Origin of the sequence: Helicobacter pylori oki112, from assembly GCF_000600085.1 — a bacterium.
Classification (GTDB): Bacteria; Campylobacterota; Campylobacteria; order Campylobacterales; family Helicobacteraceae; genus Helicobacter; species Helicobacter pylori_CY.
This window is the reverse complement of record NZ_CP006821.1, coordinates 57,672-173,014: the sequence shown is the minus strand read 5'-3', so window position 1 is coordinate 173,014 and position 115,343 is coordinate 57,672. Positions and strand designations below refer to the sequence as shown.

General features: G+C 39.1%; 87 protein-coding genes, 2 tRNA genes, 2 rRNA genes and 14 pseudogenes (2 of these 105 cut by a window edge). 54 read left to right on the top strand and 51 right to left on the bottom strand.

Annotated elements, in window-relative coordinates:
• Window positions 1-1,015, bottom strand: partial view of a type I DNA topoisomerase gene (topA, locus tag HPOKI112_RS00825; RefSeq protein ID WP_025309579.1) — the 5' end (the start) only. It extends 1,196 nt beyond the left edge of the window; the window shows 1,015 of its 2,211 coding nt (coding positions 1-1,015); it begins with the start codon at window positions 1,013-1,015; its stop codon lies beyond the left edge, outside the window.
• 165 nt (window positions 1,016-1,180) lie between these two features.
• On the opposite strand from topA, the gene HPOKI112_RS00820 reads away from it, so the two are divergent.
• A complete protein-coding gene (locus tag HPOKI112_RS00820) occupies window positions 1,181-2,725 on the top strand; it encodes a flagellin B (protein WP_000010011.1) in 1,545 nt (514 codons plus the stop codon).
• A 60-nt stretch (window positions 2,726-2,785) separates the two neighbouring features.
• A complete protein-coding gene (locus HPOKI112_RS00815) occupies window positions 2,786-4,669 on the top strand; it encodes a motility associated factor glycosyltransferase family protein (RefSeq protein WP_025275540.1) in 1,884 nt (627 codons plus the stop codon).
• An 11-nt stretch (window positions 4,670-4,680) separates the two neighbouring features.
• Here the strand turns inward: HPOKI112_RS00815 and HPOKI112_RS00810 are convergent, their stop codons facing one another.
• On the bottom strand, window positions 4,681-4,977 hold the full coding sequence (locus HPOKI112_RS00810; protein ID WP_025275539.1) for a hypothetical protein: 297 nt from the start codon (window positions 4,975-4,977) through the stop codon (window positions 4,681-4,683).
• A 20-nt stretch (window positions 4,978-4,997) separates the two neighbouring features.
• Window positions 4,998-5,636, bottom strand: a complete 639-nt coding sequence (locus HPOKI112_RS00805) for a class II aldolase and adducin N-terminal domain-containing protein (protein ID WP_038416756.1) — start codon at window positions 5,634-5,636, stop codon at window positions 4,998-5,000.
• A gap of 211 nt (window positions 5,637-5,847) precedes the next feature.
• Between HPOKI112_RS00805 and HPOKI112_RS00800 the strand changes: the two genes are divergently transcribed.
• Genes HPOKI112_RS00800 through dnaK form a run of 3 tightly spaced genes read left to right on the top strand, consistent with a single transcriptional unit; the run spans window position 5,848 to window position 9,142 of the window.
• Complete coding sequence (locus HPOKI112_RS00800) at window positions 5,848-6,678, top strand: HrcA family transcriptional regulator (protein ID WP_025275538.1); 831 nt, start codon at window positions 5,848-5,850, stop codon at window positions 6,676-6,678.
• Window positions 6,678-7,250, top strand: a complete 573-nt coding sequence (grpE, locus tag HPOKI112_RS00795; RefSeq protein ID WP_025275537.1) for a nucleotide exchange factor GrpE — start codon at window positions 6,678-6,680, stop codon at window positions 7,248-7,250. Before HPOKI112_RS00800 ends, grpE begins: the two co-directional genes overlap by 1 nt.
• Window positions 7,251-7,279: 29 nt before the next feature.
• On the top strand, window positions 7,280-9,142 hold the full coding sequence (dnaK, locus tag HPOKI112_RS00790) for a molecular chaperone DnaK (protein ID WP_025309578.1): 1,863 nt from the start codon (window positions 7,280-7,282) through the stop codon (window positions 9,140-9,142).
• Between the two features lie 233 nt (window positions 9,143-9,375).
• On the opposite strand, the pseudogene HPOKI112_RS00785 reads toward dnaK, so the two are convergent.
• Window positions 9,376-9,955 (bottom strand): annotated as a pseudogene (locus tag HPOKI112_RS00785) (hypothetical protein).
• Window positions 9,956-10,068: 113 nt separating this feature from the next.
• On the opposite strand from HPOKI112_RS00785, the gene HPOKI112_RS00780 reads away from it, so the two are divergent.
• From HPOKI112_RS00780 to HPOKI112_RS00755, 6 genes are all read left to right on the top strand, one after another.
• Window positions 10,069-10,986: an O-acetylserine-dependent cystathionine beta-synthase gene (locus tag HPOKI112_RS00780; RefSeq protein WP_025309577.1), complete on the top strand. Its 918-nt coding sequence runs from the start codon at window positions 10,069-10,071 to the stop codon at window positions 10,984-10,986.
• A gap of 20 nt (window positions 10,987-11,006) precedes the next feature.
• Window positions 11,007-12,149, top strand: a complete 1,143-nt coding sequence (locus tag HPOKI112_RS00775) for a cystathionine gamma-synthase (RefSeq protein WP_025275533.1) — start codon at window positions 11,007-11,009, stop codon at window positions 12,147-12,149.
• Window positions 12,150-12,186: 37 nt separating this feature from the next.
• Window positions 12,187-12,645, top strand: coding sequence for an S-ribosylhomocysteine lyase (locus HPOKI112_RS00770; protein ID WP_025275532.1), 459 nt, complete (start codon window positions 12,187-12,189; stop codon window positions 12,643-12,645).
• Between the two features lie 142 nt (window positions 12,646-12,787).
• Entirely contained in the window at window positions 12,788-14,533 is a 1,746-nt protein-coding gene (locus HPOKI112_RS00765; protein WP_025309576.1) for a bifunctional metallophosphatase/5'-nucleotidase, read from the top strand.
• A gap of 206 nt (window positions 14,534-14,739) precedes the next feature.
• Window positions 14,740-16,437: a methyl-accepting chemotaxis protein TlpB gene (gene tlpB, locus HPOKI112_RS00760; RefSeq protein WP_025309575.1), complete on the top strand. Its 1,698-nt coding sequence runs from the start codon at window positions 14,740-14,742 to the stop codon at window positions 16,435-16,437.
• 30 nt (window positions 16,438-16,467) lie between these two features.
• Window positions 16,468-17,226 carry a glycosyltransferase family 2 protein gene (locus tag HPOKI112_RS00755; protein ID WP_038418606.1) on the top strand — a complete coding sequence of 253 codons (759 nt, stop codon included), beginning with the start codon at window positions 16,468-16,470 and terminating at the stop codon, window positions 17,224-17,226.
• A 7-nt stretch (window positions 17,227-17,233) separates the two neighbouring features.
• Here the strand turns inward: HPOKI112_RS00755 and HPOKI112_RS00750 are convergent, their stop codons facing one another.
• The 3 genes from HPOKI112_RS00750 to tlpA form a co-directional block, all read right to left on the bottom strand.
• Complete coding sequence (locus tag HPOKI112_RS00750; RefSeq protein ID WP_025309574.1) at window positions 17,234-17,995, bottom strand: outer membrane beta-barrel protein; 762 nt, start codon at window positions 17,993-17,995, stop codon at window positions 17,234-17,236.
• A 118-nt stretch (window positions 17,996-18,113) separates the two neighbouring features.
• Window positions 18,114-19,220 (bottom strand): epoxyqueuosine reductase QueH, encoded by a 1,107-nt coding sequence (locus tag HPOKI112_RS00745; RefSeq protein ID WP_025309573.1) that lies wholly within the window; start codon window positions 19,218-19,220, stop codon window positions 18,114-18,116.
• Window positions 19,220-21,247, bottom strand: coding sequence for a methyl-accepting chemotaxis protein TlpA (gene tlpA, locus HPOKI112_RS00740; RefSeq protein WP_025309572.1), 2,028 nt, complete (start codon window positions 21,245-21,247; stop codon window positions 19,220-19,222). The genes HPOKI112_RS00745 and tlpA overlap by 1 nt, the downstream gene beginning before the upstream one ends.
• A gap of 194 nt (window positions 21,248-21,441) precedes the next feature.
• Here tlpA and thrC point away from each other — a divergent pair, with 194 nt between their 5' ends.
• Window positions 21,442-22,902, top strand: coding sequence for a threonine synthase (gene thrC / locus HPOKI112_RS00735; RefSeq protein ID WP_025276608.1), 1,461 nt, complete (start codon window positions 21,442-21,444; stop codon window positions 22,900-22,902).
• A 106-nt stretch (window positions 22,903-23,008) separates the two neighbouring features.
• Entirely contained in the window at window positions 23,009-23,722 is a 714-nt protein-coding gene (locus tag HPOKI112_RS00730) for a hypothetical protein (RefSeq protein WP_025309571.1), read from the top strand.
• 350 nt (window positions 23,723-24,072) lie between these two features.
• Here the strand turns inward: HPOKI112_RS00730 and HPOKI112_RS00725 are convergent, their stop codons facing one another.
• Entirely contained in the window at window positions 24,073-25,017 is a 945-nt protein-coding gene (locus tag HPOKI112_RS00725; protein WP_025309570.1) for a D-2-hydroxyacid dehydrogenase, read from the bottom strand.
• A gap of 69 nt (window positions 25,018-25,086) precedes the next feature.
• Between HPOKI112_RS00725 and HPOKI112_RS00720 the strand changes: the two genes are divergently transcribed.
• The 3 genes and pseudogenes from HPOKI112_RS00720 to futC1 all read left to right on the top strand — a co-directional run bounded on the left by HPOKI112_RS00720 (window position 25,087) and on the right by futC1 (window position 26,607).
• A complete protein-coding gene (locus tag HPOKI112_RS00720) occupies window positions 25,087-25,617 on the top strand; it encodes a hypothetical protein (RefSeq protein WP_025309569.1) in 531 nt (176 codons plus the stop codon).
• 98 nt (window positions 25,618-25,715) lie between these two features.
• Window positions 25,716-26,170: pseudogene (locus HPOKI112_RS00715) on the top strand (O-fucosyltransferase family protein).
• The gene (gene futC1 / locus HPOKI112_RS00710; RefSeq protein WP_025309567.1) at window positions 26,167-26,607 is read left to right on the top strand and encodes an alpha-(1,2)-fucosyltransferase FutC1; all 441 of its coding nucleotides are present in this window, start codon (window positions 26,167-26,169) and stop codon (window positions 26,605-26,607) included. Before HPOKI112_RS00715 ends, futC1 begins: the two are co-directional and overlap by 4 nt.
• A 21-nt stretch (window positions 26,608-26,628) precedes the next feature.
• On the opposite strand, the gene HPOKI112_RS00705 is transcribed toward futC1, so the two are convergent.
• The 3 genes from HPOKI112_RS00705 to HPOKI112_RS00695 all read right to left on the bottom strand — a co-directional run bounded on the left by HPOKI112_RS00705 (window position 26,629) and on the right by HPOKI112_RS00695 (window position 28,787).
• Window positions 26,629-27,450, bottom strand: coding sequence for a DNA-methyltransferase (locus HPOKI112_RS00705; RefSeq protein ID WP_025309566.1), 822 nt, complete (start codon window positions 27,448-27,450; stop codon window positions 26,629-26,631).
• Between the two features lie 3 nt (window positions 27,451-27,453).
• Window positions 27,454-28,479 (bottom strand): HTH domain-containing protein, encoded by a 1,026-nt coding sequence (locus tag HPOKI112_RS00700; RefSeq protein WP_025275521.1) that lies wholly within the window; start codon window positions 28,477-28,479, stop codon window positions 27,454-27,456.
• A gap of 216 nt (window positions 28,480-28,695) precedes the next feature.
• Window positions 28,696-28,787: transfer RNA gene (locus HPOKI112_RS00695), tRNA-Ser, on the bottom strand.
• Between the two features lie 129 nt (window positions 28,788-28,916).
• Between HPOKI112_RS00695 and fabD the strand changes: the two are divergent.
• From fabD to tlpC, 10 genes and pseudogenes are all read left to right on the top strand, one after another.
• Window positions 28,917-29,847, top strand: a pseudogene (gene fabD, locus HPOKI112_RS00690) (ACP S-malonyltransferase).
• Between the two features lie 10 nt (window positions 29,848-29,857).
• Entirely contained in the window at window positions 29,858-30,553 is a 696-nt protein-coding gene (locus HPOKI112_RS00685) for a 5'-methylthioadenosine/adenosylhomocysteine nucleosidase (protein ID WP_025309565.1), read from the top strand.
• 197 nt (window positions 30,554-30,750) lie between these two features.
• Entirely contained in the window at window positions 30,751-32,820 is a 2,070-nt protein-coding gene (rpoD, locus tag HPOKI112_RS00680) for an RNA polymerase sigma factor RpoD (protein WP_162471592.1), read from the top strand.
• A gap of 20 nt (window positions 32,821-32,840) precedes the next feature.
• A complete protein-coding gene (locus HPOKI112_RS00675; protein WP_025309563.1) occupies window positions 32,841-34,214 on the top strand; it encodes a C40 family peptidase in 1,374 nt (457 codons plus the stop codon).
• Between the two features lie 53 nt (window positions 34,215-34,267).
• Window positions 34,268-35,620, top strand: coding sequence for an FAD-dependent oxidoreductase (locus HPOKI112_RS00670; protein WP_025276598.1), 1,353 nt, complete (start codon window positions 34,268-34,270; stop codon window positions 35,618-35,620).
• A 6-nt stretch (window positions 35,621-35,626) separates the two neighbouring features.
• The gene (locus tag HPOKI112_RS00665; RefSeq protein ID WP_001178804.1) at window positions 35,627-35,815 is read left to right on the top strand and encodes a DUF5408 family protein; all 189 of its coding nucleotides are present in this window, start codon (window positions 35,627-35,629) and stop codon (window positions 35,813-35,815) included.
• Between the two features lie 291 nt (window positions 35,816-36,106).
• Window positions 36,107-36,532 carry a 50S ribosomal protein L13 gene (gene rplM, locus HPOKI112_RS00660; protein WP_000167675.1) on the top strand — a complete coding sequence of 142 codons (426 nt, stop codon included), beginning with the start codon at window positions 36,107-36,109 and terminating at the stop codon, window positions 36,530-36,532.
• The gene (gene rpsI / locus HPOKI112_RS00655) at window positions 36,529-36,918 is read left to right on the top strand and encodes a 30S ribosomal protein S9 (RefSeq protein WP_001227269.1); all 390 of its coding nucleotides are present in this window, start codon (window positions 36,529-36,531) and stop codon (window positions 36,916-36,918) included. The genes rplM and rpsI overlap by 4 nt, the downstream gene beginning before the upstream one ends.
• Complete coding sequence (locus tag HPOKI112_RS08400) at window positions 36,872-37,075, top strand: hypothetical protein (RefSeq protein ID WP_025287755.1); 204 nt, start codon at window positions 36,872-36,874, stop codon at window positions 37,073-37,075. Before rpsI ends, HPOKI112_RS08400 begins: the two co-directional genes overlap by 47 nt.
• The gene (tlpC, locus tag HPOKI112_RS00645; protein ID WP_025309562.1) at window positions 37,072-39,093 is read left to right on the top strand and encodes a methyl-accepting chemotaxis protein TlpC; all 2,022 of its coding nucleotides are present in this window, start codon (window positions 37,072-37,074) and stop codon (window positions 39,091-39,093) included. The genes HPOKI112_RS08400 and tlpC overlap by 4 nt, the downstream gene beginning before the upstream one ends.
• A 404-nt stretch (window positions 39,094-39,497) precedes the next feature.
• Here tlpC and HPOKI112_RS00640 read toward each other — a convergent pair whose 3' ends face one another.
• The 5 genes from HPOKI112_RS00640 to rpsT form a co-directional block, all read right to left on the bottom strand.
• Complete coding sequence (locus HPOKI112_RS00640; protein ID WP_025275514.1) at window positions 39,498-41,255, bottom strand: hypothetical protein; 1,758 nt, start codon at window positions 41,253-41,255, stop codon at window positions 39,498-39,500.
• A gap of 251 nt (window positions 41,256-41,506) precedes the next feature.
• Window positions 41,507-43,333, bottom strand: a complete 1,827-nt coding sequence (locus tag HPOKI112_RS00630; protein WP_025276594.1) for an outer membrane protein — start codon at window positions 43,331-43,333, stop codon at window positions 41,507-41,509.
• An 11-nt stretch (window positions 43,334-43,344) separates the two neighbouring features.
• The gene (locus HPOKI112_RS00625; protein ID WP_025275511.1) at window positions 43,345-43,602 is read right to left on the bottom strand and encodes a hypothetical protein; all 258 of its coding nucleotides are present in this window, start codon (window positions 43,600-43,602) and stop codon (window positions 43,345-43,347) included.
• 393 nt (window positions 43,603-43,995) lie between these two features.
• Window positions 43,996-45,054 carry a peptide chain release factor 1 gene (gene prfA / locus HPOKI112_RS00620; protein WP_025275510.1) on the bottom strand — a complete coding sequence of 353 codons (1,059 nt, stop codon included), beginning with the start codon at window positions 45,052-45,054 and terminating at the stop codon, window positions 43,996-43,998.
• Between the two features lie 124 nt (window positions 45,055-45,178).
• Entirely contained in the window at window positions 45,179-45,448 is a 270-nt protein-coding gene (rpsT, locus tag HPOKI112_RS00615) for a 30S ribosomal protein S20 (RefSeq protein WP_001273627.1), read from the bottom strand.
• Between the two features lie 89 nt (window positions 45,449-45,537).
• Here rpsT and glmM point away from each other — a divergent pair, with 89 nt between their 5' ends.
• The 10 genes from glmM to HPOKI112_RS00565 all read left to right on the top strand — a co-directional run bounded on the left by glmM (window position 45,538) and on the right by HPOKI112_RS00565 (window position 53,611).
• On the top strand, window positions 45,538-46,875 hold the full coding sequence (gene glmM / locus HPOKI112_RS00610) for a phosphoglucosamine mutase (protein WP_015427321.1): 1,338 nt from the start codon (window positions 45,538-45,540) through the stop codon (window positions 46,873-46,875).
• Window positions 46,869-47,342 (top strand): signal peptidase II, encoded by a 474-nt coding sequence (lspA, locus tag HPOKI112_RS00605; protein WP_015427320.1) that lies wholly within the window; start codon window positions 46,869-46,871, stop codon window positions 47,340-47,342. Before glmM ends, lspA begins: the two co-directional genes overlap by 7 nt.
• Before the next feature lie 20 nt (window positions 47,343-47,362).
• Window positions 47,363-47,438, top strand: a tRNA-Val gene (locus HPOKI112_RS00600).
• A 251-nt stretch (window positions 47,439-47,689) separates the two neighbouring features.
• Window positions 47,690-48,406 carry an urease subunit alpha gene (gene ureA / locus HPOKI112_RS00595; RefSeq protein ID WP_000779233.1) on the top strand — a complete coding sequence of 239 codons (717 nt, stop codon included), beginning with the start codon at window positions 47,690-47,692 and terminating at the stop codon, window positions 48,404-48,406.
• A 3-nt stretch (window positions 48,407-48,409) separates the two neighbouring features.
• On the top strand, window positions 48,410-50,119 hold the full coding sequence (gene ureB / locus HPOKI112_RS00590; protein ID WP_025309561.1) for an urease subunit beta: 1,710 nt from the start codon (window positions 48,410-48,412) through the stop codon (window positions 50,117-50,119).
• A 192-nt stretch (window positions 50,120-50,311) separates the two neighbouring features.
• Window positions 50,312-50,899, top strand: a complete 588-nt coding sequence (gene ureI, locus HPOKI112_RS00585; RefSeq protein ID WP_000901250.1) for an acid-activated urea channel protein UreI — start codon at window positions 50,312-50,314, stop codon at window positions 50,897-50,899.
• A gap of 1 nt (window position 50,900) precedes the next feature.
• Complete coding sequence (ureE, locus tag HPOKI112_RS00580) at window positions 50,901-51,413, top strand: urease accessory protein UreE (RefSeq protein WP_025309560.1); 513 nt, start codon at window positions 50,901-50,903, stop codon at window positions 51,411-51,413.
• Between the two features lie 8 nt (window positions 51,414-51,421).
• Window positions 51,422-52,186 carry an urease accessory protein UreF gene (locus HPOKI112_RS00575; RefSeq protein WP_025275506.1) on the top strand — a complete coding sequence of 255 codons (765 nt, stop codon included), beginning with the start codon at window positions 51,422-51,424 and terminating at the stop codon, window positions 52,184-52,186.
• A gap of 28 nt (window positions 52,187-52,214) precedes the next feature.
• Entirely contained in the window at window positions 52,215-52,814 is a 600-nt protein-coding gene (gene ureG / locus HPOKI112_RS00570; protein ID WP_000238762.1) for an urease accessory protein UreG, read from the top strand.
• Entirely contained in the window at window positions 52,814-53,611 is a 798-nt protein-coding gene (locus tag HPOKI112_RS00565) for an urease accessory protein UreD (RefSeq protein WP_025275505.1), read from the top strand. Before ureG ends, HPOKI112_RS00565 begins: the two co-directional genes overlap by 1 nt.
• Window positions 53,612-53,762: 151 nt before the next feature.
• Here the strand turns inward: HPOKI112_RS00565 and HPOKI112_RS00560 are convergent, their stop codons facing one another.
• From HPOKI112_RS00560 to HPOKI112_RS00515, 10 genes and pseudogenes are all read right to left on the bottom strand, one after another.
• Window positions 53,763-56,180: an FtsK/SpoIIIE domain-containing protein gene (locus tag HPOKI112_RS00560; protein ID WP_025309559.1), complete on the bottom strand. Its 2,418-nt coding sequence runs from the start codon at window positions 56,178-56,180 to the stop codon at window positions 53,763-53,765.
• Window positions 56,173-56,520, bottom strand: coding sequence for a hypothetical protein (locus tag HPOKI112_RS00555; RefSeq protein ID WP_025275503.1), 348 nt, complete (start codon window positions 56,518-56,520; stop codon window positions 56,173-56,175). The genes HPOKI112_RS00560 and HPOKI112_RS00555 overlap by 8 nt, the downstream gene beginning before the upstream one ends.
• A gap of 1 nt (window position 56,521) precedes the next feature.
• Window positions 56,522-56,948: pseudogene (locus tag HPOKI112_RS00550) on the bottom strand (SMI1/KNR4 family protein).
• A pseudogene (locus HPOKI112_RS00545) lies at window positions 56,918-58,401 on the bottom strand (HNH endonuclease). The pseudogenes HPOKI112_RS00550 and HPOKI112_RS00545 overlap by 31 nt, the downstream one beginning before the upstream one ends.
• Before the next feature lie 10 nt (window positions 58,402-58,411).
• Entirely contained in the window at window positions 58,412-58,672 is a 261-nt protein-coding gene (locus tag HPOKI112_RS00540) for a WXG100 family type VII secretion target (RefSeq protein WP_025309558.1), read from the bottom strand.
• Between the two features lie 15 nt (window positions 58,673-58,687).
• Entirely contained in the window at window positions 58,688-59,257 is a 570-nt protein-coding gene (locus tag HPOKI112_RS00535; RefSeq protein ID WP_025309557.1) for a hypothetical protein, read from the bottom strand.
• Window positions 59,254-61,670 (bottom strand): annotated as a pseudogene (locus HPOKI112_RS00530) (hypothetical protein). Before HPOKI112_RS00530 ends, HPOKI112_RS00535 begins: the two are co-directional and overlap by 4 nt.
• A gap of 10 nt (window positions 61,671-61,680) precedes the next feature.
• Window positions 61,681-62,265 carry a hypothetical protein gene (locus tag HPOKI112_RS00525; RefSeq protein WP_025275500.1) on the bottom strand — a complete coding sequence of 195 codons (585 nt, stop codon included), beginning with the start codon at window positions 62,263-62,265 and terminating at the stop codon, window positions 61,681-61,683.
• Window positions 62,266-63,288, bottom strand: coding sequence for a hypothetical protein (locus HPOKI112_RS00520; RefSeq protein ID WP_229763339.1), 1,023 nt, complete (start codon window positions 63,286-63,288; stop codon window positions 62,266-62,268). It lies immediately after the preceding gene.
• Between the two features lie 287 nt (window positions 63,289-63,575).
• Entirely contained in the window at window positions 63,576-63,785 is a 210-nt protein-coding gene (locus HPOKI112_RS00515; protein WP_025309556.1) for a hypothetical protein, read from the bottom strand.
• A gap of 327 nt (window positions 63,786-64,112) precedes the next feature.
• Here HPOKI112_RS00515 and HPOKI112_RS00510 point away from each other — a divergent pair, with 327 nt between their 5' ends.
• The 9 genes and pseudogenes from HPOKI112_RS00510 to HPOKI112_RS00475 form a co-directional block, all read left to right on the top strand.
• On the top strand, window positions 64,113-67,670 hold the full coding sequence (locus HPOKI112_RS00510) for a bifunctional proline dehydrogenase/L-glutamate gamma-semialdehyde dehydrogenase (protein ID WP_025309555.1): 3,558 nt from the start codon (window positions 64,113-64,115) through the stop codon (window positions 67,668-67,670).
• A 26-nt stretch (window positions 67,671-67,696) separates the two neighbouring features.
• On the top strand, window positions 67,697-69,187 hold the full coding sequence (gene putP, locus HPOKI112_RS00505; protein ID WP_025276587.1) for a sodium/proline symporter PutP: 1,491 nt from the start codon (window positions 67,697-67,699) through the stop codon (window positions 69,185-69,187).
• Between the two features lie 197 nt (window positions 69,188-69,384).
• Window positions 69,385-69,474 (top strand): annotated as a pseudogene (locus HPOKI112_RS08645) (DNA cytosine methyltransferase); the annotation flags it as partial.
• Between the two features lie 135 nt (window positions 69,475-69,609).
• Window positions 69,610-70,388, top strand: a pseudogene (locus HPOKI112_RS00500) (restriction endonuclease).
• 9 nt (window positions 70,389-70,397) lie between these two features.
• Window positions 70,398-71,429, top strand: a complete 1,032-nt coding sequence (locus HPOKI112_RS00495; RefSeq protein WP_015427298.1) for a site-specific DNA-methyltransferase — start codon at window positions 70,398-70,400, stop codon at window positions 71,427-71,429.
• Window positions 71,430-71,787: 358 nt separating this feature from the next.
• A pseudogene (locus HPOKI112_RS00490) lies at window positions 71,788-73,001 on the top strand (HNH endonuclease).
• On the top strand, window positions 72,998-74,065 hold the full coding sequence (locus tag HPOKI112_RS00485) for a DNA cytosine methyltransferase (protein WP_025309554.1): 1,068 nt from the start codon (window positions 72,998-73,000) through the stop codon (window positions 74,063-74,065). Before HPOKI112_RS00490 ends, HPOKI112_RS00485 begins: the two are co-directional and overlap by 4 nt.
• Entirely contained in the window at window positions 74,062-74,760 is a 699-nt protein-coding gene (locus HPOKI112_RS00480) for a DNA-methyltransferase (protein WP_025309553.1), read from the top strand. Before HPOKI112_RS00485 ends, HPOKI112_RS00480 begins: the two co-directional genes overlap by 4 nt.
• Window positions 74,761-74,811: 51 nt before the next feature.
• Window positions 74,812-75,276, top strand: a pseudogene (locus tag HPOKI112_RS00475) (agmatine deiminase family protein); the annotation flags it as partial.
• Here HPOKI112_RS00475 and HPOKI112_RS08395 read toward each other — a convergent pair.
• The 14 genes and pseudogenes from HPOKI112_RS08395 to crdR form a co-directional block, all read right to left on the bottom strand.
• Window positions 75,257-75,499, bottom strand: a pseudogene (locus HPOKI112_RS08395) (site-specific DNA-methyltransferase); the annotation flags it as partial. The pseudogenes HPOKI112_RS00475 and HPOKI112_RS08395 overlap by 20 nt on opposite strands.
• Window positions 75,500-75,618: 119 nt before the next feature.
• Window positions 75,619-76,746 (bottom strand): type ISP restriction/modification enzyme, encoded by a 1,128-nt coding sequence (locus HPOKI112_RS08300; RefSeq protein ID WP_158412803.1) that lies wholly within the window; start codon window positions 76,744-76,746, stop codon window positions 75,619-75,621.
• Window positions 76,703-79,114: an N-6 DNA methylase gene (locus HPOKI112_RS00465; RefSeq protein WP_025309551.1), complete on the bottom strand. Its 2,412-nt coding sequence runs from the start codon at window positions 79,112-79,114 to the stop codon at window positions 76,703-76,705. Before HPOKI112_RS00465 ends, HPOKI112_RS08300 begins: the two co-directional genes overlap by 44 nt.
• A 24-nt stretch (window positions 79,115-79,138) precedes the next feature.
• Entirely contained in the window at window positions 79,139-79,960 is an 822-nt protein-coding gene (gene nadC, locus HPOKI112_RS00460) for a carboxylating nicotinate-nucleotide diphosphorylase (protein ID WP_025309550.1), read from the bottom strand.
• A complete protein-coding gene (gene nadA / locus HPOKI112_RS00455) occupies window positions 79,960-80,970 on the bottom strand; it encodes a quinolinate synthase NadA (protein WP_025309549.1) in 1,011 nt (336 codons plus the stop codon). Before nadA ends, nadC begins: the two co-directional genes overlap by 1 nt.
• Entirely contained in the window at window positions 80,960-81,763 is an 804-nt protein-coding gene (locus HPOKI112_RS00450; RefSeq protein WP_025309548.1) for a phosphatidylserine decarboxylase, read from the bottom strand. The genes nadA and HPOKI112_RS00450 overlap by 11 nt, the downstream gene beginning before the upstream one ends.
• Entirely contained in the window at window positions 81,757-82,263 is a 507-nt protein-coding gene (locus HPOKI112_RS00445) for a DUF6115 domain-containing protein (RefSeq protein WP_025276579.1), read from the bottom strand. The genes HPOKI112_RS00450 and HPOKI112_RS00445 overlap by 7 nt, the downstream gene beginning before the upstream one ends.
• Before the next feature lie 12 nt (window positions 82,264-82,275).
• Window positions 82,276-82,770 carry a hypothetical protein gene (locus tag HPOKI112_RS00440; RefSeq protein ID WP_025276578.1) on the bottom strand — a complete coding sequence of 165 codons (495 nt, stop codon included), beginning with the start codon at window positions 82,768-82,770 and terminating at the stop codon, window positions 82,276-82,278.
• Window positions 82,763-83,605 carry a menaquinone biosynthesis prenyltransferase MqnP gene (mqnP, locus tag HPOKI112_RS00435; protein ID WP_235169399.1) on the bottom strand — a complete coding sequence of 281 codons (843 nt, stop codon included), beginning with the start codon at window positions 83,603-83,605 and terminating at the stop codon, window positions 82,763-82,765. Before mqnP ends, HPOKI112_RS00440 begins: the two co-directional genes overlap by 8 nt.
• A gap of 70 nt (window positions 83,606-83,675) precedes the next feature.
• Window positions 83,676-84,989, bottom strand: a complete 1,314-nt coding sequence (locus tag HPOKI112_RS00430) for a ComEC/Rec2 family competence protein (RefSeq protein WP_025309547.1) — start codon at window positions 84,987-84,989, stop codon at window positions 83,676-83,678.
• Window positions 84,986-86,452, bottom strand: a complete 1,467-nt coding sequence (locus tag HPOKI112_RS00425) for a replicative DNA helicase (RefSeq protein WP_025309546.1) — start codon at window positions 86,450-86,452, stop codon at window positions 84,986-84,988. Before HPOKI112_RS00425 ends, HPOKI112_RS00430 begins: the two co-directional genes overlap by 4 nt.
• 10 nt (window positions 86,453-86,462) lie before the next feature.
• Window positions 86,463-87,863: a bifunctional ADP-dependent NAD(P)H-hydrate dehydratase/NAD(P)H-hydrate epimerase gene (locus HPOKI112_RS00420; protein WP_025309545.1), complete on the bottom strand. Its 1,401-nt coding sequence runs from the start codon at window positions 87,861-87,863 to the stop codon at window positions 86,463-86,465.
• Between the two features lie 2 nt (window positions 87,864-87,865).
• Window positions 87,866-89,068, bottom strand: a complete 1,203-nt coding sequence (gene crdS, locus HPOKI112_RS00415) for a copper-sensing histidine kinase CrdS (RefSeq protein ID WP_080276247.1) — start codon at window positions 89,066-89,068, stop codon at window positions 87,866-87,868.
• Window positions 89,034-89,675, bottom strand: a complete 642-nt coding sequence (gene crdR / locus HPOKI112_RS00410) for a copper response regulator transcription factor CrdR (RefSeq protein ID WP_025275480.1) — start codon at window positions 89,673-89,675, stop codon at window positions 89,034-89,036. Before crdR ends, crdS begins: the two co-directional genes overlap by 35 nt.
• A 69-nt stretch (window positions 89,676-89,744) precedes the next feature.
• Between crdR and HPOKI112_RS00405 the strand changes: the two genes are divergently transcribed.
• The 3 genes and pseudogenes from HPOKI112_RS00405 (at window position 89,745) to HPOKI112_RS00390 (ending at window position 95,039) form a co-directional block, all read left to right on the top strand.
• Entirely contained in the window at window positions 89,745-91,166 is a 1,422-nt protein-coding gene (locus HPOKI112_RS00405) for a DNA methyltransferase (RefSeq protein ID WP_025309543.1), read from the top strand.
• A 128-nt stretch (window positions 91,167-91,294) separates the two neighbouring features.
• Window positions 91,295-92,165: pseudogene (locus tag HPOKI112_RS00395) on the top strand (DNA methyltransferase).
• A 10-nt stretch (window positions 92,166-92,175) separates the two neighbouring features.
• Window positions 92,176-95,039 (top strand): annotated as a pseudogene (locus HPOKI112_RS00390) (DEAD/DEAH box helicase family protein).
• A 44-nt stretch (window positions 95,040-95,083) separates the two neighbouring features.
• On the opposite strand, the gene mreC reads toward HPOKI112_RS00390, so the two are convergent.
• Genes mreC through fabZ form a run of 5 tightly spaced genes read right to left on the bottom strand, consistent with a single transcriptional unit; the run spans window position 95,084 to window position 99,563 of the window.
• Complete coding sequence (gene mreC / locus HPOKI112_RS00385; RefSeq protein WP_025309540.1) at window positions 95,084-95,830, bottom strand: rod shape-determining protein MreC; 747 nt, start codon at window positions 95,828-95,830, stop codon at window positions 95,084-95,086.
• 3 nt (window positions 95,831-95,833) lie between these two features.
• Window positions 95,834-96,877: a rod shape-determining protein gene (locus HPOKI112_RS00380; protein WP_000577744.1), complete on the bottom strand. Its 1,044-nt coding sequence runs from the start codon at window positions 96,875-96,877 to the stop codon at window positions 95,834-95,836.
• Window positions 96,878-96,919: 42 nt separating this feature from the next.
• A complete protein-coding gene (gene clpX / locus HPOKI112_RS00375; RefSeq protein WP_025309539.1) occupies window positions 96,920-98,266 on the bottom strand; it encodes an ATP-dependent protease ATP-binding subunit ClpX in 1,347 nt (448 codons plus the stop codon).
• 1 nt (window position 98,267) lies between these two features.
• Entirely contained in the window at window positions 98,268-99,080 is an 813-nt protein-coding gene (lpxA, locus tag HPOKI112_RS00370; RefSeq protein ID WP_025309538.1) for an acyl-ACP--UDP-N-acetylglucosamine O-acyltransferase, read from the bottom strand.
• A gap of 3 nt (window positions 99,081-99,083) precedes the next feature.
• Entirely contained in the window at window positions 99,084-99,563 is a 480-nt protein-coding gene (gene fabZ, locus HPOKI112_RS00365) for a 3-hydroxyacyl-ACP dehydratase FabZ (RefSeq protein ID WP_000438054.1), read from the bottom strand.
• Between the two features lie 46 nt (window positions 99,564-99,609).
• On the opposite strand from fabZ, the gene HPOKI112_RS07915 reads away from it, so the two are divergent.
• A complete protein-coding gene (locus HPOKI112_RS07915; protein WP_080275945.1) occupies window positions 99,610-99,753 on the top strand; it encodes a flavoprotein oxidoreductase in 144 nt (47 codons plus the stop codon).
• Here the strand turns inward: HPOKI112_RS07915 and fliW are convergent.
• Complete coding sequence (fliW, locus tag HPOKI112_RS00360; RefSeq protein ID WP_025276567.1) at window positions 99,733-100,122, bottom strand: flagellar assembly protein FliW; 390 nt, start codon at window positions 100,120-100,122, stop codon at window positions 99,733-99,735. The genes HPOKI112_RS07915 and fliW overlap by 21 nt on opposite strands.
• Before the next feature lie 403 nt (window positions 100,123-100,525).
• Between fliW and HPOKI112_RS00355 the strand changes: the two genes are divergently transcribed.
• Genes HPOKI112_RS00355 through HPOKI112_RS00345 form a run of 3 tightly spaced genes read left to right on the top strand, consistent with a single transcriptional unit; the run spans window position 100,526 to window position 104,533 of the window.
• Entirely contained in the window at window positions 100,526-101,188 is a 663-nt protein-coding gene (locus tag HPOKI112_RS00355; protein WP_017284240.1) for an outer membrane protein assembly factor BamD, read from the top strand.
• A gap of 40 nt (window positions 101,189-101,228) precedes the next feature.
• On the top strand, window positions 101,229-103,697 hold the full coding sequence (gene lon, locus HPOKI112_RS00350; protein ID WP_025276565.1) for an endopeptidase La: 2,469 nt from the start codon (window positions 101,229-101,231) through the stop codon (window positions 103,695-103,697).
• Window positions 103,698-103,705: 8 nt separating this feature from the next.
• A complete protein-coding gene (locus HPOKI112_RS00345; protein WP_025276564.1) occupies window positions 103,706-104,533 on the top strand; it encodes a prephenate dehydrogenase in 828 nt (275 codons plus the stop codon).
• A 325-nt stretch (window positions 104,534-104,858) separates the two neighbouring features.
• Here HPOKI112_RS00345 and HPOKI112_RS00335 read toward each other — a convergent pair whose 3' ends face one another.
• The 3 genes and pseudogenes from HPOKI112_RS00335 to HPOKI112_RS00325 all read right to left on the bottom strand — a co-directional run bounded on the left by HPOKI112_RS00335 (window position 104,859) and on the right by HPOKI112_RS00325 (window position 110,277).
• A complete protein-coding gene (locus HPOKI112_RS00335; protein ID WP_025309537.1) occupies window positions 104,859-105,722 on the bottom strand; it encodes a DNA/RNA non-specific endonuclease in 864 nt (287 codons plus the stop codon).
• A 124-nt stretch (window positions 105,723-105,846) separates the two neighbouring features.
• Window positions 105,847-107,658, bottom strand: coding sequence for a site-specific DNA-methyltransferase (locus HPOKI112_RS00330; protein ID WP_025309536.1), 1,812 nt, complete (start codon window positions 107,656-107,658; stop codon window positions 105,847-105,849).
• A pseudogene (locus HPOKI112_RS00325) lies at window positions 107,652-110,277 on the bottom strand (DEAD/DEAH box helicase family protein). Before HPOKI112_RS00325 ends, HPOKI112_RS00330 begins: the two are co-directional and overlap by 7 nt.
• Before the next feature lie 130 nt (window positions 110,278-110,407).
• Here HPOKI112_RS00325 and HPOKI112_RS00320 point away from each other — a divergent pair.
• A complete protein-coding gene (locus HPOKI112_RS00320) occupies window positions 110,408-111,256 on the top strand; it encodes a biotin synthase (RefSeq protein WP_001155604.1) in 849 nt (282 codons plus the stop codon).
• Window positions 111,256-112,134 carry a YihY/virulence factor BrkB family protein gene (locus HPOKI112_RS00315; protein ID WP_025309535.1) on the top strand — a complete coding sequence of 293 codons (879 nt, stop codon included), beginning with the start codon at window positions 111,256-111,258 and terminating at the stop codon, window positions 112,132-112,134. Before HPOKI112_RS00320 ends, HPOKI112_RS00315 begins: the two co-directional genes overlap by 1 nt.
• Window positions 112,135-112,783: 649 nt before the next feature.
• Here HPOKI112_RS00315 and rrf read toward each other — a convergent pair.
• Together rrf and HPOKI112_RS00305 are read right to left on the bottom strand one after the other, a co-directional pair.
• Window positions 112,784-112,901 (bottom strand): 5S ribosomal RNA (gene rrf, locus HPOKI112_RS00310).
• Between the two features lie 232 nt (window positions 112,902-113,133).
• Window positions 113,134-115,343: ribosomal RNA gene (locus HPOKI112_RS00305) — 23S ribosomal RNA — on the bottom strand (it continues 677 nt past the right edge of the window).

The window sequence follows — 115,343 nt, the reverse complement described above, 5'->3', positions numbered from 1 at the left end:
TTTTATTCTTGCTGGAATAGACTTTGGCTTTAGGGGGTAAGTAGTCTTTGCCATAGTCTTTTAAAATCTTATCCCTCGCTTCTTCTAAAGCCTCTTTAGCGATATTCAAGCTATCGGTCCTCATGTAAGTGATCACCCCCATAACGCCTTGCGGGGTGGCTACGCCTTCATACAATTTTTGAGCGATACTCATGGTTTTTGTAGGCGAAAAGCCTAAAAGACTGGAAGCGCTTTGCTGTAAAGTGGAAGTCATGAAAGGGGGCGGTGTGGGGGATTTTTTAGACTTTTTAACGATACTAGAAATAATATAGCTTTCTTTTTCTAATTCGTTTTTAATCTCTTGAGCTTTTTTTTCATCAATGAGTTCTTGGGCTTTGAGTTTGTTGCCCTTATAGCTGATGAGTTGCGCTTCTAAATGCGGCTCAAAATAAGCGTCTAGCGTGAAGTAGGTTAAAGGCTTAAAGGCTTTGATTCCCCTTTCTCTATCAATCACAAGCTTTAAAGCCGCGCTTTGCACCCGCCCAGCGCTCAAACCTTTAGTGATTTTAGATGAAATCAACGAGCTGAGCTTAAAACCCACGATCCGATCTAAAAAACGCCTGGCTTGTTGGGCATTGACCTTAGACATGTCAATTTTTCGTGGGGTTTTTAGAGCGTTTAAAATCGCATTTTGCGTGATCTCATGAAAAACAATCCTAGGATAGCTCTCCAATTTCCCTCCAATCAAACATGCCACATGATAACCTATCGCTTCCCCCTCTCTGTCTTCATCGGTAGCAATATAAGTAATAGATGCTTTTTTAGAAAGCTCTATGATTTGTTTGACAAGTTCTTTATGATCTTTATCCACGACATAATTAGGAGTGAAGCCTGTTTCATCAATCTTAATGCCTAAAGCGAATTTGGATAAATCCCTAACATGCCCTTTAGAGGCGATGACTTCGTAATTTTTATCCAAAAAATTTTTAATGGTTTTGGCTTTTGCTGGGGATTCTACAATAATAAGGTGCTTCATTGAACGCCTTTAATAAAATGTTTATACCTATTAATGAATGATTGTAGCATAGAATTTTGACTAAACGCCCTATTAAACCATAAAAACGATAGCGGCGCTAAAAATCAAAGAGTTGGAACACCCTTTGCTTGACTAATAGCAAATATCTATGCAAAGGATGCAAACATGAGTTTTAGGATAAATACCAATATCGCCGCTTTAACTTCTCATGCGGTAGGGGTTCAAAACAACAGAGACCTTTCAAGCTCGCTTGAAAAGTTAAGCTCAGGACTTAGGATCAATAAAGCCGCTGACGATTCTAGTGGGATGGCGATCGCTGATAGCTTAAGGAGTCAAAGCGCGAATTTGGGTCAAGCGATCCGCAACGCTAATGACGCTATTGGTATGGTTCAAACCGCTGATAAAGCGATGGATGAACAAATCAAAATCTTAGACACCATTAAAACCAAAGCCGTTCAAGCCGCTCAAGATGGGCAAACTTTAGAAAGCCGAAGAGCGCTCCAAAGCGATATTCAAAGGTTGTTAGAAGAACTAGACAATATCGCTAACACCACAAGCTTTAACGGCCAACAAATGCTTTCAGGAAGTTTTTCTAACAAAGAATTTCAAATTGGCGCGTATTCTAACACCACGGTTAAGGCGTCTATTGGCTCAACGAGCTCAGATAAGATTGGGCATGTGCGCATGGAAACTTCTTCTTTTAGCGGTGCAGGCATGCTCGCTAGTGCAGCGGCACAAAACTTGACTGAAGTGGGATTGAATTTCAAACAAGTCAATGGCGTGAATGATTATAAGATTGAAACCGTGCGTATTTCTACAAGCGCTGGCACTGGGATTGGGGCGTTAAGCGAAATCATCAATCGTTTTTCTAACACTTTAGGCGTTAGGGCTTCTTATAATGTCATGGCCACCGGCGGCACTCCCGTGCAATCAGGAACCGTGAGAGAGCTCACCATTAATGGCGTAGAAATTGGGACCGTGAATGATGTGCATAAAAACGACGCTGACGGGAGGTTGACTAACGCCATTAACTCCGTCAAAGATCGCACCGGCGTGGAAGCGAGCTTGGATATTCAAGGGCGCATTAATTTGCACTCCATTGATGGGCGCGCGATTTCTGTGCATGCAGCGAGCGCGAGCGGCCAGGTTTTTGGGGGAGGGAATTTTGCAGGGATTTCTGGGACACAACATGCGGTTATTGGGCGCTTAACCTTGACCAGAACTGACGCTAGAGACATCATTGTGAGCGGTGTGAATTTTAGCCATGTGGGCTTTCATTCCGCTCAAGGGGTGGCAGAATACACCGTGAATTTGAGAGCGGTTAGGGGCATTTTTGATGCGAATGTGGCTTCAGCAGCTGGAGCGAACGCTAATGGCGCGCAAGCGGAGACCAATTCTCAAGGTATAGGGGCTGGGGTAACAAGCCTTAAAGGGGCGATGATTGTGATGGATATGGCAGATTCTGCGCGCACGCAATTAGACAAGATCCGATCTGATATGGGTTCGGTGCAAATGGAATTGGTTACCACCATTAATAATATTTCTGTAACCCAAGTGAATGTTAAAGCGGCTGAATCTCAAATCAGAGATGTGGATTTTGCTGAAGAGAGCGCGAACTTTTCTAAATACAATATTTTGGCGCAAAGCGGGAGTTTTGCTATGGCGCAAGCGAATGCGGTGCAACAGAATGTCTTAAGGCTTTTACAATAACAGCCCTTGATTCAAAGGGGCGTTAGCCTTTTTTATAAGCTATTTTTATAAGTTAAAATAATGGATATTTATCAAAAAAACTTACAAGCTCTTTTCAAAAAAGACCCTCTTTTGTTCGCACAACTCAAAGCCATTAAAGAAAACAAAAAATACGAAGTGTTTTTAGGGAATGATAGCGCGAATTTCAATCTCTTAGATAAAGAAACAAACACGCCCTTATTTGAAAAAAGCCCGCTAGATTCAAGCTTAGAGCTATATAAAAATAGCGAAATTTACATGCTTTATCCTTATTTGTATTATTTTGGCTTGGGTAATGGGGTGTTTTACCGCTTGCTTTTAGGCAATGGCAATTTAAAACGCTTGGTGGTCATTGAGCCTGAAATAGAAATTATTTTCATTGTGCTGAATCTTTTGGATTTTTCCACTGAGATTTTAGAAAATCGTTTGATTTTATTGCATGCAAGTTTTTGCAATTACAACATGATCGCTTCATTATTTGATATGGATAAAAAGTCTCGTTTATACGCAAGAATGTATGATTTAAAACTTTTTAACGCTTATTATGAACGATATTCTAGTCAAATGATAGAAATCAACCAGCATTTCACGCGCGCTTTAGAGCATGGCGCTATTAGCGTAGGCAATGATGCTAAAGACGCACTCATAGGCATCAAACAGCATGCCGCTAATTTGCCTGAAGTCATCAAAAGTCCTAGTTTAGTGGATTTTGTGAGCGCTTTAAAAAACAGAGACACCGCTATCATTGTTTCAACCGGGCCTAGTTTAAATAGGCAACTCCCCCTTTTAAAAGAAATCGCTCCTTATGCGACGCTTTTTTGCATAGACGCTTCTTTCCCTATTTTGGCTAAAGCCGGTATCAAGCCTGATATTGTGCTGTCTTTAGAAAGGGTGGATTTAACGGCGAAATTCTATGAAGAAACCCCCTTAGATTTTCAAGAAGGCGTTATTTTTGCTCTGACTTCCATTGTGCATAAACGATTGATTCAAGCGATTAAAAAGGGGGTTAAGCAATTCAGTTTCCGCCCCTTTGGTTACACCAACCTTTTTGATTTGCACCAGTATGGTTATGTGGGCATAGGCATGAGCGCAGCGAACATGGCGTATGAATTAGTGGTGCATTCTCGTTTCAAAAGGTGCGTGTTTATTGGGCAAGATTTGAGCTTTTCACAAAGCGGTAACAGCCATGCCAGTGGGGCGATTTATGGCGATAGGGAGATCAAACCTAAAAAAGATAAAGACAAGATTTTTATAGAAAAATACGGGGGTAATGGGGAAGTAGAGACCACTTTAGTGTGGAAGCTTTTCTTAGAATTTTTTGAAAAAGATATTTTTAACACGCCCTATAAACTAGAAGTCATTAACGCTACTGAAGGGGGGGCTAGGATTAAAGGGACTAAAGAAATGCCTTTTAAAGAAGTGTGCGAAAAAATAGACAAATCCAAGCCAAAGCCTCCTATCAACCTTATTTATCCCACTCAATCAGAACAGACTAAAAATTTAAAGATCGCCAAACAAAAATGCGAAGAGATCATCAAATACGCCAATGAGAAAAAAACGCAAGTTGAAGAAGCGTTTTTAAAGGTGGCAGAGTTTTTAGAAGAAGTGGAAAAGCTTCATGAAAAAAACAAATTAGAAGAGTTGGATTTTAAGGAATTAGAAAATTTGAGCACTGAAATTGATAACGTTAAAGAGCTTTTTGATGACAAGCGATTCAATTCGTATTTTATGGATGCGATACAATCTTACATTTTCCACCAGGAATTGCACATCGCTGAAATCGTGTGCAAGAAAACGAGTAATGAAGACGAATTAAGGGCTAAGCAATTAGAATACATTTACGCGCACAAATACTGGCTTTTTAGTTTAGCGGGCGGGATGGATTGCGTGATAGAAGCGATCAAAATGGCTTTGAAGGAATGGTAAAACACCCCTTTTTAAGCGTATGTGTCTAGGCTGGAATAAATTTCAGGGGTATTTCCGCCATCAATAAGGCTTTTTTCAACTTGGGATTTATCTTTAATCTCGCCGTCGTTATTGATAGCGTTTAAAGTTTGTAATCGGTCAAAATCAGGGGCGTTTTGCGTATTATCTTGGCTGAAACCATCTTGAATGCTGCTTTGTTGTAAATCCTGCTCTACTTGATTCCTGTCCTTTATGGTTGCGTCATTATTGATATTGTTCAAGGTTTGGAGCTGCGTGAAATTAGGGGTGTAATGGGTGTTGATGGTCATGTTTTATCCTTTTTAGCTTTTTACACGCTCAATCGTGGATCATCATTATAGCAATAATCCATTAAATCGCCCAATCGTAAAACCTTGCATGAGTTTTCAATCAAATCAAAAACTTCCATGAGTTTAGAAAGCTCTCTGTGGTAGGCAAAAATCCCACACCCCTTAATGAAAACAAAATATTTTTTGCTCTCTTGTAATTGGCGTAAAATTTCTGTATCCGCTCTTTCTTGCCAGCTGTCATAGTCTTTGGGGTTAAAAATGGAAATTTCTTCGCCCAAAGAACGATACCCCAAATAATCTCTAGGGAGCAATCGGTTGTGGCGCAAGGAATACGCCAAACTATAAGGAGGGCGCGCGTAAGCGATGAATTTAGCGTCCAAAAACTCCCGATACACGCTCGCATGAATGGGCGAATCCAGGCTCGCTTCTTTCCAGCGGTAATCTATCTTGTCATGCAAAACCAGTAAGGTGTTTTCATTCAATTGATCAAAAACAGCGTTTCTTTTATTGATCACAAATTGATTTGCGCCAATGCGCGCCGAAATGGAGCCTTGATAAAGCCCAAAAAAACCCTTTCTAAACATGGATAACGAAATGCTTTGGAGCGAATGAATCAGTCCGCTGTCAATGCCTCTTGTGTGTGTGTTCATGTTTATCATGATAACAAGTTTTTTTAATAATAAGGTATTAGTTGCCCAACAGATCTAAATTAAATCAACTCTATAAAAAATCCTAATTTAATGCTAGTAAATAAATTTAGTGATATAGACTAAACTTTAAAGAAAAATCGGTTAATTTTTATCACTTTTTCAAAACAAGTGATAGATTATTAACTTTTTGCGCTATAATGCAAGAGTTCTTTCATCAAGAATGGTGATTGACGAGATTTTTCAAATAATGATGTTAAGAAGAATTAAAGTAGGTTCTGATTTGAATAAAAAAGAGAGTTTGTTAGATGCGTTTGTTAAAACCTATCTGCAGATTTTAGAACCCATTAGCTCTAAACGCTTAAAAGAGTTGGCAAACTTGAAAATATCTTGCGCGACAATCAGGAATTATTTTCAAATCCTTTCTAAAGAGGGCATGCTTTATCAAGCCCATTCTAGCGGTGCTAGATTGCCCACTTTTAAGGCGTTTGAAAACTATTGGCACAAGTCGTTGCGCTTTGAAGTTTTAAAGGTGAATGAAAAACGCTTAAAAAGCGCGAGTGAAAATTTTGGGCTTTTTGTGCTGTTAAAAAAACCCAGTTTGGAGCGTTTAGAAAGAGTCATTGAATGCGAAAAACGCTTTTTGATTTTGGACTTTTTGGCGTTTTCTTGCGCGCTGGGTTACAGCGTTAAAATGGAGAAGTTTTTATTAGAGCTTGTGGGCAAAAGCGTTAAAGAAGTGCGTTCAATCGCTGCTTCTGTCAATGCGTTGAGTTTGGCCAGGCAATTAGAGCGTTTGGAGTATTCCAGTGCACAAATGACACGCTTTAATCTGATGGGGTTAAAAACGCTTTTAAACAGCCCTTTATTTTTTGACATTTTAGAGGGTAAGGTTTTGGAGCGTTTCAAAAAGGGGTTGCATTTTATAGAGCCTGATTGCATGCTAGTAACACGCCCCATAGAATTTCAAAACAAACGAATGCAACTGCTTTGTGTGGGGAAACTAGAATGCGATTATGAAGGGTTTTTTCAAACGATTTCTAAGGAGGAATAATGAAAGATGAACACAACCAAGAACACGATTTAAGCCCAAAAGAGCCAGAGTTTTATCAAAAGGCTTGCACTTGCAAAGAACAACAGGGTGGAGAAAAGCAAGAAGCAAGCGAAAAAGAATGCGAGATCAAGGAAGATTTTGAGCTTAAATATAAAGAAATGCACGAAAAATACTTGAGAGTGCATGCGGATTTTGAAAACGTGAAAAAGCGCTTAGAAAGAGACAAGAGCATGGCGTTAGAGTATGCGTATGAAAAAATTGCATTGGATCTATTGCCGGTGATTGATGCGCTTCTTGGGGCTCATAAGAGTGCTGCAGAAGAAAATAAAGAGAGCGCTTTAACCAAAGGCTTGGAGCTTACGATGGAAAAGCTGCATGAAGTTTTGGCAAGGCATGGCATTGAGGGGATTGAATGCTTAGAAGAGTTTGATCCCAATTTCCACAATGCGATCATGCAAGTCAAAAGCGAAGAAAAAGAAAACGGGAAAATCGTGCAGGTTTTGCAACAGGGCTACAAGTATAAGGGTAGGGTTTTGAGGCCGGCAATGGTGAGCATTGCTAAAAACGATTAAAAACATTTATTTTAAAAGAAAGGATAACAATGGGAAAAGTTATTGGAATTGATTTAGGGACAACCAACTCCGCAATGGCGGTTTATGAAGGCAATGAAGCAAAGATTATTGCTAATAAAGAGGGTAAAAACACCACTCCTTCTATTGTAGCCTTTACGGATAAGGGCGAGATTTTAGTGGGCGAGAGCGCGAAAAGACAAGCGGTAACCAACCCAGAAAAAACCATTTATTCTATTAAAAGAATCATGGGTTTGATGTTTAATGAAGATAAGGCTAAAGAAGCCGAAAAACGCTTGCCTTATAAGATTGTGGATAGGAATGGGGCTTGCGCGATTGAGATTTCAGGTAAAGTTTATACCCCTCAAGAAATTTCAGCCAAAATTTTAATGAAACTCAAAGAAGACGCTGAAAGTTATTTAGGCGAGAGCGTTACGGAAGCAGTGATCACGGTTCCGGCTTATTTTAACGACAGCCAAAGGAAAGCGACTAAAGAAGCCGGCACGATTGCAGGGCTTAATGTTTTAAGGATCATCAATGAGCCTACCAGTGCGGCGTTAGCTTATGGCTTGGATAAAAAAGAGAGCGAAAAAATCATGGTTTATGATTTGGGTGGGGGAACTTTTGATGTTACCGTTTTAGAAACAGGCGATAATGTCGTGGAAGTTTTAGCCACAGGGGGCAATGCGTTTTTAGGGGGCGATGATTTTGACAATCGTGTGATTGATTTCTTAGCGGCTGAGTTTAAAAGCGAAACGGGCATTGAAATCAAAAACGATGTGATGGCGTTGCAACGCCTGAAAGAAGCGGCTGAAAACGCTAAAAAAGAACTAAGCTCTGCGATGGAGACTGAAATCAATTTGCCCTTTATCACCGCAGACGCTACCGGGCCTAAACACTTGGTTAAAAAACTCACTAGGGCTAAATTTGAAAGCTTGACAGAAGATCTCATGGAAGAAACGATTTCTAAAATTGAAAGCGTGATCAAAGACGCGGGGCTAACCAAAAATGAAATTTCAGAAGTGGTGATGGTGGGAGGCTCTACTCGTATCCCTAAAGTCCAAGAAAGGGTGAAAGCCTTTATCAACAAAGATTTGAATAAAAGCGTCAATCCTGATGAGGTCGTAGCGGTGGGAGCGAGCATTCAAGGGGGCGTGTTAAAAGGCGATGTGAAAGATGTGCTTTTATTAGACGTTACGCCTTTAAGCCTTGGGATTGAAACTTTAGGGGGCGTGATGACTAAAGTGATTGATAGAGGCACGACTATTCCGGCGAAAAAATCTCAAGTGTTCTCAACCGCTGAAGACAACCAGCCCGCTGTGTCCATTATGGTTTTACAAGGCGAAAGGGAATTAGCAAGGGATAATAAATCTTTGGGTAAATTTGATTTGCAAGGCATCGCTCCCGCTCCAAGAGGCGTGCCGCAAATTGAAGTAACCTTTGATATTGACGCTAACGGGATTTTAACCGTGTCAGCACAAGATAAAAATACCGGTAAAAGCCAAGAGATTAAAATTTCTGGTTCTAGCGGGTTGTCTGATAGCGAAATTGAAAAAATGGTGAAAGACGCTGAATTGCACAAAGAAGAAGACGCTAGAAAAAAAGAAGTGATTGAAGCGAGAAACCATGCCGATAGTTTGGCGCACCAAACCCAAAAGAGCCTTGATGAGCATAAAACAAATTTGAATGAAAACGACGCTAACGAGATCCAAAACGCCATTAACGCTCTTAAAGATTGCATCAAAAACGATAACGTTACTAAAGCGGAGCTTGAAGACAAAACCAAATCATTAGTGCAAGTGGCTCAAAAATTAGGCGAAGCCATGGCGAATAAAAACAACGCCGAGCAGCCCAAGAAAAAAGACGATGATGTGATTGATGCGGAAGTGGAGTGAAAAGCCTTTAAAACTTCTTTTAAGCGGGCGGTTTTAATGAAAACCCGCTTGCTTTTCTCATTTTCATCAATGGGATACCGCTTGCAAAATCTAAAAAATAGCGTTTTTTAATCCAAATATCAAAGCTTGATTGTAATCAAACGATAGCTTTTTTAAGGTTTAGCTTAAAAGCGTTGGTGGGATTTTAGGGAAATCCCTTATGAGAGAGTTCTTTTTGGTATGAGAGTTGTTTCTCAATGGCTTGTGCTAGATGACTCTAATTCAAAACACGCAGTGGGGATTTGATTAAATTCGTTAGCAAAGCGTAAAAAATCGTTGGTAATGTTTTCAAGATCGGCTTCTAAATCGTCATAGAACTCTTGGTAGTATGTGTCTCCATTAGGATCAATGATTTTGTCATACGCTAGGCATTTTTTACACTCTTTTTTCTCATCATCCTCTGTGGATCGACCTATACGAAGATAAAACTTTTCAAAATCGTTGCACCAATAGTAAGCAAACCAGAGGTAAAAACCTTTTTTTGGGGTTGGTTTTTCACCATTGACAAATCCTTCCCCTAAAATATCCTGACAGCAAAAAGCGATTGATGGATTATGGGATAAATTCCCAGATCCAAGACTGATTTTGCACGCATAACCCCATGGCGCTAAAAACTTGTTCAGCCCGTTTTGGCATGAAGCGTATTTTGGTCTCGTTGGGGTTTTGCCTGTTTGTCTCCCTTCTTGTGCTTTAGCGTCAATTGACGCTGCAAATTCTCTTAACAAGTCCTAAAAACGCTTTTCTTTGCTCTTCATTCCATTCTATCGTTTTCATGAAAATTCCTTAATCCATCTCAATAAGCCAACATTTTATCCTAAACTTATTCCATTTAATGAGTTTAGGCATAATCGCAAAATTGAATTTTATTGTTTGTTATAGGAGGAATGATGATTATCACCACAATGCAAGACGCCATAGGCCGCACCCCCATTTTTAAATTCGCTAACAAGGATTACCCCATTCCGTTAAATTCCGCCATTTACGCCAAGCTAGAACATTTAAACCCGGGAGGGAGCGTTAAAGATCGCTTAGGCCAATACCTTATAGAAGAAGGGTTTAAAACAGGCAAAATCACTTCTAAAACAACCATCATTGAGCCTACCGCAGGCAATACCGGCATCGCTCTAGCCTTAGTGGCAATCAAGCACCATCTCAAAACCATCTTTGTTGTCCCAGAAAAATTCAGCACAGAAAAACAACAAATCATGAGGGCTTTGGGGGCTTTAGTGATCAACACGCCTACTAGCGAGGGGATTTCTGGCGCCATTAAAAAAAGTAAAGAGCTAGCCGAAAGTATCCCTAATAGCTATTTGCCCTTGCAATTTGAAAACCCTGATAATCCCGCCGCTTACTACCACACCCTAGCCCCTGAGATTGTCCAAGAATTAGGCACAAATTTTACGAGCTTTGTAGCCGGGATAGGGAGTGGTGGCACTTTTGCTGGCACAGCTAGGTATTTGAAAGAACGCATTCCTAATATCCGCTTAATTGGGGTGGAGCCGGAGGGTTCTATTTTGAATGGGGGCGAGCCTGGGCCTCATGAGATTGAGGGCATTGGCGTGGAGTTCATCCCTCCTTTTTTTGAAAACTTGGATATTGATGGCTTTGAAACGATTTCAGATGAAGAGGGTTTTAGCTATACTAGGAAGTTAGCCAAGAAAAACGGCTTATTAGTGGGGAGCTCTAGCGGGGCAGCTTTTGTGGCAGCGCTGAAAGAAGTGCAACGCCTCCCCGAAGGCAGCCAGGTTTTAACCATTTTCCCGGATGTTGCCGATCGTTATCTTTCTAAAGGTATTTATTTATAAATCCATAAAAAGGAAAAATCATGCACATGCAAACCAAATTAATCCATGGGGGTATTAGTGAGGACGCCACAACAGGGGCGGTGAGCGTACCTATTTATCAAACTTCCACCTACCGCCAAGACGCCATAGGCCGCCACAAGGGCTATGAATACTCTCGCTCAGGAAACCCCACGCGCTTTGCTTTAGAAGAACTCATCGCTGATTTAGAAGGGGGGGTTAAGGGGTTTGCTTTTGCCTCTGGACTAGCTGGGATCCACGCCGTTTTTTCTCTCTTGCAATCAGGCGATCATGTGTTATTGGGCGATGATGTTTATGGGGGGACTTTCCGCTTGTTTAATAAAGTGCTTGTCAAAAACGGGCTTTCTTGCACCATTATAGACACTAGCGATATATCCCAAATCAAAAAGGCTATCAGGCAAAACACCAAAGCCCTTTATTTAGAAACCCCTAGTAATCCCTTGCTTAAAATCACGGATTTAGTGCAATGCGCTGGTGTCGCTAAAGATCATGATTTGCTCACTATCGTGGATAACACCTTTGCCACCCCCTATTATCAAAACCCGCTTCTTTTGGGAGCGGACATTGTGGTGCATAGCGGCACAAAATATTTAGGCGGGCATAGCGATGTGGTCGCTGGGCTTGTAACCACCAATAATGAAGCGCTAGCCCAAGAGATCGCTTTTTTCCAAAACGCTATCGGTGGGGTTTTAGGCCCTCAAGACAGTTGGCTGTTGCAAAGAGGGATTAAAACGCTAGGATTACGCATGGAGGCCCATCAAAAAAACGCCCTTTGCGTGGCTGAATTTTTAGAAAAACACCCTAAAGTAGAAAGGGTTTATTACCCGGGCTTGCCCACCCACCCTAATTACGAGCTAGCCAAAGCCCAAATGCGTGGCTTTAGCGGGATGCTCTCTTTCACCCTTAAAAATGACAGCGAAGCGGTTGCTTTTGTAGAAAGCCTTAAACTATTCATTTTAGGCGAGAGTTTGGGTGGGGTGGAAAGTTTGGTGGGGGTTCCAGCGTTTATGACCCATGCATGTATCCCTAAAGAACAACGAGAAGCTGCAGGGATTAGAGATGGCTTGGTGCGCTTGTCTGTGGGGATTGAGCATGAACAGGATTTGTTAGAAGATTTAGAGCAAGCGTTCGCTAAAATAAGCTAAAGTTTCATTACAATTTATGAATGAAGGAGTTAAAAACATGAAAATGAATGTAGAGAGTTTCAATTTGGATCACACTAAAGTCAAAGCCCCTTATGTGCGTGTCGCTGATCGCAAAAAGGGTGCTAATGGGGATGTGATTGTCAAATACGATGTGCGCTTCAAGCAACCCAACCAAGATCACATGGACATGCCTAGCTTACATTCTTTAGAGCATTTAGTCGCTGAGATTATCCGCAACCATGCCAGTTATGTCGTGGATTGGTCGCCTATGGGTTGCCAAACGGGATTTTATCTCACGGTGTTAAACCATGACAATTACACAGAGATTTTAGAGGTTTTAGAAAAGACGATGCAAGATGTGCTAAAGGCTAAAGAAGTGCCTGCCAGCAATGAAAAGCAATGCGGTTGGGCGGCTAACCACACTTTAGAGGGTGCACAAAATTTAGCACACGCTTTTTTAGACAAACGCGCTGAATGGTCTGAAGTGGGGGTTTGATTGGTGGGGGAATGATTTTACTCCCCTACCCCCCCTTACCCATTTTGCCCATAAGCGTTAAATGCCAATCAAAAACCATCGTATCAGCGTTAATATTATGTAGAAATTAATGTTATGAATCTCTTGGTTTAAAAGGATTTCAATGAGAAAATTGATTTTATTCATCTTTTTAACGCTAGCACTTTCAGTATCTGCAAAAGAAGTCAAAATCGTGTTTTTAGAAACTTCAGACATTCATGGGCGGCTTTTTTCGTATGATTATGCGGTTGGCGAACAAAAACCCAATAACGGCTTGACAAGGATTGCAACCTTAATCAAAAAGCAAAGGGCTGAGAATAAAAATGTGGTTTTGATTGACAGCGGGGATTTGTTGCAGGGTAATAGCGCGGAGTTGTTTAATGATGAGCCGATTCATCCGCTAATCTTAGCCGAAAATGATTTGAAATTTGATATTCGTGTGCTTGGGAATCACGAGTTTAATTTCAGCAAGGATTTTTTAGAGAAAAATATCAAGGGGTTTAATGGCGATGTTGTGAATGCAAATATCATCAAAACTGCGGACAATCAGCCGTTTGTAAAACCTTATGCGGTTAAAAAAATTGATGGCGTGAGGGTGGCAATTGTGGGGTATGTGGTGCCGCACATCCCCACTTGGGAGGCTTCTACGCCTGAACATTTTGCAGGATTAAAGTTTTTGGACGCTGAAGAAGCGTTAAAAAAGACCTTGAAAGAGCTAAAAGGGAAATATGATGTTTTGATTGGCGCTTTTCATTTGGGGCGGGAAGATGAGAAAGGTGGCGATGGAGTCCCTGATCTGGCGAAAAAATTCCCGCAATTTGACATCATTTTTGCAGGGCATGAGCATGCGGTTTATAACACTAAAATAGGAAAGGTGCATACCATTGAGCCTGGAGCGTATGGGGCTTATCTGGCAAAAGGCGTGGTGGTGTTTGACACCAAAACGAAGAAAAAAATCGTAACGACTGAAAATTTACCCACAAAAGGCGTGCCAGAAGATGAAGAATTAGCGAAAAAATACGAATATGTGGATAAAAAATCAAAAGAATACGCTAATGAAGTTGTCGGCGAAGTTACAAAAACCTTTATTGACAGGCCTGATTTTATCACAGGAGAAGAAAAAATCACCACGATGCCCACCGCCGCATTGCAAGAAACACCGGTGATAGAATTGATCAATAAAGTGCAAAAACATTATGCAAAAGCCGATGTTTCAGCGGCAGCTTTATTCAATTTTGGCGCCAATTTGAAAAAAGGGCCTTTCAAAAGAAAAGATGTCGCCTATATTTACAAGTTCGCTAACACGCTCATTGGAGTGAATATAACGGGTGAAAATCTGTTAAAATACATGGAATGGTCGTATCAATTCTACAATCAGTTGCAACCAGGAGATTTGACGATCAGTTTTAATGAAAATATTCGCGGCTATAACTTTGATATGTTTTTTGGCGTGAAATACCAAGTTGATGTTACAAAACCCGCCGGATCAAGGATTATTAATCCGACGATCAACAACAAACCCATTGACCCCAAAGCGGTCTATAAATTAGCGATCAACAATTACCGATTTGGGACATTATCCAAGACATTAAATTTGGTTACAGACGCTAATAGGTATTATAATTCTTACGATGCATTGCAAGATAACGGGCAAATACGGGATTTAATCATCAAATACATCACAGAAGAAAAAGGCGGGAAGGTAACCCCTGAACTGGAACATAACTGGGAAATCATCAACTACGATTTCAAAAACCCGTTGTTGGAAAAATTGAGAGAAAAATTAAAAGAGGGGAGCATCAAAATCCCCACTTCAAAAGACGCAAGGACTTTGAATGTCAAATCCATTAAGGAAAGTGAAGTTAAATAAAATTTTTTATTCTTATTATTTATTCTTTAAGCCTAACTTAAAAAAGGGTGTTCTATAATCTTGACTTGTTTGCTCTCTGTTTACAGCGGTTTTCAAACAATCGGGTTTTAATTTTGTTTTGCGCCCCTCATTTTTCGGGGGGGGGGGCATTTAGAAGCTGAATCCTAAAATTAGGGTTTGACTTAAAAATGATTGATAGGAGATGAATGGTGTTTTTTTCAATGTTTTCTTCGTTGGGGACTCGTATTATGTTTGTCGTGTTAGCCGCTCTTTTAGGTTTAGGGGGGCTTTTTATTGGTTTTGTAAAGGTTATGCAAAAAGATGTGTTAACGCAACTCATGGAGCATTTAGAAACTGGGCAATACAAAAAGCGTGAAAAAACGCTCGCTTACATGACAGAAATTATTGAACAGGGCATTCATGAGTATTACAAAAGTTTTGATAACGCTACTGCAAGAAAAATGGCGTTGGATTATTTTAAACGCATTAACGACGATAAGGGCATGATTTATATGGTGGTGGTGGATAAAAACGGGGTGGTGCTGTTTGATCCGGTCAATCCTAAAACCGTAGGCCAATCAGGGCTTGACGCTCAGAGCGTTGATGGGGTGTATTATGTTAGGGGGTATTTGGAAGCGGCTAAAAAAGGGGGAGGTTACACTTATTATAAAATGCCTAAATACGATGGAGGCGTGCCGGAGAAAAAATTCGCCTACTCGCATTATGATGAGGTGTCTCAAATGGTGATCGCAACGACTTCTTATTACACTGACATTAACACAGAAAATAAGACGATTAAAGAAGGCGTAAATAAGGTTTTTAATGAAAACACCACGAAATTATTCCTTTGGATACTGACAGCGACAATAGCGTTAGTGGTTTTGACGCTCATATACGCTAAATTAAGGATCGTGAAACGCATTGACGAACTGGTTTTTAAAATCAACGCTTTCAGCCATGGGGATAAGGATTTGAGGGCCAAAATTGATGTGGGTGATCGCAACGATGAAATCTCGCAAGTGGGTCGTGGGGTCAATTTGTTTGTGGAAAACGCCCGCTTGATTATGGAAGAGATTAAAGGGATTTCCACCCTCAATAAAACTTCAATGGATAAATTAATCCAAATCACGCAAGAAACCCAAAAGAGCATGAAAAATTCATCAACCACCCTAAATTCCGTAAAAAATAAAGCCACTGATATAGCGGGCATGATGAATGCTTCCATAGAGCAGTCTCAAGGGTTAAGGAAGCGTTTGATTGAAACGCAAGCGTTTGTCAAAGAGAGCAAGGATGCGATTGTGGATTTATTTTCTCAAATCACAGAGAGCGTGCACACTGAAGAGGAACTCTCTAGCCAAGTGGAGCAACTCAGCCGTAACGCTGATGATGTCAAATCCATTTTGGATATTATCAATGATATTGCCGATCAAACCAATCTTTTAGCCCTAAATGCGGCTATTGAAGCTGCAAGAGCCGGCGAGCATGGCAGAGGCTTTGCGGTGGTGGCTGATGAGGTTAGGAATTTAGCCGGGCGCACTCAAAAGTCTTTAGCCGAAATCAATTCCACTATCATGGTGATTGTCCAAGAAATCAATGCCGTAAGCTCGCAAATGAACCTCAATTCGCAAAAAATGGAGCGCTTGAGCGATATGAGTAAAAGCGTGCAAGAAACTTACGAAAAAATGAGTTCTAATTTAAGCTCAGTCGTGTCAGACAGCAATCAAAGCATGGACGATTACGCCAAATCCGGACACCAAATTGAAGCTATGGTAAGCGATTTTGTAGAAGTGGAAAAAGTGGCTTCTAAGACTTTAGCCGATTCTTCAGATATTTTAAACATCGTTACGCATGTGAGCGAAACGGCCATGAATTTAGACAAACAAGTGAATTTATTTAAAACTTAATTGGGGGGAGTTTATTAAAAAAGGGTTGGCTTGTTAAAAGTTTCTGTGATCACGGCGTGTTTTAACAGCGAAAAAACCATTGAAGACACCATTCTTTCTGTGCTTAATCAAACTTATAAAAACATTGAATACATCATTATAGATGGGGCTAGCACGGATGGCACTTTAGAAATCATTCAAAAATACAGAGATAAAATCGCTTGCGCAATAAGTGAAAAAGATAAGGGCATTTATGATGCTATGAATAAAGGCATAAAGCGTTCTAGTGGGGATATTATCGCTTTATTGAATAGCGATGATTTTTACAAAGATGAGTTTGTGGTAGAAAAAGTGGTGCATGAGTTTGAAAACAAAAATTGCGATAGCGTGTATGCGGATCTGGTGTTTGTCAAACCTGATTGCTTGGAAAAAGTGGTCCGTTATTATGAAAGCGGGGAGTTTAACCCTAAAACCTTGCTTTATGGCGTGGTGCCAGCGCACCCCACGCTTTTTGTCAAAAAAGCCATTTATGAACGCTATGGGCTTTACAAAACCGATTATAAGATTTCAGCGGATTTTGAGATGATCATCCGCTTGTTTGTGGTGCAAAAAATAAGCTTTTCTTATTTGAAAGAAGTGTTAGTCATCATGCGCACCGGTGGGGTTAGCGCAAGGGGGTTTAAAAGCCTTTTATTAAGGAATAAAGAAAATTTGAGAGCGTGCCAGGAAAACGGCATTCGAGCGAATGTTTTTTCCATGCTTTTAAAATACCCCAGAAAGATCATGGGCTTATTTAAAAGGGGGATCTAAAGGGAGTTTAAAACGAAACGATTAAAGAAAGATTAGCGTTAAATCGTGGTTTGAATCTTTCTTGATGGTTATTGTAGGTGTAAAAAACATTCCTCACTAAAGGCATTTCAATCCCAAATTGCAAGGACAAATAGCCGATAAAATCCACGATAAAACCAAAGCGCAAAGGGGCTTGAAAAAAGGTTTTCTTGGTTCTAGGAATGATTGTTGTGATAGCACCGGATTTAATCGTATCCACTAATAACACCCCTTGCTCTAAAGCGATTCCTAAATAACTCCTAAAACGATAGGTTTTTCTATCCACAAAAATCCAAGAAAAATCTAACGCGCCTCCGTAATTTTGCACCATTAGGATTTGAGGCTGAGAGAGCGAAACGGAATGGAAATAGTTATAGACGCTAAAGATTCTAAAACCGACTTTAGGGTGGTTTCTTAAAAAATGCTCCAAGCCCGTAGCGGTGTTAAACCCTATGCTATTTGCCGTAAGAGTCAAGTTTTGGTTAGTGGTTGAATAAGCGGCTTGCGAATAGTTGTATCCAAAAATAAAGAAAAACTTAAGGCTTTTTTCTAAAGCCCTTTTTAAGATTTGCTGGTTTTTGTCTAGGATTTGCTGTTTTTCATTGTTTTTATCAAGGGTTAGGGGTTTAGGTTTGTCGTCTTCATTCTTGTTTTTAAAATTCTCTAAGAATTGAGACCAAGTGATTTCTTTAGCTTCTAAAAAGAGTGGATTCAACGATAAAAAGAGATAAACACTAAATAGAGTTTTCAAATACAGCCTTAAACTTTTTACGGCTATTGTGCCTAATTATCTTAAATTAACTTTAAATTACTTGCATGTTTTTACCATAACCCCCACCCACGCACAACGCTATATTTTAAAATTTAGCTTAGAGCAAATAAAACACCTTTTCTTCTTGAAAAATGCTTTTAATTTCTACAAAAAGGGTTTTTTCTGTGCGTTCTTCTAGCACGATAATAGGGTTAATACTCTCGCTCCCGCTCACTAACGCCCTTAAAGACAACTCTTCTTCATAATTTAAGGGGTTAAGGTTTAACTCTTTTAAATTATCATAGTTTTTCGCCATAAGGGTATTAAGGCCTTCTAAAGTTAAAAACAAGGTTTCATCTCTTTGGCTATAACCCACTAGCACGCTTAAACGCTGAGAAAAAACCCACCTTAAATCGTTAATCCTAACCTTAGCCTTACTTTTAGAGCGCGCTAGAATGCAGCAACTCAAGGGGTTTGAATTTTTAGAAAGCCACACGCCCCCATTCAATAAGCGGTAAGTTGCGATCGTTTTTTGGGCTAAAAAAGGCTTATTAGCACCCTTTTTAGCCGCTTCTAGTCCTCTAAAAACTTGCGTTCTTTCTTCAATACTTGCGGGTAAAATCTGGCGTTTTAAAGGCGAGCAAAGCTCAAAGGGGCTTCTGTTTTGGGATTCTTTTTGGATTTTTAAAGCGAATTGGCAACCGCAATAATTTTGCCTATAAAGCTCGTTTTCTCTCGCCAAAGCTTGCAAGTTTAAATCCAACTCGCTCTTAAAATGTTCAAAATTATCGTTTCTGAACACAACAAATTCCAAATTGTGCTTTTGCGCGATGTGTTGTCCCTTAGCGATGAGCTGGTTAGGGTCTTTTTTAGGGCTTGTGAGTAAGGTGGTGGTGAATTTTTCTTCCCCTAATTCAAAGGCTTTCAACGCGCTCGCTTCTAAGCGTAAGTCAAAGCACTCAAAACAGCGCTCGCTTTTTTCCCCTAACAATTCCTTACCCTTAGCTTTATCTAAAAATTTTTCTAATTCATAATCGCCCTCAAGCAATTCAATTTCTAGCATCTCGCAAGTGCGTTTCACGTCTTCTAAACGCAACAAGTATTCGCTATAAGGGTGGATATTGGGGTTATAAAAAAACCCTATTATTTTTTCACCCACAAAAGCCTCTTTAGCCTTTTTTAAAAAATAGAGGTTATCCACTGAGCAACAAATATGAATGAGCATTAAAACTGCTTTTTATTCACATCTTCTAAAATATCGTTAGAGACTTTGTCAATTTCTTGACTGATCTCTAAAGAATCGCTAGCGATTTTTAGATTGCCCTCAGTAACTGATCTTAAGGCTTCAATAGAAGCGTTGATTTCTTCCACTTCTTTAACCTGGTTTTTAATGCTTTCGCTCGTGTCTGAAATGCTTTGAACTAAAATATTGATATTGGCTTCAATCTCGCTGAGCGATTTTTGCGTCCTTTCAGCGAGCTTTCTCACCTCATCAGCCACCACCGCAAAGCCTCTGCCATGCTCGCCGGCCCTTGCGGCTTCAATAGCGGCGTTTAGGGCTAATAGATTCGTTTGATCAGCGATGTCTCTGATGATTTCTACAATGCTTTTAATGTCTTGCCCTTGTTCAATCATGGCTTCACTTTGAGAGCTCACGCCTTGAATGGAAGTGGTGATATTCTCTATCGTTTTAGAAGTTTCCATCAAGCTTTTGTGTTGGGAGTTTGAAGCCTTTTCTAAATTTTGCACGCATTCTTTTAAATTCGCGCTATCGTTCGCTAAATCTTTGGCAAAATTAGACGAAGTTTCTAGCATTTTTTGGATTTCTTGCCCTAAAGCGTTAGTAACCAATTCCACCCTACCCGAAGCGTTTTGGATTCGGCCTCTAAAATCCAAACCAGAATAGCTTTCAAAGATTTTGAAAATGCTTGGCATGTGAGTCCCTACGCTTTCTTGCAAATAATCCATGATCCCATTTAGCGCATCTCTCAATTCTTTCAAATCAGGGCTTGCGGGATCAGCTGTGATGCGCACCGCAAAATTCCCTGCTTTCACGTCTGAAACCACTTTAATGGTGTCTTGGACGGCTTGCCTGTCTTCTTGCATGGTTTTTTGGGTTTGCAAGATATTTTTATTGATCGCTGTTTGCATGCGGCCTAATTCGTCATTAGATTTCGCTTCAATCAATTTAATACCGCTAGAATGGGTTTGATTGTTCAATAATTTAAAGAAATGAGACAAGGTGCTAGAAACGACTTCCAAACGATTGCTCACGATCGCTCGCATGAGTAAAGTGATCGCTATAATCAAGGCTAACACCATGATAGCGCTCGCTATGATCACCACAAAACGCACCGATCCCACTTGCTCATAAACCTTGTCTTTTTCAATGATTAAAGCGATCATCCAATTAAGATTGTCTTTACTTTCTGTTTTGCCTAGCATTTTAAAGGTTTCAACGGCTAAGAAATTTTCCTTATGGCTAAAGGGATCTAAGTATTCTAAAGTCGCTTTAGAGCCGTTTTCTAAAATAGCCATCACTTCATTAGTGGCTTTAGGCACGCTCTTATAAATTTCGGCGATAGATTTGTCTTGCAAACTCTTATTCGCGCTCAAAAGCACTTTACCTTTAACGCCAATTAAAAATAAATCGCTCCTGTTTTTAGTGATTTCATTACTGAAGCTGTCAATGGAAATAAAAACCATCAAAGCCCCTACAACCTCTTGAGCGTTCTCATTCAATAAAGGTAAAAGAATATCAACCCCATAAACTTCCGCCCCATTAGGCATTTTCCTATAATAAGGCAAGCTTTTAGAAATTTCTTTATTTTTCATCGCTTTTTGCACTAAAGGGTTATTCCCTAATGACGGATTTTCCATTAATTTAATCGTATCGTTATCTCTTAAAAGTGTTAATCTTAAATCTTCTCTGTTTTTAAAAAACATGCTCACCCCAGCGACATGCGAATTGGCTAAAATGAAGTTTTTTAACAAGTGGATTTTGATTTCTCTCTTGGTGTCTTTAGGGAGCATTTCTTTGACAATGCCCATGCTCGTATAGGTGTTTTCCAAAACCCCTTGCACTTCCTTAACCTTAAAATGCAAACTATCTTGCATAGAACGCAAGGCGTTTTCTTTTAAAATCTCTTTCACCCTGCTGTTTAAGGACACCCCTAAAATGCTCACGCACACGATCACAATCAACGCCACCCACAATATGATTTTATTACCGATACTCAAACCTTTAGACAAAACACAACCTTACTCTGATGAAATTTTTTGCCCATTTGCGGCAAAATTTTAAACCGCATTATAGTATTATAAGCATAAATCCAAAATTAAACTGGATTAAAAAGGCGATCAATCATTCTCATTAAAAAACCATTTAAGGTTGCATTCGCTCTTTTAGGGTATGCTACGGCTAAAAATTATGGTAAGGAAGAATAATGCCTTTTGTCCCCACGCGTTCTTTGAAAGAAAAAAAGATTGATTTTATTGAAGCAATATTAAACCCCAACGCCCCCAAAGGCGGGCTTTACACTTTAGAGCATTTTGAAACATTAGAATGGCAAGATTGTTTGAATCTGAGCTATAACGAGCTGGTAGAATGCGTGTTTGAACGATTGGGATTAGAGATTCCTAAAGGTTTATTGACAGACGCTTTAAAACGCTATGAAAATTTTGATAACCCTAAAAATCCAGCCCCTATTTTTGCGCTCAATGAAAGGCTTTTTGTCCAAGAGCTCTACCATGGGCCTAGTTTGGCGTTTAAAGACATGGCGTTACAGCCTTTAGCGAGCTTGTTTTCTAATCTAGCGGTAGGAAAAAATGAAAAGTATTTAATGCTCGTTTCTACAAGTGGGGATACCGGCCCTGCGACTTTAGAAAGTTTGGCGGGCATGCCTAATGTTTTTGTGGTGTGTTTATACCCCAAAGACGGCACAAGTTTAGTCCAAAAGCTCCAAATGGTAACCCAAAGCGCTAGCAATTTAAAGGTCTTTGGGATCAGTGGGGATTTTGATGATGCGCAAAACGCGCTCAAAAACCTTTTAAAAGACGATGATTTTAACGAGGCTTTAAAAGCGCGCCAATTAAAATTAAGCGTGGCTAATTCCGTGAATTTTGGGCGCATCGCTTTTCAAATCGTCTATCATATTTGGGGCTTTTTGGAATTGTATAAAAAAGGCGCGATCAATTCTAAAGAAAAAATCACCCTAGCCATACCTAGCGGTAATTTTGGGAACGCTTTAGGGGCGTTTTATGCCAAAAAAATGGGCTTGAATATCGCTAAAATCAAGGTGGTAACCAACAGCAACGATGTTTTAAGGGAGTTTATAGAGACAGGGCGTTACGATTTAACCCACCGCTCTTTAAAGCAAACCTACTCGCCGGCTATGGATATTTTAAAAAGCTCTAATGTGGAAAGGGTGCTTTTTAGCCTTTTTGGGTTTGAACGCACGCTAGAATTGATGCAAGCTTTAGAAGAAGAGAAATTTTATGCCTTAAAGCCTAAAGAATTAGCCCTTTTACAGGAGCATTTTTCTTGCACGAGCTGCTCAGATGAAGCTTGTTTGAAAACGATCCAAGAAGTTTATGCAGAGCACCAATACCTGATTGACCCCCACACCGCCACCGCTTTAAACGCCAGCTTGAAAACCCACGAAAAAACCCTTGTTTCTGCCACCGCCTCTTATGAAAAATTCCCTAGAACCACCCTTTTAGCCCTAAACGAGCAAAAGAAAAACGATAACGATAAAGCCGCCCTAGAAACGCTTAAAAACAGCTACAATACCCCGGATAGCCAACGCCTTGATGATTTATTTGAAAGAGGAATCAAGCACCAAGAAGTTTTAAAACTCAATGAGATCAAATCTTCTATTCTTTTGTGGCTAGAAAGCCTACATTAAATCTTTTTTAAGCCCTTATTCCTAATAAAATCTTAATTTTAAGTCAAACTACACTATAATAAGGAAATTCTAAACGAAGATTAAACTTTGAATGAAAGGGATTTTGATGAAAAAAATCATTTTAGTAGCGATAGCCTTACTGATAAGTGGTTGTGCGAGTTATAAGATCACGCCTGAACATGTTACTTCCTATAATAATGGGATTCAAGTGATGACCTCCACGCAAGCCAAGTCTAAAGTCCAGCTAGAAATCGCTCAAAGCAAATTGAAAGGTTTGAATGAATCCCCCTTAGTGCTGTATGTAGCGGCGCAAGTTATAGAGGGAAATCCTGTGGTGTTTAGCCGTAAAGCCATTTCGGTGTCTATCAACCAAACGAATTTACCGGTCTTAAGCTTGAGACAGGTGATGAAATCCAGTTTTGATTTTGAGGGCATTTTACAAAGCTTTAATATCAGCGTGCCGACCGCTCCTATTGATAATATCAATATGATCACCCCGCCTATGTTTTATTACGGGCAAGGGAGTTTTTTAGCTTATAACGGCATGATGTATGGGGGAATGGGCTTGTATGGGCCAGGCTTTGGCATGATGATGATGGATGATGTAGAAGAGCAAGAAATCATGCAAGAAAGCCGCCAAGCTTTAAAAATCCTAGCAATCAATTACCTTAAAAACAACACCCTTAATGTTGAAGGTAAAGCTAAGGGAGGGTTTGTGGTAGTGGATACCAAAAACCTTAAAACCCCGGGTGTGGTGGTGGTTAAAGTCTTTTTAGAAGATGAAATCCACACCTTTAAAATTGATATTTCTAAGATGTAATCATCCCCTTAAAGCCTTTGGGTAATCCACCTAAAGGTTTTTTCTTAATTTGGTTAAAAATCATTAAACCTTACTCCATTGTTTAGGTTTTATCCCACTAACGCGAAAAAACTCTGTCCTTTAGGGTGCAAGATGTTCGCACATAGCCGTTAGACTAAAATAGGTTAAAATCCCCCTAGTCTTTTATAGGGTAGGAAATATCCATGCAGACTATAAAGAGCCTTTCGTGTTAGCATTCAATGTTTTAGTTAGGAAGTCTCTTTCTTTAGAAAGGGGTGGGTTTCACTTTATGGCAAAAAGAGAGAAAAGCGGAGAGAAAAGCCCAACAATTAAACCCCCTTTTTTTGCGTTTATTTTTGAGAAGCTAAAAAATCCTGGATATTTTCCTTAGTTTTTTCTACTAAGGTTTTCAAGCTGTCGCTATACGCCCATGCGATATGGGGGGTTAAAAGCAATTTATTTTGGATCTTTGGGTTCAAAAACGCATGATCTTTTTCAAAAGGCTCTTTCACAAACACATCGCTTGCATAATACAAATCTTTGGTTTCTAAAATTTCAGCCAGATCCTTTTCATTCACAATGCCCCCACGCCCCACATTGATTAAAATCGCCCCGTCTTTTAGGCTTTGCAATTCCTTTAGAGCGATTAAATCGTGCGTGCTTTCATTTAAGGGGACATGAATGCTGATAATATCGCTTGTTGTGAGCAGATCTTTCAAACTCAAGCGCTCATACTCTTCTTTTTTATCTTTAGGGGAATAATACACCACCTTTGCCCCGAAAGCTTGAGCGAGCTTGGCGACTCTTTTACCAATAGTCCCTAAACCAATAACCCCCCATTGACTCCCCTTAATAAGCCCCATTTTAATACCGCTAATGTGCGTAAAAATATCGCTTTGACTATATTCCCCGCTTTTGCAATAATGATCGTAATCATTAATCCTCCCCAACAAAGACAATGCGCACGCTAAAGTGTGCTGGGCTACGGATTCTGTAGAATAAGCGCTCACATTTTTGACTTCTATGCCTAAAGCTTTCGCGCTTTTTATATCCACATTATCCGTGCCTGTAGCGGTGATGCAAATGAGTTTGAGTTTAGGCAATTGGCTTAAAATTTCGTTAGTGATAACGACTTTATTCAGCACTACAATCTCAGCCTCTTTGCAGTGCTCAACCACCTGATTAGGCGAAGTGATCTCATAAAAATCAAAATCCGCCACTTCTTTTAAAACTTCTAGCGCCTTTAACCCCACGCTTTTAGCGTCTAAGACCACGCCTTTTTTGAATGTTTCCATCTCTTTACTCCTAGAATTAGTTTTAAAGTTATATAATTAAACCACAAAATCCTTTAAAAGAAACTAAGCATGCCAAAATCCAAGAAAAACACCCTCCCCTGTAGCCTTTCTATCAAAATGTCTTATTTCATGCGCCTTCTCATTAAATGGCGCACCCGCTCTTTAAGCCATAGAATGATGACTCTGATTCAAATCTTAAGCATTCTGGCTTTAGCGAGCAAGGCCAGTGAAGATTTAGAAGAGCAACTCAAAAAAATCAAAGATTACATTTATAGAACCCTAAACGCTAAAATCGCCTCTGATGTGTATAACCGGGTGCTTATTTTAGTGAATGAATATTGCACTAATGAAGAATTGTTTGATAAAGAGAGCGTTAAAATTTCAGATTTACTCATTCAAGACATTCAGCTTTACGCTTTAGTGGATGAAATGCTTAAAGAAGATAAGTACCAAGTCCAGCACACCATTTTAAAAGGCATCATCAAGCGCAAATACGATGAAGCCTACTCGCTCAATAGCGAAGACAGGATTCTTTTAGAATACCAGGAACGCTTGCTAGAACCCTCATACGCATCTTTTTCAAATAAAAAATTCAAATGATTTGAAAGCGTTACTTGCCCCACTTTTTAGGTTTTTATTGAAAAAGGGCTATAAAATGAGCTAAAATTAGCGTTTCATTTGACAAATAAAGGGATTGAATGGCTTTTAAGGTGGTGCAAATTTGCGGGGGGCTTGGGAATCAAATGTTTCAATACGCTTTTGCTAAAAGTTTGCAAAAACACCTTAATACGCCTGTGCTGTTAGATATTACTTCTTTTGATGGGAGTAATAGGAAAATGCAATTAGAACTTTTCCCTATTGATTTGCCCTATGCGAGCGCGAAAGAAATCGCTATAGCTAAAATGCAACACCTCCCCAAGTTAGTAAGAGACGCGCTCAAATGCATGGGATTTGATAGGGTGAGTCAAGAAATCGTTTTTGAATACGAGCCTGAATTACTAAAGCCAAGCCGCTTGACTTATTTTTTTGGCTATTTCCAAGATCCACGATATTTTGACGCTATATCCCCTTTAATCAAGCAAACCTTCACTTTACCCCCCCCCAGAAAATAATAAAAAAAAAGAGGAAGAATACCACCGCAAGCTTTCTTTGATTTTAGCCGCTAAAAACAGCGTGTTTGTGCATATAAGAAGAGGGGATTATGTGGGGATTGGCTGTCAACTTGGTATTGATTATCAAAAAAAGGCGCTTGAGTATATGGTAAAGTGCGTGCCAAACATGGAGCTTTTTGTGTTTTGCGAAGACTTAGAATTCACGCAAAACCTTGATCTGGGCTACCCTTTTATAGACATGACCACTAGGGATAAAGAAGAAGAGGCGTATTGGGATATGCTGCTCATGCAATCTTGTCAGCATGGCATTATCGCTAATAGCACTTATAGTTGGTGGGCGGCTTATTTGATAAAAAATCCAGAAAAAATCATTATTGGCCCCAAACACTGGCTTTTTGGGCATGAAAATATCCTTTGTAAGGAATGGGTGAAAATAGAATCCCATTTTGAGGTAAAATCCCAAAAGTATAACGCTTAAAACGGCTTAAAAAGGGGCTTACTACAGATTTAAATCTTTGATTTTAGATCGGATTTCTTTAAAGCGAGCGTCTAATTCTAATTTCCTGTCCATTGATATTTTGACAAACTCGCTTTCTTTTTCTATGCCGATAAATTGCCTCTTCAAAAGATTAGCCGCAATGCCTGTGGTAGAGCTCCCGCTAAAAGGATCGCCAATGAGGGAATTTTCACCGCTCGCCATTAAAAGCAAGCGCACCAATAAAGCGAGGGGTTTTTGAGTGGGGTGCTTGCCATGAGTTTTTTCCCAAGGAGCGATCGCTGGGAAGCTCCACACATCGCGCATTTGTTTGTCGTTATTGATCTTTTTTAAAATCTCATAGTTAAAAACATGCTTATGCTTGCGGCTTTTTCTCGCCCAAATGATTTGCTCAGCTGAATGCGTCAAATAACGGCAGCTAAAATTGGGGGGAGGGTTGGTTTTTTGCCAGGTGATGAGGTTTAAGATCTTAAAATCCAATTTTTGTAAAAGGCGCCCCAAAGAAAAGATATTGTGGTAAGTCCCACTGATTAAAAGGCTTCCTGTGTTTTTTAAAGCCTTTTTGGCGTTGTTTATCCACTGGTAATTGAACTCATCAATATCATTAACGCTCTCTTCTTTATCCCAATCGCCTTTATTGACGCTCACGATTTTACCGCTCTGTATGCTTAAGCCGTCATTAGAAAGGAAATAAGGCGGATCGGCAAAAATCAAATCAAACTGGTTTTCAAATTGAGGCAAAACCTCATTGCAATCCCCTTGATAAAGGGTGAAAAGCTGGTCTTGGCTTTTAAAAATGGGACAAGAAAGATAAGGTGCTCCCATTTTTTATTCTGCTTCAATGCCTTTATCATTTTTAATGTCTTTATCTTTAATGTGTTTTTGAATGTGTTTTTGCATTGCTTCATCACCAAGCACTTCATCAAAAAAATTCTCCATATCCACTGCCGTATCAAGTCCTTTTTCAATTTGCTTGTTAATCTTTTCCATAAAAGGCTTAAAATCCTTCGGACTTTGTTCTACAAGCATGTTAAGTGTGGGTATATCAATCTCTCTTTCTTTAGCTGGCAACAAGATTTTGGAGTTTGAAATCTCAGATTCTAGCTTGATAACCCCTATACCAAAGCTTTGGTTGAGCCGCCTTAATTCGCCCAAAACTTTATCTTCAATCTCTTCAAAAACCACCAAATACCCCTCATTAGCCCAAGTAGAATTGCTCACCGCTTGGAAATAGCTTTCTTTCAGATTGGAAAAATTAATCCTAATTTTAAGCTCAAAGGAAAAAAGCTTGTGTCTTTTTTGACCGGTATGGTGTAAAAATTTCAAAGTTTCTTCTTTATATCCATTGTAGGGAAAATATTTATTATAGGGAAAATACACGCCCACGATGTCAGGATAATTCCACTTGCATTCACCCCCTTTACTTTTTTTACAATCTTCATGGTAGATGGTTTTGCATAGGAGCTTGAAATTTGGATCTTTGTCAAGGAATTTCACAAGTAGTGGGTGTAAATCCCTTTCATCAAAAGAGGTTTTTTGTTTTTTGGCTGTGCCTGAACACTCGATCTGTTCATCATCTTCGGCGTTTGAGGTTTCTTGTGGTGGAAATTCTCTTTCACGAGATTTGAGCCAATAGAAAAAGGCTCCTCCCTCTTTGCGTGCAACATAGAATTGCTTCTTATCGTTAGAAATATCGTGCTCACCAAGCTGACTTCCAAGACTATGAGGAAGTATTTTTCCGTCCTTGCATTCTTTATCCAATCCCATTTCACAAGCTTTCTCAAAAATTTCTTTAACGCTCAAAGGTCTCTCTGCTTGTTCTAAAACTTTTTTACCTAATTCTCTGTAAGTCATGTTCTTTCTTTTTTGTGGTTATGAGCAGAAACGATTATACTCAAAATGTTTGAAAATACCGCAACCCTTATAGGGTTTAGGCTGGGTGTCTCTCTTCACCCAACCTAAAATTTGTATTTGTAAAATCTGTAAAAGGAGTGTCGTAAAAGGAATGCTTAGAAACTATGGTGTCTCGTTAATACATTCTAAACAAAAAGTTTTTAAAGGCAAAAAGGCTGGCGGACAGGGAGGGATTCGAACCCTCGGTAACCTTGACGGCTACGCATCCTTAGCAGGGATGTGGTTTCAGCCAACTCACCCACCTGTCCTTCAAGAAGTAGAATTATAGTAAAAATAAGTTAAAATAAACCTTAAACTTTAATGGTTTCTAAACAAAACTAAGGGCTTTTATATTACAATCTCAAACTATGGATTAATAAAATTTAAAGGATAACACCATGCAATACGCGCTATTATTTCCAGGGCAAGGCTCGCAATGTATAGGAATGGGAAAATCATTCTATGAAAGCCACGCCCTAGCTAAAGAATTGTTTGAAAGGGCTTCTAACGCGCTTAAAGTGGATATGAAAAAAACGCTTTTTGAAGAAAACGAGCTTTTAAAAGAGAGCGCTTACACCCAGCCTGCCATTTACTTAGTGAGCTATATCGCTTACCAATTGCTCAACAAACAAGTGAATGGAGGGTTAAAACCCGTTTTTGCTTTAGGGCATTCGCTCGGCGAAGTGAGCGCGGTGTCTTTGAGCGGGGCGTTGGATTTTGAAAAAGCCCTTAAACTCACGCACCAAAGAGGCAAAATGATGCAAGAAGCGTGCGCGAATAAAGACGCTTCCATGATGGTCGTTTTGGGCGTTTCTGAAGAAAGCCTTTTGAGTTTGTGTCAAAGAACCAAAAACGTGTGGTGCGCAAATTTCAATGGCGGCATGCAAGTGGTTTTAGCTGGGATTAAAGACGATTTGAAAGCTCTAGAGCCGACTTTAAAGGAAATGGGGGCTAAAAGGGTGGTTTTTTTTAGAAATGAGCGTGGCGAGCCATTGCCCTTTTTTAGAGCCTATGACTTTTAAATTCCAGGAATTGCTAGAAAAAAGCCTGAAAGATAAATTCCATTTTGAAATCATCTCCAATGCGACTAACGAAGCGTATCACAACAAAGCAAAAGCCGTTGAATTATTGAGCTTGCAACTCACTCAGCCGGTGCGTTATCAAGACTGCGTGAAATCCAATAATGACCGAGTGGATGTCTTTTTTGAATTAGGCTGTGGGAGTGTGTTAAAGGGGCTTAACAAGCGATTGAGCAACAAGCCCACCATAAGTGTTGGGGATAATAAAGGGCTTGATGAAGCGATTGAATTTTTAGAAGAATACGTGTGATTGGGAGAAAATGGTGCAAAAAATTGGCATTTTAGGGGCGATGAGAGAAGAAATAACCCCTATTTTAGAATTGTTTGGCGTGGATTTTGAAGAGATCCCTTTAGGGGAGAATGTTTTCCATAAAGGCGTTTATCGTAACAAGGAAATCATTGTCGCTTATAGCAAGATTGGCAAGGTGCATTCCACTTTAACCACAACGAGCATGATTTTAGCGTTTGGCGTTCAAAAGGTGCTTTTTAGCGGGGTGGCTGGAAGCTTAGTCAAAGACTTAAAAATCAATGATTTGTTAGTGGCTATTCAATTAGTCCAGCATGATGTGGATTTGAGCGCGTTTAACCACCCTTTAGGGTTCATCCCAGAAAGCGCGATTTTTATTGAAACGAGCGAAAGTTTAAACGCTTTGGCTAAAAAAGTCGCTAATGAGCAACACATCGCACTCAAAGAAGGTATCATCGCATCAGGCGATCAGTTTGTCCATAGCAAAGAAAGGAAAGAGTTTTTAGTTAGCGAGTTTAAAGCGAGCGCGGTGGAAATGGAGGGGGCGAGCGTGGCGTTTGTGTGCCAAAAATTTGGCGTGCCATGCTGCGTGCTAAGGAGTATTAGCGATAACGCTGATGAGGAAGCTGGCATGAGCTTTGATGCGTTTTTAGAAAAAAGCGCTCAAACTTCAGCGAAATTCTTAAAAAGCATGGTGGATAAGCTTTAGGGTTTGTTTTTATAGAGTTATGGAATGGAGTGGTGGAATGTAAAAAAGCTTTTTAGTATTTTTTACATTTTTGTGATGAATATTTAATAAAGTGGGGAAAAATTCCAATAATATAATTAGAATTTAAGCTATTTTTTAGTAAAATAACAAAGGATTAGGTGTATCTTATCTTATGGATCTAGCTTTTGATTGAAAGCATGGGTTCTTATTTTATGGAGTGTCCAATGAAAAAGAAAGCTAACGAAGAAAAAGCCCCCAAAAGAGCTAAACAGGAAGCCAAAGCAGAAGCCACACAAGAAGCCACACAAGAAAATAAAACTAAGGAAAACAATAAAGCCAAAGAGAGCAAAATTAAAGAAAATAAAACCAAAGAAAACAAAATCAAAGAAGCTAAAGCGAAAGAACCCGTTCCTGTTAAAAAGCTTAGTTTTAATGAAGCGTTAGAAGAATTGTTCGCTAATTCCTTAAGCGATTGCGTTTCTTATGAGTCCATCATTCAAATCAGCACGAAAGTCCCCATTCTAGCCCAAGTCAAAAAAATCAAAGAGTTGTGCCAAAAATACCAAAAGAAATTGGTCAGCTCTTCAGAATACGCTAAAAAACTCAATGCGATTGACAAGATTAAAAAAACTGAAGAAAAGCAAAAAGTTTTAGATGAAGAATTAGAAGATGGCTATGACTTTTTGAAAGAAAAGGATTTTTTAGAGTGGAGCAGAAGCGATAGCCCAGTGCGCATGTATTTGCGTGAAATGGGGGATATAAAACTTTTAAGCAAAGATGAAGAGATTGAATTGAGCAAGCAAATCCGCTTGGGTGAAGACATTATTTTAGACGCGATTTGCTCGGTGCCGTATTTGATTGATTTTATCTATGCGTATAAAGACGCTTTAATCAATCGTGAACGAAGGGTTAAGGAGCTTTTCAGGAGCTTTGATGATGACGATGAAAATAGCGTGAGCGATTCTAAAAAAGATGACGACAGCGAAGAAGATGAAGAAAACGAAGAAAGGAAAAAAGTCGTTTCCGAAAAAGACAAGAAGCGCGTAGAAAAGGTTCAAGAAAGCTTTAAAGCCCTAGACAAGGCTAAAAAAGAATGGCTTAAAGCCCTTGAAGCCCCCATAGATGAAAAAGAAGACGAGTTAGTGCGTTCATTGACCCTAGCTTACAAACGCCAAACGCTCAAAGACAGACTCTATGATTTAGAGCCTACCAGCAAACTGATCAATGAATTAGTCAAAACGATGGAGACCACTTTAAAAAGTGGCGATGGGTTTGAAAAAGAGTTGAAACGCTTGGAATATAAGCTACCCTTATTCAATGATGTTTTGATCGCTAACCATAAAAAAATTCTCGCTAATATCACTAACATGACTAAAGAAGATATTATCGCTCAAGTGCCAGAAGCGACTATGGTGAGCGTGTATATGGATCTCAAAAAACTCTTTTTGACTAAAGAAGCGAGCGAAGAAGGCTTTGATTTAGCCCCTAACAAGCTAAAAGAAATTTTAGAGCAAATCAAAAGAGGGAAATTGATTTCCGATCGCGCTAAAAACAAAATGGCTAAATCCAATTTAAGGTTGGTGGTGAGCATCGCTAAACGATTCACAAGTAGAGGCTTACCCTTCTTGGATTTGATTCAAGAGGGTAATATCGGCTTGATGAAAGCGGTGGATAAGTTTGAGCATGAAAAGGGCTTCAAGTTTTCTACCTATGCGACCTGGTGGATCAAGCAAGCTATCAGCAGAGCCATAGCCGATCAAGCCCGCACTATCCGCATCCCCATTCACATGATTGACACGATTAATCGCATCAATAAAGTCATGCGCAAACACATTCAAGAAACCGGCAAAGAGCCTGATTTAGAAGTGGTGGCTGAAGAAGTGGGGCTTTCGTTAGATAAAGTGAAGAATGTGATTAAGGTTACTAAAGAGCCTATCAGTTTGGAAACCCCAGTCGGCAATGATGATGACGGCAAATTTGGGGATTTCGTGGAAGATAAAAATATCGTTAGCTCCATTGATCACATCATGCGAGAAGATTTAAAAGCCCAAATTGAAAGCGTTTTGGATCAGTTGAATGAGCGAGAAAAAGCGGTGATCCGCATGCGTTTTGGGCTTTTAGACGATGAAAGCGATCGCACTTTAGAAGAAATCGGCAAGGAATTGAATGTTACTAGAGAAAGGGTGCGCCAGATTGAAAGCTCTGCGATTAAAAAATTGAGAAGCCCGCAATACGGGCGCATTTTAAGAAACTATTTGCGCATTTGATGTTAAGGTTCCTCTAAAACATGCGTTATTTTCTTGTAGTTTTCTTGTTTTTGTTTGTGGGTTGCATGAAAAAGGATTTCACGCTCAAAGATTTATCCTTGCCCCAAGAGACTTCAAGCTATCTTGCAAACTCTCAAAATGGCAGTCATAATAACCAAAGCATTGACCCCCAAGCGTTAAGAGAAAATCTAAAAGAGAGCTATCTCAAAGCGTGGTATTCCCCATGGCTAGATATGAAAGTCAAAAGCAATAAAAAAGAAGTGTTTTGGATCCTTAAGGAGATGAATAAATCCACCGGTTATGGCGAAGATCTAAAACCCAACGCAAAAGCTTTCAATGATGAGCTTATTAAAAGCATGGATATTGAGCATTACCCGAGCACTAAGATTAAGGCTGTTGTGGTGCGAGATAGCGATGTGAGGGCTGTGCCTACTAACAAGCCTTATTACCTTTCTCAAAAAGGCTATCCTTTTGATAGGTATCAAAATTCGCTGATTTTTCAAGGCACGCCGGTTTTAATCACGCATTTTAATCTAGATAAAACTTACGCCCATATTCAAAGCAGTTTTGTTTATGGCTGGATTAAAGTTAGCGATTTAGCCTACATGCGCGATAAAGACATAGAGCTTTTAACCAAGCTTAAAAGTTATGTCATGCCTATAAAAGATAAAATCCCCCTTTATACAGACTATGGGGATTTTTACACCGATGCTAGGGTGGGCGAATTGTTCGCTCTCATCCCCCAAAGTCAAAAAACACCTGAAAAACCCCCAAAAAAGGAATTGAAAGCCTATGGTTTTTTGAGGGACGCTAAGGGCTATGCGACTTTACAAAGCGTGATCTTAGAAGAAAAGGATTTTTTTGTTTTCCCTAAGGCTTTTAACAGCGAGAACATGGCGTATTTTATAGACACCATGTTAGGGCAAAAATACGGCTGGGGAGGGCTATTAGGTAATAGGGATTGCTCGGCTTTCACTAGGGATAGTTTTGCTAATTTTGGCATTTTGCTCCCCAGAAATTCCTACGCGCAAAGCCGTTACGCGAACAATTATGTGGATTTAAGCTCCATGAAAGCTAAAGAAAAAGAAGATTACATCCTTAAAAGCGCCACGCCTTTTGGAACGCTCATCTATTTAAAAGGGCACATCATGCTCTATTTAGGTGCACACAACCATCAAGCGATAGTCGCTCACAGCATTTGGTCGGTGCAAACCCAAAAGCATTTTAAAACCTTGAGTCATAAAATAGGGGGCGTGGTGATCACTTCATTATGGTTAGCAGAAGAACATAATGGGGCGTTTTCTAAAAAGAAATTATTGATTGATAGGGTGCTTGGAATGAGCGATTTGAAAGATTTTGTCAATAAAACTTCAAACCCTTTGAATGCGAATTGATTTTCTTATACTATGATTACGATTTATCAATTTAAAACATTTGGAGAAAGACAATGAGTATGGAATTTGATGCTGTTATTATTGGAGGTGGGGTTTCAGGGTGCGCGACCTTTTATACTTTGAGCGAATATAGCTCTTTAAAACGCGTGGCTATCGTGGAAAAATGCTCTAAATTAGCTCAAATCAGCTCCAGCGCTAAGGCTAATTCACAAACCATTCATGATGGCTCTATTGAAACGAATTACACTCCTGAAAAAGCTAAAAAAGTGCGTTTGAGTGCTTATAAAACCAGACAATACGCACTCAATAAAGGCTTGCAAAATGAAGTGATTTTTGAAACCCAGAAAATGGCTATAGGCGTGGGCGATGAAGAATGCGAGTTCATGAAAAAGCGCTACGAATCCTTTAAAGAAATCTTTGTGGGGTTAGAAGAATTTGACAAGCAAAAGATTAAAGAATTAGAGCCTAATGTGATTTTAGGGGCTAATGGCATAGACAGGCATGAAAACATTGTCGGGCATGGGTATAGGAAGGATTGGAGCACCATGAATTTTGCGAAGTTGAGTGAAAACTTCGTTGAAGAAGCCCTAAAATTAAGGCCTAACAACCAGGTGTTTTTGAATTTCAAAGTGAAAAAGATTGAAAAACGCAACGACACTTACGCCGTAATTTCAGAAGACGCTGAAGAAGTGTATGCTAAATTCGTGCTGGTCAATGCTGGCTCTTACGCTTTGCCTTTGGCTCAGAGCATGGGCTATGGCCTGGATTTAGGGTGCTTGCCTGTGGCGGGTAGCTTTTATTTTGTGCCGGATTTATTAAGAGGCAAGGTTTATACCGTTCAAAACCCCAAACTCCCTTTTGCAGCCGTGCATGGCGACCCTGATGCCGTCATTAAAGGAAAAACACGAATCGGGCCTACCGCTTTAACGATGCCTAAATTAGAGCGCAACAAATGCTGGCTTAAGGGCATTAGCTTGGAATTGTTGAAAATGGATTTGAATAAAGATGTGTTTAAAATCGCGTTTGATTTGATGAGCGATAAAGAAATCCGTAATTATGTGTTTAAAAACATGGTTTTTGAATTGCCCATTATCGGTAAAAGGAAATTTTTAAAAGACGCTCAAAAAATCATCCCCTCTCTTAGTCTAGAAGATTTAGAATACGCTCATGGTTTTGGCGAAGTGCGCCCGCAGGTTTTAGACAGAACCAAGCGAAAACTGGAATTAGGCGAAAAAAAGATTTGCACCCATAAAGGCATCACTTTTAACATGACCCCTTCTCCAGGCGCGACGAGTTGCTTGCAAAACGCCCTTGTGGATTCCCAAGAAATCGTTGCGTATTTGGGCGAGAGCTTTGCATTAGAACGCTTTTATAAAGATTTATCCCCAGAAGAATTGGAAAATTAAAAACGCATGCAAAACGAACAAGAAGCCCGAGAAATCGCTAAAAAAGCCGTTCAAATCGTGTTTTTTTTAGGGCTTGTGGTGGTGCTTTTGATGATGATAAACCTTTACATGCTCATCAATCAAATCAATGCGAGCGCTAAAATGAGCCAACAAATCAAAAAGATAGAAGAAAGGCTTAACCAAAAGCAAAAATAAAGGCTTTTTGGTATTTTTACGATCAAATAGTAAAAAGCTTGGTTTTTAATCAGGCGGTGATTTTTTAAGCGGTCTTTTGGGGTTAGGGGGTTTTTAGTTGGGGATTGTAGGGGAGAGTTATTGTAAAATGCCCCCCTATCCCTTTAAGGAAATGGGTTTTACAATAAAATCAAAAGCAGTCAAACAAATTTTTTAAAAACCCTATTTTTAAACTTTAAACTTTCCTTAAATTCAGCAATATTTAAGCTTATTTCCTTATAATGGGTGCTTTAATTTTATCAAAGGATTCTCATGACAAAGACTGCTAAAGTCAATGACATCGTTCGTGATTGGGTCGTTTTAGACGCCAAAGACAAAGTTTTTGGCCGCTTGATCACTGAAATCGCTGTGCTTTTAAGAGGCAAACACCGCCCTTTTTACACCCCTAATGTGGATTGCGGGGATTTTGTGGTGGTTATCAACGCTAATAAGGTTAAATTTTCAGGCATGAAATTAGAGGATAAAGAGTATTTCACCCATTCAGGCTATTTTGGCAGTACTAAGAGCAAAACTCTCCAAGAAATGCTAGAAAAAACCCCCGAAAAGCTCTACCACTTAGCCGTTAGGGGCATGCTCCCTAAAACGAAATTAGGGAAAGCGATGATTAAAAAACTCAAAGTTTATCGTGATGATAAGCACCCTCACACCGCACAAACTAGCAAAAAGGACGCTAAATGAGAAAAATCTATGCTACCGGTAAAAGAAAAACCGCTATCGCTAAAGTGTGGCTCACTCCGGGTAAAGGCGAATTGAGTATCAATGAGCAGAGCCTGAATCAATGGTTGGGCGGGCATGAAGCCATTAAAATGAAAGTCATGCAGCCCTTGCTTTTAACCAAACAAGAGCAATCTGTGGATATTAAAGCGGTGGTTTTTGGTGGGGGCTACTCAGCACAAGCGGAAGCTTTAAGGCATGGCATTTCTAAGGCTTTGAACGCTTATGATATTGCTTTTAGAGCCATTTTAAAACCTAAGGGCTTGCTCACTAGGGATTCAAGGGTGGTTGAACGCAAAAAATATGGTAAAAGAAAGGCTAGAAGAAGCCCGCAATTCTCCAAAAGGTAATTTTTATTTCTTTTTGCCTCTCCTTTGGGGGAGCTTTGGAGGGCTTTGGCTCTCTTTTATTTTCTGCTTTTTTGTCCTCTCTTGTTTTATTAAAATTTCAATATTAATGTATAATAATCATTCTCTATCAATAGTTTTAAAAGGGCAAAGGGAATGAAATCTGCAAGAATTGGTTCTAAAATCGTCATGATGGTATGTGCGGTTGTCATTGCGATTAGTGCTGTTATGGGCGTTATTATCAGCTACAAGGTTGAAAGCGTGTTGCAAAGCCAAGCCACAGAATTGCTGCAAAAAAAGGCTCGATTAGTCAGTTTTAAGATTCAAAGCATCATGAAACGCATTTTTATTGGCGCTAACACCCTTGAAAAATTTTTAAGCGATGAAAATAGCGCTATCAACGACACTCTAAAAAAGCGCATGCTCTCTGAGTTTTTGCTGGCAAACCCTCATGTGTTATTGATTAGTGCGATTTATGCGAATAATAATGAACGAATTATCACTGCTATGAATTTAGATTCAAAAATCGCCTACCCTAATACCGCACTCAATGAAACCATGACCAATCAAATCCGTTCGCTCAAAAATATAACCCGTTCAGATCCCTATTATAAAGAGGTTAATGGCGATAAAATCTATGGCATGGATATTACCCTCCCCCTAATGGGTAAGAATCAAAATGTGATAGGCGCACTGAATTTCTTTTTAAACATTGACGCTTTTTATACAGATGTGGTAGGCAAGAAAAAGAGCAACACCTTTTTAATGGGGAAAGACGGCAGGATTTTAATCAACCCTAATCATGAGATCCAAGATAAAATCTTAAGCACCATCAATCCGGATAGAAGAGTCGCTAAGGCTGTGGAGTATTACGATCAAAACGAAGCGGGCACTTTGAGCTACCATTCATTGAGCGGGAATACAGAAACCTTTTTAGCCATACAGCCCTTTGATCTTTTTGAAGAAAAAGGGAATAACGGCAATCATTGGCGTTGGGCAATCGGAAAATATGTCAATAAATCTTTAGTCTTTAAAGAAGCGACAAACACCAAATTCATTATCATCACCACTTTGATTTTAGGCGTGCTGGTGTTAGCCTTTTTAGTCTTTATCATCATTTCTAATCTCATAACCAAACGCATCAGTAGGGTCAATAACACCCTAAACGATTTTTTCAACTTGCTTAATAACCCCAAAAATAACCATGCCATAAGCCTAACGCCTCCAAGCGCTTATGATGAAATCGGGCAAATGCAAGCTTCCATTAATGAAAATATCCTTAAAACCCAAGAAAGCATTCAAGCCGATAACAAAGCCATTCAAAACAGCATTGAAGTAACAAATTATGTGGAAAATGGGGATTTCACGCAAGAAATCGCATGCGTGCCTAAAAATAAAGATTTGCAAGCTTTAAGAAATACGATTAATAGCATTATCCAGTATTTCCGCAACCAAATTGGCGCCAATATTGAATCCCTAAATAACGCTCTAGAGCATTATAAAAACCTGGATTTCACCCACCACATCCAAAATCCTAAAGCCAACATGGAAAAAGCGCTCAACACTTTAGGGCAAGAAATTTCTAGCATGCTTAAAGCTTCTTTAGGGTTTGCGAACGCGCTCAATCATGAATCCAAAGATTTAAAAACTTGCGTGGATAACTTAACCAAAACCGCTCACAAACAAGAAAGGAGCCTGAAAAACACCACTCAATCCTTAGAAGAAATCACTAATATTATCACAACCATTGATTCTAAAAGCCAAGAGATGATCTCTCAAGGCGAAGACATTAAAAGCGTGGTGGATATGATTAGAGACATCGCTGATCAAACGAATCTATTAGCCCTAAACGCTGCTATTGAAGCCGCACGGGCTGGTGAGCATGGCAGAGGCTTTGCGGTGGTGGCTGATGAAGTGAGGAAACTCGCTGAAAGGACGCAAAAATCGCTCAGCGAGATTGAAGCCAATATTAATATTTTAGTTCAAAGCATTGCCGATAACGCCGAGTCTATCAAAATGCAAAACAAGGGCGTAGAAAACATCCACAACTCCATTAACGCCTTGCAACAAGATGTGCAGGATAATTTGACTATCGCTAATTATTCTTTACAAGTCAGCACTAAAATTGATGGGATCTCCCAAGATATTTTAGAAGATGTGAGCAAGAAGAAATTTTAATTTCTGCTTTTAATTTTGAGCGTCTAAAATGTGGAACCGCCCCCTTTTTCTAAAGCAAGGAGCTTCCTAACTAAAGCATTCCATTGAATGCTAACACGAAAGGCTTTGTTCCTTAAAGCCTGCATGGGCATTTTCTAGCCTAAAAAGACTAGAGGTATTTTGTCATCTTTTAGCTTAAATATAGCCTAACGGCTATGCACTTGCATTTTGCACCCTAAAGGACGGAGTTTTTTGCGTTCAGTTTGATAAAAAGCTTTGGCTGGATTTTAAAAAGCGTTCTTAAGGGGAGTTGGTTGGGGGTTAAAGGGGTATTCATCGCCAAAGTATCCCCCTATCCCCCTTAAAAGAATTATAAATAAAAATATTAAGTTTTGGCTATCACTCTTTGATGTTGGGGTTTAATCTCAATTCCCCATATCGCCCATATCCCCCATGTCTCCCATGTCGCCACCCATATCGTCGTTCATATCCCCCATATCGCCCATATCATCGTTGCCATTACCCATGTCATCGTTCATATCGTTGGCGTTGTTCATGTCATCGCCCATGTCGTTGCCGTTGCTCATGTCGTCATTAGCGTTACCCATATCATCGTTGCCATTGTTCATGTTGCTCATATCATCGGTGTTACCGGTATCGGTGTTGCCAGTGTCCGTATTGCCGGTATCGGTGTTGTTCATATCGCCGGTATTGTTGCCGCTAGCATCTTTATCATCAGTGGGGGTGTCGTTTGCGTTGCCGGTGTCAGTGGTGTTAGTATCCATGTGATCATCGTTGGTGGCGTTATTAGGGTTTATGAGTGCATTACCCCCTTGATCTTTGCTGTCATTTGCATGGGTGTTGGCCATGTTGCTAGTAGGCGTTTGTTGTGCAGGTTGTTGCATAGGGTTATTCATCGCATCATTCAAATCATCTCTATCATCGCCATCAATTTTCAAACTCCCATCTAAATAATTCCCCACCACATCGCTGCTATGGCTTAATTGTTGCACGCTGTCTAGGGCTTTATCCACTTGAGCTTGTTGCTCGCTTGAAAGCCCTTTTTGATCTTTTAAGTCATTGTCTAGTTGGTTGAGATTGTTGTCTAATTTGTCTCTCACTCCCATAGCTTTATTCACAAGCGCATCAATCTTATTAGGACTCGCCCCATCTTGCTTCATTTCTTTGATTTGCCCCACCAAATGGTTAAGCTCTTTGGCTTGAGAAGTTATCGCATCCACGCTTTTAGTGGGCATGGCTTTAGTGTGGAAAAGCGAATTGTCTTTGAGCATGCGGCTGTTGTCTAAATTGACTAAAGCACTATTCAAGCGGTTGGTTTGAATGCCTTTGCTGAATTTGGGATCACGATAAAAGCTCATGAGATTTGCTTGTTGTAAGGATTTATCGTCTTTATCGTCTTTGTCATCATCAGTAGGCGTATCAAGTTGGTCAGTAGAAGCGTCATGGTCTAAAATCTCTTCTTGATCGAGCGCATACATGTAATTTTCTAACATCAAGTAATCTTGAACTTGCATCATGAAAAACATGTTAGGGTAGAAACCATACATGCCATCATAAAAGTCATAAAAATCATACATGCCCATGCCATACATGCCATACATACCCATTCCATACATGCCATACATACCATAATAAGGGCTATAGTAAGAGTTGTAATAGTTGTTGCTCCTGTAATAAGGGCTTTGAGCCTTTTCATTCTCTTGTTGTTTTTTAAGATACGCCCCTACCACGCTCAAATCAGCGAGCATCTTTTGAGCCGTTTTTTGATCTTTTAAAGAAATCCCTAAGGGGATATAAATACCGGTGCGGTAACTATAAAAAGAATCCCTAGCGATGATTTTAAGGCAATATTTCAAATTCTTTTGCAATTTTAGGGCTTGCCTTAAATGTGCATGCGCTCTTAAATTCCCCAATATACCGGAGTTAAAACGCATTTTTTCCACTAACGCGCTGAATTTTTTCGCATCGCCATTAGCCGCATTGATATAGTTTAAAGCCGTAGCCCCCCACTCTTTGGTGCTGCTTTTATAACCCCCAAAATTCACTATTTTTGGCGTTAATTCCCCTTTTAATTGCGAATCTTTTAAGTCAAACAACGCCCTATTCACGCTGATAGCGTTTAAACTGAGTGTCATTATAAAAAGTATTTTTATAGCTTTCATTGATAACCTTAAAAAATATCTCTTGCGAGCATTATAGACTATTTTTAGAAATCAAAATGGCTTTTGAAAACAAGCCAAAGTAAAAAATCAAATCCCAAAACAAAAGGTTCTGTTTTAAGCGCTTCTTTAGTTTTAAAAAACTTTCTTAAACAAAAACCTAACCCCCCAACACAACAAAACAAACACCGCAAAAAAAAAAGAAAAAAGAAACCAACAGAGAGAAAACCCTCTATTGAAAAGAAGAAAAAGGCTTAGAAGTTGATCATGTAGTTAAAATAGATAGAGAAGTTCCTTTTATAGAACACATCTACCGATCCATCTACGCCTCTTTCTTTATAGAATTGGTTGGTGAATAAAGGCAATTTAAAGCCCACTTCAATCCCGCTGTGTTTAGAAAAATTGCTCCTAAAACCAAATTCCACAGGCATTTGGAAGTAGCTCGTGTTCATGCTCGCTGAACAGCCGGCGGTGTTGTTGCAGATTTGCATCTGAGATTTCAAGTAGCTCTCTCCTTGAACGATAAACGAATCCCCTCCTAACCCAAAGCCCACGAACAACCCTGCTGTGTTATAGCTCTCTTTACTTTCATAGAAGTTATAGAGCGCATCAAAGCCCACGCCATAAGTGAAGTTATTCACTTGAGACGCGCCCTCCATGATTCCAAGCTGGCTCCCTACAAAGCTTAAATTCGCATGGTTATAGCTGTAGTATCCATAAGATCTAAAGCCAAAGCGTTTGGTTTTGCCAAAGAACCACTTATACCCTGCCATCGCATCTACCCCATACATTTGCCCGTAATTATTGGTGTTAATCACGCTTGGCGTGTAGGTTGCTTGGGCTTGAGCGACAGCGGTTTGAATGTTTTTATGCACATTCATGAAAGCGTCTTTTTGAGCCATTAGATTGCTTTTTAGCGCGTTTAAGAAATTGATGGCATCTGTCGTTGTCGTTGTGCTATCACTAGCAGCTGCAAGCGTAACGGCTTGCGTTTTTTGCGTATCAGCCGTAACAAGATCGGCCAAAGCCATATCCACTTGATTGATAGCTTTATCTAACGCGCCCACAACCGCATTAGAGCCGTTTGTCAATTGCCCAATCGTCGCGCTAGAAGAATTTAAATAGCCTTTTAAAGTGTTTTGAGCGCTTTCTAATGTGCTAAACGCACTGTTTAGCCCTTGAGCGTTAGGAATCACACTGCTTAAATCGGTGCTACTATTCAAAAGGTTGCCAATCGTTGCGCTCTGTTGAGACATGGTTTCTACCCCACTTAAAGTGGTGTTCATGCCACTCACGCTCACGCTCTTAAGATTATTAACCATAGTGATATCTTTGGTTAACTGGCTTGCCACGGTGTTCCCGCTAGTGCCACCACTTGTTTCATCTTTTTTAGCTGGTGGGGTTGTTGAACTTGGTGTGCCACTTGAAGCGGTGTGTTTTGGTTCCTCTTTAGTTGGTGGGGTTGATGGGGTTGGTGTTTTCGTCTGATCTTGTAACGCTGTGTTTAAAGTCTGTTGATCGGTGTTGAGTTTGCTCTCAGCCTGTTGTAAAGCTTTTTCAGCGGTTTGCTCGGCTGCTTGATCGGTTTTAAATGTTGTTTCATTAAAATCTGTAGCGTTAGCATCAGCTTGAACTTTTTCTACAGCGCTTTTTAAAGCTTGTTCAGCTGTTTGAACGGCTGTGTTATCGGTTTCTACTTTTTGAGCCGCACCAGATACAGTGCTGTCGTAAGTGCTACTTTCATAAGCTTTATCAGCAGCCGCTGTGGTGTTGTCAGTGGTAGCGGTGTTTTCAAGGGTTGTTGCTTCTGTTTTGTCGCTTGTAGCGGTGGTTTGGGCTTGTTGTTGTGGGGTTGGTGTGCTACCACTATTGCTTTTGCCACTGCCATTTGTAAAACCGGTGGGGACTTCTTTTTTACTGCCCTCTTCTTTTTCCTTTTCCTTTTCAGCATAATTACCAAAAACATGCGATGGTTTTTGCAATGCTGCGTAGGTTTCTAAATCGGTAGCGTTCATGCTCCCTAAAAGCACGCCACTAGCCGCTAAAGAGAAAAAGCCTAATTTTTTGAATGACTTTTTCATGACTTCCTCCCTTATTTTTTCATCCAGCTTGCACTTGGATTGACTTTAGTATCTGGTTTGGAAGCACTCTGCGTTTCTTTGGCTGGAGCTGTTTGATTGCTACCAAACATTGAAGTGTCTATCGGGGTGTTATTGTTAGCACCTGGGGTGCGGGTGGTGTTTTGGTTTTCTAAATTAGAATATTGAAACCCCCCTCCCAAAAACGCGCCGCTTTTTTCTGCCATGGACACACTAAAGGCTAATGCCATACCTAAAAAAACCTTTTTCATTTAAAACTCCTTAATGTGAGAAATCCTAAGAATTTCTTTTTTTATTGCATTCATGCTATGGTGCAAAAATATAGGGAGCTATCAAAATTTGAGAGTTGTCCTTGAATACATTCGCTTCTACAGAATACAATTCGCTCTTACAAATATTGAGCTTTGGAGTTATATCACAAAAAAGTGAATTTTTTGTTAAGAATGGGTTAAATAAAATTTTTTATTTTTTAAAAATGTATTTTATATACATAAAATTTAAAATTATATTTAATTAGATTTTATGGAAGCTCTTACGCTGTTTTTGTGGGGCGAAAATTTAGAGCATGTTAGGGTTTTTGGTAGTGGTTGGGTGGCTATCTTAAAAAAGCTGTTTTATCGCTTTTGTCGTATCGTGTAAAAATCCTATTCAAACTGGCTTTGAAAATGAGCGATTAAAGGGTTGATCACTTCATCTAAATTCCCTGAAAGCATGATTTCTTCTAAACTATATAGAGTTAAATTGATTCTATGTTCGCTCAAGCGGTTTTGCGGGTAATTATAGGTGCGGATCCTTTCACTCCTGTCCCCACTACCCACTTGCTCCTTTCGGTCTTTAGCGTTAGCGAGTTGCTGCTCTTCAATTTGTTTTTCATAAAGGCGTGCTTTTAAGATTTTTAGGGCTTTATCCTTGTTTTTATGCTGGGATTTTTCATCTTGCATGCTCACGCTGATATTGGTGGGAAGGTGTGTGATGCGCACCGCAGAGTCTGTGGTGTTGACGCATTGCCCCCCATGCCCGCCAGCGCGAAACACTTCAATCTTTAAATCGCTAGGGTTGATAGAAACTTCCACATCATCCACTTCAGGCATGATCGCTACTGTGATAGCGGAAGTGTGGATACGCCCTTGAGATTCTGTTTCAGGGACTCTTTGGACTCGATGCGTGCCTGCTTCAAATTTGAGCCTTGAATACACGCCCTTACCCTTAATCAAAGCGATGATTTCTTTATAGCCCCCTACGCTGTTTTCGCTAGAGCTCACTATCTCTACTTTCCATTTTTTCAAATCCGCATAACGGCAATACGCTTTAAACAAATCCCCTACAAAAATGCCCGCTTCATCGCCCCCTGTGCCGGCTCTTAACTCTAAATAGATGTTTTTATCATCATTAGGATCTTTGGGGATAAGGAGTTGCTTAATGGTAGTTTCTAGATCGCTTTTTTGGATTTCTAAAATTTTCAACTCTTCTTTAGCCAGCTCGCTCAATTCCTTGTCTTCTAAAAGCTCTTTATTTTCTTTGATATCCTCTAAAACGCTCAAATACTCTTTACTCGCTATAGAGATTTCTTCAATGGAGCTTTGCTCTTTGCTCAATTCGGTGAGTTTTTTAATATCGCTAACCACTTCAGCACTAGAAAGCAACGCCGTGAGTTCGTCGTATCGTTTGAGAATGGAAGAAAGCTTTTCAGCTAGAATAGACATGCAAGACTACCTATAATAAAGATGTGAATAGAAAATACAACAATCTAAAAAACACAAAACTTAAAAAGAAGCCCAATAACAAAAACCCACTACTGATCTTGAAGAAGTCAAAAACGCCCCAAAACTAAGCGAGAGCGATCTTTTTCACTGAAGCGTTAAGCCTTGAAACTTTCCTAGAAGCGGTGTTTTTCTTTAAAATCCCTTTGCTGACAAATTTATGCAACTCTTTATTAGCGATTTTCAAACGCTCTTGAGCTTTTGCTACATCATTGATGGCGACCGCTTCACGCACGGCCTTAATGATATTTTTAACTTTAGTTTTATAGAACCTGTTGCGTTCGGTTCTTTTAATGGTCTGTCTGATTCGCTTTTCTGCGGACTTATGATTTGCCATAGCCTTGTTTTAATCCCTTTGTAATATAAAATTTGGCATAATTCTATCTAAAAATTGATTAAAAATAGTTTAAAAGGTATTTTATAACGATGAAAATTTTTGGGACTGATGGCGTGAGGGGTAAAGCAGGGGTGAAACTCACCCCCATGTTTGTGATGCGTTTGGGCGTTGCTGCCGGATTGTATTTTAAAAAACATTCTAAAACGAATAAAATTTTAATTGGTAAAGACACCAGAAAAAGCGGCTATATGGTAGAAAACGCTTTAGTGAGTGCTTTAACTTCCATAGGCTATAATGTGATTCAAATAGGGCCTATGCCTACCCCTGCGATTGCGTTTTTAACCGAAGACATGCGCTGTGATGCAGGCATTATGATAAGCGCGAGCCACAACCCTTTTGAAGATAATGGTATTAAGTTTTTCAATTCTTATGGTTATAAGCTTAAAGAAGAAGAAGAAAGAGCGATTGAAGAAATCTTTCATGATGAAGGATTACTGCATTCCAGCTATAAAGTAGGCGAGAGCGTCGGTAGCGCTAAAAGGATAGATGATGTCATAGGGCGCTATATCGTGCATTTAAAACACTCTTTCCCCAAACATTTGAATTTACAAAATTTAAGGATCGTGCTAGATACGGCTAATGGCGCGGCTTATAAGGTGGCTCCGGTCGTTTTTAGCGAGCTTGGGGCTGATGTGTTAGTGATTAATGATGAGCCTAATGGGTGTAATATTAATGAGCAATGCGGGGCTTTACACCCTAACCAATTGAGCCAGGAAGTGAAAAAATACCGCGCGGATCTAGGCTTTGCTTTTGATGGCGATGCGGATAGGCTAGTGGTGGTGGATAATTTAGGGAATATCGTGCATGGGGATAAGCTTTTAGGGGTGTTAGGGGTTTATCAAAAATCTAAAAACGCCCTTTCTTCTCAAGCAATTGTCGCCACAAACATGAGCAATTTAGCCCTTAAAGAATACCTGAAATCCCAAGATTTAGAATTGAAGCATTGCGCGATTGGGGATAAGTTTGTGAGCGAATGCATGCGATTGAACAAAGCCAATTTTGGAGGCGAGCAAAGCGGGCATATCATTTTTAGCGATTACGCTAAAACAGGCGATGGCTTGGTGTGCGCGTTGCAAGTGAGCGCGTTAGTGTTAGAAAGCAAGCAGGTAAGCTCTGTTGCGTTAAACCCCTTTGAATTATACCCTCAAAACCTAGTGAATTTGAATGTCCAAAAAAAGCCTCCTTTAGAAAGCCTGAAAGGTTATAGCGCTCTTTTAAAAGAATTAGACAAGCTAGAAATCCGCCATTTGATCCGTTATAGCGGCACTGAAAACAAACTGCGAATCCTTTTAGAAGCTAAAGATGAAAAACTTTTAGAATCCAAAATGCAAGAATTAAAAGAGTTTTTTGAAGGGCATTTGTGCTAAAAACCACCCAACAAAGCCTGTTGGTTTTTATAGGGGTTTTTTTTCTTATTTTTGGCGTGGATCAAGCGATTAAATACGCTATTTTAGAGGGGTTTCGCTATGAAAGTTTGATGATAGATATTGTTTTGGTGTTCAATAAAGGCGTGGCGTTTTCCTTGCTCAGTTTTTTAGAGGGGGGTTTGAAATACTTGCAAATCCTTTTGATTTTAGGGCTTTTTATCTTTTTAATGCGCCAAAAGGAGCTTTTTAAAACCCATGCGATAGAGTTTGGCATGGTGTTTGGCGCTGGGGTTTCTAATGTTTTAGACCGGTTTGTGCATGGGGGCGTAGTGGATTATGTGTATTATCATTATGGCTTTGATTTTGCCATTTTTAATTTCGCTGATGTCATGATAGATGTGGGTGTGGGCGTTTTATTGTTGAAACAATTCTTTTTTAAGCAAAAACAAAACAAAATTAAGGCATAATCGCTCTTTTTAAAATAAAAGGTCGCGTAGCTCAGTTGGTAGAGCACTACCTTGACATGGTAGTGGCCGCTGGTTCAAGTCCAGTCGTGGCCACCATTATCACTCCAATTTTAATTCTCATTTTTTTGTGGGTTTTTGATTTTATCAAATGATTCTAAAGGGTATTAAACGCGCTCCCAATAACGCTTTTATAGCGCTTCAAAACTATAACACTAATTCGTTTTAAATAATAATTAGTTAATGAACGCTTCTGTTAATCTTAGTAAATCAAAACATTGCTACAATTACTCCAACCTTGATTTCGTTATGTCTTCAAGGAAAAACACTTTTAAGAATAGGAGAATGAGATGAAACTCACCCCAAAAGAGTTAGACAAGTTAATGCTCCACTATGCTGGAGAATTGGCTAGGAAACGCAAAGAAAAAGGCATTAAGCTTAACTATGTGGAAGCGGTAGCTTTGATTAGTGCCCATATTATGGAAGAAGCGAGAGCGGGTAAAAAGACTGCGGCTGAATTGATGCAAGAAGGACGCACCCTTTTAAAACCTGATGATGTGATGGATGGCGTGGCAAGCATGATCCATGAAGTGGGTATTGAAGCGATGTTTCCTGATGGGACCAAACTCGTAACCGTGCATACCCCTATTGAGGCTAATGGTAAATTAGTTCCTGGTGAGTTGTTCTTAAAAAATGAAGACATCACTATCAACGAAGGCAAAAAAGCCGTTAGCGTGAAAGTTAAAAATGTTGGCGACAGACCGGTTCAAATCGGCTCACACTTCCATTTCTTTGAAGTGAATAGATGCTTAGACTTTGACAGAGAAAAAACTTTCGGCAAACGCTTAGACATTGCGAGCGGGACAGCGGTAAGGTTTGAACCTGGCGAAGAAAAATCCGTAGAATTGATTGACATTGGCGGCAACAGAAGAATCTTTGGATTTAACGCATTGGTTGATAGGCAAGCAGACAACGAAAGCAAAAAAATTGCTTTACACAGAGCTAAAGAGCGTGGTTTTCATGGCGCTAAAAGCGATGACAACTATGTAAAAACAATTAAGGAGTAAGAAATGAAAAAGATTAGCAGAAAAGAATATGCTTCTATGTATGGCCCTACTACAGGCGATAAAGTGAGATTGGGCGATACAGATTTGATCGCTGAAGTAGAACATGACTACACCATTTATGGCGAAGAGCTTAAATTCGGCGGTGGTAAAACCCTAAGAGAAGGCATGAGCCAATCTAACAACCCTAGCAAAGAAGAACTGGATTTAATCATCACTAACGCTTTAATCGTGGATTACACCGGTATTTATAAAGCGGATATTGGTATTAAAGATGGCAAAATCGCTGGCATTGGTAAAGGCGGTAACAAAGACATGCAAGATGGCGTTAAAAACAATCTTAGCGTGGGTCCTGCTACTGAAGCCTTAGCCGGTGAAGGTTTGATCGTAACTGCTGGTGGTATTGACACACACATCCACTTCATTTCACCCCAACAAATCCCTACAGCTTTTGCAAGCGGTGTAACAACCATGATTGGTGGCGGAACTGGCCCTGCTGATGGCACTAATGCGACTACTATCACTCCAGGCAGAAGAAATTTAAAATTTATGCTCAGAGCGGCTGAAGAATATTCTGTGAACTTAGGTTTCTTGGCTAAAGGTAACACTTCTAACGATGCGAGCTTAGCCGATCAAATTGAAGCCGGTGCGATTGGTTTTAAAATCCACGAAGACTGGGGCACCACTCCTTCTGCAATCAATCATGCGTTAGATGTTGCGGACAAATACGATGTGCAAGTCGCTATCCACACAGACACTTTGAATGAAGCCGGTTGTGTAGAAGACACTATGGCAGCCATTGCCGGACGCACTATGCACACTTTCCACACTGAAGGCGCTGGCGGCGGACACGCTCCTGATATTATTAAAGTAGCCGGTGAACACAACATTCTACCCGCTTCCACTAACCCCACTATCCCTTTCACTGTGAATACAGAAGCCGAACACATGGACATGCTTATGGTGTGCCACCACTTGGATAAAAGCATTAAAGAAGATGTCCAGTTCGCTGATTCAAGGATCCGCCCTCAAACCATTGCGGCTGAAGACACTTTGCATGACATGGGGATTTTCTCCATCACTAGTTCTGACTCTCAAGCGATGGGTCGTGTGGGTGAAGTTATCACTAGAACTTGGCAAACAGCTGACAAAAACAAAAAAGAATTTGGCCGCTTGAAAGAAGAAAAAGGCGATAACGACAACTTCAGGATCAAACGCTACTTGTCTAAATACACCATTAACCCAGCGATCGCTCATGGGATTAGCGAGTATGTAGGTTCTGTAGAAGTGGGCAAAGTGGCTGACTTGGTATTGTGGAGTCCCGCATTTTTTGGCGTGAAACCCAACATGATCATCAAAGGCGGATTCATTGCATTAAGTCAAATGGGTGATGCGAACGCTTCTATCCCTACCCCACAACCGGTTTATTACAGAGAAATGTTCGCTCATCATGGTAAAGCTAAATACGATGCCAACATCACTTTTGTGTCTCAAGCGGCTTATGACAAAGGCATTAAAGAAGAATTAGGGCTTGAAAGACAAGTGTTGCCGGTAAAAAATTGCAGAAACATCACTAAAAAAGACATGCAATTCAACGACACTACCGCTCACATTGAAGTCAATCCTGAAACTTACCATGTGTTCGTGGATGGCAAAGAAGTAACTTCTAAACCAGCCAATAAAGTGAGCTTGGCGCAACTCTTTAGCATTTTCTAGGATTTTTTAGGAGCAATGCTCCTTAAATCCTTAGTTTTTAGCTCTCTGATTTTTTGTTTATCAAAAAATTGGGGGCTTTTTTTGTTTTTATTTTTTATCAATTTACTATTTTTCTTTATGATTAGCTCAAGCAACAAAAGTTATTCGTAAGGTGCGTTTGTTGTAAAAATTTTTGTTTGGAAGGAAAAGGCAATGCTAGGACTTGTATTGTTATATGTTGGGATTGTTTTAATCAGCAATGGGATTTGCGGGTTAACCAAAGTCGATCCTAAAAGCACTGCGGTGATGAACTTTTTTGTGGGTGGGCTCTCCATTATTTGTAATATAGTTGTCATCACTTATTCTGCACTCCACCCTACAGCCCCTGTAGAAGGTGCCGAAGATATTGTTCAAGTATCGCACCATTTGACTAGTTTCTATGGGCCAGCGACTGGGTTATTGTTTGGTTTTACCTACTTGTATGCGGCTATCAACCACACTTTTGGTTTGGATTGGAGGCCGTATTCTTGGTATAGCTTATTCGTAGCGATCAACACTGTTCCTGCTGCGATTTTATCCCACTATAGCGATATGCTTGATGATCACAAAGTGTTAGGCATCACTGAAGGCGATTGGTGGGCAATCATATGGTTGGCTTGGGGTGTTTTGTGGCTTACCGCTTTCATTGAAAACATCTTGAAAATTCCTTTAGGGAAATTCACTCCATGGCTTGCTATCATTGAGGGTATTTTAACCGCTTGGATCCCTGCTTGGTTGCTCTTTATCCAACACTGGGTGTGAGATGATCATAGAGCGTTTAATGGGCAATCTAAGGGATTTAAACCCCTTGGATTTCAGCGTGGATTATGTGGATTTAGAATGGTTTGAAACGAGGAAAAAAATCGCTCGTTTTAAAACCAGGCAAGGCAAAGACATAGCCATACGCCTTAAAGACGCTCCCAAGCTGGGTCTCTCTCAAGGGGATATTTTATTTAAAGAAGAGAAGGAAATTATCGCCGTTAATATCTTGAATTCTGAAGTCATTCACATCCAAGCTAAGAGCGTGGCAGAAGTAGCGAAAATATGCTATGAAATAGGAAACCGCCATGCGGCTTTATACTATGGCGAGTCCCAATTTGAATTTAAAACACCATTTGAAAAGCCCACACTAGCGTTACTAGAAAAGCTAGGGGTTCAAAATCGTGTTTTAAGTTCAAAACTGGATTCCAAAGATCGCTTAACCGTGAGCATGCCCCATAGTGAGCCTAATTTTAAGGTCTCACTAGCGAGCGATTTTAAAGTGGTCATGAAATAGAAAAATAAATGGATAAAGGAAAAAGCGTGAAAAGCACTGAAAAAAGCGTGGGTATGCCCCCAAAAACTCCAAAGACAGACAACCATGCTCATGTGGATAATGAATTTCTGATTTTACAAGTCAATGATGCGGTGTTCCCCATTGGATCTTACACGCATTCTTTTGGGCTAGAAACTTACATCCAACAAAAAAAGGTTACCAATAAAGAAAGCGCTTTAGAATATTTAAAAGCCAATCTCTCTAGCCAGTTCCTTTACACGGAAATGCTGAGCTTGAAATTAACCTATGAAAGCGCCCTCCAACAGGATTTAAAAAAGATCTTAGGGGTTGAAGAAATCATTATGCTATCCACAAGCCCCATGGAATTACGATTAGCCAACCAAAAGCTAGGCAATCGTTTCATTAAAACCTTACAAGCCATGAACGAATTAGACATGGGTGCATTTTTTAACGCTTACGCTCAACAAACCAAAGACCCCACCCATGCCACTAGCTATGGCGTTTTTGCGGCGAGTTTGAATATGGAATTGAAAAAGGCTTTAAGGCATTATCTTTATGCGCAAACTTCTAACATGGTGATCAACTGCGTTAAAAGCGTCCCACTATCTCAAAACGACGGGCAAAAAATCTTATTGAGCTTGCAAAGCCCTTTTAACCAGCTCATAGAAAAAACCCTAGAATTAGACGAAAGCCACCTGTGTGCAGCAAGCGTTCAAAACGACATTAAGGCGATGCAACATGAGAGTTTATACTCGCGCCTTTATATGTCTTGAATTTTAATCTCAAATTGAAAGGAATTTTATGGTAAAAATTGGAGTTTGTGGTCCTGTAGGAAGCGGTAAAACCGCCTTGATTGAAGCTTTAACGCGCCACATGTCAAAGGATTACGACATGGCGGTCATCACTAATGATATTTACACTAAAGAAGACGCAGAGTTTATGTGTAAAAATTCGGTGATGCCACGAGAGAGGATTATTGGCGTAGAAACAGGGGGCTGTCCGCACACGGCTATTAGAGAAGACGCTTCTATGAATTTAGAAGCCGTAGAAGAAATGCATGGCCGTTTCCCTAATTTGGAACTGCTTTTGATTGAAAGCGGAGGTGACAACCTTTCAGCGACTTTCAACCCAGAGCTAGCGGACTTTACGATTTTTGTGATTGATGTGGCTGAGGGCGATAAAATCCCCAGGAAAGGCGGGCCAGGAATCACGCGCTCAGACTTGCTTGTCATCAATAAAATTGACTTAGCCCCCTATGTGGGAGCGGACTTGAAAGTCATGGAAAGGGATTCTAAAAAAATGCGCGGCGAAAAGCCCTTTATTTTCACGAATATCCGCGCTAAAGAAGGCCTAGATGATGTGATCGCTTGGATTAAGCGCAACGCTTTATTGGAAGATTGATGAACACTTACGCTCAAGAATCCAAGCTCAGGCTAAAAACCAAAATAGGGGCTGATGGGCGGTGCGTGATTGAGGACAATTTTTTCACGCCCCCCTTTAAGCTTATGGCACCTTTTTACCCTAAAGACGATTTAGCTGAAATCATGCTTCTAGCGGTAAGCCCTGGCTTAATGAAAGGCGATGCACAAGACATGCAATTAAGCATCGGTCAAAATTGCAAGCTAAGGATCACTTCGCAATCCTTTGAAAAAATCCATAACACTGAAGATGGGTTTGCCAGCAGAGACATGCATATCGTTGTGGGGGAAAACGCCTTTTTAGACTTCGCGCCTTTCCCGTTAATCCCCTTTGAAAACGCGCATTTTAAGGGCAATACCACGATTTCTTTGCATTCTAGCTCTCAATTGCTCTATAGTGAAATCATTGTCGCTGGGCGAGTGGCGCGTAATGAGTTGTTTAAATTCAACCGCTTGCACACCAAAATCGCTATTTTACAAGATGAGAAGCCCATCTATTATGATAATACGATTTTAGATCCCAAAACCACCGACATGACAAACATGTGCATGTTTGATGGTTATACGCATTATTTGAATCTGGTGCTTGTCAATTGCCCCATAGAGCTCTCTGGTGCGCGAGAATTGATTGAAGAAAGCAAAGGAGTGGATGGAGCCGTGAGCGAGATTGCTAGTTCTCATTTATGCATGAAAGCTTTAGCGAAAGGTTCAGAACCCTTGTTGCATTTAAGAGAAAAAATCGCTCGCCTCATCACGCAAACCACCACGCAAAAGGTTTGAAAGCACTTCAAAAAGATTAAATCCCTTTAGTCTTTTTAACCCCCCCTTTTTTTTAACTCTCTTTTTTTTAACTCTCTTTTTTTTAACTCTCTTTTTTTTAACTCTCTTTTTTTTAACTCTCTTTTTTTAACTCTCTTTTTTTAACTCCCCCTTATAAGCTGAAAGGCCTGAATTCAGTGTGGCTGTCTTTGGAAAGCTCTATCAATAGCGCGTTGAGTTCGCTTGGTGAAGGTAAATCGCTTTGGAGAGCGTTCAAGTTTTCCCCATTGCACCTAAAGGCTAGGCATTGCTTGAAGTGGTTGCTTAACAATTCTCTTAACTTGTCAAAATGGTAATTAGTTTTAATTTGTTTGAAGTCGTGCACAAAGATGATGCAATACTGCTCGTTGTCGGTGGCTTTTTCTAAAAACAATTTTAACTTTTCCGCCCCTACTTTGTCGTGCAATTCTTTCGCTTCGTTGAGATTGTCTATCACAAGCGTGCTATTAGGATTCATAGCGGTGTCTAAAACGCTTAAGATATTTTCTACAGGCGTGATGCCGTATTCTTTTTGCGCATCAAAAGACCTTATCAAGCGTTTTTCTTTATTGCAAAAAACCAATTCTTTGTTCGCGCTCTTAATGTTTTGGAACAAGAGTTTCATTAAAGCGATGCGAGCGCTTAAATCTTGACTCACCACCAACAAATGCGATTCGTTACTTTCAAACTCCACTATCAAGTCCTTTTGCTCATAATCCACTTTTTTGCCCAGATGCAAACGCATTTCATTAGCCTTAAGGGTGTTGGGCATTTTTAAAGGTGTCTCGCCATTATAGATTTTACGATCTATGGGGGTGAGATTTCTTTGGTTAAATTCAGCGTGTATTTTTGTGAGAAAAGATTTGAAATCATCAGGGGCTTTAGGGATACTCATCTTGGTGTGGTATTTTTGATGCCCTCCGTTGTTGTTGAAAATGCCTTCTGGCCTGACAAGCTCACAAGCTGCATCATCGCCCAAAACACTACTGCTGTCGTCTGCATCCATAGGCAAAGCGATGCGGTTAGCGATTTGAGCCTTAAAGCTTGGATTAATGTCAGTGCCGCGCATGGTCTGAGTGGCTAAAACTAAATGCACCCCATAGCTGCGACCCTTTTTAAGCAGGGTGTTTAAATGCCCCTCCACCGCTTTAGTGGATTTATTATCGCTAAAAAGCACCTGAAATTCATCAATCACCACGATCAATCTGGGCATTTCGTCATGCTTGCGGTAATCGCTCAAATCTTTCACCTTAAACTGCTTGAACAGCTCGGATCTTTTTTTTATTTCATCGCAAAGCCAGCTTAAAAAACTAACACCAAAACCCACCGAACTCGCCACGCTCACCAATCTCGCATGCTCTAAAATCGGATCTGTGTATGCGTTAAATTCCACCCCCTCTTTATAGTCTAACAAAAAGAGTTGGACTTCATCGGGAGCGTAGTAGAAGGCTAGATTTTGGATCAACACATGCAAGAAATTGGATTTCCCGCTCCCACTGTGGTCGCAAATGAGCGTGTGGTTTTGTGCGTTACCGATCTCAAAACACACTTCCTTATGGTTAATGTCCCACCCCACCGGCACGCTTACTTCATGCTGAGAGCTTTTAGTCCAAAATTCACTCTCTTTTTGTAAGTCTTTCAACTCCCTTTTAACTTCTTTTTTTTGCTTGTAATACGCTTTAATTTTATCGGCGAAGTCTTTCATGTGTTGGGATTTAATACCATGATCGTTGATCACTTCCACATTAAGGTATTTCAAGCGTTCAAAACTTGTCGTATCTTTAAAAAACTCCGCATAATTTTTCAAATCTTCTGCGGATTTATTGTTTTTTTCACTCTCCAAATTGACAAAGCTCAAAACCCCATTTTTAGAGCCAAAACGCATGATTTTTTCCAAATAATAAAGCGCGTTTTGACTTAAAGCATCTACCCCGCTTAAAAAAAGCGCTTTTAAAGGCAAGCGGTCTTCTTTTTCTTCATTATAATGCGCAAAATCTCTAAAACCGGCCAATTTTTCTTGCAAATTAACCTTTAAATATTCATACAAATGCTTTAGGGCTTCTTCTATTTCCTTGCTTTCGGTTAAAATCCTTTGCTGGTAAATAAAGTCATTGTTTTTATCTAAAAGCCTTCTTGCCAGATTGAAAATGCCCCCTAGACTCAGCGCATCAACCAAAATCACTTCCAGTTGCACTAAAGGCGCGCTAGAGAGTAAGTGCATGAGCATTTCTCTCAAAAACTGCCCGTCTTTTTCATGCTCTATATACAAGCTTTTAGGAGGGAAAGGATAAACTTTAGGCAAGCAAAATTCCATGTTAGCGCCATTTTTGCCCCTAACATGCAATAAACCACAGCTTAAAAATTTAGGGTAAGCACCCTCTTCATTGAACTTTGGCGCGTCTGTGAATTGCGCTTGAATTTGCCTGATACTCTTTTGATAGTTCTCTATTTGTGAGACGATCGGCTTGAGAAAACTCTCTGGCTCTTTTTTAGCGATAACTTTATCTAAGGCATCGTCCAGTTCTTTTAATAAATTACCCGCATCAATCATTTTTATCCTTAAGATATTCATCATAGCACCTCTTGGCTTCTCTTTCATGCTCTTTGGCTTCACGCATAAGCCTATCGATCTCGCTTGGTGAATGGAAATTCATATGAATTTGCTTCTCCAAACGCTTGGCTTCTTCAAGTTGCTCGTTGATTCTTCTTCTTTGGTATTGAGTGTCTTGCTCTAAATTTTCTAAATCATGCACGATTTTTAGCATCTCCTCTAGCGCCTCACTTTTAAGTTTCTGCCCTAAATTATCTTGCATGGCGTTTTCTACGAAATAGTCGCAAATCCTTCTTAACTCATTGGTGCAACCCTCCAAAAAAACTTTATGAGAAAACATTTTAACCCCTTGATTCCAGTTTTTTTAAAAACATTTTAAGATTTAATAGCGCTTTTTTTGAGCCATTATCGGTGTCTAAAAACAGCACCACATCAGTGGTCATATTCCAAAGATAATACCCCCCCATACCCGTCATTAGCAAAGACGATTTCTTCAGGCTCTAACCATTCTTTCAAGCTCTGCATGAAATCAATAAACAAGCCCTTGCCCTCTAAATTGAAATTCAAAACATGTTTGAATGTGTAGGATTCATTGCCCACCATGAAATAACGCAATTGGCTAAAACCATAGTTTGATCGTTTGATAAAGTCCTTAAATTCATCGCTAAAGCCTATTTTCAACCGCTCTTCTAATAAATGAAACGCATTTTCATTGAGAGGCTCTACAAATTCCCAGTTCAATTCTGTTTCTGTAGAAATTCTATCCATAGTGAATATCTTTTCGTGTGTTTCACGCCTAATAACAACTCTTCTCTCACCAACGCCACATTCCCTAAAACATTCGCATCAAAATGCCACAAATAGCCTCTAGGGATGAATCCTTTTGCGATCTGTTCCAAATCTGTCGCATCAAAGCCCAAATCGTTGTCTTTAAGCGCGGCTTGTAAAGCCTTTAGGGCATGATGAGCGCATGCGGTTTTATTTAAATCTTCTAAAGGCACAATGGCGCTAAAAACGCTATCAAATTCCGCCAAACGCCACTCATTAAAGCTGACTTCTTCCGGATAGGGGTTTTTTTCATCTACAATAAAGCCCTCTTTACGGCTTTCTAAAAACTCCCTATACTCCAACGCTTTTTGCGTATAATCTTCATTGCGTTCTAAAACGGGATCGATTTTTTGACTCAAATTTTCCGTAGCACGCTCTAACTCTGTTTCCAAGCTATCAAAAGCTTCATTCACAGCGTTTGGATCGTTAGGGGCTTCTTTGATTTTTTCTGCAAAACCTTCTAAAGCTTTCTTGCAATTTTTAACGCAATTCTTTTTGGCTAGAGTCAAGCTTTCGTTATAAGAAGGTACGCTTAAAACGCTTGGCATCAAATCCTCTAAACTCTTTTCAAATTCTCGCTCTTTAGAGATTGCCATGCGATCCAATTCATCGTTAGGGTTTTCATCATAAGAAGATACGCCCATCAAATCCTCTAAATTTTCCAACTCTCGCTCTTTAGAGGCTTTAGCGCGATCCTTCTTAGAAAAAGCGTTGATCCTGTCTTTCCAATCAGCGTATAAAGAAGCACTAAAATTTTCCCTCAAATCCTTCAAACGCTCATCAAAAACGCTTTTTTTAGGGCTATAAGAGAAAGTAGGCCGTTCAAAATCGTATTCCATTAAAACGCCTGGGGTTGGAAAGTTGTATTCGTTATCTATCGCCGCGCTCGCTTGTTTCAAACGCCTGATAAATTCCTGGTGCTTATCGGTATAAAAATGCAACCTCTTTTTAACGCCCTCCCAAGCTTGATTCACAAGATCCACGCTCGCTTTGGCTTGAGTGGCGTAGATTTCAAGCATTCGTTCTAATAACCTTACATTGTGTTCCCATTTTTCTATATTGTCTTCCATAAGGTTTAAGCCCTTTTCACAAGCTTCAGCGCCTAATTTAGCAGGAGGGAAAATAGTCGAGACTGCATCACAAACACCTCCACAAAAATCTAAAACAGATCCCCAAAAGCCCTTTCGCTTTTTTATGGCTGCGTTTAATTTTCCTATGGCTTTTTCCACAATTGCATTTCAATTTTTCTGCGCTCCACTATGATTTTTAGCGCATAACTATCAAGGTCTTTGATAAAACCAAGACACCTTTTTTCTTGCAGGGATTTTTTAAAATCCCTGCATCTTCTAACAACCTCTTTGACTTCTTCTGTATCCGTTTTCCATTCAGCCATAAACCACCCCTTAATAATCCTCTTCTAAAACCCTAATCCTCTCTTTAAGCCATGCGATTTGCTCTTGCGCGGCTTCATCAAACTCGTTGAAAGTGCTTTTCAAATTATCCAGCACCTCGCTAAATTTGTCTCTTTTAGCGTCTCGCCATGATTCTAAATTATGGAAATGGCTGCTCAAGCCATTCACTTCATCATTCAATAACTCTTTAAAGCGTTCTAAATGATTCACAAATTCCCTAACCTCTTCGGTATCCATTTGCACTTTGCTCATCTGTTGTCCTTTCTTTTAAAAATTTTCTTCATTAGAATCAGGCTTTTTATCGCCGCTGATTCTAATGCTTCCACCCCCATAGCTAGGGGGTGTTTGTGTGTGCGATTCTTGCGCCTGGCCTCTTTCTCTTTTGTATTTTTCTTGCTGGCTTTGGTGGTATGTTTTCATGCTGTCTATCACTATTTTTTGATGAGAACTCTCTAAATCAGCGTTGGTGAGCAATTTTTTTGTGCCATTACCCAAGCTATTAGAACGCTTGTCTTCTACTTTGAGCGACAAATTCCAATCCTTAAACCCCTCCAAAGCCTCCACTAACGCTACCACAAGCTTCCTGTCCCAAATGGAATTTTTCAAATCCTTACACAAGGAAAAAACCTCGCTTGAAAACGGGTAGTCATACAAAAACAAAAGGTCTAAATTTTCTAAAAATTCTAGATTGCAACGCTCTTTAAAACTTTTCAAAAAACCCTCTTTTAACGGAACAAAGCCTTCAGTGATAGGGATTAGCCCCTTGTCTTTGGCGCATTTAAACACCATAATGCTTTTTTCAATCACGACAAACGCATACGCGCTCTTAGTCATCATAATTTTTCTACCTCGCTTTCATAGATTAGTTGGTCGTCTTTAAACAGCCCCACTTTAATGCTTTGGGAATCCACGCAACACACCTTCACATCCACTTCTTCATGCTCTTCTAGCGCTATGGAAATCATTTGCGTATCTTGAATGTTTAGAGTGTTGGTGTTGGCGAGAGATTTATCGCTATAGCGTATCTCTAGCTCATCAAAGCCTCCCCATTCCTCTTTAATTTGGAAAATCTGGTATTCATTAGGTTTTAAAGAATCCCGACTGATTTTAGTGTGGAAATTCCCTTCTTTTTCAACGCCCAGATCGTATTTAAACACCGGATTGGAATCTATAGAGGGCATTTCAATCCCTTTAGCCTTGTCCCTGCTTTCTAAAAGCCCAAAGGCCACCCCGGTTTTGCAAGTGGGCTTCAAATAAGCGGGTGTGTTAGAAACGTCTTCTCCTGTAAGCTCTAAAATCTGTTTGTCTGATTTTTCTGTGCCTAGCGGCTCGTAAATGATGAATTTAAAATCATTTTTAGAAGTCTTTTGCTTATAATCTTTGAGCTGCTTTTCTTTGGCGTTTTCAAACGCTTGTTTGACCAACACCGAACGGCTCGCATTCCCGCCTAAGAAAATATGAAACGCCCGACACTGATCATCAATGTTTTCAGCCATCACTTTAGAAAATCCGGCAAAGAAGTTGGCAACGCCTTCATTGATCTTGTCTTTTAAGAGGTTTAAAAGCTCTTTGCAATCAACTTTGAGTTGGGTGTCTTTTGCTTCCCCATTCCTATCAAACAGCTGGATTTTAAATTCCTTTTCAAAGCCTTCTATCTCAAACTCTTCGCCTTCTTCTATCGCTTCTATGATATTAGCGTCTAATTTTTCTAAAAAAGGGCGTAATTGAGAAGCGATCGTTTGCAAATTCAAGCGCGCTCCACTGGAGTTTTGCATAAACGATCCAAAGCGTTGCATATCGATCCTGTCATAGTTGGGCTTAGCGATGACAATATCTTTTGCTTTCAGCTCTTGGAAATTTTGGGCATACGCTTCCCAAGCCAACAATTCCAATAAATTTTCACCGCCTAAATATTTATCCCCTCCACTGCTAAAATGCATCATTTTGTAAAAGAATTTAGGGCTGGTGCTTTTTTCCCATTTGCCAAAGTCAAAATCCGTCGTCCCGCCCCCAAAATCAAACACCCCGTAATAAACCGGCTTGTCTAACTTCTCTGATTTAAAAAACCCGTAGCTTTTTAAAGCGCTAATGTCATACGCGCAAGGCTCGCTCGCTCTCAATTCCACTTTGAAAGTTTTAGCCGTTTTTTCATCGTCAAAAACATGCCGGGGTAAGGATTTTTTCAAGCCTCTTTCAAAACTCTCTCTGATTTTTTCAGCCTGATGCTTTTCATATTTAACGGGGTAGGATAAAAAGTATTTCAAAAACACGCCATTGTGCATGTTGTTGATGCAGCGGCCGATGTAGTAAGCGTAGATTTCTATGGGGTTAAAACCCGTGCAATCAGTAAAACTCTCTAAAGAAAAATCCTCTTCTAAATCCCTAAAATTCTGTTTTTCATCCGCTCCAGCCCATTGCTTCAATTTAGAAAAGACCGATACAAATCATTCCCTTTAACGCCTTCAGCATTCTTTTGGGCTTCATGCGCCACTTCTATATCGTTCTTTTCTGTGAAAGGGCGGTGATCTAGCGCGTTGTATTCTGTATTAAATTTTTCTTTGTGTCTGAACTCCATGATCGTAGGGTTTTCAAACTTTGTTAGGCTTGCGTCATCTACATTCCCGCCAATAGAAAGCAAGCGGTATGTTCCCGTCTTATCCATATAGCTTGCGGTCGTGCTTTTAGTCCCAAAGTCAATAGCGACAACGCCCTTTTTTAAATCCTTCAAACTTGAGCGCGCATAGAAGTTCATTTCTTTATTGTTGCTGTCTAAATTATCAAACCTAAAGGTTACGCTTTCTTTAGGCACACTAGGCACCTCTAAATCCCAATGCCCTCCATTTAAATCAAGCAATTGGCTTTGGCTATAGCTCTTAAGGCCTACCGCTACACTATCCACCTTGAGCATTAACTCTTTAAATTTTTCAAAATCCACATACACATCGCTATCAGAAACGATCTCTAAGGTTTTTTCTATTTGCTCATTAGCGATCTTTTTAGCTTGCGCTAAATCCTCTAAGAATTTTTGATTGTCATCAGAAAGATACCTTAAAGAAGTCTCATTATTGGCGATCACATGAAGCACCCACAGCGCTTGTTTGAATTTGGTCCGATCTTCTTTTGACACTTCATCTTTGAAATGGATCGGTATTTCTTCATTGAATTTGACTCCATCCTTTAAAGACTTATCGCACAATTTCTCTACTAAGGGGTGGCCAAGAGGCAGTTCTAAACTTTTTTCTTTTGCCATGATATTTCCTTTATTGTGGTTTTTGTGGTTGCAATGTGAAGAGTTGCTCGTTCAAGCCATAAGCCCTCTCTTTGAGCGCTATGTTCTCTTCTTCTAATTTTCTGTTTTGTCGTTTTAAATCCTGGTTTGCGCTCGCTAAACGCCTGTTGTGTAAGTCCAGTTTGCTTTTTTCTTCCATAGCCTCTAAGCTCTTCAAGCGCGCGATTTCTCGCTCCAGCTCGGTTTTTTCTTTGGCTGTTTTTTCTTTAGCTTGCGCTAATTGAGCGTTAGAGTTTTCTAAAGCTTGCCGTAATTGATTGTTAGCGTTTTCTAACCCGCTGATTTTTACAGATAGGTTTTCTTTTTCTTTAGATAACTTGTCGTTTCTGTTTTCTAGCTCGGTGTTTTCTTTGGTTAGCTTGTCTTTTGTTATGAATAACTTGTCGTTTTTTTGCCGTAATTGATTGTTAGCGTCTTTCAACTCGCTAGTTTCTGTAGCTAAGTATTCTCTTTCTCTTAACAACTCGGCGTTTTCATTTTCTAACTCACCGATGCGGGCTTCTAATTCTTCTCTTATTTGATAGAAGCCAAACCATTCTTCAATGAGCCTTCCCATTTATGATCCCATATCCACGATAGTGTAACATGCTATTTTTTTGTCGTATGTGTAGCCTCTTAAGACCACTCTTCGCATCTTTTGAGAAGTGTTTTGCTCTGGGTATAGCTTTTTGCAAGAATGATCATAAGCGCTTGGCTCTTTCAAACGCTCAAATTTATTGTCCTTAATGTATTCAAAAAGCAAATCAAACAATTCAGCTAATTTTTCGCCTTTATCGCTCCTCTTATCGCTTAATTCTTGGCTCGCTTTGTTATAAAGGCTTTCTAAATAGTATTTGCTATCGCTAAGAACAGATGCGATCAAATCCATTGCGCTGTGAGTGGTTGCTACAAAATTAAAATTCAAGCGATCTTTGACTTCCAAAAAGACTTCATAGAGTTTTTCTAATTTTTGGTATGGAGCATGCCTTCGCTCTAGCTCGTTTAGTTTTTGGCTCGTTTGTTCGGCTTGGGTTTTTGCTGTTGATAGATCTGTATTGAGTTTTTCTTTTTCTGTGGTTAGCTTATCTCTTTCTCTAGTTAGCTTATCTTTTTCTGTGGATAACCCAGTAATCTTGTTATTTAATTCTGTTTTTTCTGTGGTTAGCACTTCAATTTTTTCAGCTAACTCGGTGTTTTGTGTGGTTAGTTTTTCTCTATCTTTTAATAGTTCGTCGTTTCCATTTTTTAAAGCTTGCTGAGATTGTTCTAACTCTTTCACTCGCTTTTGTAATTCGGCTTTGTCTTTAGTTAGGTTTTCTTTGTCTTTAGTTAGATTTTCTTTATCTGTGGCTAACCCAGTAATCTTGTTATTTAATTCTCTTTTTTCTGCTGTTAGTTCTTGATTTGTTTCAATCAGTGTTTTATTTTGGTCAGCTAGCTTATCTCTTTCTCTAGTTAGATCTGTTTTATCTCTATTTAGTTTGGCGTTTTCTTCTTGGACTTCTTGGACTTTTTTAAGCTCTTCCTCTTTTTTTAAAGCGTCTTTTGAGTTTTCTTGGGTGTCGTTAGAAGATTTTCCAAGCGAAAAGAAAGAGCCTATAAGATGAGAGATTTTTCTAAGGGGCTCAAAGTCTTCTAATTTAAGATCTTCTAATTTTTTTACGCGATCTGTAAGATCTTTAACAGATTTTGAAAGCTCTTCATTATTATTGGGGGGGGGTGGAAGCAGTCGTTCTTGAAATATTCGTATTTTCTACAATATGAGTGCCACTCATAAGAATACCTCCTTTTATAATTATATCAGTGTTAAAAAGATTGTTATTGTAATTTGAGAAAACTTAAAATGAGCTTTATTATCCCCCCCTTTCGCCCCCTCTTTATAAACCCCTAGAATGTAGAATCCCAGTGGTTTAAGTTAGAAGAATAAGGGTCAAAAAAGCCCTTAGGCATGTATTGCACTTCTTTTTTGGTAGAAGCGTCTTTTGAAGAATGGTCTTTAGGGAGACAAGCGAAACGCTGAGTATCAAAGCTAGAACAACCGCTAAATAACAACGCACCGAGTGTGCCAATCATAATACCATTTTTAATTGTTTTCATTTTATATCCTTTGTTTTGTAAAATTCTTTGTAAATCCGTTTAATTTAAAATCGTTTAATTGAATAAGCTAAACTTTAAATTACACGATGCGAATTTTATAATTCATTTTTAAACGAAAAGTAAATGAAGCTAAAAACAATACAAATTATCACTCAAATTCTTATCATTGTGTAAAAATGCGTGATAAACTCAAACAGATTGGAATGAGAATTAATTACCGCTAGAACAAAATTTAAAATTAAAAAACATTACCAACCCATAAGACTTAAAGCCACCCGCTTAAAACATGCTACAATCAAGCCAAATTCTTAAATAAAAGGTAAGCTCATGCAAAAAATCATTGACGATTCACTAGAATTAGCTAAAAAACTGCAAGATAGTATCAGTAACCATTTGAGCGAGCAAGAAAAAGCGTTCCACTCTAAAATGCAAAAGCTTTTAAACAACCCTGAAAATAAAGTCATGCTCATAGAGCTTATGGATCGGAGTTTTAGGTGCTTGGATAATAAAGCCCGCTTTGAAATGATTGAGCATGTTTTAGACAAATACAAAAGCCGTGAGATTTTTTCTTCCTTTGAAAAATTGCTTTTAATGGGGTTTTTGAGCTTTGGGAAAATGCTCCCTGATATGAGCGTGCCTTTCTTTGTCAATAAAATCAGAAGCGACACGAAAGCGATGGTATTGGATCAAGAAGAGAGCCAATTAAAAGAGCGGATTTTAAAAAGAAAAAATGAAAAAATCATTTTGAATGTGAATTTTATTGGCGAAGAGGTTTTAGGCGAAGAAGAAGCTAGTGCACGTTTTGAAAAATACTCTCAAGCCCTAAAATCCAACTACATTCAATACATTTCCATTAAAATCACAACGATTTTTTCTCAAATCAATATCCTTGATTTTGAATACTCTAAAAAAGAGATTGTCAAACGCCTAGACGCTCTTTATGCCCTGGCTTTAGAAGAAGAAAAAAAGCAAGGCATGCCTAAATTTATTAATTTGGATATGGAGGAGTTTAGGGATTTGGAACTCACGGTGGAGTCTTTTATGGAGTCTATCGCTAAATTTGATTTGAACGCTGGTATTGTGTTGCAAGCCTATATCCCTGATTCTTATGAATATTTGAAAAAACTGCACGCTTTTTCTAAAGAAAGGGTTTTAAAAGGGTTAAAGCCCATTAAAATCCGCTTTGTTAAGGGAGCGAACATGGAGAGCGAAGAGACGATCGCTTCCGTGAAAGATTGGGCGTTACCCACATTTTCCAATAAGCAAGACACCGATTCTAATTACAATAAAATGTTAGATTTTGTTTTAGAGGGCGATAATTATAAATACATTCATATTGGCGCAGCGAGTCATAATATTTTTGAAATCGCTTATGTTTATACACGCATCCATGCCCTTAACGACCCTGTTGTGTTAGAGCATTTCAGCTTTGAAATGCTAGAGGGCATGAGCTTGCAAGCGAGCCAAGAACTAAAAGAGATGCACAAACTCATTCTTTATGCGCCGGTGTGCGATGAAGCGCATTTTAACAATGCGATCGCTTACTTGGTGAGAAGGTTAGACGAAAACACCTCAAGCGATAATTTCATGAAAGCTTTCTTTAATCTCAAAGTAGGCACGAGCGAATGGAAAGACCAAGAGCAACGCTTTTTAAACAGCCTTAAAGGAATCGCTGCTTTAGACAATGCCACCCATAGGACTCAAGACAGGAACGCCAAACAAACCGGCCATACCACCTACCCAAACCACTCCTTTAAAAACGAAAGCGATACCGATTTTATCTTAAAAGCCAACCGAGAATGGGCTAAAAAAGTGCGCGAGAAAATGCATAACGCTCCTATTTTAGAGCTTTACCCAGAAATAGATGGGAGGTTTGAAGATCCTAATTTAACCCCTTTAGAAGTCTTTGATAAAATCCATCATAAAAAAATCGCTAGCGTGCATTTAGCGGATAAGGAAGCGATTTTAAAAGCCCTAGAAGTGGCTAAAAGCGATAAGAGTCATTTCAGTCAAAAAAGCTTTGCAGAAATCCATGCCTTAATGAGTCAAACCGCCCAGCTTTTTAGAGAAAGGAGAGGCGATTTGATAGGGATTTCGGCTTTAGAAGTGGGTAAGACTTTCGCTGAAACGGACGCTGAAGTGAGCGAAGCCATTGACTTTTTAGAGTTTTACCCTTACAGCTTAAGGGTGTTACAAGAACAAAACCCAAAAACACAATTCACCCCCAAAGGCGTGGGTGTGGTCATTGCCCCATGGAATTTCCCTGTGGGCATTTCTGTAGGCACTATCGCTGCCCCCCTAGCCGCGGGCAATCGGGTGATTTACAAGCCCTCAAGTTTGTCTAGCGTAACGGGTTATAAGCTTTGTGAGTGCTTTTGGGATGCGGGCGTGCCTAGAGATGCACTCATTTACTTGCCCTCTAAAGGGAGCGATATTAGCGAACATCTTTTAAAAGATGGAAGCATCCAGTTTGCCGTTTTAACAGGGGGCGAAGACACCGCTTATAAAATGCTAGAGGCTAACCCCACTTTAGCCTTGAGCGCTGAAACAGGCGGTAAAAACGCCACTATTGTGAGCAAAATGGCAGACAGAGATCAAGCGATTAAAAATGTTATCCATTCAGCTTTTAGCAATTCGGGGCAAAAATGCTCCGCCACTTCGCTTTTAGTGTTGGAAAAAGAAGTCTATGAAGATGAGAACTTTAAAAAGACTCTAATAGATGCGACTCTAAGCCTTAGCGTGGGCGATCCTTTTGATTTCAAAAACAAAATCGGCGCTCTAGCGGACAAGCCTAATGAAAAGGTCATCAAAGCCATAGACGAATTGAAAAGCTATGAAAATTACGAAATCCCGGTAAGCTTTGTCAATGATAACCCCTATTTGATGAAGCCAAGCATCAAATACGGCACTAAAAAAGGCGATTTCACACACCAAACTGAGCTTTTTACGCCCATTTTATCCGTGATGAAGGCGCAAGATTTAGACGAGGCGATAGAGATAGTCAATTCTACCGGTTACGGGCTGACTAGCGCGTTAGAGTCTTTGGACGAAAGGGAGTGGGAGTATTATTTAGAACGCATTGAAGCCGGTAATATCTATATCAACAAACCCACCACAGGAGCGATTGTCTTGCGCCAGCCTTTTGGGGGGGTTAAAAAATCCGCTGTAGGGTTTGGGAGGAAGGTGGGCATTTTTAACTATATCACGCAATTTGTGAATATCCATCAAGATGAAGAAGATGAAAACGCCTTAAAAAACCCCTTAAGCGAAGCTTTAGAGGGCTTGACTCAAAAAGGCTATGATGAGCATACGCATGAGTTGAAGCGCGCGATTTTTATGGCAAAGAGCTACGCTTATCATTACAAACATGAATTCAGCCAAGCTAAAGACTATGTCAAAATCAGAGGTGAAGACAACCTTTTTTCCTACACCAAAGTTAAAAGCGTGGGCTATCGCATCACCGAAAAGGACACCTTAAGCGATATGTTAGGCGTGGCTTTAGCATGCTTAATTTCTCAGATCCCTTTAACGCTCAGCATAGAAAACGAACGAACGAACAAGGATTTAACCTTTTTTTTAGAATGCTTAAAAACGCTCCGAGCAAACGCCCCTATCGTTTATGAAAGCTTGCAAAAATTTAGCGAAAAATTGCATGCTTTCAATCGTGTCCGTTATTTAAAAAACGATTTGGATTTATTGCACAAGCAAGCGAGTGCTTTAGGGATGGTTTTAGCCACGACTAAACCCTGCTTGAACGGGCGTTTTGAATTGCTGTATTACCACTTAGAGCGATCGGTTAGTATTTCTTATCATCGTTACGGGAATTTAGGCTCAAGGGTTTTAAGGCAACACCCTTGCCGCAATTCATGTTGTGCTGAAAAATAAATATTGTATTAAATAAGGAGATTAAAATGGGACATGTTGTTTTAAGCACCCCTATTGTTACGATGTTTGTCGTTTATTCGCTGTTAATGCTCTATATTGGTTTTTATTTTTACAAACAAAATAAAACGACTGAAGATTATTTCTTAGGCGATCGTTCTATGGGCCCTATCATTAGCGCTTTGAGCGCTGGGGCGAGTGACATGAGCGGGTGGCTTTTAATGGGATTACCGGGAGCTTTATATGTGGGGGGGCTTATCAATTCACACATCGCCATAGGCTTGAGTTTGGGTGCATTGATTAACTGGGTTTTTGTGGCCAAACGCTTACGCATTTATACGAGCGTGATCGCTAATTCCATCACCATTTCAGATTATTTTGAAACGCGCTTTAGCGATGATAAACACATCTTGCGCTTGATTTCAGCTTTTGTGATTTTGATCTTTTTTATTTTTTACATTTCTTCAGGGCTGGTGAGTGGGGCTAAGCTCTTTGAAGCGACCTTTGGCATTCAATACACCTACGCTTTAAGCATTGGCACGCTGATTATTGTCTCTTACACCTTTTTAGGGGGGTATAAGGCGGTGTGTTGGACGGATTTGATTCAAGGGCTTTTGATGATGAGTGCTTTAATCGTGGTGCCAATCGTTATGATAATCCATCTTGGAGGGATTGGAGAGGGGATTAAAATCATTAGAGAAATCAAGCCTGAAAACCTTTCTTTCTTGCAAGGCTCTAGCGTAGTCGCCATTATTTCAAGCCTTGCTTGGGGGTTAGGCTATTTTGGGCAACCCCATATTTTAGTGCGTTTCATGTCTATCCGCTCCATTAGAGATGTGCCTAAAGCGACCACTATTGGGATTTCTTGGATGGTTATTTCTTTGATTGGGGCATGCGTTATGGGGCTTTTAGGCGTTGCGTATGTGCATAAATTTGATTTGAGTTTAGAAGACCCTGAAAAGATTTTCATTGTGATGAGTCAATTGCTCTTTAACCCTTGGATCACAGGCATTTTATTGAGCGCGATTTTAGCGGCGGTGATGAGCACGGCCAGTTCGCAACTGCTTGTAAGCTCTTCTACCATTGCTGAAGATTTCTATGCGACGATTTTCAACAAAAACGCCCCGCAAAAATTAGTGATGGTTATTTCTAGGCTTTCGGTTTTAGGGGTGGCTTGCATCGCTTTTTTCATTTCAACGGATAGAAACGCCAGCATTCTCAGCATCGTGAGTTACGCATGGGCTGGTTTTGGCGCGAGCTTTGGCTCTGTGATTTTATTTTCACTTTTTTGGTCAAGAATGACACGCATTGGCGCGATTGCTGGCATGCTCTCTGGGGCTAGCACGGTGATTTTATACGATAAATTTGGCAAAAGCTTTTTGGATATTTATGAAATCGTTCCGGGTTTTATTGTAGCAAGCGTAGCTATTGTGGTGTTTAGTTTGTTTTCTAGCGTGCGAGCAGGCACTAAAGAGGCTTTTGAAACCATGCTTAAAGAAATTGAAAGCTTGAAACGTTAATGCTTCAAATGAGTTTAATTTAATCCTTAATCCCCCTATGCTCTTTAATCAAACCTTAACCTATATTTCTTTATTTTCTGGGGCTAGAGCAAAATTTGAGTGGCGATACTCTATGATGAGATAATCAATTCTAAAACCTTTAAACAAAAACTAATGAGCGTTATTTTATAATCCTTTTAAAAAATGAAAGGTTATTGTTGCTTGTTTCTCACTTCTTAAACGCTATTGACCCTTTTAACTTAGGGGTGTTGTTGAGCCGTTTCCAAATTAAAAATGGTTGTATTTATTTGATAAAATAATGAACTTTAACAACTTATTTTTCAATCAAAAACACCTCTTATCCTAAAATTGTTTTTAGAAATTTAAGCAATATTTTTGTTACAATCTATGCAGTGAAACTATTTTTCAAAAAGGTTGAATTGGTGAATTATTGGACAAAGCTAAGCATAGAATACGCTAATCAACGCTCCTATTTGGATGACTTGTTTCAAGTATATCCTACAATTCCAGAAGGTTTGAGAGAAATTGATTCAAAGATTTGGTCTAATGTTGAATATCATTTTAAACGAAAAGACAATTTAGCCTTAATAACTGAATTGCTTAATTTAGATTTATTCCCTATTAAAGATAGTTATATGGCTTATTTAAAACGGGATAAAAGTGCCTTAGAACGCAATCCAAGAACAATCAATCGTATTTGTGGGAGATTGTATGAAATGGGGCTTAATAAAATTTTTGAAAAATGCAGTGAGCCAAAAGAAACAAACCGCTAAATCGGTCCTATGTTTAAAGATTGGCTCAATAATAAATCTTTAGGTGTTGAGCCTGTAAATTTAAATGATTTTATAGCGAATGAAAACGATGCCATTTTAAGAGCAAGCGATACATGGCAGAATTTGCCAAATCTCATTTAAATTATCACCATCATAAAGGGCTAGACTTTGTGGCAAGATTTAACAAAAAATACATTATTGGCGAAGCTAAATTTTTAACTGATTTTGGAGGACACCAAAACGCTCAATTTAACGACGCTATTAGCACAATTGAAACGCCCAACATCAAAGCAATTAAAGTGGCTATTTTAGATGGCGTATTATATATTGAAAGCAATAATAAAATGCGTAAATTGCTAGATACTACTTATAGAAACTATAATATTATGAGCGCGTTAGTGTTACGAGAATTTTTATATCAGATTTAAATGAGAGAAATGCAAAACTTATTAATACAAGCAGAAAATGCAATCGCTCTACTTTTTTTATTGAATGATAAAAACCTAAAAGGAAAAATAGATTTGGTATATATTGACCCTCCATTTGCTACAAACAATCATTTTACTATCACAAATGGTAGAGCAACCACAATTAGCAATTCTAAGAATGGCGATATTGCTTATAGCGACAAAGTAGTGGGTATGGATTTTATAGAATTTTTAAAGCAACGCCTAGTATTGCTTAAAGAATTGCTTTCAGAACAAGGCTCTATCTATGTGCATACAGATTGTAAGATAGGGCATTATGTTAAGGTGATGTTAGATGAAATATTTGGCATACAAAATTTTAGAAATGAAATCACACGCATAAAGTGCAATCCTAAAAATTTTAAAAGGATGGGCTATGGCAACATAAAAGATATGATTTTATTTTACTCTAAAGGAAAAAATCCCATTTTTAACGAACCTAAGATTCCTTATACGCCACAAGATTTAGAAAAACGATTCCCTAAAATTGACAAAGATAAAAGGCGTTACACTACCGTTCCAATACATGCTCCAGGAGAAGTAGAAAGTGGCGAATGTTCTAAAGCATTTAAAGGTATGCTACCTCCAAAAGGGCGGCATTGGCGCACTGATGTTGCCACACTTGAGCGTTGGGACAAAGAAGGCTTGATTGAGTACTCTAACAATAATAACCCTAGAAAAAAAATTTATGCCTCAGAACAAGTTGGCAAAAGAGTCCAAGACATCTGGGAATTTAAAGACCCACAATATCCAAGCTACCCTACAGAAAAAAACGCTCAATTATTAGACTTAATCATTAAAACCTCTTCTAATAAAGATAGCATTGTTTTAGATTGTTTTTGTGGTTCTGGAACAACTTTAAAATCTGCGTTTTTATTGCAACGAAAATTTATAGGCATTGATAATTCCGATTTAGCTATCCAAGCTTGCAAAAACAAGCTTGAAACAATAACAAAAGACTTGTTTGTTTCTCAAAATTTTTATGATTTCCTTGTTTTTTAAAATTGTATCAGGTCAAGATAACTCCAATAAAACTTGATACAAGTTTTCTTTATACCTAAATTTGTGTTCTTTTAAATGGAGTCAAAAAACTCACATGTTAATTGATATGATTGTATTCTTTTGCAAACCTATTTTTAAATGCTAAAGCCCTACGATGTGTTTAAAAATTTAAATGACACTCCTAAGAAATCCAATTATGCGCTTATTCAATATCGTAAGTCTTTTAACTTAAAACTCTTTGATGAGAGCTTAGATTGAGATTCTTTTAAATCATGCTCTGTTAGCAGTATGATAAAACCTTTAAACAAAAACTAATGAGCGCCATTTTATAATCCTTTTAAAAAATGAAAGGTTATTGTTGCTTGTTTCTTGCTTTTTAAACGCTATTGACCCCTTTAATTTGGGGGTGTTGTTGAGCCGTTTCCAAATTAAAAATGGTTGTATTTATGGGGTGTGTTCTTATAGGGCTTCAAAATTTATCCCTGGCTATGAAAAAAGCAAAGTGCAGGTTTTAGACGCTCTCAACACTTTAAGCGTGCATCCAATTTGGCAATCCAATCAAGAAAGCGTTACAAAAATCAAAGGAACTTTTGTTTTCATTTTAGAAAACGACTTGCATTTAGACGAAAACTCTTTTTACAAGAAACTTTTAAACTCGCTCATAGACAACGATTTTTTTAACCGCTCCCATTCAATGACCCCCAATCAAAGACTCTTTTTGAGCGACTTTTTTGAAAGCAGGGGCAGCATTGATACGCAACGAAATTTTTTAACTTTAGATTACTTCTTTCATAGCCCTTTAGAGTTTAATAAGCTCCATTATTTAATCGATCATTTCAATATCCCTAGCGAAGCGCTGAATTTCAACTTTAGGGAATTACAGCCTGAACACGCGCAAGGCATTAACCAACGAAACGCTCAATTCAGGATTTATTTAAATTGGTATTTACACCATATCGGTCTGTTTAACCCTTATAAAGCGCGAATCGCTCATCATGTTTTTAAGTTGGTGATGGCATTTATTATAAATTAAGCTATCTACCAAAAACAGAATATCGTGGTAATAGCTTTATAAGACGCGCTCATTTTTATTTGAAAAATGTTTATCAATAGGATTTAGATAAGAAAAGCATTGAAAGATTAAGGGAGCAGTTAGGATGGATTCAAAAGAGTGAGGAGTTTAAACGAGATAGCAAAATCATCAATTTTTATCGCATTTCAACGCCTAATGTTTGCAGCGCATGTTGCGGTGATTATGACATTAAAGAAAGGAGTTTTATTTCTTTACCTTTGTATAAAATCACTCAAAATCCTGATTCCTACTACACTGAAATCCACCATGTAATTTCTTTAGGCAAAAACAAAGAATTAGATGTTTTAGCAAATCTTGCTAAACTTTGCCCTACTTGTCATAGGGCTTTAAAAAAAGGATCTAGCGAAGAGGAGTTTCAAAAACGCTTGATTAGAAACATTCTCAATCACAATAAAGACAACTTAGAGTTTGCACAATTGCGTTTTGAAACCGATGATCTTTCAACGCTTATTGATCGTATTTGTGAAAGCTTGAAATGAATTATAAAATTTTAGATTTATTTTGTGGGGCTGGGGGGTTTAGCGCTGGGTTGGAGTGTTTAGAAGAGTTTGACGCTTTAATAGGGCTAGATTGCGATAAACAAGCCCTAATCACTTTTGAAAACAACCATAAAAACGCTATGGGTATTTGTGGGGACATCACTCAAGCTGAAATTAAAGAAAAAGTCATCAAACTAGCCCAAACATTAGAAATCAACATGATCATTGGCGGGCCTCCCTGTCAAGGCTTTTCTAATAAAGGGAAAAATTTAGGGCTAAAAGACCCTAGGAATTTTTTATTCTTAGAATATATAGAAATAGTAAAAGCCTTAAAGCCAGAAATTTTTATCATTGAAAACGTGAAAAACCTCATCTCTTGCGCTAAAGGCTATTTTTTGGAAGAAATCAAAGAGAGGTTGAACGCTTTAGGGTATCAATTAAGCTATCAAATCCTAAACGCTAAAGATTATGGCGTGCCTCAAAACAGAGAGAGGGCTTTTATTGTGGGGGCTAGTCGTTTTAGTTTTGATTTCAATCTTTTAGAGCCTTCTCAAAGCGTGAACGTTCAAGATGCGATAAGCGATTTAGCCTATCTTTGTTCTAATGAGGGGGCGTTTGAGAGCGATTATTTAAACCCTATCCAATCAAGCTATCAAGCCTTGATGCGAAAAAATAGCCCCAAATTATACAACCATCAAGCCACCAACCACTCGCAAGCCGCTTTAGAGAAATTAAAGCTCATTAACAAAGAGCAAGGCAAAGAATGCTTGCCTAAAAACTTGCATGGCAAACAGCAATTCAAAAGCACATGGGGGCGTTTGAACTGGAATAAAGTAAGCCCCACCATAGACACACGATTTGACACTCCCAGTAATGGCACCAACTCCCACCCTGAGTTGCACCGCTCTATCACGCCCAGAGAAGCCACTAGGATACAAAGTTTTAGCGATAATTATATCTTTTATGGCAATAAAACGAGTGTTTGTAAGCAAATCGGTAACGCTGTGCCTCCTCTTCTAGCCCTAGCTTTAGGCAAAGCGATCTTAAAAAGCTTAAGAAAATGATACAAATTTATCACGCTGACGCTTTTGAAATCATCAAAGACTTTTACCGGCAAAATTTAAAAGTGGATGCGATCATCACGGACCCTCCTTATAACATTTCGGTTAAAAATAATTTTTCCACCCTAAAAAGCGCTAAAAGGCAAGGCATAGATTTTGGGGAATGGGATAAAAACTTCAAGCTTTTAGAATGGATTAAGCGCTACGCCCCCTTAGTCAATCCAAACGGCTGCATGGTGATTTTTTGCTCTTACAGGTTTATAAGCTATATCGCTGATTTTTTAGAAGAAAACGGCTTTGTAGTCAAAGACTTTATCCAATGGGTTAAAAATAATCCCATGCCAAGAAACATTCACCGACGCTATGTCCAAGACACGGAATTTGCCCTGTGGGCGGTTAAAAAGAAAGCTAAATGGGTGTTTAACAAACCCAAAAATGAAAAATATTTACGACCCTTGATTTTAAAAAGCCCTGTGGTGAGCGGAATTGAAAAGACCAAACACCCCACGCAAAAAAGCCTAGCCTTAATGGAAAAAATCATTTCCATCCACACAAACCCTAATGACATCGTTCTAGATCTTTTCATGGGGAGCGGCACTACCGGCTTAGCGTGCAAAAATTTAGAACGGAATTTTATCGGTATAGAGTTAGAAAAAGAATATTTTCAAACCGCACAAAAGCGTTTGAATCTGTTTTAAAAACGCGATTTGAATGAGATTGTGTTATAGTTATTTAAAAGGATATTTTGAATGAAAAGAATGTTAGCGGAGTTTGAAAAAATCCAAGCGATTTTAATGGCGTTCCCCCATGAGTTTGGCGATTGGGCGTATTGCATCAAAGAAGCCAGAGAGAGCTTTTTAAACATCATTCAAACCATAGCCAAACACGCTAAAGTGCTAGTGTGCGTCCATAATAACGATACTATCGGCTATGAAATGCTTAAAAACTTACCGGGCGTAGAGATCGCAAAGGTCGATACTAACGACACATGGGCTAGGGATTTTGGAGCGATCAGTATTGAAAATCAGGGCGTTTTAGAGTGCTTGGATTTTGGTTTTAATGGCTGGGGGTTAAAATACCCGTCCAATTTAGACAATCAGGTGAATTTCAAACTCAAAAGTTTAGGGTTTTTAAAACACCCTTTAAAAACGATGCCCTATATTTTAGAAGGTGGGAGCGTAGAAAGCGATGGGGCTGGGAGCGTTTTAACCAACCCAAACAAAAGGCATCGTATTCCTTAAAAGAGCCAAATTTATCCCAATGATCCTCAACGCCTTGAAATTTTGTGCCTTCAAAACGCTTCAATTCCCCCTCTGTTTGCATAAAATATGGGGGGTCAGCAAAGATAAAATCAACGCTTCTGTTAGGGAAGTCTTTCAACTTTTCTAAACAATCCCCCTTTATGATAGTGTTTAAGTTTTCTTTTAAAAAATCCATTATTAACTAACCTTTTATATCTGCTACTCTAATTATTTTAACACAAGCGTTTTAAGGCTATCTTAATGTTTGATCTCTAGATTTGTTCTCATCAAATGATAGAAGTTACCCATCTCCACCTATTTTAAACGATACAACAAAAACGCATAACTCCCCGATCCATTCACATGCAAATCGCAAAGCATGTTCGTTACAAAAACATTAGAAATGGGGCTTACTTTAGAGCCTCTATCGCAAATTAAAGCGAGATTAGACAAGGCAGAATAAAGGGAAGGCTGAACCTCCGCCTCTGCGGTAGATGTTGTTATCGCTTGCTTCTTTGCTGATGAATGCACCATCAAAGTCAAGGTCTCCGATGGCTTTGGCTTGGCGCGATAAGATAAGGGCGATATTGGTATTAAATGGGGGGGGGGTGGATTTTGCAAGATTTCTTGCATTAACGCTTGGCTGTCATTCCCTTTTAAATGAGGCAAATCGCTCGTCAAAAATCCAAGCGTCTTTTGGATTTCAATCGTGCGCGCGATGACTTTAATGATGTTGCTTACATGATCAAAGTCGCAAGACTCGTCTTTATGGCTTTTTAAATACTTATCTAAAACGCAATACCCCCCTATCCTGTAATCATAAATTTCTTGACTTACCCCCACAAAATAAGCGCTATGGTTGATATAAAGCCGTTGTTCGTTATGAGAGGGTTTTTTGATGATAGGGTTACGCTCTTCTTTATAGACGGATTCGCCTATGGTAGCGTCTTTTAATTTTTCAAAGCTGTAATTCAGGCTTTCTTGGTTTAAAACATGCAAGCCGATTAACTCAATCCCCAAAAGGCTTAAAATCCTAAACAAATCTTTATCTTCTGTGAAAAGGATTTTAGGGTAATCGGCTTTGAGGAAGTCTTCATAACGCTTGCGGTAGTTTGGGGAATACAATAACGCATAAATATAGCCTAAAACCTCTAGCGGCTCAAAAGAGTGGTTATAATGCTTGTCTATAAAGCTTCTAAACTCTGGCGTAAAATTTTCGGTGTAGTTGGGATCTCTAAACTGATAAAGGGGGTAATTAACCCCAGCTCCATTGCCCCCAGAGCTTAACCCTTGATCGTTAATGCACGAGCTTATAAAGCATTGCGTCCAACTTTTATCGTTGTTTTTTAGCTGTCGTGGGGTGTTTAGCGCGACATTTTTGCGCGTTTGATTGGGTGTTTTAGGGTTTGTTGGGGGGGGGGGGTAACATGTGCTTAAATGTATTTTCCCTTGCTCTTTCTAGTTTTTTGGTGTCGTAATAAACTTTGCGTATATCAAAAGGACGATAGTGAATGTCCTTGATATATTGTTCATTAAATTCATTACAATATTTTAAGACTTGTTCTTTTAAACTTTCAGTGTTATTGGCAATAAAAATTCTATCTTTTCCTGTAACAATCCCCACACTTGAGATTTGAAACATCTTCTGAACGCTAAACCCTTGTTCATATTCATCTAACAAGCGCGTTTTTAAAGGCAGTAGCAAGTAAAAAGGCTCTCTTGGGGCAAGCTCAAGCCACTCAATGCTCTTCAAATCATTTTGGGCTAAAAAGGCGTATTTTTCAGCCCTTTCGCCATAAACATCATAATAATGGATTTTTTGCTTGGTTGTTTGCGCCTTTTTGACAAAGAGGTTGATGGACACGCCTTGTTTGATATTGAAAACATTTTCATCTTTTGCGCCTTGTGGGGTTTTCTCCTTTTTCCTCGCATTTCCATGCAAGTTTAAGATATAAAGCTCATCGTAGCATTCTAAAAGAGAGCGCCTTAACCCCCTAAAAGTAGGGTTGTCCAAAAAGGCGTTGTTAGAGATAAAGCCAAAAAGGCCATGCCCTAATGATTCGATCTTGTTTTGAGCGAAACGCATGAATTTCACATAATCGTCTAAGATCCATTTAGGGTTTTTCTCATCTTGTAGTTTGTATTTGGAATGGATTTGTTTAAGATTCTTTAGGGCGTCTTTGTCGGTGTTTTTGACGCTTTTATCGCCTTGCTTTTGGGTTTGAATGTTCTTTAAAAGCGTTTGGATTTTAGCGGTGAGTTTAACCTTTTTTTCAATTTCTATGGTTTGGAATTCAGGCTCTATGCCGTAAGTGGCTTTCACTTCCCATTCAAACAAGCCCTCATTACTGCTCGCCCCGCTATAAGGGGGATTACCGGTGATGATAAGGATATTTTCATCTTTTTTAATTTCTTGAGCGTTTAAAAGTTCTGTTTCAAAAATCGGATTTAGCCCACGATAAGTGGCGATCTCACTAGGCTGTATGAGGGTGTTGGTTAAAATGATTTTAAGCGCATCGTTTTCTTTGAGAGGTTTTTTAAACTCCTCCTTAAAAGCTTGGCTGAGATTCAAATGAGCGATCGCATAAGGAGCGATCAAGTATTCAAACCCATAAAATTGCTTCAAGAGGTTTTGGTATTTATCCTCTTTAGTGGAGGTGCCTCCATCGCTTGTTTTTCTCACTTCTAGCGCTTTCCTGAACGCCTCTAATAAAAAGGTGCCGGTGCCGGTAGCAAAATCTAAAAGCTTGATGTTTTCGTTATCCAAAGCGCTTTTTAAGCCTAAGGGAGCGTCTTTGAAACGCGTTTTAAGCAGGCTATCCAAAGCGTTAATGATGAATTTCACCACAGAATCTGGAGTGTAATACACGCCCTTTTTCTCTCGCAATTTAGGGTCATAAGCGCTTAAAAAGGTTTCATAAAAGTGCAAATAAGGGTCTTTATCGTCATTCAAATCTTTAAGGATAGAGTCCATATCAACATGATTTATCGAGCTTAAAATTTCATTTAAAAGCCATTGGATTTCTTTGATTGCATCAAGCTTCTTTAAAAAATCCGCCATTTCTCTGATCACAGCGAAATTTTTAGGGATGGAACTCCTCACATTATCCAAATTAATTTTTTCAAAAGGGTGGTTGAGCTTGGCTAGAAAAAGGCTGTAGGTGAGCGTTTGAGCGAGCGCATCGCTAAAGTCTTCAAAGCTCAATTCTTCATAAAGATATTCTTTAAAATTCTTAAAAATGCTAGAAACTTGCGCTTTTTCTTGGTATTTGATTAAAGCGTCTTTTAAATACTTGGTGTGCAGGCTTAAATGCGTTGCGAAATCTTTAGCGTTAGTGATAGGGGCTGCTTCGTGGTTGAAAAAGCTTTTAAACAATTCAATTAAATCGCGCTCGGTTTGTGGCTTGGGTTTTAGAGGTTTAGAGAGTTCATCAAGGCTAGCGATAGAGATTTCTTTTTTAATTAAAGGGGCGTTATTTTCATCTTTCCCTACCCACATGAAATTAAGGTAATCAGTGAGCATGAGGTTAGGGTTTAATTCTAAATATTTACGGATTTGATCGCTTTTTAAGAGCTGGCTAAGATTGGCCCCTGCTCTTTTATTTTCTATATAGCCGATGCTAAGCCCTTGAAAAGAAACGCGAAAATCAGGCCGGATTCCTTGCTCTCTTTTAGGCTCATGTTCAATCTTAAATTCTTTATTGAAATGGTCTTTTAACCGATTAAGCAATTTTTCTAGAGAGGAGCGGTGTGCGAATTCATTCTTTTCAGGCGTAAGATCTTTAATGCTTTCTAAATATTCTTTTAGCATGCTAATAACCCCTTTTTAAAGCCTTTAAGCCATTTTCATGTGCATGTCAATAAAAGTGGCTTGATGGATTAAAGCCCCTACGCTAATGGCATCCACACCGCTTTTGGCGTAAGCGTTGATGCTCTCTAGTGAAATATTCCCGCTCGCTTCCAATAAGACAAAGGGATAATGCATATCTCTATAAGCGGCAATTTCTTTAGTTTCTAAAACGCTCAAATTATCGCACATCACAATATCCGCTCCCGCATTCATGGCGTTTTTGGCTTCTTCAAAGCTTTCGCATTCAATTTCAATTTTAGCCGTGAAAGGCAAGTTTTTTCTGGCATGCGTTAAAAAGCTTTTGAGATCTTTGACATGCTTTAAATGCGTGTCTTTAAGCATTAAAGCGTCATCTAGCCCTAAGCGGTGGTTGCTCGCTCCCCCATTAAGCACGGAATATTTTTCAAAAATCCTTAAAAGGGGTCTGGTTTTTCGTGTATCCAACAAACGCACTTCATGGGAGTTTAGGGCTTTCACAAAACGACTCGTTAAAGTAGCGATCCCGCTGCTGTGTTGCAAAAGGTTTAAAAGGGTGCGCTCAACCTTTAAAAGCATGCTAAAATCCCCCCTAATCTCCATTAAAGTGTCTTTAGGCTTGAAGCGTTCTTTATCACTAATGGTTTTAACGCATTCAATGCCAGTCATTTCCAGCAACGCTAAAGCGTATTTTTCGCCTGAAAACACGCCCTCTTGTTTAGCCCTAACAAAGGCTGTGGCTTTAAAATCTTTTTCTAACACCCTTTCAAACAAATCCCCATGCCCTAAATCTTCTTTTAAAGCGCGTTCTAAAAAGGTTTTAATCTCCATTAGGATAACTCCATCATTTTAGTTAAAGCGAGTTTGGCCAAACGCGCCACCTCATCTTTTAATTCAATCGCATTAAAAGCCCTGTGGTTTTTATAAGCCCTTAAGACTTCAAACAAATCTTTTAAAGTCGTTTCATTCATGGTAGGGCAAAGGGCGAGCGTGCTAGAAAGAATGAAAGTGTTTTGGTGGTGGCGCTTGGCTTTCAAGCGGTTGACTAAATTGCTTTCAGTGCCTATGGCGACTTTTTGATGGGGGCTTAACTTTTCTACAAATTCTATGATTTGACTCGTTGATCCGCTAAAATCAGCATTTTGGACCACGCTAGGCTCGCACTCTGGATGGACAGCGATTAAAATATCCGGGTATTTTTGGCGGTAAAATTCAATGTCTTCTAATTTGAAAAGCTGATGCACCGAACAAAAGCCGTTATAACAAACCACATCAGCGTTTTTAATTTCTTCTTGGCTATTTGCACCTAAAATCGTGCTTTTTAAGCCATTTTCTAGGGCTAGATTTTCCCCCAAGCATTTATCCGGTAGGAAAAAGATTTTTTTATTTTGTTTTAAAGCGTGATTAAAGATTTTAGAAGCGTTCCTACTCGTGCAAACCACGCCACCATCTTTAGCGACTTTGGCTTTCACTTCAGCGTTAGAATTGATATAAGTGATAGGGTAAAATTCTTTAACGCCGTATTCTTTTAATAAATGAACGCTTTTATCGTAGTAATGGCTATCAATCATTCTCGCCATAGAACAGCATGAGAGTTTGGGCATGATCACTTGTTTGTTAAAGGCTAGGGCTTTGACGCTCTCCCCCATAAAATGCACCCCGCAAAACACGATGATGTTTTTATCGCTTTGGCTTGCGATTTTGGCTAATTCCAGGCTATCGCCTGTATAATGGGCTAACTCTACAATCTCATCTTTTTGATAAAAATGAGCCACTAAAAGCGCGTCTAAATCGCGCAACAATTCCAAAATAGAAGTTTTTAAATCGTTATCAGTTGGCATGAAATTCCCCTATACTTTCCCCAAACTTCACGCTTTTTTCTTTCAAATCTTTAAAAGCGGTGTTTTGAATGAATAAAACGATCGTAGAGCCCATTTCAAAATTCCCTAAATTATCCCCTTTTTTAACCTTAATCGGAGGGTTGTAAGAGTAGGTTTGCGTCAAATGGGCTTTAGCGTTAGTTTGGATATTCTTATCAAAATTAAAACGCATTTTACCCACATTTAGTGCTCCCACCGCCACAAAATACAACCTGTTGCCTTGAATGTCTTTTGCAACAAGCACGACTCTTTCATTGCCTATAAACAGATTTTTGTTTTTGTGTAATGAGGGCTTATTGACCGGCAGTAATTTCCCCGCAAAGCAACGAGCCTCTAAAATTTCTAAATCGCAAGGGGCGTGGTAGTGGTGGTAATCTTTGGGCGAAAGGTAAAAATTCACATAGAAAAAAGAAGGGCTTAAGGGGTTAATTTCGCCCACTAATTCATGCACTTTATAGGGCATGCCTTTAATTTGTAAAGCACTATCGTTGTCTAAAAAAGCGCATTCAGTGATCAAAGCATCGCAAGGCGCAATGCAAATATTAGGGGCTTTGTCAAAGGGGCGTTCTTTTTTTAAAGAGCGCGTGAAAAGAGCGTTCAAACTCTTATAATTTTCTAAAGGCTCAAACTCGCTCAAATCAATTTTAAAGATCTTAACATAAAGGGCGTTGATGCCTTTTTGGATAAAAGAAGGGAATTTATAACCAGCCACAGATCCAAAAACCCTTGAAAGAGCGTTGCTTAAAGCTACCATTTTAACCCTGCCATGTTCAATATAAATTCCACCTCGCCCTTACTCACTTTAAATTCTTTAGAAATAGAATCCACGCTATAGCCTTCTTGATACATTTTCAAAACCTGTTTTTCGTTGATTTCATCGCTAGCGGCATAATGTCCCATGTCTTTGAATTTGTTTTCTAAAATAATGATTTTTTCTTCTAAATAATCGTGCTCTTTATCCATGGATTTTTGGATTTCTTGCAACTGGTTATAAAGGTGTGAAAGGGTCGTTCTCAATGAGCTATCCTCTTTAGCGCTTTTTTCTAAAGAAATGCCTTCCAAACGCCCCTCTAATTCTTTCAAACGCTTAGAATGGATATAATTTTCTTGATAGGATTCATCTAAGGTTTTTTCTAAACGCCTCATTTTATGGTAAAACTCTTTTTCTTTAAGATACAAATACCCCACCAAGCACACCAACACCAATAAAATCGCCCCCAAAACGACCATAAACAAATCATTAGAAGATAACATGATTGCTCCCGTTCATAATTTCAAGCCTTTTCTTTCGCTATCAACAATGAAAGAATCATAACGCTTGATATCTAAGGCGTGCATGCGAGTGATTTCTAAAAAATTTTTATCCCTAGCCACGCCAAAAAAGGCTAGGATTTTCCCCTCTAACACACAACGCCCGTAGTAAGTTTGAGGCGCTATCAGGCTTTGTTTTTTGATACAAATTAACCCATGCCCTAAAGCGGTGATGCGATCCTTTTGCTCTAGTTCAAGTAATTTTTCTTTTAAAAGCAGGCTTTCTAATTTTTCTAATTTAAAATATAGCGCTTTGAGCAATTCCAGAGTGTCATTTTCAACATTCAAGCGTGAAAAATCAAAGCCAGAATTTAACCAATCAAATTCTTCTAACACCGCTAAAGAGCGTTTACTTTTAGAGATAAACCTTTCATAAGAGAACGATAAATCGCACTGGACTAAGCGCGTTTCAAACCCTAAAGCTTGGGATCTTAAAACCAACTCATGCATGCTTAAACCCCACATCAAGGACAATAAAAATAAAAAACACCACCCCCAAATAGCCATTACTCACAAAAAAGGCTTTAGGAATGTTTTTATAATCTCTAGCCACTAAGATCTGCTCATAGAGTAAAATCAAGGCTGAAACCCCTAATCCTAAATACGCAAAAAGCCCCCCATGATAATATTTCACAAAACAAAGCCAGCATATTAGCGCTACAAGGTGTGAGAGCCTTGAAAGGTTCAAGCACCACTTTTCCCCTAATTGGCTAGGAACAGAAAACAATCCCCTTTCTTTATCAAATTCCATATCCTGTAAAGAATAGAGCAAATCAAACCCAGCCACCCATAGCATCACCCCTAAAGCTAAAAAGACATTCCATAAAGGAATATCCCCTAAAACCGCCACGCTTCCCGCAATGGGGGCCAAACCCAAAGCCAAACCCACGATAAAATGCGCCAAAGAAGAAAAGCGCTTGAAATACGAATACCCTCCTAAAATGATTAAAAAAGGTAACGAAAGCTTGAAAGCTAAAGGGTTAATGAAATAGCTCACCCCCACGAATAAAAGAGCGTTTGAAGCGCTAAAAATGACCATGCCTTTAGCACTGATCCTGCCATCCACGCTCGGGCGGTTTTTCGTCCTTGGGTTATCCTTATCAATATCTCTATCCACCAAGCGGTTAAACCCCATAGCGAAGTTTCTTGCCCCTAATAAGGCTAAAAAACAAAGGATTAAGGTTTCTAACCCAAAAAAGAGCGTTTGATTTTTTTGATAGGAGCTTATGACCATAGCCATGAGTAAAAACATGCTAGAAAATATCGTATGCTCCAAAGCGACCAATTCGCTTAAAGCTTTGATTTTATGCGTGATTTTTTTAAGCAATGATTTGATCCCTAATAAAATGACTTTTCTAACCTACAATTAAGCTAGGCATTATAATATATTGATAGCAACAATACAAGAAAAAGCCCGCGCTTAAAACATTCATGCTTAAATAAACTTTAAAAAAACGCGCGCTTAAAATCGTTAAAAATAAATGCACCCCTAAAAGCCATAAAGGCGAAGAGATTGAAATCGTAGGGATTGTTAAAGGCATGTTTAAAAGGTGATCCAACAAAGACCCCAAACCCACAGCATGCAAGAACAAACTCAAAGGGAAAAACACGATAAAAATCAAGCCTAAAGGAATGCTAAAGAGCTGGTAGGGCGAAAACATAGGGAAAAAGGCATGCGCAATGATGAGCATGTTCAAAAAAATTAGCGCGCTTAAGCTTATGACCTGAAACGATCGCATCAAAAAAGAAGAGGTTTTAAAAAAATTTTCCGTGTGTTTTAAAAATAAAAAGATATACCACACCCCACAAACAGAAAGCAAAAACCCCACGCTAAAAAGCAATTTAGGGAGTAACGCTATAGCGATACAGCACGCTAAAATCAAAAGTTTAAAACTCAAAAGCCTTACCCCAAAAAAGCATGCCAAAAACCCTAACAAGCCCATTAAAAACGCCCTGAAAAAAGAGGGTAAAAAATCTAGTAGCAATAAATACCCTAGCAAAAAAACCCACACCAAAACCCCTATATCATAAAAAGCGTTCCTATAAGGGAAATAGCGTTTTTGTAAGGGGGTATAAAAAAGAGAGAAAAGAAAATATACGCTCGCACTCAAAATCCCTAAATGGAATCCGCTAATGGCTAGTAAGTGGTTGATCCCTAGTGCATTAGCCCTGTCTCTTAAATCCTTATTCAAGCTATCCCCTATAAAAAGCGCTCGATACAAATTACCCACTAAAGCGTTGGAATGAGCGCTGTCAATGAAATGGCGCAAATGCGATTTGAAATCTTGTTTTCGTGTTAAAGAAAAAGAATAGGTTTGAAAAAAGCATGATTTTAGAGACTCTAAGAACGAACAAAATTTGAACTTGCCAAAAAATTGCGCATGGCGGTATTGGAGGTTTTTTAAAGGCTCTTTAATGGTGGAATAAAAGATCATGCCCTTTGATTGGAGCTTTAAAACAAAATAGGTTTTTTGATCTTTAGTTTTAGGGTATTGCAACAAGATTTGAGCGTTCAGGCTTGTCGGTTTTGAAAAATCAAGCTTTTGGTAATTCAAGTATTCTAAATAAAGATTAATTGCCAACAAAAGGCTTAAAAACACCCCACACACCAGGTATTCTTTGGGGGTTGAAAGAAGTTCAAACGCCCCCTGAAAAGTTTTGTCTTTCAAGTTGTAACTATATCATAATCCACTTTAGTTTCTTGTCCCTCTTCTAAATGGGAATCTATGGGCATGTCTTCATAGCGCGTGAAAGGAGCGTTAAAGCGCGTATAAACCGTTCCTGTAGCCCCATTCCTGTTTTTAGCCACGATGATTTCAGCCTCTTCAATACTGCCATTTTGCTTGTGGATACGCCTTTCTTCATCAACTTTTAGGCACAACTCTTGCGCCTCTTCAATTTTGCCTTCTTTTTTGAGTTTGTCTATTTTGTTGTCTTCAGCCCTCATTTGATAGATATAGCCTCTATATAAAAATAAAACAATATCAGCGTCTTGTTCAATCCCCCCGCTGTCTTTAATATCCGAAAGAATGGGCCGTTTATCGTCTCGATTTTCTAGGCTGCGGTTGAGTTGGACTAACGCTATGATAGGGATTTCTAACTCTCTGGCTAAAGTTTTAAGCTCCCTTGAAATTTCAGCGATTTGCTCATGGCGCTCTTTAGTGGCTTTGCTCCCTGACATGAGCTGCAAATAGTCAATAAAAGCGATACCCAATTCCTTGTGTTGGGATTTAAGCTTTCGCAGTTGCAAGCGGATTTGCTCTATCCTCACATAGCTTTTATCGTAGAAAAAGAGTTTTTTGCAAGAAAGGTGATCGTAGCATTTGGCTAAATTTTCCCATTGATCATCATCAAGCCTCCCGCTTTCTAAATCATGCATGTTAATAGAAGTGAGATCCGATAACGCCCTTAAAGCGAGTTGCTCTGCAGACATTTCCAAACTAAAAACCGCTACCCCCCTATCGTCATTGAGCGCGCTTAAGACCATGTTCATCATCAAACTGGTTTTACCCATAGACGGCCTTGCCCCTATAATGACTAAACTCCCCTTATTAAAACCGCTCGTATAATTATCCAACTGGACAAAGCCAGTCGGTATGCCAGTAACTTCCAAACTCCCCTTTCTTTGGTTTTCTGTAATAAGATCCATTGCGCTTTCAAGCACTTCTTTAATGCTCCTAAAGCCCTCTATCGTGCTGCCATTCAATAACGCATAGACTTCTCGCTCCACAGCGCCTAAAATATCGCTGGATTTTTGCGCGTTTTCTAAGGCTTGCTCTCTAATGGTGTTAGCCAAGCCAAAAAGTTTTCGTTTAATGGAAGCGTTTTTAATCTCTTCAACATAGGCTTCAATATTATCTATAGGGCTTGCTGCAAAAATAGCGACCAGATCTTCTTCTTTGATTTGCTTGTCTTTAGGCATTTTTTGACGGATAAAATTCTCATCAATGGGGCAATTTTCTTCATGCAGTTTTAAAGCGATTTCAAAAAACAAGCCGTTAGGCGGGTAGTAAAAATCGCTAGGCTCTAAAACGCTATGAACCTCTTCAATCTTATGATTGGCAAACACAATGCCTGAAAGCACAATCCTTTCAATGTTTTGCAATTGCTGCAAATGCGTTAAATGATCCATTTTTATCCTTTTATAATCGTTTGATCTTTTCTATCAAATCTAAGGGCGTTAAAGCGTAATTATTCTTAAATTCTAAACTCGCTAGCGCGTGCGCTAAACTTGCATTAATTGCGGCGTCTAAAGGCGTGTAATTTTGAGAAAGCAAGCTTAAAATAAGCCCCGCTAACACATCGCCACTGCCTGCTTTGGCTAAAGCCACGCTCCCTAAAATGTTGATAAAAACTTGCCCTTGATGAGCGATTAGGGTATTAGCCCCTTTTAAAAGCAAAACCACTTTGGGGTATTTTTGAGAAAAATCCCTTGCGATTTCTAGTTTATTGTCTAATAATTCTAGCATGCTTATATTGATCCCTACTAATTTTAATAACGATAAAAACTCTTTAGGGTGAGGGGTTAAAACGACTTCTTTTTCTAAGGCTTGCAAGACCTCTTTATGATAAAAAACGCCCGCATCTAAAACGCATGGGGCCAATTCAAGCCACTTGTTAAAATCCTTTGGGAAACCCTCTAACCCCATGCCAAGAGCGAACGCGCTCAATGGGCTAGGGAAATTTTCACAAAAAACCAATTCTAAAGGCTTGTTACTGGAAGTTATCTCGCATTCTAACGCTTGAACGCTCACCACTCCAGATCCAAAACTTAACGCGCTTAAAGCGCTCAATAATCCAGCCCCACTATGCTTGCCTAAAAGAATGTGTGCTTGCCCGTAATTGCCTTTATGAGCGTTTTTTTTATCCCTTAAGGGCAGTTTCAAATCGCTTTTTTCCAGTAAAAAAGTGTCTGTTGGGATCTCATAAGTTTGATTAAAAACCCCTAAATGCCCCACTTTCAATTCCCCTATATGGTCTTTAGCCCTATCGCTTAATAAGCATGACTTAATAGCACCCATGCTGATAGTCAAATCCGCTTTAAACGCTTTCTTATCCACCCTGCCTTTAGAATCTATCCCGCTAGGAATGTCGCAAGCGATTTTAAAGCGTGCTTTTTGAGAAAGGCTTTCAAAGTCTAAAAACGGCTCTAATTCGCCCTTAAAAGCGCTCCCTACCACGCAATCTATTAAAACATCGCATTCTAAATTTTGATTAAGGGCGTTTTCTTCGTATGCTTTGATGACTACCCCTACTTTTTTAGCCCTTTCTTGTTGCAATTGGCACATGGGGCTTTTAGCTGGTTTCATTTCAAAGACTAGCGTTTTAAAACGCCCCACTAAACGCCTAGCTAGAGCATAGCCATCGCCCCCATTATCCCCGCTCCCACAAAGGATAATGACTTTAGCGCCTAAAGAAGCGTTTTGTAAAACCGCTCTTTCTAAAGCCATAGCAGCGTTTTCCATTAAAATGTCTTCGCTTAAAAACAATTCTTCAATCGCCCTTTTGTCTAGGGCATTCACTTTTTCATACACTGAAAGCATCTTCATCCTTGAAATTGGACGCAAAACGAATTTTCATAAAACGATCCTTTTGAAGAGGGTTCGCTATGAATTTCTAGACGCATTTTATACTTTTCACACACTTTTTTCACTAAATCTAACCCTATACCATAACCCAACACGCTAGAATTGAAACGCGCATAACGAACGCTTAATTCTGCGATCTTGTCTTTAGGGATTTCATACCCTAAATTTTTCACTTTCAAAAACGCATGCGTTAGCTCTATGTGGATATACCCATGCATGACGCTGTATTTGATCGCGTTCATGAGCAAATTGCTATAAAGCGAAATGAAATCCTGCTCTTTAGCCTTAAATTCCACTCCCACTAAATCGCTTTTAAATTCCAGCTTGTGGTAGTCTATCATCTCGCTAAAAAGCGTGTTTTCTTTGGTAATTAGGGCTTTTAAGTCTAAAAGCATAAGGGATTCGCGCTCAATATCTTGCATCACTAAATACGAGAGCGAGCGGTATAAAAAACTCATGCGCTGGATAGCGATTTTAATGCGGCGGTGTTGTTGGTTGTCTTCTAAGGTTTTTAAAGACAAGACTAAGGCGCTCATGGGGGTGTTTAATTCATGCGTGGTGTTTTTTAAAAAATGATCAATACGGGTGATTTCATTCCTAATGGGCTTTAAAAACAAACGCCCTAAAAACACAGAAACCCCTATCACGCATAAAAACGCTACGACAAACACTAAAACAATGTTACGATACAAAGAAAAAAAATGAAGGGGTTTAGAATTTTTAAAAAGCATTTTAGCCACGCCTAAGTGAGCGAAAGTTTCATCGCTAAACAGGTAATACTCTCCCTTGAAACTAAAAAAGCCCGCTTCTTTATGAGTTTTAATCAAATCCGCGCTTTCAGGGATATTAGAATACAAAACACGCTTTTTACTATCAAAAAGGGCTATGGAAGCGTCTTTATAGCGTGAAATCAGAGCGTTTAAAGCGTTTTGATAATCCCCATGCGTTTGCATGTGCAAAGCAATTACTTCGTTAGCGATCTTGGAAGCCATTTTGTCCATGTCCATGCGTATCATTTTGATTTTTTCGTTTTTTTCATAGTTAAACGCTAAAACGCTAATCACTAGCATCAACACAAACGAAGAGCCTAAATAAGTCCCTAAAAAGAGTTTGAGGGATTTTTTTTCATAGTGGGTTAAAGCGATAGCCCACCCCCTTATGCGTTTCTATGCAATTTTTACCTAAAAGCTTGCGCAACACTTTAATATAAGTGCGCAAGGTGGAATCATCAATAGCTTGCTCCCATAAATTATTTTCTAACGCTTGAGAGCTAATGATTTGCCCTTTATGCTCTAAAAAATATTCTAAAAGTTGGGCGGTTTTGGGCGACAAGATCTCTTTTTTGCCCCTGATACTCAAGCAATTTTGGTGGTAAAAAATGTTAGGCATGATTTCTATGGGTTCATCATTGAAAAACCTTTTAATGCGTGCTTCTAATTCGTCCAAATCAAAAGGCTTTTTCAAATAATCGCTCGCTCCTAAATTAAAAGCGTTTTTTAAGGTAGCGTTATCCTGTAAGGCGGTGATAAAAATCACAGGCGTAGAGATTAAAAAATCGTTTTTGATGCGCTTGAACAATTCCAAGCTATTCATTTCAGGCACTTGCACGTCTAAAAGCAAGAGGTTGAAGCGCTCAACAGAGAGCCTTTCATAAGCTTCTTTCCCGTTAAAAGCGCAAAACACTTCATAGCCCAAATGCTCCAAAAACTCCTTAACGCTCTCGCTTAAAAGGTAATCGTCTTCTAGTAAAAAAATCTTTTTTTGCATGGGGGTATTGTAGCGCTTAATGAGCGGGCTTTGTTATAACACTTCTTATGTTTTTTAAGGAGCGTTATAATGAAAACGAACGAAGCGCAATTTTATGAAGTTTTAGAAAACCTTTTTATAGGCGTTAAGATTGAAGACAAGCAAGAAAGCCTTTTAGATCCTACCCCTAGAGCGGTAAAAAATGGCATGCTCAATCTATTGAAGGCTAAGAGCCAGTATTATCAAAGAAAAAAACAAGAATTAGAAAAACTCATTGATTGTAAATGCCAAAACAACAACGATCTTAAAGAAGAATTGTTTGACAAACTCTATAGCTTTTTCAAGCGTTATTTGAGCGCTAATGGAGGGATTTATTTCAACGACACGCCCCTTTATGATAGCCTTTATACTAAAAGCGATTATGAAAAATGCTCCCTTAAAAAAGACACCGCCTTATTTTATAAAACTAAAGATCTTTATTACGTGAAAAGCGAAACGAATTATAAGGATTTTTGCTTTGAATTAGAAAACATTATTTTTAATTTTGACACTTCTTCATTAGAAAGCAAAAAGAATAATGAAAAAATAGATTTAGTCTTTACTCTCAAAGATACAGACACAAAAACTAACACCCTAAATTTTAGCGTTACCCTCAGTAGTCAAGGGAATCAAACAAAAATAAGTGAAATCCTAAAAGGTTGTTTCAATCAAGGCGTCAAACTTGATGAAGAAGTGTTAAAAAAAGCGTTTATAAAATTCAAAAAGCAAGGCAGTATGGATTATTTTATCCATAAAAACGCGCTAGGGTTTTTAAAAGAGCAATTGGATTTGTATTTGTTTGAATACCTTTTTAAAGAAATGACTGAATTTGACGCTAAACGCCTTAATGAAATCAACACCATTAAGGAAGTGGCTTTAAAAGTCATTTTATTAGTGAGCGAATTTGAAAACGAACTTTGTAAGATTTGGAACAAACCTCGTTTTGTATTAAACTCGCATTTCATTGTAAGCCTGGATCAATTAAAAGCTAAAAACTACAATTTAGACAAAATCACAAACCACAAAAACTACCCCAAACAAGTCCAAGAATGGCAAGACTCGAATTTAAAAACCACAGACAATCTTTTAGAAAATGAGTTTTTACCCATAGACACGATTTATTTTAAAGATTTAGAAGAAGAGGTTAAAAGCTTATTCAATGAAGATGAAATCAACGGCACGCTCATAAAAAGCGAAAACTACCAAGCCCTAAACTCTCTTAAAAACCGCTATAAAGAAACAATTGATTGCATTTACATTGATCCGCCTTACAACACGCAAAACAATGAATTTATTTATGCGGATAATTTCAAACGCTCCAGCTGGCTTTCTATGATGGAAAACCGCTTAGAGCTTGCACATAGCTTATTGAACGATAAAGGCGTGATGTTTGTGAGCATTGATGACAACGAACAGGCGTATTTAAAAACGCTCATGGACGAGGTCTTTAATGGGGGGGTGATAACTTTGTAGCTAATGTAGTTTGGAATTCTATAAGTAGCGTCTTAAAACAATCTAAACATATACGAAAAGAACATGAGTATATTTTAGTGTATGCAAAAAATAAATTAAGTCTAGTATTCAATCGCTTAAAAAATACAATGATTTTTGAAAATTTAGACAATGACCCTAAAGGCGCATGGTTTAGTAGCAATGCTGCTAGTCCTAATCAAAACTCTGATAAAAACAAATTTGCAATAAAATTACCAAGTGGCAATGAGTGTATAAGAAATTGGAAATTTTCTTATGATGAATATTATGAGCGGAAAAATTGATTTATTTTTAAAAGATGACAATGTGCCAAGGTTAAAAATTTATCAATCCGATTATGATGCCAATACGGCAATTATGTCAAGCATTTTTACTGAGTTAGGGTCTATTACTTCCGCAAAAGACGAAGTAAGAAAGGTTTTAGGATTAAGTGTTTCACCATTTGACACCCCCAAACCCGAAGCCCTACTCAAACGCATTATAGAAATCTCTACCCAAGAAAACGACCTCGTGTTAGACTTTTTTGCTGGGAGCGGGACGACTTGCGCAGTAGCGCACAAGCTTAAGAGAAAGTATATCGGTGTTGAAATGGGGGAGCATTTTGAGCGCGTGATTTTGCCGCGCCTTAAAAAGGTTATAGGCGGTTTTAAAAGCGGTGCGGCTAAAGAATTTAATGGAGGAGGGGTAATGAAAGTTTATGCTTTAGAAAGCTATGAAGAGATTTTAAGGAAAATCAAGTATGAAGACAATGACAAACCCTTAGCTTATGATGAACAATACAGCGATTTAGTGGAATGCAAAAACGAATCTTACACGCTCAATGTAGAAGCGCTAGAAAAAATGGGCGTGGATATTAAAGAAACTTTGGAAAATTTATGGGGGTTGAAAGTGGAGTTTTTTAATGAAAAGGTGGTGAAATTTAAAGGGAATGATAAAGAAGTAGAAATTTTAAAAGCCTTAAAAGAAGCGCTCATTTGGTAAGGAGAAAATCATGGCAAAGAAAAAAGATTTAACCACCGATAACGAAATTTTTGTCGCTCAAAAACTCGCTGAAGAGGAACTAAACACTAACGAGATTAACGAGCCATTAGAAAGGCTAGACTTTAAAAGCTTTGATAGCAATAAGGAGCTTTTAGATTACCAACAGCAAGCTTTGATTAACGCTTTTAGAATGCTTGTTGCTTATTTTAGAGATTTCAAAGAGAACAAAAAAGAATTTTACGCATTTTATCAAAAACATTATTCATTCGCTCATTGCGATTTCGCTAAAAAGAAACTCAATCCTTTGTTAAAGAGCCATTTTAAGGTGGAAAATCAGCGCGTGAGTTTTGAAAATTTGATCAACCGCTTAGCCTTTTACATGGCCACAGGGAGCGGTAAAACGATTGTCATTATCAAACTGGTAGAGCTTTTAAGCGTGGCTATAAGAATGGGTTTGATCCCTAAGAAAAACATCATGTTTTTTAGCGCGAATGAAAATTTGATCAAGCAATTTGAAAAAGAAATTGAAAAATACAACCGGGGTAAGGACTATTTTAAGCAAATTGATTTCAAAAGCCTTAAAAGCGTTACCCATAAGGATTTTTATCGCGCTCCAAAAAATGTTTTAAAGGAAATGGAAAAAATCGCTCTTTTTTATTACCGCGCGGATTTGATGAATGATGAAGAAAGCAAGGAAAACCTTTTAAATTATAAGGATTATTGGGATAATGGGGAAAATTATGTGATTTTAGATGAAGCGCATAAGGGGAACAAGTCTGAGAGCAAAAGACAGGCTATCTTTAGTCTCTTGTCTTTAAAAGGGTTTTTATTCAATTTCAGCGCCACTTTCACCGAAGAAAGCGATCTCATCACTGCGGTGTATAATTTGAGCGTGGGCGAGTGGGTGAAGCTTGGCTATGGTAAAGAGTCTGTTTTATTGAAGAAAAACAATTTAAGCGCTTTTAAGGATTTAAAAGATTTAAACGATAGGGAAAAAGAAATCGCTCTTTTAAAAGCGTTATTGCTTTTAGGCATGCAAAAACGCTATAAAACAGAAGGCTATTTTTACGACCCTTTAATGCTCGTGTTCACGCATTCTGTGAATGTGGAAAACAGCGATGCGGAAATCTTTTTTAAAACTTTAGCGCGCGTGATTGAAAATGACGATGGAAACGATTTTTTAAAGGCTAAAGAAGATTTATTAGAGGAAATAAAGAATCCGGAATTTCTTTTTAGCGATGACAAAGATAAAGACTATAAGGTTAAGGTTTTTAAAGAGGGTTTAAAAAGCATGGATTTTAAAGGCTTAAAAGAAGAAGTTTTTTATGCCAGTAACGGGCATATTGAAGTGATTATTAACCCTAAAAACAACCAAGAAATCGCTTTCAAGCTCAACACAAGCGACAAAGTCTTTTGCTTGATTAGAATAGGCGATATTACAGAATGGATTTGTGAAAAATTAAAGAGCGTGAAGGTGGTGAGTAAGAATTTGAGCTTTAAAGAAGAGAGCTATTTCAGCCAGATTGATAAGAGCAGTATCAATATCTTAGTGGGGTCTCGCACTTTTGACACTGGGTGGGATAGCACAAGGCCTAGCGTGATTTTATTTTTAAATATAGGGCTTGATGATGACGCTAAAAAGCTGGTGAAACAATCTTTTGGCAGGGGCGTAAGGATTGAAAGCGTCAAAAACCAACGCCAAAGGTTAGCGTATTTAGACATAGATGAAGCTATTAAAGAAAAATTGAAACCAAACGCTGCAATGCTAGAAACGCTTTTTGTGATACCCACCAACCATGCAAGCCTTGAAGCGATTTTAAAGTTCCAAAAAGAGAGCGAAAATAAGGGTGAGAATAGAGGTTCTTGGCGTGAAATCAAATTAGAAAAAACGCCTATAAAACACGCATTATTCGTGCCTTGCTACCGAAAAGAACAAACCAACGCTCTTAAAATTTCTCCAAGCGCTTCGTTTAAAATGAGTGAAAAAAATTTTAAGGATTTAAAAGAGTATTTTCATTTAATGAGCGAAAAACATTTTATTTTAAAGCATGAAATTTATAACCCTAAAGATTACACGCTGCTAAAAGAAATGATACAAACAGCGCATTTTAAAAAGGTATCAACTTGGCATTATAAAGATTTAGATTACATGATTTCTGAAATTAAAGGCAAGCTATACCCCAATCAAAAAGTGCCTAAAGACGAGTTTAACGCCCTAGATAATGAGAAAATCGTGCATTTTAAAAGGGTTAAAGTTAAGGCGGATAAAAAAGAAGAATTGGTTAAAAAAATCCAAGAAGTGAAAGAGTATGCGCCTTTGGATAAAGAAAAACACAAACAAGACAGAACATTCAAAGTTGATGAAGCAGAGCTGTTAAAACTCAAAGAGCATTACTATACCCCGCTCATTAAAGCCAAAAACTGCGATTGGCTTAAGCATGTGGTTAAGGTAAAGAGCGAGAGCGATTTTTTAGAAGAGTTGTTAAGATTACCGAAACGCTGCAAGAAAACTATGATTTTTGGGCGTTCAGCAAGATTGATGAGCATTTAGACAATTTGTTTATTCCCTATATAGACAACGGCGCTACAGAAAGGAAATTTTTCCCTGATTTTATCTTTTGGTTGCAAAAGGGTGGTGCGCAGATCATTTGCTTCATTGATCCTAAAGGGAGCAAACACACTGATTACGAGCATAAGGCAGATGCGTATCAACTTTTTAAAGATAAAATTTTTAACCCTAAAGACGATCCCAATCTCAAAATCAAAGTGGTTTTAAAATTTTATGGAAATAAGGATGATGTGGGGGAGCGTTATAGAGATGATTGGATTAAAGAAGGGGAATTAAAAGATTTTTTTCTAAAACAATTAGCCTAAACTTATTGAAAGGGGTTAAAAGATCCGCTTATTAGCCTATAAGGCTAGTTTTTCACATCGCTTAAAAACACATGCCTTAAAAGTTTGGCTTCGCTTAAAAAAGCGTTTTTCAACACCGCGCTTTTATAAGTGTAATGATCTTCAATGCTTGAAACTTCGCCCACAAACACCCCCGCTCCAAAAATCCCATCTAGCCCGCTCGTTAGCACTTGATCGCCTATGTTAATTTCAGCGCTTGGGACAATAAACTCCACGACTAATTCTTGCTTGAAATTAGATCCTATAAAGCCTAGCACTTGATTTTTGCCTATCATCACGCTATAAGCGCAGCGCTTGTGAGCGTTCAAAAACCCATTCAAGCGCCCTTTTTCTAGCACGGCAATGCCTATGGCTTGATTGTGAGAAACAAGGCCATAAATCTTATTTTCTTCTAAATCCATGACAGGGTTAAGAGAGACGCTGTGCGTGTCTTCTAAACTGATGAATGAAGTCATAAAAGTGGGGGTATAAGTCATTTTTGGATTTTCTAAAGGATAAATACTATTCAAGCGCTCTTTCAAATCGGCGTTTTCTAGTTTTAAAGCTTCTAAAATCAAGCGTTCTTTTTGAAATTCCTTAATGTTTTGGGCTTGAAAAAAATACGCTTGAATGTTGTCTAATAAGCTGTTTTTAGCGCTCATCAAGGCGTTTTTAATCCGGTCGCTGATATAAGAAGAACTGCCTTTAATGTCTAAAAAATAAAAAATAAGAAAAATCCCTAAAAGCCAAAGGAATTTAAAATAAAAACGCATGCATTATTCACTAAAACCCACACGGCTGAGTAAATCCAAATCTTGTATGGCTTCCCCTGTGCCTTTGGCTACCGCCAATAAAGGCTCATCGCCCACATACACAGGGAGTTTAACCATATCGCTTAAATACTTGTCTAAGCCCTTAATCAAAGCCCCACCGCCGGTAAGCACTACGCCATTTTGCACAATGTCTTTCGCCAAATCCGGCTTCACTTCTTCAAGCACGCTCCTTAAAGCGCTAGAGATTTCCCTCACCTGATCTTTAATGGCTTCAAACACATCATCAGAGCTCAATTCAATCGTGTGCAACAGCCCGCTCACTTGATCCCTCCCTGACACTTCCATCGTGAGAGGCGGATCTAGTTTGATCGCGCACCCGATTTCAATTTTAATCTCTTCGCCGGTGCGCTCCCCTATCAATAAATTGAATTTCTTGCGGATGTATTCCACGATGCTTTGATCCAATTTATCCCCAGCCACTCTAATGCTTTTAGAAATGACTAACCCCCCAAGACTGATCACGCCAATTTCAGTCGTGCCACCGCCAATATCTACAATCAAACTCCCTTGCGGCTCTTTCACGGGCAAGCCTGCCCCGATCGCAGCTGCCATAGGCTCTTCAATCAAAAAGACCTCTCTCGCTCCCGCGCTCAAAGCGCTCTCTTTAACCGCATTCCTTTCCACGCTTGTCAGCCCATAAGGCACGCACACCATGATGCGCGGGCGGATCCATGTTTTTCGTTTGTGCGCTTTTTCAATAAAGTAGCGGATCATTTTAGCGGTAATGTCATAATCGGCAATCACGCCATCTTTCATGGGGCGAATCGCTCTGATGCTGTTAGGGGTTTTGCCTAGCATTTCCTTAGCCTCGCTCCCCACTGCCAAAATATCATAAGCTTTAGAATCAAACAACCCCATGCGCACCGCCACAATAGAAGGCTCATTGATAATAATGCCCTGCCCTTTGACTAACACGATCGTGTTAGCCGTGCCTAAATCTATGGCAATATCATGCGAAAACAAACCGATTAATTTGCTAAAAATCATGCCCTTTCCAATCCTTTATCATTAAATTTATAAGCGTATTTTTCAAGGAAGCATTTTAGAATGCGTTTTAGCAATGATCAAAGGTTCAGCTTGTTTTAAAACACAATCTTTGGTGATACGCACTTCCGATCCTTTAAGCTTGGGTAAATCAAACATAATATCCAAACAAAAATCTTCAATGATCGCCCTTAGGCCCCTAGCCCCGGTTTTTCGCTCTAAAGCGAGTCTAGCGATTTCTTTAATCGCTTCTTCTTCAAAAATCAAATCCACCTCATCCATTTTGAAAAGTTGCTGGTATTGCTTGATTAGGGCGTTTTTAGGCTTTTGTAAAATATCCACCATCGCTTCTAAACTGATACTATCTAGCGTGCTTAAAACCGGCAAACGGCCAATAAGCTCAGGGATAAGTCCATAAGTAACCAGGTCATGGGTTTGGACTAAATGCAAAATCGCTTCTTGCTCTTTTTTACTCATCTTTTCTTGAGTGAAACCCAACACATTTTGCGTGGTGCGTTTTTTAATGATTTCCGCTAACCCGTCAAACGCTCCGGCACAAATGAATAAAATATCGCTCGTGTCAATTTGAATGAAATTGCCTTCAGGGTGCTTTCTGCCGCCTTTGGGGGGGATATTCACTAAAGAGCCTTCAACGATTTTCAATAACGCTTGCTGAACGCCCTCGCCAGAAACATCTCTAGTGATAGAGCGGTTTTCTGACAAACGGCTGATTTTATCGATCTCATCAATAAACACAATGCCTTTTTGGGCTTTTTGAACATTCCAATCGCTCGCTTGCAACAATCTTGTAAGGATATTTTCCACATCTTCGCCCACATAACCCGCTTCAGTCAGGCTAGTCGCATCGCTAATGGCGATAGGAATATCCAAATGCTTGGCTAGAGTTTGCGCCATTAAAGTTTTGCCTGATCCTGTAGGGCCGATTAGTAAAATATTAGACTTGCTCAACTCCACTTCTTCTAAATGCTCTAACTCTAAATCGCTGTCTTGGCTGTCTTGTTTTTTGAGTTTTTCTTTAAAAGATAAGCGTTTGTAATGGTTATACACGGCTACGGAAAAAACCTTTTTGGCCTGCTCTTGCCCTATCACATAATTATCTAAAACCGCCTTAAGCTCTTTAGGGGCTGGAATGTGAGAGAGCAAAAACTCTTCTTCATAAGCGCCTGATTCCATTCTTCTCAATCGCTCTCTCTTGAGCGCCAATAAAGAATCCATTCTGTCATATTTGTGCAATTCCCCATGCATCACATCTATACAATATTCGCACACGCACACATCTTTATTCAGGTTGCTCGCAAAAATAATGCGGCGTTTTTTGGGATCTCTTGATTCTGGTTTTTTGCAAAAACTGCAATAAAGCGTTTCGTTCATGTTATTCCTCTTGTTTTTCTTCGCTAGAATATTCGCTTGGCTTATACGCCACGCCCCTAGAACTCTCTAAAATAAAAGAGCAAATCTCTTTCACAAAAGGGTTATTGGCATGCTCTTCTAACTCTAATTTAGCGCTCTCTCTTAAAGAGGGGACAGGGCGGAACAATCTCTTATAAAGCGCATGGATAAAATCAATATCCTTACTCTCTAGTAATTGGCGCATCCTGTGGCGGTTTAACCCCCTAATAAAAGCGCGATTGCCCTCTGCAGTGCAATAAGGCGGCACATCTTTGCCTAAAGCGCTCTTACCGGCTATCATGCACCCTTTAGCGATACGCACAAACTGATGGATCGCTGTAAGACCGCCAATATTGACATAATCGCCTATTTCAATATGCCCTGCTAAAGTTACGCCATTAGCCAAAATGCAATGACTGCCAATCACGCAATCATGAGCGACATGCACATAAGCCATGAGCAAGTTTTTATCCCCAATAATGGTTTTTTTAATCCCCCCTTCAGTGCCGGGATTTATCATGCAAAATTCCCGAACAAGGTTGTCTTCTCCAATAATCAGTTCGCTGTATTCGCCCTTATATTTTAAATCTTGAGGCTGTGTGCCTAGCACGGCAAAAGGAAAAATCTCGGTGTTCTTTCCAATAAAAGTATGCCCTTGTAAGGTTATATTGTTATGGAGTTTCACGCCTTCATCTAGTTTGACGCCATCTCCAATCACGCAAAATTCCCCAATCTCTACGCCCTTATTAATCTCTGCTTTAGGAGAAATAATGGCTGTTTTTGCAATTTTACTCATTTTTTAATCTCTCTCTGCGATCATGGCTTTTAATTCGGCTTCAGCGACCACTTTGCCATCCACTTGAGCCGTGCCGCCCACTTGCCAGATCATGCCTTTATGCTTTAAGACTTCTAAATGGTATTCTAATCTGTCGCCTGGGGTTACAGGAATGCGGAATTTAACCTTGTCAATCGTCATGAAGTACACGATTTTGGTTTTGGCTATTTCAGGGTCAAACCCCCACAAGCTAGTGAAGGCTAAAAACCCTCCGCTTTGCGCCATGCCCTCTACGATCAAAACGCCCGGGAAAATGGGCTTATTAGGGAAATGCCCGTTAAACACATCTTCATTAAAAGTGATATTCTTATAAGCGACAATTTTTTTATTGGCTTGTAACTCTATAATTCTATCCACTAAGAGCATGGGATAGCGGTGAGGTAAAATCTGTAAGATATGCTCTATAAAAAATTGGGATTGTAAGTTTTGATGGCTTTGTTCCATAAAATAAACTCCTTGTTTTGGTTCAACTAAAGTGCTATTTTTAGCGTTGGTTATTCTAAAAAATAACCGCTATTATACCATAAGAAAACCGCTCGCTTGTATTTGCAAAAACACCGATGCATTGCACCATAAGCTTAAAGAAACGCTTTGTATAAGTACCGCTCATGCATTATTCATGCGTGTGGCTTAGAATATTCTCTCTTAAATGGTAGTGTGGGTATTTGTTAGAATCCAAAACCACTTGCCCCATGAACTGCTTGTCCAAATTGAAAATTAAAGGGGCTAAATAATTCACCGTAGAAAGCTCAATGGGGGTTTGAACCACCATGATATTAGCGACTAGAACGCTCTTGGCTCCCTCTAATTCTAAAAGGATTTTTAAGGGGGTAGGCACTTCAAATTCGTATTTTCTTAAAGCAAAGGGATTGACTAGCGTGAAAGACACCACGGAATTTTCTTCTGCACTATTCAAACGCAAAAAGATTTCATCAACCTTTTGCAAGCGCATTTTATGAATGGTTTCAAACCCTAATATAGGTGCTTTCACATCAAAAATCATAGGCGATTGCATTCCCTTTAAAAAAGCACAAAATCTTCTCCTTAAAGAATAAAAGACCGCCTTAAAACCAGCGCTCAATGATTTCTAAACTAAACTCTGTATTATATCAAACAATTTTGGTAAAATCAATTTTTGCTAGTTTTGGGTATAATCCCAATAACTTAACCATGATGGAAGTTTAACTGAATAATTATAAAATACAACAAGGAGTGAGGAATGAGCAAGATAAAACCACAAATCAAGAAAAATCATCCTAGTAAATCTCATTTTAGCGATGGGTGGCGCCTTTTTGGTGCGGCTGGGCTTGATTTGGAGAAATAGTTTTTACATTATTCGGTAGGAACAAGAAAGATAAGAAAAAATAATGAGTTATTCAAAAATCTAATTTTATAAGACAGGTGGCATGCGTTTAAAACATTTTAAAACTTTCCTTTTTATCACAATGGCGATTATTGTTATAGGTACCGGTTGTGCAAACAAAAAGAAAAAAAAAGACGAATACAACAAACCGGCGATTTTTTGGTATCAAGGGATTTTAAGAGAAATCCTTTTTGCTAATTTAGAAACAGCGGACAATTATTATTCTTCTTTACAGAGCGAACACATCAATTCCCCCCTTATCCCAGAAGCGATGCTAGCTTTAGGGCAAGCGCACATGAAAAAGAAAGAGTATGTTTTGGCGTCTTTTTACTTTGATGAATACATCAAGCGCTTTGGGACTAAGGACAATGTGGATTATTTAACTTTTTTAAAATTGCAATCGCATTATTACGCTTTCAAAAACCATTCTAAAGACCAGGAATTTATCTCTAATTCTATTGTGAGTTTAGGCGAATTTATAGAAAAATACCCTAACAGCCGTTACCGCCCCTATGTAGAATACATGCAAATCAAATTCATTTTAGGGCAAAACGAGCTCAATCGCGCGATCGCAAATGTCTATAAAAAACGCCACAAGCCTGAGGGCGTGAAACGCTATTTAGAAAGGATAGATGAGACTTTAGAAAAAGAGACTAAACCCAAACCATCGCACATGCCTTGGTATGTGTTAATTTTTGATTGGTAGGATATTTCAAACCATGCAAATTATAACAGAGAGATGAAAAATGACTGAAGATTTTCCTAAAATTCTGCCTTTATTGGTAGAAGAAGACACCTTTTTATACCCCTTTATGATAGCCCCTATTTTTTTGCAAAATAACGCGAGCATCAAGGCGGTAGCTTACGCTAAAAACAATAAATCATTAGTCTTTATTGCATGCCAAAAAGACAAATTGAACGACAATGAAGCCCCTTATTATGATGTGGGGGTGATTGGATCTATCATGCGTGAAGCCAACATGCCTAATGGGCGCGTGAAATTGCTCTTTAATGGCATCGCTAAGGGGCGTATTTTAGAGCCTGCTAAAGAAAACGAGCAAGGCTTTTTAGAAGCTCAAATAAGCCCTATTGAATATTTAGAATACGATAAAGAAAACATTCAAGCTATCGTGGAAGTCTTAAAAGAAAAAGTGATCACTCTAGCCAATGTCAGCTCGCTCTTTCCTCCGGATTTGATCAAGGCTTTAGAAGACAATGACGATCCTAACCGCATCGCTGATTTAATCGCAGCGGCCTTGCATTTGAAAAGAGATCAAGCGTATTCTCTTTTTGCCAACAACAACACCGAGCAGCGCTTGTTGGATTTGATTGATATTGTGATAGAAGAGACTAAAACCCAAAAACTCCAAAAAGAAATCAAATCCAAAGTCCATCAAAAAATGGAGCAAACCAATAAGGAATATTTCTTAAAAGAGCAGCTCAAACAAATCCAAAAAGAGCTTGGCACAGACAAACAGCGAGATGAAGATTTAAACCAGTACTACCAAAAACTAGAAAGCATCAAGCCTTTCTTGAAAGAAGAAGCGTTTAAGGAGATTAAAAAGCAAATTGACCGACTGAGCCGAACCCATGCAGACAGCTCTGATAGCGCGACTTTGCAAAATTATATTGAAACCATGTTGGATGTGCCTTTTGGGCAATATGAAAAAAAAGCGCTTGACATTAAGCATGTGAGAGAACAACTAGACAAGGATCATTATTCCTTAAAAAGGCCTAAAGAGCGTATTGTGGAATACTTTGCCACCATGCAGCTTTTAGAAATGCGCCACAAGAAAAAGCCAGAAAAAAAAGACAAAACTAAAGGCACGATTTTGTGCTTTTATGGGCCTCCTGGCGTGGGTAAAACGAGTTTGGCTAATTCCATTGCTAAAGCGATAGAGCGCCCTTTAGTTCGGATCGCTTTAGGGGGATTAGAAGATGTGAATGAACTAAGAGGGCACAGACGCACTTATATAGGCTCAATGCCTGGGCGCATTGTCCAAGGGCTTATTGAAGCCAAAAAGATGAATCCGGTCATGGTTTTAGATGAAATTGATAAGGTGGATAGGAGCGTTAGGGGCGATCCAGCGAGCGCTTTATTAGAGATCTTAGACCCTGAGCAAAATACCGCTTTTAGGGATCATTATGCGAATTTCAGCATTGATTTATCGCAAGTGATTTTTATCGCTACCGCTAACAATATTGACAGAATCCCAGCCCCTTTAAGAGACAGAATGGAATTTATCAGCGTGTCCAGCTACACGCCTAATGAAAAAGAAGAAATCGCTAAAAACTACCTCATCCCCCAAGAATTAGAAAAGCATGCCTTAAAGCCTAGCGAAGTGGATATTAGCCATGAGTGTTTGAAACTCATTATTGAAAAATACACCAGAGAAGCGGGCGTTAGGGATTTACGAAGACAAATCGCAACGATTATGCGCAAAGTGGCTTTAAAATACCTAGAAGATAACCCGCACAAAAAAGGGCGAACCAAAAAAGGCGAAAATGAAAAAAGCGAAGATAAGGGTAAAAATTTCTGCATCTCTATCACGCCCAGCAACCTTAAAGAGTATTTAGAACGCATAGTGTTTGAAATTGACCCCATAGATAAAGAAAATAAAATCGGTATCGTCAATGGTTTGGCATGGACTCCAGTGGGCGGTGATGTGCTTAAAATTGAAGCGCTTAAGATTAGAGGCAAGGGGGAATTAAAACTCACCGGGAGTTTAGGCGATGTGATGAAAGAATCCGCCATTATTGCCTTTTCTGTTGTCAAAGTCTTATTGGATAACGAAACCTTAAAAGCGCCTAAAATCCCTAGCGAAACCGATGCAGAGAATAAGAAAAAGAAAAAAGCGCTGAAAGTTTATAGCGCTTATGATTTGCACTTGCATGTCCCTGAGGGGGCTACGCCTAAAGACGGACCGAGCGCTGGGATCGCTATGGCGAGCGTGATGGCGAGCATTTTGTGCGACCGAGCTACAAGAAGCGAAGTGGCAATGACGGGCGAATTGACTTTGAGCGGGGAAGTTTTACCCATAGGAGGGTTGAAAGAAAAGTTGATCGCCGCTTTTAAAGCCGGCATTAAAACCGCTCTTGTTCCTGTCAAAAATTACGAAAGGGATTTAGACGAGATCCCTGCTGAAGTGCGAGAGAATTTAAACATCGTTGCGGTGAAAAACATCGCTGAAGTGTTAGAAAAAACCTTACTTTAGAATTTGGCATGAAAGCAGGCATTATTGGTTTAGGGCTTATGGGGGGGAGTTTAGGGCTGGCTTTACAAGAATGGGGGCGTTTTAAAAGCGTTATAGGCTATGATCATAACGCTTTGCATGCTAAATTGGCTTTGACTTTGGGGCTTGTAGATGAATGCGTGGAATTTGAAAAGATTTTAGAATGCGATGTGATTTTTTTGGCCATTCCAGTTGAGGGCATCATTGAATGTTTGAAAAAAATGACTCCCGTTAAAAAAAGCGCAACGATTATTGATTTAGGGGGCGCTAAAGTGCAAATCATTCGCAATATCCCTAAAAGCATTCGTCAAAATTTCATCGCCGCGCACCCCATGTGCGGGACAGAGTTTTATGGCCCTAAAGCGAGCGTTAAGGGGTTGTATGAAAACGCTTTGGTGATATTGTGCGATTTAGAAGATTCAGGGGCTGAGCAAGTAGAGATCGCTAAAGAAATCTTTTTAGGCATTAAAGCACGCTTGATCAAGATGAAATCCAACGAGCATGACACCCGTGTGGCTTATATCAGCCATTTACCCCATGTTTTGAGCTACGCTCTAGCCAATAGCGTTTTAAAGCAAAACGACCCAGAGGTGATTTTATCCTTAGCGGGTGGGGGTTTTAGGGATATGAGCCGTTTGTCTAAAAGCTCGCCTTTAATGTGGAAAGATATTTTCAAACAAAACCGAGACAATGTCTTAGAAGCGATTGAAAAATGCGAAAAAGAAATCGCGCAAGCTAAGGCTTGGATAGAAAATAACGATTATGAAAGCCTTGCAAAATGGATGGCGCAAGCGAACAAACTCCAGGAGTTCATGTAAAATAATTTAAAATTTTGTATATTGTTGTTTTTAGGGGTGCGAGAAGCGAAATGGGGTATTTGGATTGTTTTTATGGATTATAGGCTGTTTCATATGGACAGCATGGATTTACCCAGCAAACCAGCAAACAACCATAAGAGATTATCTTAAACCCAGATCTATTGTTGTGTTTGCCATAATTGTAATAATAATTTCATCTCATTCCTCCAACGCCTATAAAACTTTTATCGCTTCTAATAAAAAACCAATTTTAGCCGTTTAGGGATTGATTTCTTAAACCTTTATCCAAAATACCGGTGTTTTTACGGGCATTTTAAGAGCGGTTTTAATACTTCTTAGCGTTGTTAAGATACTTAGGCAATTCATTCAACTCAGTGTTTTTATTGTTCTTAAAAACCACCTGCTTTTCAACCCGCTCGTATTCTTTACAATCTTTTCTCATTTCTTGTAAGAGATACTTTTGGTTGTCATTAGGGATATAAAAGCATTCGCTTTTAGCGTTTTCATAGCTATCCGTTAGGCTTGTATCATAGTGGTACCAAAATCCGCTAGGGATAGCGATATTCTTAGAGCTAAAGGTTCTATAACCTTGTTTGATAATGGTGAGTTCTTCTACTAAAACTTGATGGTATTTCCTGGCCAAATTACGACCCTCTTTTTCTACTAATAAAACAGAATGCCTGTTGGTGTTTTTGGCTTCAGGGGTGATATTAGTCATTCTGTAAGTCTCTCTTAAAGGGTTAGACGCAAAATCAAAAGAAGCGTCATTCGCCACAAAATGCCCCCTATCAAAACCGCTTCTGGTGTAATCTTGTGTCGTGGCTTGTTGGTATTTGGCTAATCGTGTGTCCGTCTTAAACTCATAGCGTTTTTCAATATTATTTTTATCCACTAAATCCCCAAACAACACGCTCACGCCATAAATAGGGTTTTTTAACTCGCTAGAATAACACACCGAATAAAAGTTATTTTTTAAGACTTTACAATCAATGTTAGTGAGCATGCCATTAGCGTTATAAGCGGTATTGCGATTTTTAGTGGGGTTAGTGCTATTGACTTGATCCTTGATTTCATTAAGCTTTTTAGTGGTGTAGCTGTTAATAGCCTTAGTGAAATTATCCAACATGTCCGCTTGGAGCCAACTCATAGCGATCAGGCTAAAACAGAGCAGGTTTTTAAAGGTTTTCATGTTTTGCTCCTTGTTGATTGGCTTGAATACTACAACAATATTTTTAATCGTTTATTTTTACCCGCTAAATAGCCTAGTGCGTAGCGTTTTGATGCGTTAAGCGGAGCGCGTTGAACGATCAAACTTAAGAATAAAAAATTTCATTGTATTTTTTAGTGCTTTCATCTATCTCCCATGCGTCTTCGTCAATATCGCCCAAGTTTAAATAGTCTTCATTAGAGTCTAAAAGAGCGCAACAAATCCTTTTTTGCTCGTTTAAGTCTAAATTGTGGAACTCTTCGCTATCAATTTCATCAATCTTACCATCGGCGCGTTTTAAAAAACGCTCGTTAAGATCGTTAAAGATTTTTAGGCATTCGCTCTTACTTTTAGCGTTAAGGATTTGTCTTTTAATTTCTAAATTCACTTCTTTCAATTCAGCATAGACAAAACTCCCGCCCCCTTTAAAACCGCATTTTTTAGAAATGCCCCCTTGCTCGCCCTCTATGACTTTTTTTAACCTTTCTTTGGTGATCGTTTCTATATAGTCCATTTGCTCGATTCCAATGTAGTGGCGTTTCATTTTGTGCGCTACTGCGCAAGTCGTCCCGCTCCCAGCAAAAAAGTCTAACACGAGGTCGTTTTCTTGGGTAGAGATTTCTATAATGCGTTTGAGTAGGGCTTCGGGTTTGGGGGTGTCAAATGGTGAAACACTTAATCCTAAAACCTTTCTTACTTCGTCTTTTGCGGAAGTAATAGACCCTAACTCAGTAAAAATGCTTGACATAATTGCCGTATTGGCATCATAATCGGATTGATAAATTTTTAACCTTGGCACATTGTCATCTTTTAAAAATAAATCAATTTTTCCGCTCATATATTCATCATAAGAAAATTTCCAATTTCTTATACACTCATTGCCACTTGGTAATTTTATTGCAAATTTGTTTTTATCAGAGTTTTGATTAGGACTAGCAGCATTGCTACTAAACCATGCGCCTTTAGGGTCATTGTCTAAATTTTCAAAAATCATTGTATTTTTTAAGCGATTGAATACTAGACTTAATTTATTTTTTGCATACACTAAAATATACTCATGTTCTTTTCGTATATGTTTAGATTGTTTTAAGACGCTACTTATAGAATTCCAAACTACATTAGCTACAAAGTTATCACCCCCCCCCCCATTAAAGACCTCGTCCATCAACACTTTCAAATAAGCCTGTTCGTTGTCATCGCATTGCACAAAAATCACGCCATCATCGCTTAAAAATTCCCTAGCCGCTTCAAGCCTGTTTTTCATAAACACTAGCCATGAGCTGTGGTTGAAATTATCGTTGTAATTAAAGCTGTCATTACCCGTATTATAAGGGGGGTCAATGTAGATGCATTTAACTTGTTTAGCGAATTTCTTTTTTAAAGAATGGAGAGCGATCAAATTATTGCCTTTGATGAGATAATTCGTGTTCTTGTCTTTTAAAGCACTTTCTAAATCGCCCTCTCCATGCATTTCAAAATTGCACAGCGCTTTTTTGTTTAAAAGCGTGTCAATTTCTTTTTTATGCAATACCTCATGGTAAAAAAGCTCGTTAGGTTTGGCGCTGTTATCTTTGGCGTTACCCAGTAAAACATTGTCTTTAAAAGGGAAATTCAAAACGACTAGCTCGCTGGATTTTATCAAACCCCCTTGTGAATACAAGCCTATTTTATTTTTAAATCGTGTGAAAGAATTTTCTAATTCTTTTATTTCTAAACATTCTAATAACGCCTTTTCATTAAACACAAGCGTGTTGGCGATCGTTTTAAAAAAAGCGTTTTTGTAGTCGTTAGCGTTTTCATGCTCAAGCATGAAAGTTAAAAGCTTTTCATCATGTTGTAAGATTAAAGTAACTAATCGTTCTTTAGTGAAATGGTTGATTAAAGCATCTAGTAGGGTTTTGAGTGGGGTTTTTAACATTCTTTGTCCTTAAAAGTTTGATGGAAAGCGGTATTAAATTTTTCATTCATTACTTTATTATGAAGCGTGAAAAACGGCAAGCCCTTTAAATCTAATTTTTTGTTATGGCTTTTAAGCGTGGTGTTTTCTAGCATTTCTAAAAATTCTTTTTTCCAAGCGTTAGAAGGCTCTAAATGTTCGCCCTTAGCTTCCATATAACAAGTGAAGCCTAAAAATTCATCGCTATGCGTTTGGGCAAAAAGGATAAAATCCGGCTCAAAACCTTGCGCGTAAAAGGGGCTATTTTCTATATTGCAAAAAACTTTTAATTCAGCGAAATGATCGTTCCTTAAAACGCACCATTCTTTGAATTTCTTGTCTAAAACCTCTTTATGGTCGTTGATGAAACCTAAAAACTTCCTTTCTAAATCGCTGTCTAGTTTTCTCATGTCTTTAAAAAGCAGCCATTCGTAAAAGGGAATGTCTTTTTCCAATTCGCTAGCGCTAAGGCTTTTATTATGCGTTTCAAATTCTTTCAATTCTAACGCGCTCACATCGTATTTATCTTGCTCTTTTAAAAGCGTGTCTTTTAAGTTTTCAATGATATAAACAGCGAGTTTTAAAAGTATTTTATTGTCGTCAAACTTTTGGTTTTTATGAAAGTTTGTTTTTAATGGAGAAATATAGCACTCTATAAATCCCACTTTATTGTTAAAGGGATGTTTTTTAAAGGCTTTTTTAAGCGTTTTGAAATCCAGGTTTTTTAAATTAAGGGCTTTTAGAAAATAATTTATAGGGATTTTATTTAAGGTATGGGGCTTAAAATAAGTTTTATCGCCCTTATTTTCTTCTTTAAAATCCACTTTCTTTTCACGCACGCTAAAAGCAAATAATGGGACATGCAAACTTTGGAGCTTGACTTTAACAGGGTCTGTATAGTCTTTATTGAATAGGTTTTTCTTCTTGTCTTTTGTATTGCTTGCATAGTAGCATTTGAAACGCTTGGTGGGTGTTAAAGGGATAGTCTGTTTTTCATTTACAAATCCTAATCCTAAATCTTGTAACTCGTTGTTTAATTGAGCGATAAACTCGCTGTCATAAACGGCATGGTAGTCTAATCTCTCCAGCGCGCTTAAGGGGTTGGAAAAATCAAACTTGCGTTGGTAAAACTCTATGCGGCTTGGCTTGAAATCGTTATAGCTAAAGGGGTAGTATCTCGCTCCTCGCCCTATGAGCTGGGCGTCTTTGGTGGTGTCTTTTTGGCTCGCTTTATTTTTAAGCCTGACAATGTCAAACAAATTCAACACATCCCAACCCTCATTGAGCTTATCCACGCTAAAAATCACTCTTTTAGGGTTGTCTCTGTCTTCTAGGGAGTTCAATAAAGGCATGCCCTTTTCTAATTCTTTTTCGTTATTGGTGTTAATCTGGGTGCTTTTTTTGAATTTCGTCTGCAATAATGCGGCAAGGTTAGGGGTGTATTTTTGCTTGTCAAAAAAGTTTTTAGCGTCCTTAAAAAAAGCGTTGCGGCTGTAATTGAAAAAATTTTCTAAATCTAAAGGGCTTAAATTTTCTAAAAAGGCGTTGAAGCGCTCTTGATTTTCTTTGCTGTCTTCAATCCTTTCGCTTTTAAACAAAATGCATGGTTTAAAGTTTTCAATATATATTATGGTGTTGGGCTAATAATTCTTTATACAAACTGGAAACGCATGCCCCTAAAAAGCGCGTTTCTAATTCTTTATTTTCATAAGAAAGGGAGTAGATGTTTTTGCAAAATTTATCCTCGCTAAATTCTTTTAAGGTGTAAGTGATCACCTTTAAGTTTTTATATTTTTCTTCAACGCTTTTTTCTTTAGGGATAGTGGCGCTAAATTCCAGCAATAAATTGTCTTTATTTTGTTCTAGCGCTAATTTCACAACGCTTTCCCAGTTGCGTTTTTCGCTAGCCTCACTATCATTTAATTTCTTTTTAGTCTCTGTGTTTAAATGGTGCGCTTCATCCGCTAAAAAAACCAATTTCTGATCTTTTAAATCCTCTATGCTGATAGCGTTTTCTTTAACTTTAGTGAATAAGGAAAACAAGCCTTGAATGGTGCTAAAATAAATGTTGATAGCGCTTGTTTGGCTCTCGTTTAAATGATTGATACTCTTAATTTCTGTGTTTTCATCATTGATATGGATATTCTCACTAAAAAGGTATTTTGATGAGGCGCTGTCTGTAAAATTCAATTTCGTTTTTTCTAAAATGCTGGTGCTATTCACAAAAAAGATAAAATTTTGATAGCCTTGCTTGTAGCATTCTAAAATCAAACCCGCCATCACTAAGGTTTTACCGCTACCGGTGGCCATTTCAAACATGAAATGCTTTTGAGTTGGGTTGGATTGTCGTTTTTCTAAATAATTATTTATCGCTTGTTTTTGGTAATCTCTAAGCTCTTTTTTTAAATTACCTGTGATATGGGTGGGTAGCTCTATTTCTTTATTATTGGGTGCGTTATTTGGCGCGTGATCTTTTATCGCTGATTGGGGGGTGGGGGGGTAACTTTGAGTGAATGAATCTTGCATGAAATCCCTTAATGAAAAAGTGAGGAAATTATAGCGTAAAGTTTTGAGATTGACTTTAGAGGCGCTAGCGAACAATTAAATTAAAATCAAATAAAGTTTTAGTTTTAATATTTAATGGAATAAAGCCCTTAAAATCAAAAGCGCTTCTTTTTCTTTGCTATAATCAATCTCAAAAAACCAACTTTTTTAAAATAAAGGAATGATGATGCAAGAGATTTTTTTATGTTCTATTTCCAATGTGCGCAGTGGGGATTGCAAGGAAGATTGCGCTTATTGCACGCAAAGCTCACACCATCAAGGAGCGATCAAGCGCTATAAATTCAAAGATGAAAAAGTGGTTTTACAAGAGGCTAGAGCGTTAAGGGAATTAGGGGCTTTAGGGTTTTGTCTGGTTACTTCAGGGCGTGAATTAGACGATGAAAAATGCGAATACATCGCTAAATTAGCTAAGGCCATCAACAAAGAAGAATTGGGCTTGCATCTGATCGCATGCTGCGGGCGCGCGGATTTGGAGCAATTAGAGTTTTTAAGAGATGCGGGCATTCATAGCTATAACCATAATTTAGAGACTTCGCAAAATTTCTTCCCTAAAATTTGTTCCACGCACACATGGGAAGAAAGGTTTATCACATGCGAAAACGCTTTAAGGGCGGGGTTAGGCTTGTGCAGTGGGGGGATTTTTGGGCTTAATGAGAGCTGGGAAGACAGGATTGAAATGCTTAGAGCCTTAGCTTCGCTCTCCCCGCACACCACGCCCATTAATTTTTTCATTAAAAACCCGGTATTGCCCATTGATGCAGAGACTTTAAGCGCAGATGAAGCCCTAGAATGCGTGCTTTTGGCTAAGGAATTTTTGCCTAACGCTAGGCTTATGGTGGCTGGGGGGCGTGAAGTGGTGTTTAAAGATAACGATAAAAAGGAAGCCAAGCTTTTTGAATACGGCATCAATGCGGTGGTGTTAGGGGATTATTTGACCACCAAAGGCAAAGCCCCTAAAAAAGATATAGAAAAACTGCTCTCTTATGGCTTGACAATGGCGACAAGCTGTCATTAATGAGAGAACTTTTTAAAAGCGTTAGAGGGTTTTTGCGCCTTCTTAGAATGATTTTCCCCGAGCGTCTGAAAAACGCCTTTTTGGGCTTGAGCGAATTGTTTTACTACGCTTCCAGCTTGAGTTTTTATACGATTTTGTCTTTATCGCCTATTTTGTTGTTTGTGTTTAGTCTTTTTGTGTCTCATTATTTGCAAGCGCACAGCGGTGAAATGGAAGCCTTGATTTTCCCTAACGCCCCTAAACTCATTGGCGCGATTAAGGATTTTTTAGAAAATTTTAAAAAAACAGACATGACCTTAGGCACGCTTGAAGAAGTGTCTATTGTGGTGGCGTTGGTGCTTTTTTGTGAAAACTACCGCTCCATCGCGTCAAAAATTTTTGATGCAAAGCCCAGAGATTATGCGCATTTTAAGGGTAAAGAAATCTTTTTATTTTGGGGTTTTGGCACGACTTTAGTGTTTTTATTCGCTCTGCCTTTGGTGGTGTTTTTTGATATTAAGATCCAAGTGTTTTTTGAAGATAAAGATTCAAATTTGTTGCATGTTTTAAGATGGATAGGCACTTACGCGTTTTTTTTGATCCTTTTTACCATTCCCACGAATAAGGTGTTTAAACATTATTTTTGGGTGTTTTTATGGGTGTTTTTTACGAGCGTTTCTTGGCATGTGTTAAAATGGGCTTTCACTTATTATGTGTTGTATAACCGCACTTACCATGAGCTTTATGGGAGCGTTTCTATTTTGTGGTTTTTGATGAGCTGGGTGTATGTGAGTTGGCTTGTGATTTTAATTGGCATGTATGGGTGCAAGGTGTGCGACACATTCGATCCTAAAGAAGTGTTTAAGAAATTTTTAGGCTTTTTTAAAAAAGAAACTTGATGAAAAAAGTTCTCTTTTAGATCGGTTCTAAAAATCTAAACACAAACCCCAACACCCCAACTAAAAAGTTAAAAATAAAAGAAATAAAAAGCAACCACCAGCAAAATAAAAGAATAAAAATCTAAAACGCTAAAAGCGTTTTTTACAATCAAACCAAAGAGATTGGTTGTGTAAAGCGATAACTTTTTAAAGAATAAAACTTTCTAAAAACATTTCTTAGCGCTCTTTAGAATTTAAGTGCAGTTTAGGGATTTTAAAAAACTTCATAAACTTCCTTTAAAAAGAAGCTTAGATAAGAGTTCTATAAATAATTCCATTCTTTAGAGAATAAAACTTTTTTCTTAAATCCATGTTTAATTGGTGCGGACTCTTTCCAAAGATATTAAACTTTTTAAAAAATTGGATTTTAGATCTTATGTTATGACTTTAAGTTTTATTTTATCGCTTCAGGTTTTATTTTATGATTTTAAATTTATTTTGCCATCAAACTCGTTTTCTTAACCCTAAAAACCTTTGAATAAAACAATAAAACCCTAAACCAAAACAACTAAAAATAAAAGAAATGAAAAAAGCAACAGAAAAATAAAGCACTAAAATATAATCAATAATGAAATAAGATAAAAAGCAAGATTAAAAAAACATTTCCCTATCCCTGCACCGACCTACATTCCCACTCTTGAAAAGAGCAGTATTATCAGCGATGAAGAGCTTGACTTCCAGGTTCGGAATGGTTAACTGGGTAGTTCCTCTTCTCTAAAGGCACAAGGAAAAGGGAGCTAAAGATAAATCGCATTTACCCTTAACTCCCCTTTCTCTTTAATAGGGAGCTGTTTTTCAACAAAGAAGATCGTTAATAGCCCTTAACTTTAAATCAGAGAATATCTCATTTTGATTAAAGTTTAATCTTATAAAAGTTTTTATAAAACTCCAACTCTCTTACACTCAGTAAGGCAGTGGTAACTCATTCGCACTTATTGCCGTTATCTTATACAAAAAGCAAAAAACAAGCCAAACGCTCTATTAGTAGTAGTCAGCTAAATGCATTACTGCACTCACACATCTACCCTATCAAGCACATAGTCTTTGTGCGAGCTTCAGGGAAAGTTCATCTTGGAGTTGGCTTCCTGCTTAGATGCTTTCAGCAGTTATCACATCCGTGTGTAGCTACCCAGCGATGCTCTTGGCAGAACAACTGGTGCACCAGTGACACGTCCATCCCGGTCCTCTCGTACTAGGGACAGCTCTCCTCAACTTTCCTACGCCCACGGCAGATAGGGACCGAACTGTCTCACGACGTTCTGAACCCAGCTCGCGTACCGCTTTAAATGGCGAACAGCCATACCCTTGGGACCTGCTCCAGCCCCAGGATGCGATGAGCCGACATCGAGGTGCCAAACCTCCCCGTCGATGTGAGCTCTTGGGGGAGATCAGCCTGTTATCCCCGGGGTACCTTTTATCCTTTGAGCGATGGCCCTTCCACACAGAACCACCGGATCACTATGACCGACTTTCGTCTCTGCTTGACTTGTATGTCTTACAGTCAGGCTGGCTTGTGCCATTACACTCAACTTGCGATTTCCAACCGCAATGAGCCAACCTTTGCAAGCCTCCGTTACTTTTTAGGAGGCGACCGCCCCAGTCAAACTACCCACCAAGCATTGTCCTGCCTGTGGATAACACAGGCCAGTTAGCTAACAGAAACATCAAGGGTGGTATCTCAAGGATGGCTCCATAAGAGCCAAAGCCCTTACTTCAAAGCCTCCCACCTATCCTGCGCATGATATTCCCATTAGCAGTGCTAAGTTGTAGTAAAGGTCCACGGGGTCTTTCCGTCTTGCCGCGGGTAGGAGGAATTTTCACCTCCACTACAATTTCACTGAATCTCTGGTTGAGACAGCTCCCATCTCGTTACGCCATTCATGCAGGTCGGTATTTAACCGACAAGGAATTTCGCTACCTTAGGACCGTTATAGTTACGGCCGCCGTTTACTCGGGCTTCAATTCAACGCTTCATCTTGCGACTGACGCATCCTCTTAACCTTCGAGCACCGGGCAGGCGTCACACCTTATACTTCCTCTTACGAGTTGGCAAAGTGCTGTGTTTTTGGTAAACAGTCGGGAGGGACTCTTTGCTGAGACCGCATTGCTGCGGCACACCTTATCGCGAACTTACGGTGCTAGTTTGCAGAGTTCCTTAACCAGAGTTCTTTCACGCGCCTTAGAATACTCATCTCATCTACCTGTGTCGGTTTGCGGTACGGACGACTATGGATATGCTTAGAGGCTTTTCTTGGCACGACGGTATCAGCGATTCTCCCTTTGTCCTAAAAGGACTCAAAGAGCCTGTTTGGGTTTCAAATACAGAGGTGGATTTGCCTTCCCTCCAATCTACGCCCTTAGACTAGCGCTTCCATCAGCTAGCTCGCTTAACCCTATGCGTCCCCCCATCACGCTCCATAGTCGGTATTGGAATATTAACCAATTTGCCATCACCTACCCCTTTCGGACTCGGCTTAGGACCCGACTAACCCTACGATGACGACCATCGCGTAGGAAACCTTAGATTTACGGCGGATACAATTCTCATATATCTTATCGTTACTCATTCCTGCATGCTCACTTCATACCGCTCCAGCACTCCTTACCGGTATACCTTCAACGCTGGTATGAACGCTCTTCTACCACTGTGTTTAACACAATCTACAAATTCGGTGTCTATCTTAGCCCCGTTATATTTTCAGCGCATGACCACTAGACCAGTGAGCTGTTACGCTTTCTTTAAAGGATGGCTGCTTCTAAGCCAACCTCCTGGTTGTTTGAGTAGCCACACATCTTTTTCCACTCAGAATAGAACTTAGGGACCTTATTTGGTAGTCTGGGTTGTTCCCCTTTTGACGATTGATTTTATCACCCACCGCCTGACTCCCAAGATACGATAAAAGGTATTCGAAGTTTGATAGGGTTTGGTACCGCGGCGAGCAGCCCTAGCCCAATCAGGGCTCTACCCCCTTTTATTATCACTTGAGGCTATACCTAAATATATTTCGAAGAGAACCAGCTATCACTAAGTTTGTTTGGCCTTTCACCCCTATCCACAGCTCATCCCAACCCGTTTCAATGGGTACGAGTTCAGTCCTCCACGCGCTATTACACGCGTTTCAACTTGGCCATGGATAGATCACTTAGCTTCGGGTCTGCAGCATCTGACT

Bases quoted from the DNA above. Each gene is read 5' to 3' on its own strand.
- HPOKI112_RS00820 (WP_000010011.1), top strand. From the start codon at position 1,181: ATGAGTTTTAGGATAAATACCAATATCGCCGCTTTAACTTCTCATGCG.
- HPOKI112_RS00815 (WP_025275540.1), top strand. From the start codon at position 2,786: ATGGATATTTATCAAAAAAACTTACAAGCTCTTTTCAAAAAAGACCCT.
- HPOKI112_RS00810 (WP_025275539.1), bottom strand. From the start codon at position 4,977: ATGACCATCAACACCCATTACACCCCTAATTTCACGCAGCTCCAAACC.
- HPOKI112_RS00805 (WP_038416756.1), bottom strand. From the start codon at position 5,636: ATGATAAACATGAACACACACACAAGAGGCATTGACAGCGGACTGATT.
- HPOKI112_RS00800 (WP_025275538.1), top strand. From the start codon at position 5,848: ATGGTGATTGACGAGATTTTTCAAATAATGATGTTAAGAAGAATTAAA.
- grpE (WP_025275537.1), top strand. From the start codon at position 6,678: ATGAAAGATGAACACAACCAAGAACACGATTTAAGCCCAAAAGAGCCA.
- dnaK (WP_025309578.1), top strand. From the start codon at position 7,280: ATGGGAAAAGTTATTGGAATTGATTTAGGGACAACCAACTCCGCAATG.
- HPOKI112_RS00780 (WP_025309577.1), top strand. From the start codon at position 10,069: ATGATTATCACCACAATGCAAGACGCCATAGGCCGCACCCCCATTTTT.
- HPOKI112_RS00775 (WP_025275533.1), top strand. From the start codon at position 11,007: ATGCACATGCAAACCAAATTAATCCATGGGGGTATTAGTGAGGACGCC.
- HPOKI112_RS00770 (WP_025275532.1), top strand. From the start codon at position 12,187: ATGAAAATGAATGTAGAGAGTTTCAATTTGGATCACACTAAAGTCAAA.
- HPOKI112_RS00765 (WP_025309576.1), top strand. From the start codon at position 12,788: ATGAGAAAATTGATTTTATTCATCTTTTTAACGCTAGCACTTTCAGTA.
- tlpB (WP_025309575.1), top strand. From the start codon at position 14,740: ATGGTGTTTTTTTCAATGTTTTCTTCGTTGGGGACTCGTATTATGTTT.
- HPOKI112_RS00745 (WP_025309573.1), bottom strand. From the start codon at position 19,220: ATGCTCATTCATATTTGTTGCTCAGTGGATAACCTCTATTTTTTAAAA.
- thrC (WP_025276608.1), top strand. From the start codon at position 21,442: ATGCCTTTTGTCCCCACGCGTTCTTTGAAAGAAAAAAAGATTGATTTT.
- HPOKI112_RS00730 (WP_025309571.1), top strand. From the start codon at position 23,009: ATGAAAAAAATCATTTTAGTAGCGATAGCCTTACTGATAAGTGGTTGT.
- HPOKI112_RS00725 (WP_025309570.1), bottom strand. From the start codon at position 25,017: ATGGAAACATTCAAAAAAGGCGTGGTCTTAGACGCTAAAAGCGTGGGG.
- HPOKI112_RS00720 (WP_025309569.1), top strand. From the start codon at position 25,087: ATGCCAAAATCCAAGAAAAACACCCTCCCCTGTAGCCTTTCTATCAAA.
- HPOKI112_RS00705 (WP_025309566.1), bottom strand. From the start codon at position 27,450: ATGGGAGCACCTTATCTTTCTTGTCCCATTTTTAAAAGCCAAGACCAG.
- HPOKI112_RS00700 (WP_025275521.1), bottom strand. From the start codon at position 28,479: ATGACTTACAGAGAATTAGGTAAAAAAGTTTTAGAACAAGCAGAGAGA.
- HPOKI112_RS00685 (WP_025309565.1), top strand. From the start codon at position 29,858: ATGGTGCAAAAAATTGGCATTTTAGGGGCGATGAGAGAAGAAATAACC.
- rpoD (WP_162471592.1), top strand. From the start codon at position 30,751: ATGGGTTCTTATTTTATGGAGTGTCCAATGAAAAAGAAAGCTAACGAA.
- HPOKI112_RS00675 (WP_025309563.1), top strand. From the start codon at position 32,841: ATGCGTTATTTTCTTGTAGTTTTCTTGTTTTTGTTTGTGGGTTGCATG.
- HPOKI112_RS00670 (WP_025276598.1), top strand. From the start codon at position 34,268: ATGAGTATGGAATTTGATGCTGTTATTATTGGAGGTGGGGTTTCAGGG.
- HPOKI112_RS00665 (WP_001178804.1), top strand. From the start codon at position 35,627: ATGCAAAACGAACAAGAAGCCCGAGAAATCGCTAAAAAAGCCGTTCAA.
- rplM (WP_000167675.1), top strand. From the start codon at position 36,107: ATGACAAAGACTGCTAAAGTCAATGACATCGTTCGTGATTGGGTCGTT.
- rpsI (WP_001227269.1), top strand. From the start codon at position 36,529: ATGAGAAAAATCTATGCTACCGGTAAAAGAAAAACCGCTATCGCTAAA.
- HPOKI112_RS08400 (WP_025287755.1), top strand. From the start codon at position 36,872: ATGGTAAAAGAAAGGCTAGAAGAAGCCCGCAATTCTCCAAAAGGTAAT.
- tlpC (WP_025309562.1), top strand. From the start codon at position 37,072: ATGAAATCTGCAAGAATTGGTTCTAAAATCGTCATGATGGTATGTGCG.
- HPOKI112_RS00640 (WP_025275514.1), bottom strand. From the start codon at position 41,255: ATGAAAGCTATAAAAATACTTTTTATAATGACACTCAGTTTAAACGCT.
- HPOKI112_RS00630 (WP_025276594.1), bottom strand. From the start codon at position 43,333: ATGAAAAAGTCATTCAAAAAATTAGGCTTTTTCTCTTTAGCGGCTAGT.
- HPOKI112_RS00625 (WP_025275511.1), bottom strand. From the start codon at position 43,602: ATGAAAAAGGTTTTTTTAGGTATGGCATTAGCCTTTAGTGTGTCCATG.
- prfA (WP_025275510.1), bottom strand. From the start codon at position 45,054: ATGTCTATTCTAGCTGAAAAGCTTTCTTCCATTCTCAAACGATACGAC.
- rpsT (WP_001273627.1), bottom strand. From the start codon at position 45,448: ATGGCAAATCATAAGTCCGCAGAAAAGCGAATCAGACAGACCATTAAA.
- glmM (WP_015427321.1), top strand. From the start codon at position 45,538: ATGAAAATTTTTGGGACTGATGGCGTGAGGGGTAAAGCAGGGGTGAAA.
- ureA (WP_000779233.1), top strand. From the start codon at position 47,690: ATGAAACTCACCCCAAAAGAGTTAGACAAGTTAATGCTCCACTATGCT.
- ureB (WP_025309561.1), top strand. From the start codon at position 48,410: ATGAAAAAGATTAGCAGAAAAGAATATGCTTCTATGTATGGCCCTACT.
- ureI (WP_000901250.1), top strand. From the start codon at position 50,312: ATGCTAGGACTTGTATTGTTATATGTTGGGATTGTTTTAATCAGCAAT.
- ureE (WP_025309560.1), top strand. From the start codon at position 50,901: ATGATCATAGAGCGTTTAATGGGCAATCTAAGGGATTTAAACCCCTTG.
- HPOKI112_RS00575 (WP_025275506.1), top strand. From the start codon at position 51,422: ATGGATAAAGGAAAAAGCGTGAAAAGCACTGAAAAAAGCGTGGGTATG.
- ureG (WP_000238762.1), top strand. From the start codon at position 52,215: ATGGTAAAAATTGGAGTTTGTGGTCCTGTAGGAAGCGGTAAAACCGCC.
- HPOKI112_RS00565 (WP_025275505.1), top strand. From the start codon at position 52,814: ATGAACACTTACGCTCAAGAATCCAAGCTCAGGCTAAAAACCAAAATA.
- HPOKI112_RS00560 (WP_025309559.1), bottom strand. From the start codon at position 56,180: ATGATTGATGCGGGTAATTTATTAAAAGAACTGGACGATGCCTTAGAT.
- HPOKI112_RS00555 (WP_025275503.1), bottom strand. From the start codon at position 56,520: ATGTTTTCTCATAAAGTTTTTTTGGAGGGTTGCACCAATGAGTTAAGA.
- HPOKI112_RS00540 (WP_025309558.1), bottom strand. From the start codon at position 58,672: ATGAGCAAAGTGCAAATGGATACCGAAGAGGTTAGGGAATTTGTGAAT.
- HPOKI112_RS00535 (WP_025309557.1), bottom strand. From the start codon at position 59,257: ATGATGACTAAGAGCGCGTATGCGTTTGTCGTGATTGAAAAAAGCATT.
- HPOKI112_RS00525 (WP_025275500.1), bottom strand. From the start codon at position 62,265: ATGGGAAGGCTCATTGAAGAATGGTTTGGCTTCTATCAAATAAGAGAA.
- HPOKI112_RS00515 (WP_025309556.1), bottom strand. From the start codon at position 63,785: ATGAAAACAATTAAAAATGGTATTATGATTGGCACACTCGGTGCGTTG.
- HPOKI112_RS00510 (WP_025309555.1), top strand. From the start codon at position 64,113: ATGCAAAAAATCATTGACGATTCACTAGAATTAGCTAAAAAACTGCAA.
- putP (WP_025276587.1), top strand. From the start codon at position 67,697: ATGGGACATGTTGTTTTAAGCACCCCTATTGTTACGATGTTTGTCGTT.
- HPOKI112_RS00495 (WP_015427298.1), top strand. From the start codon at position 70,398: ATGCAAAACTTATTAATACAAGCAGAAAATGCAATCGCTCTACTTTTT.
- HPOKI112_RS00485 (WP_025309554.1), top strand. From the start codon at position 72,998: ATGAATTATAAAATTTTAGATTTATTTTGTGGGGCTGGGGGGTTTAGC.
- HPOKI112_RS00480 (WP_025309553.1), top strand. From the start codon at position 74,062: ATGATACAAATTTATCACGCTGACGCTTTTGAAATCATCAAAGACTTT.
- HPOKI112_RS00465 (WP_025309551.1), bottom strand. From the start codon at position 79,114: ATGCTAAAAGAATATTTAGAAAGCATTAAAGATCTTACGCCTGAAAAG.
- nadC (WP_025309550.1), bottom strand. From the start codon at position 79,960: ATGGAGATTAAAACCTTTTTAGAACGCGCTTTAAAAGAAGATTTAGGG.
- nadA (WP_025309549.1), bottom strand. From the start codon at position 80,970: ATGCCAACTGATAACGATTTAAAAACTTCTATTTTGGAATTGTTGCGC.
- HPOKI112_RS00450 (WP_025309548.1), bottom strand. From the start codon at position 81,763: ATGGTAGCTTTAAGCAACGCTCTTTCAAGGGTTTTTGGATCTGTGGCT.
- HPOKI112_RS00445 (WP_025276579.1), bottom strand. From the start codon at position 82,263: ATGTTATCTTCTAATGATTTGTTTATGGTCGTTTTGGGGGCGATTTTA.
- HPOKI112_RS00440 (WP_025276578.1), bottom strand. From the start codon at position 82,770: ATGCATGAGTTGGTTTTAAGATCCCAAGCTTTAGGGTTTGAAACGCGC.
- HPOKI112_RS00425 (WP_025309546.1), bottom strand. From the start codon at position 86,452: ATGGATCATTTAACGCATTTGCAGCAATTGCAAAACATTGAAAGGATT.
- HPOKI112_RS00420 (WP_025309545.1), bottom strand. From the start codon at position 87,863: ATGCTTTCAGTGTATGAAAAAGTGAATGCCCTAGACAAAAGGGCGATT.
- crdR (WP_025275480.1), bottom strand. From the start codon at position 89,675: ATGCAAAAAAAGATTTTTTTACTAGAAGACGATTACCTTTTAAGCGAG.
- HPOKI112_RS00405 (WP_025309543.1), top strand. From the start codon at position 89,745: ATGAAAACGAACGAAGCGCAATTTTATGAAGTTTTAGAAAACCTTTTT.
- mreC (WP_025309540.1), bottom strand. From the start codon at position 95,830: ATGCGTTTTTATTTTAAATTCCTTTGGCTTTTAGGGATTTTTCTTATT.
- HPOKI112_RS00380 (WP_000577744.1), bottom strand. From the start codon at position 96,877: ATGATTTTTAGCAAATTAATCGGTTTGTTTTCGCATGATATTGCCATA.
- clpX (WP_025309539.1), bottom strand. From the start codon at position 98,266: ATGAACGAAACGCTTTATTGCAGTTTTTGCAAAAAACCAGAATCAAGA.
- lpxA (WP_025309538.1), bottom strand. From the start codon at position 99,080: ATGAGTAAAATTGCAAAAACAGCCATTATTTCTCCTAAAGCAGAGATT.
- fabZ (WP_000438054.1), bottom strand. From the start codon at position 99,563: ATGGAACAAAGCCATCAAAACTTACAATCCCAATTTTTTATAGAGCAT.
- fliW (WP_025276567.1), bottom strand. From the start codon at position 100,122: ATGATTTTTGATGTGAAAGCACCTATATTAGGGTTTGAAACCATTCAT.
- HPOKI112_RS00355 (WP_017284240.1), top strand. From the start codon at position 100,526: ATGCGTTTAAAACATTTTAAAACTTTCCTTTTTATCACAATGGCGATT.
- lon (WP_025276565.1), top strand. From the start codon at position 101,229: ATGACTGAAGATTTTCCTAAAATTCTGCCTTTATTGGTAGAAGAAGAC.
- HPOKI112_RS00345 (WP_025276564.1), top strand. From the start codon at position 103,706: ATGAAAGCAGGCATTATTGGTTTAGGGCTTATGGGGGGGAGTTTAGGG.
- HPOKI112_RS00335 (WP_025309537.1), bottom strand. From the start codon at position 105,722: ATGAAAACCTTTAAAAACCTGCTCTGTTTTAGCCTGATCGCTATGAGT.
- HPOKI112_RS00330 (WP_025309536.1), bottom strand. From the start codon at position 107,658: ATGTTAAAAACCCCACTCAAAACCCTACTAGATGCTTTAATCAACCAT.
- HPOKI112_RS00320 (WP_001155604.1), top strand. From the start codon at position 110,408: ATGCAAGAGATTTTTTTATGTTCTATTTCCAATGTGCGCAGTGGGGAT.
- HPOKI112_RS00315 (WP_025309535.1), top strand. From the start codon at position 111,256: ATGAGAGAACTTTTTAAAAGCGTTAGAGGGTTTTTGCGCCTTCTTAGA.